Consider the following 87,059-nt stretch of genomic DNA (forward strand, 5'->3'; position numbering starts at 1 on the left):
CTGGCGTTGATTTTTGGCACGCTGTTGAGTTCTCAAGGAACGGACGCTTCCTTTGTACTCACCCTCTCGGGCTTTCCTCCGGGCGCTTCCCTTCGGTCTTTCGTGTTTCCAGCTTAGCAGATCCGTTTTCCGTTTCCGCCACCCGCTGGAGCGGGCTGCCGGTCCGTTCTTCGCTTTCGCGTTTCCCTTTCCGGCGGTTCCGACTCTATCAGATCCTTTCGGGCCTGATTCCCAGTCAGCGGGCTTGTCCTCCCGACCCGTTGGCCGTTCCGACGAGTGAGACTTTAGCGAATCCGTTGCCCCGACGCTAATCGGGCTGCGTTCATTCGAACGCGGATCCGTCATTTCGCAAAAGCGCACGAGAAAACAAAACGACGACGTGGGTACGGCGTCGCTCGCCTGGAGTGGTTCTTGCGGAATGGCTGTCCGGGGACCGACCGGGGTCGGCGCTCACGTCGGACAACTCGGAGAACACTACGGATCCAGCAAATCCATGTCAACCCGAGGCCGCCTGGGTAGCCTGGAGGCATGACAACGCGCGTGTGCAACCTTCAGTGGTGGGCCGCCTGACGGCGGCCGGCACACACGCATGCACTCAACGGCCGCCGCCTCGGCGGCCGTTCGCGTTTCTCCCTCCCGGTGGGGGTCGGCCGCAGGTGGTGGCGGCCTCCATCGAGGAAGAGAAGGGGAGAACGCGATGACGCGGATCTTCAGTGGGATCCAGCCGACGGGCCACCTGACGCTGGGCAACTACCTCGGCGCCGTGCGGCGGTGGGTCGAGGTGGATCAGCACCGGGCGGAGGCCCTGTTCAGCGTGGTGGACCTGCATGCGCTGACCGTCGAGCACGACCCGGGACGGGTGCGGCGGCTCAGTCGGCAGACGGCATCGCTCCTGCTGGCCGCCGGGCTCGATCCCCAGCGGTGCGTCCTCTTCGTACAGAGTCATGTGGACGAGCACGCTCGTCTGTCGTACCTGCTGGAGTGCACGGCTTCGGACGGCGAGCTGCGGCGCATGATCCAGTACAAGGAGAAGGGGGCCCTGGCGCGGGCGGCCGGGCAGAGCGTGCGGGTGTCGCTGCTGACGTACCCGGTGCTCATGGCGGCCGACATCCTCGCGTACGGGACCGACGAAGTGCCGGTGGGGGACGACCAGGCGCAGCATGTGGAGCTCACCAGGGATCTGGCCGTGCGCTTCAACCAGCGGTACGGGCACACGTTCACCGTGCCGAAGGCGGTCCTGCCCCAGGTCGCGGCGCGGGTGCGGGATCTGCAGGACCCGATGTCCAAGATGGGGAAGTCACGGGGGAACGCGGCCGGGACCGTCTATCTGCTCGACGAACCGGAGGCGGTGCGGCGGAAGGTCATGCGGGCCGTGACCGACGGCGGTCAGGACGTCGCATACGACCGGGACGCCAAGCCGGGACTGGCGAACCTGCTCGATGTGCTGGCGGCGTGCACCGGTGGGGACCCGGAGGCGCTGGCCGGTGCGTACACGTCGTACGGGGCGCTCAAGAAGGACACGGCCGAGGCGGTCGTGGAGATCCTGCGGCCGCTGCGGGAGCGGCACGCGGAGCTGGTGGCCGATCCCGGATACGTGGAGGGGGTCCTGCGGGAGGGGGCTGAGCGGGCCCGGGCGATCGCGAGGCCGGTGGTGGACCGGGCCTACCGGGCGATCGGGCTGCTGCCCGCCGGTTGACGGGGCCGCCCGGGCTTCGGCGGACTCAGCCGTTGCCGGAGGCGAGCTCGCGGCTGCGGTCGCGGGCCGCCTCCAGGGCCGCGATCAGGGCGGCGCGTACGCCGTGGTTCTCGAGCTCGCGGATGGCGCTGATCGTGGTGCCCGCGGGGGAGGTGACGGCCTCGCGGAGCTTGACCGGGTGCTCGCCGCTGTCGCGGAGCATCACGGCGGCGCCGATGGCGGCCTGGACGATGAGGTCGTGGGCCTGGGCGCGGGGCAGGCCCAGCAGGATGCCGGCGTCCGTCATGGCCTCGACCAGGTAGTAGAAGTACGCCGGGCCCGAGCCGGAGAGGGCGGTGGCGGCGTCCTGCTGGGTCTCGGGGACGCGGAGGGTCTTGCCGACGCCGCCGAAGATCTCCTCGGCGTGGACCAGGTGGTCCTGGGTGGCGTGGCTGCCGGCCGAGATCACGGACATGCCTTCGTCGACGAGGACGGGGGTGTTGGGCATGACGCGGACGACGGGGGTGTCGGCGGCGAGGCGTTCCTCGATGAAGGTGGTGGTGATGCCGGCGGCGGCGCTGATGACCAGGCGGTCGGGGGCGATGTGGGGGGCGAGCTCGTCGAGGAGCTTGCCCATGTCCTGGGGCTTGACGGCGAGGATGAGGGTGTCGGCGCGCTTGGCGGCGTCGGCGTTGCTGACCGGCTCGACTCCGTAGCGGGTGCGCAGCTCCTCGGCGCGTTCGGTGCGGCGGGCGGTGACGAGGAGGTGCTCGACCGGCCAGCCGGCGCGGATCATGCCACTGAGCAGGGCTTCACCGATCTTGCCGGTGCCGAGGACTGCGACTGTCTGGGTCATGGCTCTGTTCACCTCGCCGGGGAGTACGTGGGGCCATCCTCGCACCAGGAGCGGTGTGGCGGGTGGGGTGTCCGAGGAGCGGTACGGCGGTGGCGCCCGGGCCGGTCGGAACCGAATGATCGCGGTGGCGGTCCTACCGGGCGGCTGGTGGGCGGGAAGGAGGACGGTCGTGTCCGGAGACCTGTCGGGTGGCGTGCCGGAGGACGGCGAGCGGGGCGAACTGCGGTTCGTGCTGCGGGACCTGGGCCGTACGGGTGGTGAGGTGCGGCGGCCGCACGAGGTGCGGGCGAGACACCGGCGCGCGGTGGGGGCCGGGCTGGTCACGGTGGCGGTGCTGGGCGCGGCGGCGGTGGGCTCGCAGCCCGCGCCGCATTCCCCGCCGCCGCCTCCACCGACCCGTACGGCCACTCCTCATGCGCCTCCGGTGACGCCGCGGCCCCCGCACCCTGCTCCCCACCGGGCGCCGTCGCCGTCCGCTCCCTAAGCGGTGCGGCGGCGGAGGGTGGCGGCGCCGAGGGTGAGGACGAGGAGGGCGCAGGCGGCGACGACCAGCGCGTCGCGCACGAAGTCGGCGGTCATGTCGGTGTGGCGGAGGACCTGGGCCATGCCGTCGACGGCGTACGACATGGGGAGCAGGTTCGAGAGCGTCTCCAGGGCCGGCTGCATGCGGTCGCGGGGGGTGAACAGGCCGCAGAGCAGGAGCTGCGGGAAGATCACGGCCGGCATGAACTGGACGGCCTGGAATTCGGAGGCGGCGAACGCCGAGACGAACAGGCCGAGCGCGGTGCCCAGCAGGGCGTCGAGGAGGGCCACCAGGAGCAGGAGCCAGGGGGAGCCGATGACGTCGAGGCCGAGGAGCCAGAGCGCGAGGCCGGTGGCGAGGGCCGACTGGACGACGGCGAGCAGGCCGAAGGCGAGGGCGTAGCCGGCGATGAGGTCCGTCTTGCCGAGCGGCAGGGCGAGGAGGCGTTCCAGGGTGCCGGAGGTGCGTTCGCGCAGGGTGGCGATGGAGGTCACCAGGAACATCGTGATCAGCGGGAAGATGCCCAGCAGCGAGGCGCCGAGGGAGTCGAAGGTGCGGGGGCTGCCGTCGAAGACGTACCGGAGCAGGACGAGCATCACGCACGGGACGAGCAGCATCAGGGCGAGGGAGCGCGGGTCGTGGCGGAGCTGGCGCAGGACGCGGGCGGCGGTGGCGAGGGTGCGGGAGCCGTTCATCGCGGGGCCTTCCGGCGGGCGGTGGCCGCGTCGACGAGGCGGAGGAATGCCTCTTCGACGGTCGGGGTGTCGTGGCGGTGGCGCAGGGCGTCGGGGGTGTCGTCGGCCAGCAGTTCGCCGTCGCGCAGGAGGAGCAGGCGGTGGCAGCGTTCCGCCTCGTCCATGACGTGGGAGGAGACGAGGATCGTGGTGCCCCGCTCGGCGGCGATGCGGTGGAAGAGCCGCCACAGGTCGCGGCGGAGGACGGGGTCGAGGCCGACGGTCGGTTCGTCGAGGACGAGCAGGTCGGGGGTGCCGAGGAGGGCGACGGCGAGCGAGACGCGGCTGCGCTGGCCGCCGGAGAGCCGGCCGGCGAGGGCGTCGGCGTGTGCGGTGAGGTCCACGTCGGCGAGCGCGCGGGTGACGGAGGCGGCGCGGGTGTCGCGGTGGGTGCGGCCGGGCCGGAGGACGGCGGCGAAGTAGTCGAGGTTCTGGCGGACGGTGAGGTCGTCGTAGACGGAAGGGGCCTGGGTGACGTAGCCGACGCGGGCGCGCAGGGCGGGGTCGCCGGCGGGGCGGCCGAGGACGGTCAGCGTGCCGGTGACCTTGGCCTGGGTGCCGACGATGGCCCGCATGAGGGTGGACTTGCCGCACCCCGAGGGGCCGAGGAGGCCGGTGATCCGGCCGGGCGGCACGGCGAAGTCGAGGTCGCGGAGGACGGTGCGGGGGCCGCGTACGACGGTGAGGCCACGGGCTTGGAGGGCAGCACCGGAGTGGTTATTCACCATGTGATGAATAGTTGCGCGCGCGGGAGGGCGCGTCAAGGGCAGGCGGTGCTGTGCTACTTCCGCTTCCGCTTGCGGGCGGCCGGGTTGCCGGCGCGGGTGGCGCGGCGCTTCTCGTACTGGGCGCGGGCCGTCTCGTACTCCGCGCGCAGCAGCTTCTCGCCCGGCGCCTCGGTGAGGGAGCGGACGAAGTAGGCGAGGAGGGAGCCGATGAAGCCGATGGCCTTCAGGCTGCGGAGCGCGTCCTCCCGGGAAGGGTCGGCGGGGCGGCGCGTGAAGCCCTGCCACGTCCTGCTGAACGCGATGGCCGTGCAGACGGCGAACATGACGACGACCAGGGTGTTGACGAAGCCGCCGACGTCGGCGATGGCCAGGCCCTGGTAGGCGAAGCGGAGGACGAGGGCGCCCGCGACGGCGGCCGCGAGCGAGCCGGCGGCGACGCCGGCGCGCCGCAGCCCGTACCCGCCGTCGTGGTCGACCCAGGTGGTGCCGAAGAAACGGAGGGATTCGGGCCGCGGCCCGGCGATGGTGCCGGTACCGGTGCCGGTCGTCGTGTCCGCCGTCTTGTCCGTCTGGTCCGTCTTGTCCGTCTGGTCGTCGCTCACGAGCCCGATTATCGCCGGAGCGGCGTGGCGACGGGCGAGGCGGTCAGGAGCAGCGCGGTGCGACGTACCCGTCGGTGCCCGTCTTCACGTACGCGTCGGAGACGAACTCGCCGTCCGCGATGTTGTCCCAGAGGGCCGTGGTGCCGTACGGGCCGGTGATGCGCTCGCCGGGCTTCTGGCAGTAGACCGGGACCCGCACGTCGTACGGGAGGGTCCGGACGATGCGGTACTGGGTGCCCGGGCCGGACCGGACGTTGACCCGGTGGCCGGGCGCGACCGGGTAGCGGACGACGTCGGCGGCGGCGAACGCCGCGGTGTCCGCCTCCCCGGTGGCCGTGGCGGTCTCGGTGGTCGTGGTGGTGTCTTCCATGGGCTGTGGCCCTCCCCCGTCGTGGTGAGCCGGCGGTGCGCCGGGCTTCACTGTGTGCGACGCGCAGGCTAGCAAGCCCCACCGACATCGGACGCACCATCGACTAGGCTCCGAGCGTCGCACGCGCGGCCGAAAATCGACGGGGACCACGGGGGTGGGCGATGCCGCCGGTGCCGGGATACGCCGGTCAGTACCGCCTGGAGGCACGGCTCGGGGCGGGCGGGATGGGCGTCGTGCACCTCGCCCGGTCGGCTTCCGGACTGCGCCTCGCGGTGAAGGTGGTCCACGAGCAGTACGCCGCCGACCCGGAGTTCCGCGCCCGCTTCCGGCAGGAGGTGGCCGCCGCCCGTAGGGTGAGCGGGGCCTTCACGGCGCCGGTCGTGGACGCCGACCCGGACGCCGAGCGGCCGTGGATGGCCACCCTGTACGTGCCGGGTCCCACGCTCGCCGACCAGGTCAAGCGCAACGGGCCGCTGGCCCCCGCCGAGCTGCGCCGGCTGACCGCCGGTCTCGCGGAGGCGCTGCGCGACATCCACCGCGCCGGTGTCGTGCACCGCGACCTCAAGCCCGGCAACGTCCTGCTCACCGACACCGGCCCCCGCGTCATCGACTTCGGCATCTCGCGGCCCGTGGACAGTGACCTGCGCACGGAGACCGGCAAGCTGATCGGTTCGCCGCCGTACATGGCGCCCGAGCAGTTCCAGCGGCCCCGGGAGGTGGGCCCGGCGGCGGACGTGTTCGCCCTCGGCTCGGTCCTGGTGCACGCGGCGACCGGGCAGGGGCCGTTCGACGACGGCAGCCCGTACATCGTGGCGTACCAGGTGGTCCACGACGAGCCGGACCTGAGCGGGGTGCCCGCCGAGCTCGTGCCGCTCGTGGGCCGCTGCCTGGCCAAGGAGCCGACCGACCGCCCGACGCCGGACGAGATCATGGCGGAGCTGCGGCCGCCGTCGTACGAGGCGACCGCGTTCATACCGGCGCAGCGCCGCCGGGAGACGGCGTTCACGGAGCCGGTTGCAGCGGAGCCGGTTTCAGCGGAACCCGTTCCGGATGAACCTGTTCCAACCGCACCGGTGCGTCGCCGGCGCGCCCGGTGGCCCCTGGCCGCGGCCGCCCTCGTGGCGCTCGCCGCGGGCGGCGGCGGCACGGTGTGGGGCCTGAGCGGCGGTACGGGAGAGAGCCCGGCGCCGCGGACGGCCGGGGCCGCCGGGGCGGTGGCCTCCTTCTCGCCGTGGCGCACGCCGCTGGGCACGTCCGGTGGTGACGCGGCGCCCGTGTGCGCGTACGCGGACGGCGCCCTGTACTGCGCGGCGTCCGGCAGTGGCCTCGCCCGGCTCGACCCGCGCGACGGGCGGGTCGTCTGGTCGCGGAAGGCGGCGGCGGTGGACGGCGAGGCGTCGGAGCCCGTCGTGTCCGGGGGCCTGGTGCACACCGTCGCGGACGGCACCCTCCGTACGTACGCGGCCGACGACGGCACACCCGCCTGGAGCACCGGCCTCTCCGCGTACGGCGGCGGCGTCCACCACGCCGGGGACACCGTGCTGTTCACGGCGCCCTCGGGCAAGGTCACGGGCGTCGACGGGGCGACGGGGCGCAAGCGCTGGCAGCACGCGCTGCGCGGTCACGACCAGCCGCGCTTCGGCCCGTACAGCGCGGAGACGGGGCTGGTGTACGCCTTCGAGGTCGCGGGGTCGGGGGCGAGCACGCTCGTCAGCGCGGTACGGCCCGGGGACGGCGCCGTGGTGTGGCAGCGGCGGCTGGACGGGCACCTGACACCCGTGGGCACGACATCCGGCGGGGTACTGCACCTGACGTCGCGGGACCGCGACTCGCAGACGGACGCGCTGGTGCGGTACGAGCCGGAGGGGCGCGCCGTCCACCGCGTACCGCTGCCGTTCCCCATGGCGGAACCGCAGGTCGCGGTGGACGGGGACCGGGCGTACCTGCTGGCGCGCAACGGCACGCTCGTCGCCGTGGACATCCGCGCCCGCGAAGACCTGTGGCAGCTGGAGACGTCCACCGGCCGGGTGTCCCGGCCCGTGGTGGCCGCCGGCGGCGAGCGGCTGTACTTCACGGCGGCCGACGGCAGGCTGCTGGCCGTCGACACGGCGCGCGCGGCGGTGCTGGGCCAGACCGGGCCGAGGCTGCGCGGCGGGAGGCTCGGCTACGCCGCCTCCCTGCCCGCGCCGCTCGTCACCGCCGACGGTGGCGCGGTCGTGGCGACCGCGCCGGACGGGTCGGTCTTCGCCGTGGCGGCGAAGGACCCGACCCGCTGGTGAGGCTCGGCTCCGGTGATCAGCCGAGCTTGGTGACGTCGCGCACCGCGCCCTTGTCGGCGCTGGTCGCCATCGCGGCGTACGCGCGCAGGGCCGCCGAGACCTTGCGCTCGCGGTTCTTCGGCGCGTACACCCCGCCGAGCGCCTCGCGACGGGCGGCCAGCGTGGCGTCGTCGACGAGCAGCTCGATGCCGCGGTTCGGGATGTCGATGCGGATGCGGTCGCCGTCCTCGACGAGCGCGATCGTGCCGCCGCTCGCCGCCTCCGGCGAGGCGTGGCCGATCGACAGGCCGGACGTGCCGCCGGAGAAGCGGCCGTCGGTGACCAGGGCGCAGGTCTTGCCCAGGCCCCGGCCCTTGAGGAAGGACGTCGGGTAGAGCATCTCCTGCATGCCGGGGCCGCCCTTGGGGCCCTCGTAGCGGATGACGACGACGTCGCCTTCCTTGACCTGCTTGTTGAGGATCTTCTCGACGGCCTCCTCCTGCGACTCGCAGACGACGGCCGGACCCTCGAAGGTCCAGATCGACTCGTCGACGCCGGCGGTCTTCACGACGCACCCGTCCACGGCGAGGTTGCCCCGGAGGACGGCCAGACCGCCGTCCTTGGAGTACGCGTGCTCGGCGGAGCGGATGCAGCCCTCGGCGGCGTCCGTGTCGAGGGAGTCCCACCGCTCCGACTGCGAGAACGCCTCGGCGGACCGGCGGCAGCCGGGCGCGGCGTGCCACAGCTCGACGGCCTCGGGCGACGGGGAGCCGCCGCGCACGTCCCAGGTCTTGAGCCAGTCGGCGAGGGAGGGGCTGTGGACGGAGTGCACGTCCTCGTTGAGCAGCCCGGCGCGGTGCAGCTCGCCGAGGAGGGCGGGGATGCCGCCGGCGCGGTGCACGTCCTCCATGTAGTACGTGCGGTCCTTGCCGACGTTGGGCGCGACCTTGGCCAGGCACGGGACGCGGCGCGAGACGGCGTCCATCTCCTCCAGGCCGAAGGGGACGCCCGCCTCCTGGGCGGCGGCCAGCAGGTGCAGGATCGTGTTGGTGGAGCCGCCCATGGCGATGTCGAGGGCCATGGCGTTCTCGAACGCCGCCATGGTGGCGATGTTGCGCGGCAGGACCGACTCGTCGCCCTGGGCGTAGTACCGGTCGGTCAGCTCGACGACCGTGCGGGCGGCGTTCTCGTACAGGGCGCGGCGGGCCGTGTGGGTGGCCAGGGTGGAGCCGTTGCCGGGGAGGGAGAGGCCGATGGCCTCGGTCAGGCAGTTCATCGAGTTGGCGGTGAACATGCCGGAACAGGACCCGCAGGTCGGGCAGGCGTTCTCCTCGATGCGCAGGATGTCGGCATCGGAGATCTTGTCGTTGGCGGCGTCCGAGATGGCGTCGACCAGGTCGAGCGTGCGGACCGTGCCGTCGACCAGCGTGGCCTTGCCGGCCTCCATCGGGCCGCCGGAGACGAAGACGGTGGGGATGTTGAGGCGCAGGGCGGCCATCAGCATGCCCGGGGTGATCTTGTCGCAGTTGGAGATGCAGATCAGAGCGTCGGCGCAGTGCGCCTCGACCATGTACTCGACGCTGTCCGCGATCAGGTCGCGGGAGGGCAGCGAGTAGAGCATGCCGCCGTGGCCCATGGCGATGCCGTCGTCGACGGCGATCGTGTTGAACTCGCGCGCGATGCCGCCCGCCTGCGTGATCGCCTCGGAGACGATCCGGCCGACCGGCTGGAGGTGGGTGTGGCCGGGCACGAACTCCGTGAAGGAGTTGGCGACCGCGATGATCGGCTTCCGACCGATGTCCGCACCGGGTACACCGGAGGCGCGCATCAGGGCGCGGGCGCCCGCCATGTTGCGGCCGTGGGTGACGGTGCGGGACCTCAGCTCGGGCATCGTCGCTCGCTCCTTAACGAAGGGGACAAAGAGGTGTCTTCTTCGAGCGTACGCGGTGGCTCCAAGATCTGGACATGCCGTCCGGATAGTGGGACGGCCGGCTCACGCCTCGGTCAGGTACCGCTGGAGCGCGGGCGCCACCATGGCCACGATCTGCTCCGGGTCCGCCGAGGCCAGCGGTTCAACGCGGACGACGTACCGCAGGATCGCGATCCCGATCATGTGAGAGGCGGCGAGCTCGGCCCGGAACCTCGGGTCCGGTACGCGCAGCTCCCCGGCCACCCGCTCCAGGAGCCGCCGCAGGACGAAGCCGCGCAGCACGGTGGCGGCGGCCTCGTGCGTCAGCGCGGAGCGGAGGATCGCGAGCAGGGGCGCGCGGGTCGCGGGGTTCTCCCAGACGCCGAGGAAGGTGCGGGCGAGGCGTTCGCCGACGCCTTCGGGGCCCGCGCCGAGCACGGCCGGGACGACCAGCGCGGGCTCGAAGGACATCTCGATGGCGGCGGCGAAGACGTCGTCCTTCGTACCGAAGTAGTGGTGGACGAGGGCCGGGTCCACGCCCGCCGTCCTGGCGATGCCGCGTACCGACGTCTTGTCGTACCCGCGGGCGGCGAACTCGGCGCGCGCGGCTTCGAGGATGCGCTCGCGGGCGCCCGGTCCCTCGGCGGTGGCGTCCCGCGGGGGGCGCCCGCGCCGCCTGGGCCGCTCCGTCATGAGGTGCGCGCGGAGGAGGCCAGGTGGAGCCGGGTGAAGGCGAGGGCCTCCGCCAGGTCGGCCTCGCGTTCGGCGGCGGACATCGCGCGCCGCGTGTTGACCTCGATGACGACGTGGCCGTCGAAGCCGGACCGGGCCAGGTACTCCAGCAGCTCGGCGCACGGCTGTGTGCCGCGCCCCGGCACCAGGTGCTCGTCCTTCGCCGAGCCGCGCCCGTCGGCCAGGTGCACGTGCCCGAGGCGGTCGCCCATGCGGGCCACCATGTCCATTGCCTCCACGCGCGCGGTCGCGGTGTGCGAGAGGTCCACGGTGTAGTGGCGGTAGTCGTCCTTGGTGACGTCCCACTCGGGCGCGTACGCGAGCATCTCGCGGTCCCGGTAGCGCCACGGGTACATGTTCTCGACGGCGAAGCGCACGTCGGTCTCGTTCGCCATCCGCCAGATGCCGCTGACGAAGTCACGGGCGTACTGGCGCTGCCAGCGGAACGGCGGGTGGACGACGACGGTCGACGCGCCGAGCTTCTCGGCCGCCGCCTGGGCGCGCTGGAGCTTCACCCACGGATCGGTGGACCAGACCCGCTGGGTGATGAGCAGACACGGCGCGTGGACGGCGAGGATCGGCACCTGGTGGTAGTCCGAGAGCCGGCGCAGCGCCTCGATGTCCTGGCTGACCGGGTCGGTCCACACCATGATCTCGACGCCGTCGTACCCCAGGCGCGCGGCGACCTCGAAGGCCGTCGCCGTCGACTCGGGATACACCGAGGCCGTCGAGAGCGCGACCTTCGCCTCCGGGATGCGCACCACTGTCTCCGACGGATCTGCCACGAGTGACAGGGTACGGGGCGCGGATGGGGAGCGTCCGCAGAGTAGGGACGTCCGCCCGGAGGGCGGGCCCGGCCTGATCCGGAAGCCAGGCCCTAGGTGGGGAGATGGTCGAGGCGGCGCAGGATGACGCCTTCGCGCAGCGCCCACGGGCAGATCTCCAGCTCCTCGACGCCGAAGAGGTCCATCGCGCCCTCCGCGACCAGCGCCCCGGCCAGCAGCTGGCGGGCGCGGCCCTCGGACACGCCCGGCAGGGCGCAGCGCTGCACGGTGGTCATGGCGGCGAGCTTGGGGACCCACTCCTGGAGTGACGTACGACTCAGCACGCGCTGCGCGTACAGGCCCTCGCCGGAGCCGGGCGCGCCGGCGAGCCGGGCCAGCTGCTTGAACGTCTTCGACGTCGCCACGACGTGGTCCGGCGGACCGAAGCGGGCGATCTCGCCGACCGTGCGGCCTATCTCCGTGCGGACGTGGCGGCGCAGCGCCTTCACGTCGTCGGGGTCCGGCGGGTCGCCGGGCAGCCAGCCGGCGGTGAGCCGTCCGGCGCCCAACGGCAGGGAGACGGCCGCGTGGGGCTCCTCGTCCATGCCGTACGCGATCTCCAGCGAGCCGCCGCCGATGTCGAGCAGCAGCAGCTTCCCGGCGGACCAGCCGAACCAGCGGCGGGCGGCGAGGAAGGTGAGGCGGGCCTCCTCCTCGCCGGTCAGGACCGTCAGTTCGACGCCGGTCTCCTCGCGGACCCGCTTGAGGACCTCGTCGGCGTTGGACGCGTCGCGGATCGCGGAGGTGGCGAAGGGGAGGACGTCCTCGCAGCCCTTGTCCTCGGCGGTGTGCAGGGCGTCGGCGGTGATGGTGACCAGGCGCTGGATGCCTTGGGGGTCGATCGCGCCGTCGGCGTCGAGCAGTTCCGCGAGGCGCAGATCCGCCTTGTGCGAGTGGGCGGGAAGGGGGCGGGCGCCGGGGTGCGCGTCCATGACCAGCAGGTGCACCGTGTTCGAACCGACGTCGAGGACTCCGAGTCTCATGGAAGGAACGCTACTGCGCGCGGCGCATACGCTTGGTGTGTGCCAAAGACGAAGAAGGCGAAGAAGGCGAAGCCCGCTCCCCCCGTACCGGCCCTGCCGGTGGCCGGGGACGAGAAGGGGCTGGACTTTCCCCGCGCCTGGGTGGAGTTCCCGGACCCCGCCGACGACGAGCAGGTCTTCCGCTGCGACCTGACCTGGCTCACCTCGCGCTGGACCTGCATCTTCGGCAGCGGCTGCCAGGGCATCCAGACCGGGCGCGCGGACGACGGCTGCTGCACGCTGGGCGCGCACTTCTCGGACGAGGAGGACGAGCAGCGGGTGGCCGGCCATGTGGAACGTCTCACACCGGAGCTGTGGCAGTTCCACGACGTCGGTACGGAGTCGGGCTGGACGCAGCTCGACGAGGACGGCGAGCGGCAGACCCGCCGCTGGGAGGGCTCCTGCATCTTCCAGAACCGCCCCGGCTTCGCGGGCGGCGCGGGCTGCGCCCTGCACATCCTGGCGCTGCGGGAGGGGCGCGAGCCGCTGGAGACCAAGCCGGACGTCTGCTGGCAGCTGCCGGTCCGACGTACGTACGACTGGATCGACCGCCCCGACGACACGCGGGTCCTGCAGATCTCGATCGGCGAGTACGACCGCCGGGGCTGGGGCCCCGGGGGCCACGACCTGCACTGGTGGTGCACCTCGGCGACGTCGGCGCACGGGGCGGGCGAACCGGTGTACGTGACGTACCGGCCGGAGCTGACGGAGCTGATGGGCAAGGCGGCGTACGACGTGCTGGTGGAGCTCTGCGAGGCGCGGCTCTCCTCCCAGCTGCCGCTGGTGGCGCCGCACCCGGCGGATCCGCGGCCCTGATCCCCGGCGTTCCTCACGGTGGCGGCGCTTCCGTCGACGGGGGCTCCGACGGTGAGGCGGTGTCCGACGGGGCCGGGTCCGGCGGCCGGGAAGAGGGTGCGGACGGCGTCGGGCTCGGGTCCGGGGACGGCGGCGGGGTCGAGGCCGGCGGGGTGGACGGCGGCGCCGGCGTCGGGTCCTGAGCCGGCGGCCGGGGCGTGCCCTCGCCGTCGAGTTCGACGATCGCGCCCGCCGGGTCCACGCCCACCCGCGCGGTCCAAGGGCCGGACGGCTCGCGGGCGTGGTCGACGGAGACGTACACCGCGAGGGACTGGCCCGGCGAGAGCGTGCCGGTGGAGCGGCTCGCGTACAGCCAGGGCGCGTCCGTCCACAGCGACCAGGTGACCGGCTCGCCGCCGGACGCCGTGAGCGTGAGCATCGTCGTCTCGTCGCCGGCCGGCTGAGCGGTGACCGTGATGCGCCCGGGGGCCGGGCGGCCGGGTCTCGCGGGCGGGGCGGGCGTGCCCGTGCTGATCACCTCGACGGAGACCGCGCCGCGGCCGCCGGGCTCGCTGCGGGCGTTGCCCGCGTTCGCGTACCGGTCGTACCGGTTGTACCCGTCCTGCGACGGGTCGGGGGCGCCGTCGGCGGCGCCCGGCTCGTCGGCCTCCCTCGCGCTGATGGCCGTCCCGTCGCGCGGCTCGCCGGTCATCGGCGCGCCGCGGTACGCCGCCCACAGCGCCAGCACCGGCGCCGCGACCACCGTGGCGACCACGGTGGTCGTCACCGCGCGCGCCCGCATCCGGTCGCGCCGGGCGGCGTGGTCCTTCGGGTCGAGGGGGAAGCCGTCACGGCCGAACCGGGGCCCGGCCGCGCGCGCCCGCCGGACGTGCAGCATCGCCACGTACGCCGCCGCCCTCGGCGCCTCGACCAGCGGGAGCTTGGCGGGGGTGACGGACGCGCCGGGCCAGGGGCCGCCCGCCCCGGCGTGCTCGGCGGCGCGGCGGCAGCGCGGGCAGTCGTCGACGTGCCGGACGAGCTCCCGCCGCAGTGCCGCGGAGAGCAGCACCTGGTGGTCGCCGGTGAGCCGGGCGACGGCCGGACAGGAACCGGTCTCCACGACGGCGAGGGCCGCGCGGGTGCGCTCCACCTCGCACGCCGCCGCCGACAGCAGCTCGCGTGCCGCGAGCGGCTCCATGCCGAGTACCGCGGCCACCTCGCGGGCGCCGAGCTGGTGGCGGACCGCCAGCTCCAGGGCCTCGCGCTGCTGGGGCGTGGTGCCGGCCGCCTCGGGCCAGGCGAGCAGGGCCAGTTCGCGGCGGCGGTGCTCGGCGGTCTCGTCGGTGACCTGGGCCGGCGGCGCCTCCTCGGGGGCGGGGGCGTGGGCCGGGGCCGGGCGGCCGGTGTGCGCGCCCTGCCGGCGGCGCTTCTCGCGCTGCTCGCCGAGCTCGCGCAGGCAGGCCCAGCGGGCGAGCGCGTACAGCCACGCCTTGCGCTCGGTCTCGCCGGCGGGGCGCCGCCCGGAGTGCCGCTCGGCGATGGCGAGGACGTCGCCGAGCACCGCCGTGGCCACGTCGTGGTCGCACAGCACGGAGAGGCAGTACGTGAACAGCCCGTCCAGGTACGGCTCGTACCGCGCGGGCGGGCGCTGGGCGAGGGTCCGGCCGCCGGTCCGGCCCGAGGACCGGGCGCCGGCCCCGGCGGTGGTCCGCTCCTCGGCCCCGGCGTCCAGCGGCGCACCGCGCCGCGACCGGTGTGCGCCGGTGGTGTACGTGGGGGGCTCCAGCCTGCTGCTCATCACCCGGCGACCGTAGGCGGGCGGAGGCACACTCTTCGTACCGCTTCCGCTCTTTTAACCCTTACGGGTGAACGTATCCCTCAAAAGAGGACAGGGCGTTTTGCCCCCGCCACGTGACAAGCGGTATATGCCAGCGGCTCCGCGCGCCGCTGGAAGGCGGCGTTGTCAGTGGGGGCCGCTACGGTTTGCGCATGGCTGCCCGTACGAAATCCACCAAGGACAGGCCCTCCTACCGCTGCACCGAATGCGGCTGGACGACCGCCAAATGGCTCGGCCGCTGCCCCGAGTGCCAGGCCTGGGGGACGGTGGAGGAGTACGGCACGCCCGCGGTGCGCACGACCGCCGCCGGGCGGGTCTCCACCGCCGCGCTGCCCATCGGCCAGGTCGACGGACGGCAGGCCACCGCCCGCTCCACCGGCGTGGACGAGCTGGACCGCGTCCTGGGCGGCGGCCTGGTGCCGGGCGCCGTCGTGCTGCTCGCGGGCGAGCCCGGGGTCGGCAAGTCCACGCTCCTCCTCGACGTCGCGGCGAAGGCGGCGAGCGACGAGCACCGCACCCTGTACGTCACGGGCGAGGAGTCCGCGAGCCAGGTGCGGCTGCGCGCCGACCGGATCAACGCCCTCAACGACCACCTCTACCTCGCGGCCGAGACGGACCTCTCCGCCGTCCTCGGGCACCTGGACGCCGTCAAGCCGTCCCTCCTGGTCCTCGACTCCGTCCAGACGGTGGCCTCGCCGGAGATCGACGGCGCCCCGGGCGGCATGGCGCAGGTCCGCGAGGTCGCCGGCGCGCTGATCCGCGCCTCCAAGGAGCGCGGCATGTCCACGCTCCTCGTCGGCCACGTGACGAAGGACGGTGCCATCGCGGGGCCCCGGCTGCTCGAACACCTCGTGGACGTCGTCCTGCACTTCGAGGGCGACCGCCACGCCCGCCTGCGCCTGGTCCGCGGCGTCAAGAACCGGTACGGCGCGACGGACGAGGTCGGCTGCTTCGAGCTGCACGACGAGGGGATCATCGGCCTCGCCGACCCCTCCGGGCTGTTCCTGACCCGCCGCGCCGAGGCCGTGCCGGGCACATGCCTGACCGTCACCCTCGAAGGCCGCCGCCCCCTGGTCGCCGAGGTCCAGGCCCTCACCGTCGACTCGCAGATCCCCTCCCCCCGGCGCACCACCTCGGGCCTGGAGACCTCGCGGGTGTCGATGATGCTGGCGGTGCTGGAGCAGCGCGGGCGGATCAGCGCCCTCGGCAAGCGGGACATCTACAGCGCCACCGTGGGCGGGGTGAAGCTGTCCGAACCGGCCGCGGACCTCGCCATCGCGCTCGCGCTCGCCTCGGCCGCCAGCGACACCCCCCTGCCGAAGAACCTCGTGGCCATCGGGGAGGTGGGCCTCGCGGGCGAGGTCCGCCGCGTGACCGGCGTACAGCGCCGCCTGGCCGAGGCGCACCGGCTGGGCTTCACGCACGCGCTGGTGCCCGGTGACCCGGGCAAGGTCCCGCCGGGCATGAAGGTCACGGAGGTGGCCGACATGTCCGACGCCCTGCGGGTCCTCCCCCGCTCCCGCCGCCGGACCACCGCTCCCGCCGCCGAGGAGCCGACCTCGTAGCGCTGCGGGGACCGCCCGGGGACGGGGTCGCTAGACTTTGCCCTGGTCTCGCCCATCCGTACGAGCCGGAGGAGTGCAGTGGCAGCCAAGGACGGGGCAGCAGGTCCCGGAAAGTCCGGCGGAGGCTCCGGCAACGAAGCACTGATGCGCGCTTCCCTGAGCGCGGTCGCTCCCGGTACGTCCCTGCGGGACGGCCTGGAGCGCATCCTCCGCGGCAACACCGGTGGTCTGATCGTCCTCGGCATGGACAAGACCGTCGAGTCGATGTGCACGGGCGGGTTCGTGCTGGACGTGGAGTTCACCGCCACCCGCCTGCGCGAGCTGTGCAAGCTCGACGGCGCGCTGATCCTCGACAAGGACATCACCAAGATCCTGCGGGCCGGTGTCCAGCTGGTCCCGGACGCGTCGATCCCCACCGAGGAGACCGGCACCCGCCACCGCACGGCCGACCGGGTCAGCAAGCAGTGCGGCTTCCCCGTCATCTCCGTCTCGCAGTCGATGCGGCTGATCGCGCTGTACGTCGACGGTGAGCGCCGCGTCCTGGAGGAGTCGGCGGCGATCCTCTCGCGCGCCAACCAGGCCCTCGCGACCCTGGAGCGGTACAAGCTCCGCCTCGACGAGGTCGCCGGCACGCTCTCCGCGCTGGAGATCGAGGACCTGGTGACCGTCCGGGACGTCACGGCCGTCGCCCAGCGCCTGGAGATGGTCCGCCGGATCGCCACCGAGATCGCCGAGTACGTGGTGGAGCTCGGCACCGACGGCCGGCTGCTCGCCCTCCAGCTCGACGAGCTGATCGCGGGCGTCGAGCCCGAGCGCGAGCTCGTCGTCCGCGACTACGTACCGGAGCCCACGGCCAAGCGGTCGCGCACGGTCGCCGAGGCCCTCACCGAGCTGGACGCGCTCAGCCACGCGGAGCTGCTGGAGCTGCCGATCGTGGCCCGCGCCCTCGGGTACACCGGCTCGCCGGAGGCGCTGGACTCGGCGGTCTCCCCGCGCGGCTACCGGCTGCTGGCCAAGGTGCCGCGGCTGCCCGGCGCGATCATCGAGCGGCTCGTGGAGCACTTCGGCGGTCTGCAGAAGCTGCTCGCGGCGAGCGTCGACGACCTCCAGACCGTCGACGGCGTCGGCGAGGCGCGCGCCCGCAGCGTGCGCGAGGGACTGTCGCGGCTCGCCGAGTCGTCGATCCTCGAGCGGTACGTGTAGTCCGCGGCGGGCCTGGGGGCGGGCCTCCGCGGCGGCCCGGGGCGGGCCCGCCGCGTCGCCCCGGGGCGTCAGTCCTTGGCGAGGGTGAACGACGCCGGGAGCACCTTCGCGCCCGGCACCGCCGCCTCCACCAGGTAGGTCCCGGCTCCGGCGGCCCGCGCCCCGGACGGCGTCGCGCACTGCGGCGCGCTGCGCAGGCGGTCCCACTCGACGGTGTGCGTGACGCTGCCGCCCGCCGGGACGCGCAGCATCAGCGGTCCGGCGCCGCGCGGGCAGTCCTTCGAGGACCAGACGGTGTCGGCGTCGCTGTTCTTGATGGTCAGCACCGCCGTACGGGGCGCGAAGTCCGCCTTGCAGGTGGTGCCCGAGGTGTTGCGGACGACGAGCTCGAACCGCGGCTTCTCGCCGGGCTCGTACGACACCTTCGTGCTGCGCAGGGTCAACCGCAGGGCGCCGGGGGCGCAGTCGGGCAGCGGCGAGTCCGCCGGGACCTGGTTCGCGACGGAGCCGGCGGAGCCGGAACCGGCCGAGGAGCCCGTGCCGGCGGAGCCGCCGGAGCCCGCTCCGGCACTGGTGCCCGTACCGGCGGCGCCGCCTGACGCCGCGTCACCGTTCTTGCCGTCGTCACCGGCCCCCTGGGCCGTGCCGCCGCCGGAGTCCCCGGAGGCGCCGGACTCGTCGCGGCCGCCCGGCTGGTTGCTGATCGCCGGGCCCGGCTGGGAGGGGCCCGGGGTGATGGAGGGTGCGGGCGTGGCTCCGTTGGCGCTGTCGCCCCCGCCGTCCTTGCCGCCGCCGTCCCCACCCGAGGTGACGACCCATACGATCAGCAGCGCGAGCAGCGCGACCAGGCTCGCCGCGACTGCCCTCCGTCGCCAGTAGATGGAGGAGGGAAGCGGCCCGACCGGATTGCGCAGAGATCCCACGCGCAAACTGTACGAGAGATCGGCCGCCAACTCCCGTCCCACCCGCCGCTCATGCACCAAGTTTTGCTGATGATCACATTCCAGGGCCGGGGATGTGGACGGCGGCGCATGGGACCGTCCGGCAGCCAGGTACCGTCCGTACCCATGAGCCAGGACCTCTACCTCGACATCACCGACTTCGCACACACCACCCCCGGCTGGGTACACCTCATCGCCGAGCTGTGGACGGAGGCCGGACTGCTCCTCTTCGGCGTGCTGTTCATCGTCGGCTGGTGGCGGGCGCGGCCCGACGCCTCCCGGGCCATGGCGCTCGCGGTCCTCGCGCCGCTCGGCACGGCCTTCGGGTACGTCGTCAGCGAGCTGCTGAAGTCGGTCATCGACGAGGAGCGGCCGTGCCGCGCGGTCGCGGGCGCGGCCGCCTCGCTGGTGGAGTGCCCGGCGTACGGCGACTGGTCCTTCCCGAGCAACCACTCCGCCATCGCGGGCGCGGCGGCCCTCGCGCTCGCCCTCGCCTGGCGGGGGATCGCCTGGCTGACGGTGCCGATGGCGCTGCTCATGGCGTTCTCGCGGGTCTTCGTCGGCGTGCACTACCCGCACGACGTGGCCGCCGGGCTGGTCCTGGGCGCGCTCGTCGCCGTCGTCTTCGTCAAGCTGCTGACCCGCCCGACCGGCGCGCTGGTCGACACGATGCGTACGAGCCGGTCGGGCGCCGCGACCTGGCTGGCGGGGCGCGGTCCGGTGGTCCCCGCGGCCGCGACCGGACGGCATGTGGCGCAGCGGCGCCGGGAGCCGATGCACCGCCGCGGCTGAGGAACGTGCCAGGATCGGGGGTGCCATGACTGCGACCGAAAGCCTCTCCGCCGCCGCTTCCGCCCCCTCCTCCGTCCCTTCTTCCACCCCCTCCTCAGCCGACGCCGACGCGCACGCGCGGCTGCACACACCCGTCCTCGCCTGGTTCGAGCAGCACGCCCGCGACCTGCCCTGGCGCCGCCCCGAGGCGGGCGCCTGGGGCGTGATGGTCAGCGAGTTCATGCTCCAGCAGACCCCGGTCAGCCGGGTCCTCCCGGTGTACGAGCAGTGGCTGGCCCGCTGGCCGCGCCCCGCCGACCTGGCCGCCGAGGCCCCCGGCGAGGCCGTGCGCGCCTGGGGCCGCCTCGGCTACCCGCGCCGCGCCCTGCGGCTGCACGGCGCGGCCGTCGCCATAACGGAGCGGCACGGCGGCGACGTACCGCGCGACCACGCGCAGCTGCTGGCGCTGCCGGGCATCGGCGAGTACACGGCCGCGGCGGTGGCGTCGTTCGCGTACGGGCAGCGGCACGCCGTCCTGGACACCAACGTGCGCCGGGTGTTCGCCCGGTCCGTCACGGGCGTGCAGTACCCGCCGAACGCCACCACGGCCGCCGAGCGCAGGCTCGCCCGTGCGCTGCTGCCCGAGGACGAGACGACCGCGGCCCGCTGGGCGGCGGCGTCCATGGAGCTCGGCGCGCTGGTGTGCACCGCGAAGAACGAGGACTGCGCGCGCTGCCCGATCGCCGGGCACTGCGCCTGGCGGCTGGCGGGCAAGCCCGCGCACGACGGCCCGGCGCGGCGCGGCCAGACGTACGCGGGGACCGACCGCCAGGTGCGCGGCAAGCTCCTCGCCGTGCTGCGCGAGGCGGTGGCGCCGGTGGAGCAGGCCGCGCTGGACGCCGTGTGGGACGAGCCGGTGCAGCGGGCGAGGGCGCTGGACGGGCTGGTCGCGGACGGGCTGGTGGAGCCCCTCGCGGGCGGCCGCTACCGGCTCCCGGCCGGCCCGGCCGCTCCGGAGGCGCCGGGCGGTCCGGGCACTCCCGCCGGTCCGGGCGCTCCGGCCGGTCCCGGCACTCGCGGCGAGGGCCGAACATGATCACCTTCCCCTGATCCGGCGGTGTCACACCTCCGCTGTTACACAACCGATGGACAGCCGTGCGTCCGCCGATGGCTGCCTCGGACAACCCCGTGACAACAGCTCCGTAGCGTCTCCTGCCGTAAGACCACAGGGGTGCCCACGGGGGGTGCTCGTCACGGGGATGGAGGCGGTTCGGATGTCGCACGGCGAGGTGCTCGAATTCGAGGAGTACGTACGCACTCGGCAGGACGCGCTGCTGCGCAGCGCGCGCCGTCTCGTCCCGGACCCCGTCGACGCCCAGGACCTGCTGCAGACGGCGCTGGCCCGTACGTACGGCCGCTGGGACGGCATAGCGGACAAGGCCCTCGCCGACGCGTACCTGCGCCGCGTGATGATCAATACGCGGACCGAGTGGTGGCGCGCCCGCAAGCTGGAGGAGGTGCCCACCGAGCAGCTGCCCGACGCGTCCGTCGACGACGCCACCGAGCAGCACGCCGACCGGGCCCTGCTGATGGACGTGCTCAAGGTGCTGGCGCCCAAGCAGCGCAGCGTGGTCGTGCTGCGGCACTGGGAGCAGATGAGCACCGAGGAGACGGCCGCCGCGCTCGGCATGTCGACCGGTACGGTGAAGAGCACGCTCCACCGGGCGCTCGCCCGGCTCCGTCAGGAGCTGGAGAGCCGGGCCGTCGACACCGGCGCCCGCTCCCCGGAGCGTACGGAACGCGGTCACGAACGAGGGCGGGAACGGTGCGCGGCCTGAGAAACGACGTCGGCGGCACCGGCAGGATCCGGGCGGCGAGTACCACGGCGACGGCCGTGCTCGCCGCCTTCGGCCTGCTCACGGCCGGCTGCTCCACCGGCGGTACGGGCACGCGCGACGAGGGCGCGGCCCGGACCGACCAGACGACCCCGACGTCCGCGCCGACGGCGCCCGTCGGCTCCTCGCCCGTCAAGAAGGTCGACCCGGTCCGGCTGATCAAGGACGATCCCAAGGTCAGCGACCAGGTCAAGGACGAGCTGAAGCCGTGCACGGCCGACGCGTACCCGGTCGACACGTCGTACGGGAACCTCACCGGCAACGGCCGCCCGGACGTGGTGGTGAACGTGCTGACGTGCGGGGATGCCGTGGGGGTCGGGACGTACGTGTACCGCCTGGTGGACAACGCGTACGAGAATGTCTTCGCGGTGGAGGAACCGGCCGTGTACTCCACGATCGACCGGGGCGACCTCGTCCTCACCCGGCAGGTGTACGAGGAGGGCGACCCGGTCGCGTATCCGTCCGGCGAGGACGTGATCACGTACCGCTGGGTGGGCAACCGGTTCAGCGAGCACGACCGGGTGCACAACGACTACAGCAAGGCGATCGGCGACGGCGGCATCGACGGGCCCGCGCCGAGCCCGCCGCCCGAGAACTGAGACCCAGAACCGACCGAGGACCGAGAGAGCGCGGGATGGCGATGGCCGAGACCCATGTCCTGTTCGTCGAGGACGACGACGTCATCCGCGAGGCCACGCAGCTCGCCCTGGAGCGGGACGGCTTCGCGGTGACCGCCATGCCGGACGGACTGTCCGGGCTGGAGTCGTTCCGGGCCCGGCGGCCGGACATCGCGCTGCTCGACGTCATGCTGCCCGGCATGGACGGCGTCAGCCTCTGCCGGCGCATCCGGGACGAGTCGACGGTGCCGGTGATCATGCTGTCCGCCCGGGCCGACTCCATCGACGTGGTGCTGGGTCTGGAGGCCGGCGCCGACGACTACGTGACCAAGCCGTTCGACGGCGCCGTGCTCGTGGCCCGGATCCGCGCCGTGCTGCGGCGCTTCGGGCACGCCTCGGGCGGGGCGGGCGGCGCCGCCGCCGACGCCTCGCAGGGCGGCCCGGACCAGGGCGGCGTGCTCGTCTTCGGTGACATCGAGATCGACACCGAGGGCATGGAGGTGCGCCGGGCCGGCGCCCCGGTCGGGCTGACCCCGACGGAGATGCGGCTGCTCCTGGAGTTCTCGTCGGCGCCCGGCACGGTGCTGTCCCGCGACAAGCTGCTGGAGCGGGTGTGGGACTACGGGTGGGGCGGGGACACGCGCGTCGTCGACGTCCACGTCCAGCGGCTCCGTACGAAGATCGGCCAGGACCGGATCGAGACGGTCCGGGGCTTCGGCTACAAGCTCAAGGCATGAGCCGCCGTCGTTTCGCCGTGCGCACCGGTGTCCGCTGGAAGATCGCCATCGCCATCGCGGGGGTCGGCGCCCTGATCACGGCCGCGCTCAGCCTCGTGGTCCACAACGCCGCCCGCGTCTCCATGCTGGACAACGCGCGCGAGGTGCAGATGGAGCGGCTCGTCTTCGCGCAGCGGATGTACGAGTCGGCCAAGCCGAAGGGCGAGCCGAAGTTCGGCACGAAGGTCAACGACCCCGCGCTGCCGCCCGAGCTGGAGAAGCTGATGCGGCAGCGGCACCGCGGCACGTACGTGGAGGAGCGGCACTCCGGCGCCCCGGAGGTCTGGGCCGCCGTGCCGCTGGCCAACGGCGACGTGCTGTCGCTGCGCACGCAGTTCGCCGGGCGTTCCACGACGATCATGAAGGCGCTGGACCAGGCGCTGGTGGCCGGCTCGGTGTCGGTGGTCTTCGGCGGGTGCGCGCTCGGCGTGCTGATCGGCGGGCAGCTGTCACGGCGGCTGCGGAAGGCGGCCGCGGCGGCCGGGAAGGTCGCCCAGGGCAACACGGACGTACGGGTCCGGGACGCGATCGGCGGGCGCGTACGGGACGAGACGGACGAGCTGGCGCGTGCGGTGGACGCGCTGACCGACGCGCTGAACGACCGGATCGAGGCCGAGCGGCGCGTCACGGCGGACATCGCGCACGAGCTGCGTACGCCGGTGACCGGGCTGCTCACCGCCGCCGAGCTGCTGCCGCCCGGGCGGCCGAGTGAGCTCGTACGGGACCGGGCGCAGGCGATGCGCACGCTGGTCGAGGACGTGCTGGAGGTGGCCCGGCTCGACAGCGCCTCGGAGCGGGCCGAGCTCCAGGAGATCGCGCTCGGCGAGTTCGTCGAGCGGCGGGTGCGGGCGCTGGACCCGGAGGCCGAGATCCGCGTGGTGCACGAGTCGTGGGTGAACACCGACCCGCGGCGGCTGGAGCGCATCCTGGGCAACCTGCTGGCGAACGCCGCGAAGCACGGCAAGCCCCCGGTGGAGGTCACCGTCGAGGGCCGCGTGCTGCGGGTGCGCGACCACGGGCCGGGCTTCCCGGAGGCGCTGCTGCGCGAGGGGCCGAGCCGCTTCCGCACGGGCGCGAGCGACCGCGCGGGGCACGGCCACGGCCTGGGCCTGACCATCGCGGCGGGCCAGGCCCGCGTCCTGGGCGCCCGCCTCACCTTCCGCAACGCCTCCCCGTCGGGCGGGGCGATCGCGGTCCTGTGGCTTCCGGAGCACGCCCCGACGTCGACGGGCAGCTTCCCGGTCCTGCGGCCGTCGGCCGAGGACCGGTAGCCGGGGCGGGAGCCCGAGGACCGGTAGCCGGGGCGGGGGGCAGGGGTACGGGAACCCCGCCCCCGGCCCTCAGCTGCTGGAGGCCGCCAGCTTCGGCGGGACCTCCGTCTGCGGGGGCTCGGCCTGCGGGGGCTCCGGACGCTGCGGCCCGGCTCCCTTCAGCGGGACCTCCTTGACGAAGAACGCCGCCACGAAGCCGATCAGGGCGACCGCCGCGCCCAACAGGAAGGCCGTGTGCGTACCGGACGCCACCGCGAACTGGTACGCCTCGCGCACGTGCTCCGGGAGCCGCGCCAGGCTCGCCGCGTCGAGCTGGGCCGTCTGCGCGGTGGCCGCACCGCCGCCCTGCGCCGCCATCTCGTCCTGCACCCGGGCCGTGAACAGCGCGCCCATGATGGCCACGCCGAAGGACGAGCCGAGCGTACGGAAGAGCGTCGTCGTGGACGAGGCCACGCCCATGTCCTTCATCTCGACGCTGTTCTGCGCGACCAGCATGGTGATCTGCATCAGGAAGCCCATGCCCGCGCCGAGGACCGCCATGTACGCCCCGGAGGTGAAGCGGGAGGTGCCGGTGTCCATCTGCGCCATCAGGAAGAGGCCGAGGACCATCAGCCCGCCGCCCACGATGGGGAAGATCTTGTACTTGCCGCTGTTGGTGGTGACGCGCCCCGCGTACAGCGACACGATCATCATGGCGATCAGCATCGGCAGGAGCAGCAGCCCGGAGTTGGTGGCCGAGGCGCCCTGCACGGACTGCTGGAACAGCGGCAGGAAGAGCATGGCGCCGAACATCACGAAGCCGGTCAGGAAGCCGATCACCGACATGAGCGTGAAGTTGCGGCTGCGGAAGATGTGCAGCGGCACGACGGGCTCGGCGGCGCGGGTCTCGACGAAGAGGAACCCGGCGGTGGAGGCCACGCCGACGGCGCTCAGCGCCAGGATCGTGGCGGAGTCCCAGGCGTACTCCGTACCGCCCCAGGTGGTGACCAGGACGATCGCGGTGATGCCGATGGTCAGCAGCGCCGTGCCGAGGTAGTCGATGCGCGGCCGGCGGTCGCGCTCCCGCTTCGGCAGGTGCAGGACGGCGCTGACCATCGCGAGGGCGACCGCGCCGAGCGGCAGGTTGATGTAGAAGGACCAGCGCCAGCCCCAGTGGTCGGTGATGGTGCCGCCGACCAGCGGGCCGCCGATCATCGCGAGGGCCATGACGCCGGTCATCATGCCCTGGTACTTGCCGCGCTCACGCGGCGGGATCAGGTCGCCGATGATCGCCATGACGCCGACCATGAGACCGCCGGCGCCCAGGCCCTGGACGGCGCGGAAGCCGATGAGCTGGCCCATGTCCTGGGCCATGCCGCTGAGCGCCGAGCCGACCAGGAAGATCACGATCGCGGTGAGGAAGCTGCCCTTGCGGCCGTAGAGGTCGCCGAGCTTGCCCCAGATCGGGGTGGAGGCGGCGGTGGCGAGGGTGTAGGCGGTGACGACCCAGGAGAGGTGCGCCAGGCCGCCGAGCTCTCCGACGATGGTGGGCATCGCCGTTCCGATGATCATGTTGTCGAGCATCGCCAGCAGGATGGCGATCATCAGCGCGAGCAGCACCACGCGCACGCTGCGCGTGCGCGGCTCCCGGCGCGGTCGCCGTCGTATGTCGGTGTCTTTCATGCTCCCCGCGTCCTTCATGCTCCCCACTCCACTTACTTGCCGCCCGGCTAGTTCTAGACTGGTGACGGTAGACGCGGTACTAGCCGGGCGTCAAGTAAGTTTTTGAGAGGACCGAGCACCATGGCCAGAGGCAACACGCGCCAGCGGATTCAGGACGTGGCCCTCGGACTCTTCGCCGAGCAGGGCTACGAGAAGACCTCGCTGCGGGAGATCGCCGAGCGGCTCGGGGTCACCAAGGCGGCGCTGTACTACCACTTCAAGACCAAGGAAGACATCGTCATCAGCCTCTTCCAGGACCTGACGCGGCCGATCGACGACCTGATCGCCTGGGCCGAGGAGCAGCCCCGCACCCTGGAGACCAAGCAGGAGATCCTGCGCCGGTACCACGCGGCCCTGCTCGGCGCGGCCCCGCTCTTCCGCTTCATGCAGGAGAACCAGGCCACCGTGCGCGACCTGAGCATCGGGGAGACCTTCAAGGAGCGGATGCTCACCCTGTCCGGACTGGTGCAGGAGCCCGGCTTCGCCATGACCGACCGGGTGCGGTGCATCAGCGCACTGTTCACGATGCACGCCGGCGTCTTCTTCATGCAGCACGTCGAAGGCGACCCCGAGGAGAAGCGCGAAGCCATCCTCGAGGTCGCCGTCGATCTGCTGACCCAGGCCCATCAGGGCCGCTCGTAACGCGCGGGTCAGATGGTGACGCCCTCCGAGCGCAGGAACGACGCCGGGTTGATCGCGGAGCCGTAGTTCGGGGTCGTACGGATCTCGAAGTGCAGGTGCGGGCCGGAGGAGTTGCCGGTGTTGCCGGACTTGGCGATGAGCTGACCGGTCTTCACCTTCGCGCCCACGGAGACGTCGATCTTCGACAGGTGGGCGTACTGCGAGTACGTGCCGTTGGCGTGCTTGATCACGATGGCGTTGCCGTACGCGGGACCGTCGCCGCCGCCGTTCGGGCCGGCCTTCACGACGACACCGCTGTGGGTGGCCTTGACCGGGGTGCCGACCGGCACGGCGAAGTCCTGGCCGGAGTGCTTGTGGGACCACATGGCGCCGCCCTGGTTGAAGGAGGCGGTCAGCGTGTAACCGTTGACCGGCTTGACCCAGGAGGCCGTCTTCTTGGCGGCGGCCTTCTTCGTGGCGGCCGCCTTCTTCGCGACCTCGGCGACCTTCGCCGCCTGCGCGGCCTGCGCCGCCTTCTGCGCGGCCGCGGCCTGCTGGGCGGCCGCGGCCTGCTGGGCGACCTTCGACTGGGCTGCGGCCTGCGCGGCGACGGCGGCCGCGGTGTCGATGGCGGGGGCCGCCTGCGCCCCGGCCGCGAACGCAGCACCGGATCCGAACGCCAGCGACGCTCCCATGCCGACGGCGGCGAGGGCGACGGCGGCGTTACGGGTGGGGTGCTTGATGCGCTTCGACATACGGGGAAAGACCTCCGGACAAGAACGGACCCGACGCGAGCGGTGCGCCGGGCGGGTGCTCATCCTTGGTAACCCGGCCCCCCATCCCGCCTCAAACCACCCATCTACGACATGTCGTCGTAGCGGGGAGGGTGTGACGTGGACTCTTGACGGCGCGGCGAAAGACAGGGCGAGAGGCCAGAATGTCCTTGGAAAGCGAGATTTGTCCGGATAGGGGTGCCCTTGAGCTGGGGCTTTCCCGACGGCCTCGATGGCCGCACCCGCCCCCGACCCCGTACGGCCGCCGCCCGCCCGCCGAAGGGTGGCCGGGGAAAGGCCGCGGACCGCACTATTCCGCCTAGTACCACGCCCACCGCCTGTGCGGCTTGTCACGGGCGGCGGGTCGTACGCGTGTCCGTTTCGGGACCAAAGGCCCGGGGGTCCCGGGCGTCAACGCGGTGACGTGGCGGCCCCGGGCGTCCTTCCCAGCCCCACCCGGCTCCGCCATCCTCCTCTCCATGAGCAGACACGTGATGCGCGTGACCGCCCTCGCCCTCGGGCTCGCCGGACTCCTCGGGGGGAGCGCCCTTCCCGCCGGCGCGGGACCCTCCGACACCGGCCTCAAAGGGGCCATCGACACGATCCTCGCCGACCCCCGGCTGGACGGCGGCGCCGCGAGCGTCGTCGTCGCCGACGCCGGGACCGGGGAGACCCTCTACCAGCGCGACGGCGGCGACCGGCTGATGCCCGCCTCCAACACCAAGCTCGTCACCTCCGCCGCCGCCATGGAGCTCCTGGGGCCGGAGTACCGGCTCCGTACGGACGTACTGGCCACCGCCCGCCCCCGGAACGGCGTCCTCCACGGTGACCTGTACCTGCGCGGTACGGGCGACCCGACCACGCTCGCCAAGGACTACGACGCCCTCGCCGCCCGGGTCGCAGCATCCGGCGTCCGGTGGGTGGCCGGGCGGCTCGTCGCGGACGACACCCGCTTCGACGCCCACCGGCTGGGGCGCTCCTGGGCCGCCGACGACGAGTCGTCGTACTACTCCGCGCAGACCTCCGCCCTCACGGTCGCCCCGGACACCGACTACGACGCGGGCACGGTCGTCGTCGAGGCCGCCCCGGGCGGCGCGGCGGGCGCCAGGCCACGGGTGAGCGTGGCACCCCGCACCGACTACGTACGCGTCGACAACCGCGCCACCACCGTGGCCGCCGGCCGGCCCGACACCCTCGCCGTCGAGCGCGAGCACGGCACCAACACGATCGTCGTCAGCGGCGAGATCCCCCTGGGCGCGGCGGCCACCAAGGAGTGGATCACCGTCTGGGAGCCGACCGGCTACGCTGCCGCCGTCTTCGCCGACGCCCTCGCGGCCCACGGCGTACGCGTCGCGGGCGGCCGGCCGCGCCTGGGGGTGCCGACGCCCGACGGCGCCAGGGTCCTCGCCTCGCACACCTCCATGCCGCTCAAGGACCTCATGCGGCCCTTCATGAAGCTGTCCAACAACATGCACGCCGAGGCGCTCACGAAGACGATCGGGTACGAGACCTCGGGCCGCGGCTCGTGGAGCGCGGGCCTCACCGCCATCGGCGCGTACCTGAAGACGGAGGGCGTGGAGCCGGACCAGGTGCGGCAGGCCGACGGGTCCGGGCTGTCGCGGATGAACCTCTTCCCCGCCGCCCAGATCAGCCGGCTGCTCCTCGCCGTCCAGGACGCCCCCTGGTACGCCGACTGGTACGCGTCCCTGCCGGTCGCCTGCGCCCCGGACCGCGCCACGGGCGGCACCCTGCGCACCCGGATGTGCGGTACCCCGGCGGCGTTGAACACCCATGCCAAGACCGGCTCGCTGACCGGCGCCTCGGCGCTCTCCGGGTACGTGACCGATGCGGGCGGCCGGCGGTTGGTCTACGCGATCATCCTCAACAACTACCTGGCGCCGTCCGTGAAGGGCGTCGAGGACGCGATCGTGGTGACCCTGGCCCGCTCGGACACGGCCGCCGGGACGATCGTCACGGCGACGCCGGAGCGGCTGCGGACCGCCGAGGCGCCCGGCGACCTCGAATGCTCCTGGCGCAAGCCGCGGGTCTGCTGACCGGAAACGCCGAAGGGGCTGTCCCGTACGGGACAGCCCCTTCTTTCAGCTCTTACCGCTTACGCGTCCTTCGAGAGGTTCGGGCCGGTGCCGCCGGCCGCCTGCTCGATCGGGGGGACGTCGGGCAGCGCCGCCTTCTCCTCACCGCGGAAGGTGAACTTCTTCTCCTCACCCTCGCCCTCGGTGTCCACGACCACGATGTGACCGGGGCGCAGCTCGCCGAAGAGGATCTTCTCCGACAGGATGTCCTCGATCTCGCGCTGGATCGTCCGGCGCAGCGGCCGGGCGCCCAGGACCGGGTCGTAGCCCTTCTTCGCCAGCAGCTTCTTGGCGTCACCGCTGAGCTCGATGCCCATGTCGCGGTCCTTCAGACGCTCGTCCACCTTGGCGACCATCAGGTCGACGATCTGGATGATGTCTTCCTGGCTGAGCTGGTGGAAGACGACCGTGTCGTCGACACGGTTGAGGAACTCGGGCCGGAAGTGCTGCTTCAGCTCTTCGTTGACCTTCGCCTTCATCCGCTCGTAACCGGTCTTGACGTCACCCTGTGCGGCGAAGCCCAGGTTGAAGCCCTTCGAGATGTCCCGGGTCCCGAGGTTGGTCGTCATGATGATGACCGTGTTCTTGAAGTCCACGACCCGGCCCTGGGAGTCGGTCAGGCGACCGTCCTCCAGGATCTGGAGAAGGGAATTGAAGATATCGGGGTGGGCCTTCTCGACCTCGTCGAAGAGGACGACGGAGAACGGCTTGCGGCGCACCTTCTCGGTGAGCTGGCCGCCCTCTTCGTAACCCACGTATCCGGGCGGGGAACCGAAGAGGCGGGAAACCGTGTGCTTCTCGCTGAACTCCGACATGTCGAGGGAGATCATCGCGTCCTCGTCGCCGAAGAGGAATTCGGCGAGCGTCTTGGACAGCTCGGTCTTACCGACACCGGACGGGCCGGCGAAGATGAACGAGCCACCCGGGCGCTTCGGGTCCTTCAGGCCGGCGCGCGTACGGCGGATCGCCTGCGACAGGGCCTTGATGGCGTCCTTCTGCCCGATGACGCGCTTGTGGAGCTCGTCCTCCATGCGGAGCAGACGCGAGGACTCCTCCTCGGTCAGCTTGAAGACCGGGATGCCGGTGGCGGTCGCGAGGACCTCGGCGATGAGCTCGCCGTCGACCTCGGCGACGACATCCATGTCGCCGGCCTTCCACTCCTTCTCCCGCTTGGCCTTCGCCGCCAGCAGCTGCTTCTCCTTGTCGCGGAGAGAGGCCGCCTTCTCGAAGTCCTGGGAGTCGATCGCGGACTCCTTGTCCCGGCGGACGGCCGCGATCTTCTCGTCGAACTCGCGGAGGTCCGGCGGCGCGGTCATCCGGCGGATGCGCATCCGGGAGCCGGCCTCGTCGATCAGGTCGATCGCCTTGTCCGGCAGGAAGCGGTCCGAGATGTACCGGTCGGCCAGGGTGGCGGCCTGGACCAGCGCCTCGTCCGTGATGGAGACCCGGTGGTGGGCCTCGTACCGGTCGCGCAGGCCCTTGAGGATCTCGATGGTGTGCGGCAGCGACGGCTCCGCGACCTGGATGGGCTGGAAGCGGCGCTCCAGGGCCGCGTCCTTCTCCAGGTACTTGCGGTACTCGTCGAGCGTCGTGGCACCGATGGTCTGCAGCTCACCGCGGGCGAGCATCGGCTTCAGGATGGACGCCGCGTCGATCGCGCCCTCGGCGGCACCCGCACCCACCAGGGTGTGGAGCTCGTCGATGAACAGGATGATGTCGCCGCGGGTGCGGATCTCCTTGAGCACCTTCTTCAGGCGCTCCTCGAAGTCACCGCGGTAGCGGGAGCCGGCGACCAGCGCGCCCAGGTCCAGGGTGTAGAGGTGCTTGTCCTTGAGGGTCTCGGGCACCTCGCCCTTGACGATGGCCTGCGCCAGGCCCTCGACGACCGCCGTCTTGCCGACGCCGGGCTCGCCGATGAGGACCGGGTTGTTCTTGGTGCGGCGGGACAGCACCTGCATGACCCGCTCGATCTCCTTCTCGCGCCCGATGACCGGGTCGAGCTTGGACTCACGGGCGGCCTGGGTGAGGTTCCGGCCGAACTGGTCGAGGACCAGGGACGTGGAGGGGGTGCCCTCGGCAGGGCCACCGGCGGTGGCGGCTTCCTTGCCCTGGTAGCCGGAGAGCAGCTGGATGACCTGCTGCCGCACCCGGTTGAGATCGGCGCCCAGCTTCACGAGGACCTGGGCGGCGACGCCCTCGCCCTCGCGGATCAGGCCGAGCAGGATGTGCTCGGTGCCGATGTAGTTGTGGCCCAGCTGAAGGGCCTCGCGGAGCGACAGCTCCAGGACCTTCTTGGCACGGGGAGTGAAGGGGATGTGACCCGACGGGGCCTGCTGGCCCTGGCCGATGATCTCCTCCACCTGCTGGCGGACCGCCTCGAGCGAAATCCCGAGGCTCTCCAGGGCCTTAGCGGCGACACCCTCACCCTCGTGGATAAGGCCCAGGAGGATGTGCTCGGTGCCGATGTAGTTGTGGTTGAGCATCCGGGCTTCTTCCTGAGCCAGGACGACAACCCGCCGCGCGCGGTCGGTGAACCTCTCGAACATCGTTAATCGCTCCTCAGAGCGGTCAGGCAGTAGAGGGGTCGGTCCCCTCCCTGTCCTTCCGCAGCTTAGTCCCGCAAGCGGGGACCGCTCATTCCAACTGCCGACACCCGTCTGTGGCCTCCTGACCCGAACGCCGACAAATGCTCCAACCCGATGGTGCGAGACGATGTTCCCGCAGGCCAGGTACTTACCCTCACCGGCAGTACGCCGATGGCGAACGTGAGACGCCCGGACCGTGCGTGTCGCCCCTCCCCACTAGGAATGTCTTACCCGCAGCCACTGACACTCCATGCGGTGAACCCCGGTTCCCTCCGCTAAGGGCGAACACTCTTGCGCCCGCCCCCACGTCTGGGCGCCCCCCGGAACGACACGTTGCGTGATCGCTCTCCTACGGTGCGTAACCCGGGCGGGCGGCGGGGAGTTCCCCCGGTATGGCCTTCACCGTCCCCCTCCCACGCGTGCCGGCCGACGACGGAGACGGCCACGCGCGGTGGTACGCGCACGAGCTCGGCTGGGCCGCGGCCCGCGGCCCGGCGGGGGTGGAACTGCTGACGGGGCTCCGCTTCGACGTGCTGGAGCTGCCGGCCGCCGCGGGAGCCGCCGTGCTGCGGCGCCTGGGCGGGCACTGGCCGGTCGCCGTCGAAGGGCGCCGGATGCGCATGCTCGTCGCCGCGGGGAGCGCGGAGGAGCTGCCGGGGCTGCTCCAGTGGCTGGAGTGGGGCGGGATCGCCCTGGATCTGACGGTGCTCGGCGCCGGTGGCCGGATGCCCGCTCCCGTCCCCCCGGGGCTGCCCCCGGGACGGAGTGGCTCCGGCTCGCCCGGCGCCGCCGTGTGGCTGCGCCCTCCCCTGCCGGGGCGTGAAGTGGAGCCGACGCTTCCGGCGCTGCCCTCGCCCGGGGCGGGGCCGGTCGCCGGGACGGCTCCGGGGGACAGGGGGAACGCCCCCTGTCTCGTACGGCTCGTGGACTCGGCGGCGACGGCGTGCCACCGGGTCCGGCTGCTGGGTGCGGGCGACGGGGCCGCACTCAGTGGTTGGCGTCCTCGTACGCCTTCCTGATCTCGGCCGGGACGCGACCGCGGTCGTTCACGTTGTAACCGTTCTCCTTGGCCCACGCGCGGATCTTCGCGGTGTCGGGGCTGCCGCCGGCGGCGACGCGACCCTTGCCACGGCCGCCCGCGGCGCGGCCACCGGTGCGCCGGCCGCTCTTGGTGTACGGCTCGAGCAGGCTGCGGAGCTTGTCCGCGTTGGCGGTGGTGAGGTCGATCTCGTAGGTCTTGCCGTCCAGAGCGAACGTCACCGTCTCGTCCGCCTCGCCACCGTCGAGGTCGTCAACAAGAAGGACCTGAACCTTCTGTGCCACCGGATTTCCTTTCATCGAAAATGCAGTACGCGGAAAGGAAACCGCTTTTCCCTGGAAAACACAAACCCCCGGGAGAGGTTCGGAACCCGGGACAGGCGGGAAACATACGCGATTCGGACATAGGGATCGGTGAGGCTCATCCTCCGATCACAGGTGCAGAAGCATCCGGCTGTTGCCCAAGGTGTTCGGCTTCACTCGTTCGAGACCGAGGAACTCGGCGACGCCCTCGTCATAGGAACGCAGGAGCTCGGCGTAGACATCTCCGGCGACCGGCGTCTCACCGATCTCGACGAAGCCGTGCTTGGAGAAGAAGTCGACTTCGAAGGTCAGGCAGAAAACCCGGCGCACGCCGAGCCAGCGGGCCGTGTCCAGCAACTTCCCCAGCACTTGATGGCCGACACCCGCCCCCCGGAAGTGCGGGTCGACGGCGAGAGTACGCACTTCGGCGAGGTCTTCCCACATCACGTGGAGAGCACCGCAGCCGACGACCGTGCCGTCCTCGTCGCGTTCCGCCACCCAGAACTCCTGGATGTCCTCGTAAAGCGTCACCGTCGCTTTGTCGAGCAGGATGCCCTCGGTGACGTACGGATCGACGAGGCGTCGCAGGGCCGCCACATCGCTGGTCCTGGCCCGGCGTACGGTCACGGCTTTCGCGGCGGGATTGGGCGGCGGGGGCGGAAGGTCGGTGGAGGACATGAGGGGACGCTATCGCCCGGCGGCGTCCTCGCCGTCGGCACCCCGGCTCTCCCCGGTGTGCGCGGCGCCTTCCACTTCCGCCCGTTCCTGTTCGCCTTGCGGCGCTTCTTCGGCGGTCTCTTCCGGGATGTCGCGTTGCAGGATCCGGATGGCGTCATTCAGCGCCTCGCGCTGCTCCTGCGACATCATGCCGAAGAACGCCACGAGCGCCGCGGCGGGGTTGTCGCTCTTGGACCAGGCTTCGTTCATCAGTGCGGCCGAGTAGGCGGCGCGGGTGGAGACCGCGGTATATCGATAGGCGCGGCCGGAGACTTCCCTGCGCACCCAGCCCTTCTGATGGAGATTGTCCATTACGGTCATGACGGTGGTGTAGGCGATGGACCGTTCCTGCTGGAGATCCTCCAGGACTTCCCGGACGGTGACAGGCCGGTTCCATTGCCAGACGCGGGTCATGACGGCGTCTTCGAGCTCTCCCAATTGACGGGGCACGTCGCCACCATAGTGGGGGATGTCGGAATGACTGGCTATTGACGTATCAAAGGTAACAAAAAGGGCGTACGACGCGTAAGCGGTCGTACGCCCTTGGTTTCCGGCCCGAGGCCCGGGCCCGGCGGGTACGTGTCAGGCGGAGCCGTCCGCCTGGCGGGCGGCCTCGGCGCGGGCGAGGGCCGCGTCGACGGCCGCGTCCTCCTTGGCCTTGTTCTGGCCGCCCTGGCTCTTGACGATCACCACGATGAGGGCGATGAAGAAGGCGGCCATCACCACCGGGGGCAGGAGCGCGGATACGTAGTCCATGGCGTCCAGGGTAACTAGCTCGCCGCCCGCTTCTCGGGCGGGGGCGCCGCGGGTCGCCGGCGCGGCGGGAAGACCTCGGAGGGCTTGGGGACGGGCTTGGGCGCGGGGTCCGGGGCCGGCTTCGGGGAGGGCTGCTGCGCCGCGGCGGCGGCCCGGCCCCGGCCGCCGGGCAGCGCGAGCAGCCGGGTGCGCGGGGCCGGCGCGGTGCGCTGCCCGGCGAGGCGGGCGCGTACGGACTGCTCGGCCAGGCACCGGCAGCGCTCCAGCAGCGCGGCGGCCACGGCGCCGTGGCGCAGGCCGCGCAGCGCGGCGAGGTCCTCGGGCCCCGGCTCGTACCCGGCCGCCAGGGCGTCCTGGAGCAGCTCCAGGTATCCGGTCGCCGAGCCGGGGAGGGCATCGCGGTACCGCGCGAGGTCCGCGAGCAGGAAGGCGCGCAGCCGCCGGGCCTCGCGGACCGCCTCGTCGACCGAGCCGGCGAGGCGGTGGCAGTCCTGTACGTCCTCGTCGTCGAGCGGGGCGGGGTGAAGGGCATGGGCGAGGGCGCGTCGGAGCACACGCAGCTCGTCTGCGCCGAACGCCAGGCCGCCGCGGGATCCGTATGGCGTGGGCATGAGGTGACGATATGCGCAATTGGGACGAAAGTCGTTTAAGTCGATGGTCACGGCGTGCCCCTGCAGGCCCCCGTCCGCCTGCGGAGGGAGGCCTACATGCGGCGCGGGCTACATCCGCGAGACGTTGCGCTCGTACACCAGCCGCAGGCCGATCAGGGTCAGCCACGGCTCGTGCTCGTCGATGACCGTGGACTCGCCGAGGACCATCGGGGCCAGGCCGCCCGTGGCGATGACCGTGACATCGGCCGGGTCGCCGGAGGGGCCGACCAGTTCGCGCTTCATGCGCTGCACGACGCCGTCGACCTGGCCCGCGAAGCCGTACACGATGCCCGCCTGCATCGCCGCCACCGTGTTCTTGCCGATCACGCTGCGCGGGCGGGCCAGCTCGATCTTGCGGAGCTGGGCGCCGCTGACGCCGAGCGCCTCGACGGAGATCTCGATGCCGGGGGCGATCACACCGCCGACGTACTCGCCGCGCGCGCTGACCGCGTCGTACGTCGTCGCCGTGCCGAAGTCGACGACGATCGCCGGGCCGCCGTACAGCTCGACCGCCGCGACCGCGTTGATGATGCGGTCGGCGCCGACCTCCTTGGGGTTGTCCGTGAGGATCGGGACGCCCGTCTTGATGCCCGGCTCGACCAGCACCGCCGGCACGTCGCCGTAGTACCGGCGCGTCACCTCGCGCAGCTCGTGCAGGACGGACGGGACCGTCGAGCAGATCGCGATGCCCTCGATGCCGTCGCCGAGCTCGTCGCCGAGCAGCGGGTGCATGCCCATCAGGCCCTGCATGAGCACGGCCAGCTCGTCGGCGGTGCGGCGGGCGTCCGTGGAGATGCGCCAGTGCTCGACGATCTCCTCGCCGTCGAACAGGCCGAAGACGGTCTGGGTGTTGCCGACGTCGATCGTGAGCAGCATCAGCCCTGCTCCGCCTCTCGCAGGTCGAGGCCGATGTCGAGGATCGGGGAGGAGTGCGTGAGGGCCCCCACCGCGAGGTAGTCCACGCCGGTCGCGGCGTACGCGGCGGCGTTCTCCAGGGTGAGGCGGCCGGAGGACTCCAGGACCGCGCGGCCGCCGACGAGGGTGACGGCCTCCTCGGTCTCGGCCGGCGTGAAGTTGTCCAGCAGAATCAGGTCGGCGCCCGCCTCCAGGACCTCGCGGACCTGGTGGAGGGTGTCCACCTCGACCTCGATCGGCACGTCGGGGAACTGCTCGCGCACGGCCTTGAACGCCTCCGCGACGCCGCCGGCCGCGACGACGTGGTTGTCCTTGACGAGCGCGGCGTCGGACAGCGACATGCGGTGGTTGACGCCGCCGCCGCAGCGCACGGCGTACTTCTCCAGGGCGCGCAGCCCGGGCGTGGTCTTGCGGGTGTCGCGGACCTTCGCCTTGTGGCCCTCCAGGGCGTCCGCCCACGCGCGGGTGGCGGTGGCGATGCCGGAGAGACGGCACATGATGTTGAGCGCGGAGCGCTCGCCGGTGAGCAGATCGCGGGTGCGGGTGGTGACGGACAGCAGCTTCTGCCCGGCCTCCACGCGGTCGCCGTCCTCGACGTGCCGCTCGACCGCGAACTCCTGGGTGCAGACCACGGACATGATCGCCTCGGCGATGTGGATGCCCGCGACCACGCCCGCCTCGCGCGCGGTGAAGTCGGCGGTGGCGACCGCGTCCTCCGGGACCGTCGCGACGGTGGTGACGTCCACGCCGCCGTCCAGGTCCTCCTCGATCGCGCGGTAGGCGACGTCCTCGACGAGTACGGGGTCGAGGCCGGCGTTCACCAGCAGCGCGGCGAGCGCGGGGTCGAGGCCGCACTCGTACTCAGCCTCGTCGAAGGCGGCATCACCACAGCCGCAGCCGTCGCCGCAGCCACCGCCGGACGCGGCCGGCGCACCGATGTTGATCAGGGGGACGTCCACGGGCTGCGGGCGTTCTTCGGGCGTGCTCACGGTTACGGCTCCTGGGGGGCTTCGGCGACGGTCGGAGGGAAGTCTTGGGTGTCGGTGGGGCGGACGTCCAGGGTCCGGTCGGGACCGAGCCGTACGACGAGGTGGCGGCGGAACGCCGTGTCGTCGCGGTCCGGGTGGTCCTCGCGCCAGTGGCAGCCGCGGGTCTCCTCGCGGCGGCGGGCGGCCGCGACGAGCACGCGGGCGACACAGAGGAGATTCGTGGTCTCCCAGGACTCGACGCCGGGCTCGGCGGCCTTGCGGCCGCCGCTCACCGCCTCGCCGTGGATGGCGTCCAGCCGCTCGGCCGCCTCGGCGAGGCTCGCGGCGGAGCGCAGCACTCCGGCGCCCGCCGTCATGACGTGCTGGAGGGTGGCGCGGCAGGTGGGGTCGAGCAGCGGCAGCAGGGTGGGGGCGGGGTGCGGGGCCGGCGTGCGCGACCCGGTCCCGGCGTGCGCGGCGCGGTCCTTCGCGACGGCGTCGGCGATGCGCTCGGCGAAGACCAGGCCCTCCAGGAGGGAGTTCGACGCGAGGCGGTTGGCGCCGTGGACGCCGGTGCAGGCGACCTCACCGCACGCGTACAGGCCGGGCACGGTGGTGCGGCCGGACAGGTCGGTGCGGACGCCGCCGGAGGCGTAGTGCGCCGCCGGGGCGACCGGGATCGGCTCGGTGACCGGGTCGATGCCGTGGGAGCGGCAGGCGGCGAGGATCGTCGGGAACCGGGAGGCCCACATCTCGGCACCGAAGTGGCGGGCGTCGAGGTACATGTGGTGGGCGCCCTGCTCGCGCATGCGGCGCATGATGCCCTTGGCGACGATGTCGCGGGGGGCGAGCTCGGCCAGCTCGTGCTGCCCGACCATGAAGCGGACGCCGTCGGCGTCGACCAGGTACGCGCCCTCGCCGCGTACCGCCTCGGAGACGAGGGGCTGCTGGCCCTCCGCCTCGGGTCCGAGGAAGAGGACGGTGGGGTGGAACTGCACGAACTCCAGGTCGCTGACCTCCGCCCCGGCGCGGAGCGCGAGGGCGACACCGTCGCCGGTGGAGACGGCGGGGTTGGTGGTGGCGGAGAAGACCTGGCCCATGCCGCCGGTGGCGAGGACGACGGCCGGGGCGTGGACGGCGCCGACGCCGTCGTGCTGGCCCTCGCCCATGACGTGGAGCGTGACCCCGGCCGTACGGCCTTCGGCGTCGGTGAGGAGGTCCAGCACGAGCGCGTTCTCGACGGTGCGGACGGCGCGGTCGCGGACCGCGTCGACCAGGGCTCGGGAGATCTCGGCGCCCGTCGCGTCGCCGCCCGCGTGCGCGATGCGGCGGCGGTGGTGGCCGCCCTCGCGGGTGAGCTCGATGGTGCCGGCCTCGTCGGTGTCGAACCGCGCGCCGGTGGCGATCAGGCGGCGTACGGCGTCGGGGCCCTCGGTGACCAGGGCGCGGACGGCCTCCTCGTCGCACAGGCCCGCACCCGCGACGAGCGTGTCGTCGAGGTGCTGCTCCGGGGTGTCGCCCTCGCCGAGGGCCGCGGCGATGCCGCCCTGGGCCCAGCGGGTGGAGCCGGCGTCGAGGCGGGCCTTGGTGACGACGACCGTACGCAGGCCCGCGGCCGTGCAGCGCAGGGCGGCCGTCAGGCCCGCGACGCCGGAGCCGACCACGACGACGTCGGCGTCGATGGCCCAGCCGGGGGCGGGGGCCTGGAGGCGTATGCCGGTCATGCGGGGGCTCCGAAGGTGAGGGGAAGGTTGTCGATGAGCCGGGTCGTGCCGACCTTGGCGGCCACGGCCAGGATCGCCTCCCCGGTGTACTCGTCGGGGACGTCGGTGAAGTCGGCCGGGTCGACCAGGGCGAGGTAGTCGAGGACGAGGGGCGGGGTGCGCTTGGCCGCCTCGTCGAGTACCGCGCGGGCCGCCGCCCGAACCGCGTCCGCGCCGCCCGGACCCGCCGCCGCCAGCGCCGCCACCGCGTGGGCGTCGGCCGCCGCGCGTGACTCGCCCAGCTTGGACAGGGCCGCGGCGCGGCTCTCGGAGGCGGGCAGCGTCTCGGCGCGGGCGCGCAGCGCCACCTGGGCGGCGAGCCGGTCGCGGGCGGCGAAGAGCGCGGCGGAGAGCGCGAGGGCGGTGCGCCGCTCGGGGGGCGACAGGTAGCGGTTGCGGCTGGAGAGGGCCAGGCCGTCGGGCTCGCGGACGGTCTCCACGCCGACGATCTCCACCGGGAAGTTCAGGTCGCGGACCATGCGGCGGATCAGGGCGAGCTGCTGGGCGTCCTTCTGGCCGAAGAACGCCGCGTCGGGGCGGGTGAGGTGGAGGAGCTTGGCGACGACGGTGAGCATGCCGTCGAAGTGGCCGGGGCGGGAGGCGCCCTCCAGCCGCTCGCCCATGGGGCCCGCGGTGATCCGGATCTCGGGCCGCCCGTCGGGATACATCTCCTCGACGGAGGGGGCGAACACGGCGTCGGCGCCTGCCTGCTCGGCGGTCTTGAGGTCGGCGTCCAGGGTGCGGGGGTAGCGGTCGAGGTCCTCGCCCGCGCCGAACTGGAGCGGGTTCACGAAGACGGTGACCAGGACGTACCCCTGCTTGCCGACGTGCCTGCGGGCGGCGCGGACCAGGGTGGCGTGGCCCTCGTGGAGGGCGCCCATGGTCATGACGACGGCCGTACGGCCCCGGGGCGCGAAGTGGTCGAGGGCGTACCCCAGCTCGTCGCGGGTGGTGATCGGTTCGAAGTCCTGGCTCATCGGCCGCTGTCTCCTTCCGCGCCCTCGGCGCCTTCCTGGCCGGTGGGACCGTCCGCGGACCCGTCCGCGAGGACGTCCAGCAGGTCCTCGGCGAGCTCGGGCTTGAGCAGGCCGGCCGCGAGTGCCCGGTCCGCCGTCGTACGCGCCATGGCGAGGTAGCCCGCGACGGCGGCGGGCGCGTGCGCGCGCAGCTCGGAGATGTGGGCCGCGACCGTGCCGGCGTCGCCGCGCGCGACGGGGCCGGTCAGGGCGGCGTCCCCGGAGCGCAGGGCGTTGTCCAGGGCGGCGCCGAGGAGCGGGCCGAGCATCCGGTCGGGGGCGCCGACGCCCGCCTTGCGGAGCAGTTCCATGGACTGGGCCACCAGGGTGACGAGGTGGTTCGCGCCGAGGGCGAGGGCCGCGTGGTAGAGGGGGCGGGCGGCCTCGTCGATCCACTCGGGCTCGCCGCCCATCTCGATGACGAGCGCCTCGGCGGCGAGCCGCAGCTCCTCTGGGGCGGTGACGCCGAAGGAGCAGCCGGCCAGCCGCTGGACGTCGACGGCGGTGCCGGTGAAGGTCATGACGGGGTGCAGGGCGAGCGGCAGCGCTCCGGCCCGGCGGGCCGGGTCGAGCACGGCGGTGCCGTACCGCCCGGAGGTGTGCACCAGGAGCTGCCCGGGGCGTACGGCTCCGGTCTCGGCCAGCCCCTGCACCAGGCCGGGCAGGACGTCGTCGGGGACGGTCAGCAGCACCAGGTCGGCCCGCTCCAGGACCTGCGCGGGCGGCACGAGCGGCACGTCGGGCAGGAACTCGGCGGCGCGCCGCACGGACGCGTCGGAGACGCCCGAGACGGCCACCGGGCGGTGTCCGGCGAGCCGCAGGGCCGCGGCGAGGGCGGGGCCCACCCGGCCGGCGCCTACGACGCCGACGGTGAGCCGGGCGGGGCGGGGTTGCGAAGCGTTCACGCGGGCGACGGCCTTCCGTTCCAGTCCGCGGGGGGTACCGGACGATTTCTGGTCATGCTACGCCAGCGTTTCGTTCCGCTTGCCGACTGTCCACAGGGCGTGACCGGCGGTGTGATGATCGGACCATGAGCGATCAAGGTGACGAGAAGGCGCGGCGGACCGCCGCGTGGCGGGCGTCCGAGAAGGTCCTGTGGCGGTACGCCTCGGAGACGACGCTCGCGGAGCGGCTGAGCGCGCTCGCGCGGGACGCGGGCGGCGTCCACGACCTGTCCGAACCGGTCGACGTGTACGGCGACCGGGTCGTCGAGACCCTGGAGCGGCGAGTGGCGGCGCTGCTGGGGTTCCCGGCCGCGGCGTACTTCCCCACCGGGACCATGGCGCAGCAGGTGGCGCTGCGGTGCTGGGCGGCGCGCACCGGCAACCCGGTCGTCGCGCTCCACCCGCTGGCGCACCCCGAGGTGCACGAGCGCCGCGCCCTCACGGCGCTCACCGGGCTGCGGACCGTCCACCCGACGCGCGCGCCCCGGCTGCCCACCGCCGAGGAGGTCCGGGACCTCGACGAGCCCTTCGGCACGCTGATGCTGGAGCTGCCGCTGCGCGACGCCGGCTTCGTACTGCCGCACTGGGACGAGCTGGTGGCGGTGGTGGAGGCCGCGCGGGAGCGGGATGCGGTGGTGCACTTCGACGGCGCGCGGCTGTGGGAGTGCGCTCCCTGGTTCGGGCGGGAGCTCTCCGAGATAGCGGGACTCGCCGACAGCGTGTACGTCTCCTTCTACAAGTCGCTCGGCGGGCTGTCCGGCGCCGTCCTGGCCGGGCCCGAGCCGCTGGTGGAGGAGGCCCGGGCGTGGCGCCACCGGTACGGGGGCCAGCTGTTCCAGCAGTTCCCGGCGGCGCTGTCGGCGCTGCTGGGCCTGGAGCGGGAGCTGCCGCGGCTGCCGTCGTACGTGGCGCACGCGCGCGTGGTGGCGGAGGCGCTGCGGGAGGGCTTCGCGGGGGCGGCGCCGTGGTTCCGGGTGCACCCGGAGACCCCGCACACGCACCAGTTCCAGGTGTGGCTGCCGTACGAGCCGGAGGCCCTCACGGAGGCGGGCGTCCGCCAGGCCGAGGAGACGGGCGTCACCCTCTTCCGCGCCTGGGCGGACCCGGGCCCGGCCGGTCCGCCGGGCGTCGCGGTCACGGAGGTCATGGTCGCGGCACCGGGCCTGGAGTGGTCGCGCCAGGACGTGGTGGACGCGGCGCGGGACTTCATGGGGCGGGTGGCCGGCCAATAGTCCGGGCCGTCGTCCGGGCCGTCGTCCGGGCCGCACGCGACAGGTGCACCGGCACACCCCTGAGCACCTTGAGGAAGCGGCGGTGCTCGCGGGCCGCGCGCAGGGCGCGCCAGTCGTGCGCGCCCGGGAGCGGCGGGGGCGGGGTGCCGAGCTGGGCCGAGCGGTAGGTGTCCAGGAGGTGCTGGTGCAGGGCGTTCATGCGCTCCAGGGTCCGCACTCCGCCCCTCCGATGCGTATCGATTGACGAGGGGCGTCAACTGGCGCGTGGCGGGGCGCGGCAGCCCTCACCATGGGGGCGTGAGCGTGAGCATCGACATCACGGGCCTGCCGCCCGAGCGCATCGTCTTCGACATCTCGCCCCTCGCCGAGCTGGGCGTGGCGCTGCACGCCCTGGCCGAGCCGGGGCACCATCCCGGGCTGCACGGCTGGGCGACCGCCACCGCCGCCGCGCTCAAGCCGGACCTCGCCGACCGGCTGCACGAGGCGAACTTCCTGTGGACGACGACGTTCTCGGACGTCCACATGCCGTTCGCCGGAGTACGGGGCGGCGACGGCCGCACCGGCGCCACGCTGGCCGAGGAGCTCGACCTGCTCGACGCGCTGGACGAGGACCGCTTCCTGGCCGCCGCCCTGGAGTTCACCTGCTCCGCGCACTACGCGGCCGGGGGCCCCGTCCGCCGCGAACGCGCCCTCGAACTCGCCGCCAGCCGCGGCCCCCGGCAGCTGGAGTTCACCCGCCGCCTGCTCGCCGACCCCGCGGGCGTACGCGCCTGGCTGCGCCGCCTCTTCGAGGACTGCGACCAGGCCTTCTTCGCCGACACCTGGCGCCGCGTCCAGCCCGCCCTCGCCGCCGACGCCCGCCACAAGACCGAGCTGCTGCGCCGCAAGGGCCTGCCGGAGGTGCTGCGCGCCGTGTCGCCCGCCGTGAGCCTCGACGAGGGCGAGGGCGGGGGCGTGAACGGAGGCGGGGGCGCGGGCGTGCGGCGCATCGTGGTCGACAAGCTCACCGACGGCCGGACCACCGCCGCCGGCACCGGAGTCACCTTCGTGCCGTCCAGCTTCGGCTGGCCCCACCTGTGGGTGCTGCACGCCCCCGGCTGGCGCCCCGTCGTCCACTACCCCGTCGGCGCGCCGGAACTGGCCGGCCCCGCCTCCGTGGAGCTGCTCCACCTCCGCATGGAGGCGCTGGCCCACCCCATGCGCATGCGCATGTGCCGGGCGCTGGCCCGTGCCGCGTACACCAACAGCGAGCTGGCCGAGCTGTACGGCATCACCCCGCCGGAGGTCTCGCGCCACCTCGCCGTCCTGAAGAAGGCCCAGCTCGTCACCGTGCGCCGCCGCGGCCGGTACGTCCTGCACCAGCTGGACGTGGCCGCCGTCGCCCGCATCGGCAGTGACTTCCTGGAGACGGTGCTGCGCTGACGGGCGGGCGCGCGGGGCGGCGCTCAGCGGCCCCCGGCCCGTACCAGGCCCGTCTCGTACGCGAGGACCACCACCTGCACCCGGTCCCGCAGCCCGAGCTTGGTGAGGATGCGGCCGACATGCGTCTTGACGGTGGCCTCCGAGAGCACCAGCCGCCCCGCGATCTCACCGTTCGACAGACCCTGCGCGACGAGCATCATCACCTCGCGCTCCCGCTCGGTGAGCTTCTCCAGGGTCTTGTCGCGCGGGTCCTTGGCGGCGGAGGGCAGCATCGGGGAGAAACGGTCCAGCAGCCGCCGGGTCGTCGACGGCGCGACCACCGCGTCGCCGCTGTGCACCGCCCGGATGGCGCTGAGCAGCTCCCCGGGCGGCACGTCCTTGAGCATGAAGCCGCTGGCGCCCGCCTTCAGGCCGGAGAAGGCGTACTCGTCCAGGTCGAAGGTGGTCAGGATCAGCACGCGCGGCGCGCCCGGCTCGGCGCAGATGCGGCGCGTGGCCTCCACCCCGTCCAGGCGGGGCATCCGTACGTCCATGAGGACGACGTCCACGGCCGTGGACCGCAGGACGTCGATCGCCTCGGCCCCGTCGCCCGCCTCCGCGACGACCTCCATGTCCGGCTGGGCGGCCAGCACCATGCGGAAGCCGGTGCGCAGCAGCACCTGGTCGTCGACGAGCATCACGCGGATGGACATGCGATTCCTTAGGTCCGTACGGATTCAGTGGACTTCAGTGGGCTTCAGTGAGCTTCAGTGGGCGGGCTTGAGGGGGAGCAGGGCGCTGATCCGGAAGCCGCCGCCGGGCCGCGGCCCGGCGTCCAGCGTGCCGCCGACCATCCCGACGCGCTCGCGCATGCCGATCAGGCCGTGACCCCGGCCGTCGGCGCCGCCGTCCTCGTACAGCTCGTGCGACGCGCCCCGGCCGTCGTCCTCGACCAGCAGACCGAGTCCGTCGTCGAAGTAGACCAGCCGCACGCTCGCCCCGACGTCCGGGCCGCCGTGCTTGCGGGTGTTGGTGAGCGCCTCCTGGACGATGCGGTACGCGGTGAGCTCGACGCCGCTCGGCAGCGGGCGCGGGGTGCCCTCGATGCGGAAGTCGACGGCGAGGCCCGCGCTGCGGACCTGTTCCACCAGGTCCCCGATCTGCTGGACGTCGGGCTGCGGCACGTAGTCCTCGGAGTCCTGCGGCTCGCCGGTGCGCAGGATGCCGAGCAGCCGGCGCATCTCGGCGAGCGCCTGGCGGCCGGTGGTGGAGATGGTCTCCAGGGCCTGTTTGGCCAGGTCGGGCGAGGTGTCGAGGACGTACGCGGCGCCGTCCGCCTGGACGACCATGACGGAGACGTTGTGGGCGACGACGTCGTGCAGCTCGCGGGCGATCCGGGCGCGCTCGGCGGCGACGGCGACCTTGGCCTGGGCCTCGCGCTCCTTCTCCAGGCGGGTGGCGCGCTCCTCCAGCTGTGCGAAGTACGCGCGACGGGTGCGCATCGAGTCGCCGAGCACCCAGGCCAGCACGAAGGGCACGCTCAACACGACGGTGAAGAACACCTGCCCGGCGGTCGAGACGTTCTCGACGGGCCAGCGCAGCTGCGCCAGCGGGGCCGCGCTCACGCCGCCGACGAGCGCGAGGCGGGACGCCCACCGCGGGCCGTCGCTCTGCGCGGCCACGGTGTAGATGACGACGAGCATCGCGAAGTCGGCCGGGTTCGTCGCGATGTCGAGCACGAGCTGGGCCACGCCGATGCCGGCGACGAGCAGCAGCATCTTGTCGGGCCAGCGGCGGCGCAGCGCCACGGCGAGACAGAGCAGCAGGACGATCCCGGCGGCCACCAGGGCGGGCTTGGCGCCTACGGGGACCGTGGCCACCCACAGCATGGAGAACCCCAGGAGCATCACAGCCCAGAAGCCGTCGACGCCCGTCGGGTGTCTGCGGATGAAGTCGTAGAGGCGGTGCACGTCACCCAGCGTAGGGAAACGGAATAGGTGCAGGGGTCAACCGGAGGTCCCATCAATGGGAGGGGGCCCTACTCCGCAGGGTGGAGAGGGCAGGGTGGAGGGGGCGGGGCGGAGAGGCCGGAGGAGACTGGTGCCCGTGACGGATGAGACGGCTCGGACGAGTCAGGGGACCGGCCGGGGGCCGAGTCGGTGGACGGGCTGGCGGGCGGCCGCGGAACGCGCGCTGTACGGGCCCGACGGCTTCTACCTGCGCCCCGAGGGGCCCGCGGGGCACTTCCGTACGTCGGTGCACGCCTCACCGCTGTTCGCCGGGGCGGTCGCCCGGCTGCTGGCGCGTGTCGCGGAGGAGCTCGGCACGGACGAGGTCGCACTGGTGGACGTGGGGGCGGGGCGCGGCGAGCTGCTGACGGGGGCGCTGGCGGCGCTGCCGGCTGCGGCGGCGGACCTTCTCGTACGGGCGTACGCCGTCGAGCGCGCGGCCCGGCCGGAGGGACTGGACCCGCGCGTGGAGTGGGGGCCGGACCTGCCGTCCGGGGTACGCGGGCTGCTGTTCGCCAACGAGTGGCTCGACAACGTGCCGGTGGACGTCGCCGAAGTGGACGATGCGGGCACGCCCCGGTACGTGGAGGTGGCGCCGGACGGCACCGAGCGGCTGGGCCCGCCGGTCGTGGGGGCCGACGCGGAGTGGCTGGCCCGCTGGTGGCCGCTGCGGGAGCCGGGCGAGCGCGCCGAGATCGGCCGCCCGCGCGACGAGGCCTGGGCGCGCGCGGTGGGCTGCCTCGACGCCGGCCTGGCGGTGGCGGTCGACTACGCCCACGTGCGGGAGGCCCGGCCGCCCTTCGGCACGCTGACCGGCTTCCGCGCGGGCCGCGAGGTGGAGCCGGTGCCGGACGGCTCGTGCGACATCACGGCGCACGTGGCGCTGGACGCCTGCGCGGCGGCGTGCGGAGCGGGCCCGGTGGAGCTGGTCTCGCAGCGGGAGGCGCTGCGGCGGCTCGGTGTCGCCGGGGGCCGGCCCGCCCTCGACCTGGCGCGGAGCGACCCCGCCGGGTACGTACGCGCCCTCGCCGCCGCCGGGGAGGCCGCGGAGCTCACGGCGCGGGGCGGACTCGGGGACTTCACCTGGCTGCTCCAGCACGTGCCCGGGGAGGGATACTGTCCGGCATGACGGAGACCACGGTCGGCATCGGCGGTGCCGCGGAAAGCACCGACATGGTGCTGAACATCGGGCCCCAGCACCCCTCCACGCACGGCGTGCTGCGCCTGAAGCTCGTGCTGGACGGCGAGCTGATCCAGCATGCCGAGCCGGTCGTCGGCTATATGCACCGCGGCGCGGAGAAGCTCTTCGAGGCGCGTGACTACCGTCAGATCATCATGCTGGCCAACCGCCACGACTGGCTGTCGGCGTTCTCCAACGAGCTCGGTGTCGTCATGGCCGTCGAGCGGATGCTCGGCATGGAGGTCCCGGAGCGCGCCGTGTGGACGCGCACCCTGCTCGCGGAGCTGAACCGGGTGCTCAACCACCTGATGTTCCTCGGCTCGTACCCCCTCGAACTGGGCGGTATCACCCCGATCTTCCACGCCTTCCGCGAGCGCGAGGACCTCCAGCACGTGATGGAGGAGGTCTCCGGCGGCCGGATCCACTACATGTTCAACCGGGTGGGCGGCCTCAAGGAGGACCTGCCCGCCGGCTGGCTCGGCCGGGCCCGGCAGGCGGTGGCGGCGATCCGCTCCCGCATGGACGTGTACGACCGCCTCGTCCTCGGCAACGAGATCTTCCGCGGCCGCACCCGCGGCGTCGGCGTCATGGCGCCCGGGATCGTGCACGCGTACGGCGTCAGCGGCCCGCTGGCCCGCGCGTCCGGTGTCGACTTCGACCTGCGGCGCGACGAGCCGTACCTCGCGTACGGCGACCTCCAGGACACCCTGAAGGTCGTCACCCGCGAGGAGGGCGACTGCCTGGCCCGCTTCGAGTGCCTGCTGGAGCAGACGCACAACTCCCTGGACCTCGCCGACGCCTGCCTCGACCGGCTCGCGGAGCTGCCGCCGGGGCCGATCAACCAGCGGCTGCCGAAGGTCCTGAAGGCGCCGGAGGGCCACACGTACGCCTGGACCGAGAACCCTCTCGGGCTCAACGGCTACTACCTGGTGTCCAAGGGCGACAAGACGCCGTACCGGCTGAAGCTGCGCTCGGCGTCGTACAACAACATCCAGGCGCTGGTGGAGCTGCTGCCGGGCACGCTCGTCGCGGACATGGTGGCGATCCTGGGGTCGTTCTTCTTCGTCGTCGGCGACATCGACAAGTAGCCCGGCCGGGCGGCCCGGCGGTCGAGTGGCCGGGCAGTCGAGTCCGGGGCCGGACCGGCGGTCGAGTCCGGGGCCGGACCGGCGGTCAGGAGGCGGCGTCGCGCCGCAGCTCCACCACGTCGAGCTGCTCGGTCTCGTCGTGCGCCGTCAGGTCGATGACCTTGCCGACCGCGCGCTCCTCCCGCCGCCGTACGGCGAGGGCCTCCTCGCCGACGACGTCGGCCAGGTCCTCGTGCTGGACGGTCTCGATGGCCGCCGGGGCCTTCTTCCGCGTCTGGGTGCCGAAGAAGTCGAAGCCGCCCTGGAGGCGCGGCGCCGGACGCCACTGCGCCGCCTGCGGGGCGATCGCGGCGGTCGGCGGGACCGGGCGCATCGCGGACGCGGCACCGGGGCCCTCGGCCTCCGGGGCCGCGGCCTCGTGGGCGGTGGCCTGGTGGGCGTCGGCCGCGGTGGCCTCGTCGGCGGCGCCCTCGTCGACGGCGGGTGCCTCCGGGGACCGCCGCGCGGCGCGCCCGGCCTCCTGGACGGCGGCGTTCCGCGCGAGGTTCTCCAGGGCCCTGGCGGCCTGGAGGTACGCGGCCGGGGTCGGCGTCGAGGCCGCGGCGGGCAGCTCCCGGGCGGCTCGGGCGGCCGGCGCCGCGGCCTCCAGCGCGAGCTGCCGACGGCCCTCCAGCGCGCTGGCCCGCTCGGTCTCGGCGGTGGCGTACCGGCGCAGCAGCCCGGCGTGCTCGTTGCGCAGCCCCGCCAGCTCGACGCGCTTGGCCCGCAGCTTCGCCTCCAGCCGGACGCGCAGCTCGCGCGACTCCTCCAGGTCCGCCTCCAGCTCCGCGATCCGCTCCTCGGTGCGCCACTGATCGCCCGCGCGGGCCCGGGTCAGCTCGGCGACACGCCGGCCGGCCGCCCGGTCCCACCTGCGCATCAGAACGGCTCCGGTGACGGCCCCCACGGCGGCGGCGGCCGCCAGCAGCCGCAGGACCAGCGGATCCGCGAAGAGCCAGGCGCCTCCGGCACAGAGAACCGAAGCGCCGGCGACCGCCGACGGCGGCAGCAGCCGGTGCAGGGGTGGGGAATGGCGGTGGCGTCCACGTGGCATGGCCTGAAATTTACCGTGCGTAGACTCCGTTTGGGGGACAGGCCCGGCAATGTTTCGCCACCGGCCGGCCTTTCCGGTCGGCCTACTTCCCGATCAGCCCCTTCTCCTCCAGGTAAGCCCGGGCCGCGTCCACCGGCTTTGCCCGCTCGGCGTCCACCTTCCGGTTCAACTCCACGAGATCCTCGGTCGTCAACACCTTCGTGATCTTGTCGAGCGCGGCGGCTATCTCCGCCGAACCGGCGTCCTTCGCATTGACGACCGGCAGCACATTGTCGGCGTTCTGCAGCTTCTTGTCGTCTTCCAACAGCACCAGCCCGAACTGCTCCAGGGTGGCGTCCGTCGTGGTCGTCAGCACCAGTTGGTCGATGCCGTTCTTGACGGCCTGCTTGGCCTGCGTCGTACCGACGCCCTTGGGGTCGATGCCCGCCACGTCGATGCCGTACGTCTTCTTCAGGCCCGGCGCGCAGAACGGCCGGATCTCGCACTCGTCGCCCGCCGCGATCTTCACCTTCAGCTTCGAGGCACCGAGGTCGGAAAGGGTCTTGAGCTTGTTCTTCTCGGCGAATTCCCTGGACACGGCGAAGGCGTTCTGATCCACCGCCCCACCGACCGGGAGCACCTTCAGTCCGCGCGGAGAGGCGAGCTTCTCCAGCGCCGCGACGGTGGCGGTGACATCGCTGGAGGCGACCGGCTTCTCCTCCGACGCCTTCGGTCCGTTCACCTTCGCGTTGAGGAATTCCGCAAGCGTAGCCGCATATTCCGGTACGACGTCGATCTCGCCCTTCTCCAGGGCGGGTTCGTACAGTTCCCGGTTCTCCACGGTCCTGATGGAGGTGGTGTATCCGGCGTCCTTCAGCACCTGCGCGTACAGCTCCGCCAGCACGCTGGACTCGGTGAAGCCGGCCGAGCCGACGACCAGCGTGCCCTTGTCGCCGCCGCCGCGGGCCGAGGCGGCGTCCGCGCCGCCCTTCCGCTTCTCCAGGCTGTCGCCCCCGCACGCGGCGAGCCCCCCGGTCAGCGCCGCCACGGCCAGTACCGCACCCGCCAGGCGCGAGGTCCTACTCATCACGTTCTCCGTCCGGATAGGGATACGTCGCTCCGCCGCCCCGGGTCCAGGACCCGGCCGGCGAGCACCAGCAGGCCCTCGACCGCCAGGGCGAGCACCCCGACGATCAGCGCCCCCGCGACCACTTGCGCGGTGTCGTACGTGTTGAAACCCGCCGTGATGATCCGGCCGAGGCCGCCCTGGCCGGCCATCGCGGCGAGCGTCGCGGTGGCGATCACCTGGACCGTCGCCGACCGCAGACCGGTCATCACCATCGGGAAGGCGAGCGGCAGTTCCACCTTCCGGAAGAGCTGGCCCCCGGACATCCCCATGCCGCGCGCCGCCTCCACCACCGCCCGGTCGACCTCGCGCATCCCGAGGTACGCGTTGGTGAGCAGCGGCGGCACCGCGAAGAGCACCAGGGCGAGGATCACCGGCAGGTCGCCGTGGCGCCCCAGCGGAGTGAGCGTCAGCAGCACGAGCACCGCCAGCGTGGGCACCGCCCGCCCCACGTTGGAGAGGTTGACGGCGAGGGCCCCGCCCTTGCCGATGTGCCCGAGCCAGAGCGCCAGGGGCAGGGCGACGAGGCACGCGATCAGCAGGGACACCCCGCTGAAGTACAGGTGCTCGCCGAGCCGGTGCCACACCCCGCTCTCACCCTGCCAGTTGGCCCCGGTCGTCAGCCACGTCCAGGAGTCGGCCACCGCACCCACGCCTCAGCCCGCCTTTCCCGTACGCGTACGCGCCCAGGGGGTGAGCAGCCGCTGCGCGCCGAGCAGCAGCAGGTCCGCCACGACCGCCAGCAGCACGCACAGCACCGACGCCGTGAGCACCTGCGCCTTGAAGTAGCTCTTCAGCCCGCCCGTGATGAGCGTGCCGAGCCCGCCGTAGTCGACGAGGGCGCCGACCGTCGTCAGGGCGATGGTGGACACCGTCGCCATCCGTACGCCCGCCATCACGGCCGGGAGCGCCAGCGGCAGTTCGACCTCCCACAGCAGGCGCCCACGCCCGTACCCCATGCCGCGGGCCGCCTCGCGCGTCTCGTCGGGCACGGCCGCGAGCCCGGCCAGGATGTTGCGTACCAGGATCGTGAGCGAGTAGAGCACCAGGCCCGTCACCACGAGGGCTGCCGACAGCCCGAAGAGCGGCAGCAGCAGCGAGAACATCGCCAGCGACGGGATCGTGTAGAGCACGGTCGTCAGCCCGAGCACCGGTCCCGCCCACCGCGGCCGGGCGCGCACCAGCAGCGCCAGCGGGAACGCCACGGCCAACCCGATCAGCACCGACACGACGGTGATCCACACGTGCTGGACGGTCGCGTCGGTCAGCTCCTGGGCGCGGGAGCGGACGTACTCCGCGCAGATCCAGTCGTTGGCCGCCAAGCAGCTCGACGCCGCACTCACCCGCTCACCCCCGTTCGCCAGTTCGACCCGCCAACGACCCTAACCCCCGCCACCGACAATCACCCCGCACCGCCACACCACGGCACCATGGCCTTCACACCGCACCGGCCACAATGGGGGAACCATGATCCGATTCGAGCGTGTGACGAAGCGGTACCCCGACGGCACGACCGCCGTCGACGACCTGTCGTTCGAGGTGGCCGAGGGCGAACTGGTCACGCTCGTCGGCCCGTCCGGCTGCGGCAAGACCACCACGATGAAGATGGTCAACCGGCTCATCGAGCCGACCGGGGGCCGCATCCTCGTCGACGGCCAGGACATCTCCGCCGTCGACCCCGTCCGGCTGCGCCGCCGGATCGGCTACGTCATCCAGCAGGTGGGCCTCTTCCCGCACAAGACGGTGCTGGAGAACACCGCGACCGTGCCCCACCTCCTCGGCACCCGGCGCGACCGGGCCCGCGCCCGCGCCGCCGAACTGCTCGACCTCGTGGGGCTCGACCCGGCCACGTACGGCGACCGCTACCCCGACCAGCTCTCCGGCGGCCAGCGCCAGCGCGTCGGCGTGGCCCGCGCCCTGGCCGCCGACCCGCCGGTGCTGCTGATGGACGAGCCGTTCGGGGCGGTCGACCCGGTGGTGCGGGAGCGGCTGCAGAGCGAGTTCCTCAAGCTCCAGTCGCAGATGCGCAAGACGGTCCTGTTCGTCACGCACGACATCGAGGAGGCCGTCCGGCTCGGCGACCGCATCGCCGTCTACGGGCACGGCAGGATCGAGCAGCTGGACACCCCGGCCACCGTGCTCGGCGCCCCCGCCACGCCGTACGTCGCCGACTTCGTCGGCGCGGACCGGGGCCTCAAGCGGCTCTCCGTCACCCCGATCGAGCCGGGCGACCTCGAACAGCCGCCGGTGGTCCACCTGGACGACCCGCTCCCCCGCACGCTCGACTCCCGCTGGGCCGTCGTCCTGGACCACGAGGACAACCTGCACGGCTGGATCTCCGCCGACGTCGCCGCGCGCGGCAAGGGGTTGGTACGCGACCACGCGCGCCGCATGGAGGCGTGGCTGCCCGTCGGCGCCTCGCTCAAGCAGGCGTTCGCCACGATGCTCCAGCACGACGCGGGCTGGATCGCGGTCATCGACCGCGAGGAGCGGGGCCGCTTCCTCGGCGTGCTGACCCCGGCCCGGCTGCACGAGGCGCTGCGCCGCTCGACGGCCGCGGACGCGCGCGACGTCCCCCGTACGGACGTGGACGTGGAGACGGTCAGCTAGCGCTCAGCCGGCCGCTCAGCCACACCAGGGCGGGCGGGATCTCGCGGTTCCAGGTGGTGAAGTTGTGCCCGCCGCTGTCGAGGGTGATCGACGACACGCGTGCGGGCGCCTTCACCTTGGCGATGAACGCGCGCGTGCCCTTGAGGTTCCCCTCGCCCTGCTTCGACGTGGTCACCAGGAAGGACGAGCGCCCCTGCGGCAGGTGGTCCAGGCTCCACAGCAGGTCGGCGCGGTCGCGCAGCCGCCGGTCTCCCTTGAAGAGGTCGCCGGTCGTGACGTCCTCGGCGGCCTTGTAGTACGCGGAGAGGCCGGCCCCGGCCGCGTACCGCTCGGGGTGGTGCAGGGCGATCTTCAGGGCGCAGTAGCCGCCGGTCGAGTTGCCGATGAAGCCCCAGTTCCGCGGCTGCGTGCCCACGCGGTACGCGCCCGACACCGCCGTCGGGAGGTCCTCGGCGAAGAAGGTCTCGGTCTGCGGGCCGCCGGGGATGTCGACGCACTCGGTGTCCCGGGGCGGTGCCACGGTCGGCCGCAGCATCACCAGCACCATCGGCCGCATCTTCCCGCTCTTGACCTGCTCGTACGCCGTACGCGGGTACTTCAGGCCCTTGAGGAGGTTCTCGGCGGTGCCCGGGTAGCCGGTCAGGACGACCGCCGCGGGGAAGGTCCTGTCCGCGTACGCCGGCTGGAAGTACTCCGGCGGCAGGTACACGTACGCCGGGCTGGTGATCCCCGACTTCTCCCCGGCGACGAGGACCTTCTGGACCTGCCCTGCCGCCGCGGGGCGCCCGCCGCCCGGCACGCCTTCCGGCTTCAGCTCGGCGACCACCTTGACGGACTTGCCGGCCTTGCCGCCCGCCGAGTGGTCGACGACCACGCCCATCTGCTGCTCCTGGCCGAAGAGGTCGGCCCAGGACCCGTAGAAGAGGAAGTAGTTGTTGGCGGCCAGGCCGACCGACGCGAAGAGCGCCAGCTGGGTCGCGAGCAGCAGGCCGACCCTGCCGAGCACCGGGCGCAGGCCCCGGCGCGACAGCCGGGGCCACAGCCACACCGTGGCGGCGAACAGCCCCACGGCGACCACCGCGGCCAGCGCCAGAACCTTGTTGCTGGTCAGACCCATGAGTCGTTCTGGTCCTCTTCGTCGAGAATTTCCCGGAGATGAATGAACCCGCCTCCCCCGGCTGCCGTCCTAGAGAGCGCACGTCTCCGGCCGACCGATTCTGCGGCCGAAAGGAACACTGGAATCTCTCGCGGAGCTACGGGAAACGATGTCTGTCACGAAAGATGGGGATAAGTCGGGATCGGTTCCGAGCCGGGTGCGCCGTGTCCTGCGCGGACCACGCGCCGAGAAGGTTCCCTCCCTGGTGGGCACGGCCTGTACGGCCATCGGCCTGATCGACATCGCCGCCGGGGTCTTCCCCCGCTTCCGGGCCAGCCGCATGCACGCCATCGCCGAGGTGCTCCCCGGCACCCTGGGCCCGCTGTCGGCGGCGCTCTCCCTCAGCGCCGGTGTGCTGCTCCTGCTGCTCGCGCACGGCCTCAAGCGGCACAAGCGCCGCGCCTGGCGCGCCGCGGTGGTCCTGCTGCCGGTCGGCGCGGTGGCCCAGTTCGTCTACCGCCACTCCGTCATCGGCGGCCTGCTCTCGCTCGTCCTGCTGGCGCTGCTGCTGCGCCACCGCAGCGAGTTCGCGGCCCTGCCCGACCCGCGCAGCCGCTGGAAGGCGCTGGCCAACTTCGTCCTGATGGGCGCCGGTTCCATCGCGCTGGGCCTGGTCATCGTCAGCGCCCACCCCGGGAAGGTCGTCGGCAGCCCGAGTCTGAGCGACCGCCTGGAGCACGTCCTGTACGGCCTGCTCGGCGTGGAGGGCCCCGTCGGCTACCGCGGCGGCGTGGACTGGACGGTCGGCTACTCGCTCGGCGCGCTCGGCCTGCTCACCGCCATCACCACCATCTACCTGGCCTTCCGCCCCGAGCACCCGGTCGCCCGGCTCACCGAGGACGACGAGGCCCGGCTGCGCGCACTGCTGGAGCGGCACGGCGGGCGGGACTCGCTCGGCCACTTCGCGCTCCGCCGCGACAAGGGCGTCGTCTTCTCGCCCAGCGGCAAGGCGGCCGTCTGCTACCGGGTCGTCTCCGGCGTGATGCTCGCCAGCGGCGACCCGATCGGCGACGTCGAGGCCTGGCCCGGCGCCATCGAGCGGTTCATGGACGAGGCCAAGGCCCACTCCTGGACCCCGGCCGTGATGGGCTGCTCCGAGACGGGCGGCGAGGTCTGGACCCGCGAGACCGGCCTGGACGCGCTGGAGCTCGGGGACGAGGCGGTGGTGGACGTCGCGGATTTCTCCCTCACCGGGCGCGCCATGCGCAACGTGCGCCAGATGGTCAAGCGCATCGAGCGCAACGGCTACACGACCCGGGTCCGGCGCGCCCGTGACCTGACGGAAGGCGAGCTGGAGCACATACGGCACGCCGCGGCCGACTGGCGCGGCACCGACACCGAGCGCGGCTTCTCCATGGCCCTGGGCCGGATCGGCGACCCGGCGGACGGCGAGGCGGTGATCGCCACCGCCCACAAGGACGACGACGACTCGGCCGGCTCCCCGTACGGCGACCTGAAGGCGATCATCCACTTCGTGCCGTGGGGCACGGACGGCATGTCGCTGGAGCTGATGCGCCGCGACCGGTCCGCCGACCCCGGCATGAACGAGCTGCTGATCGTCGCCGCCCTCCAGGCCGCGCCCACGCTGGGCGTCAAGCGGGTCTCGCTGAACTTCGCCATGTTCCGCTCCGCCCTCGCGCGCGGCGAGAAGCTCGGCGCCGGCCCGGTGCTGCGGGTGTGGCGGGGGCTGCTGGTGTTCCTCTCCCGCTGGTTCCAGATCGAGTCGCTGTACAAGTTCAACGCGAAGTTCCGGCCCCGCTGGGAGCCCCGCTTCGTGGTGTACCGCAACACGCGCGACCTGCCGCGCATCGGTTTCGCCGCGATGCAGGCCGAGGGCTTCGTGAACCTCGCCCTCCCCCGGCCCTTCCGCCGCCGCACCGCCGCCGCCGCGCCCCGCCCCTGCGCGCACCTGCCCCGCCCCGGCGCGGAACACGAGGTCCGCGCCGCCTGAGCCGCAGCGGGCCCGGCCTGATCGACAAGACACCCCCTAGGCTGGACGCATGAGTACGTTGCGCGCGCGTGGCACGGCCCGGGGCCTGCCGGAGTGGGACCGCTGTGCGGTCATGGGGGTCGTCAATGTGACGCCCGACTCCTTCTCCGACGGCGGCCGCTGGTTCGACACCACGGCCGCCATCAAGCACGGCCTGGAGCTGGTCGCCCAGGGCGCCGACCTGGTGGACGTGGGGGGTGAGTCCACGCGCCCCGGCGCCACGCGCGTCGACGAGGACGAGGAGCTGCGGCGGGTCGTCCCCGTCGTACGCGGCCTGGCGGCCGAGGGGGTGACGGTCTCCGTCGACACCATGCGCGCCTCCGTGGCACGCCGGGCGGTCGAGGCGGGCGCCGTCCTGGTCAACGACGTCAGCGGCGGCCTCGCCGACCCCGAGATGGTGCCGTCCGTGGCCGCCGCCGAGGTGGCGTTCGTCGTCATGCACTGGCGCGGCTTCAGCGACACCATGAACAGCCTCGCCGTCTACGACGACGTGGTCGCCGAGGTCCTCGCCGAGCTCCGCGCGCGCCTGGAGGCGGTCGTCGAGGCCGGTATCGCACCGGAGCGGATCATCGTCGACCCGGGCCTGGGCTTCGCCAAGCAGGCGCCGCACGACCTCGCCCTCGTCGCCCACCTGGCCGACCTGCGCACCCTGGGCCGCCCGCTGCTGGTGGCCGCCTCGCGCAAACGGTTCCTCGGCCACATCCTGGCCGCCGAGGGCGCGCCGCCGCCCCCGGCGCGCGAGCGGGACGCGGCCACCGCCGCCGTCTCGGCCATCGCCGCGCACGAGGGCGCCTGGGCGGTACGCGTCCACGACGTACGGGCGACCGCGGACGCGGTGCGGGTCGCCCGCGCCGTCGAGGGAGCCCTGTGAGCGACGCGCGCACCAACGACACGGAAGCGGTCGAACTGGCCAACACCGCCTTCTACGAGGCGATGGAGCGCGGCGACTTCGAGACCATCTCCGACCTGTGGCTCGACGAGGCGTACGGCGGGATCTCCTGCGTGCACCCGGGCTGGCCGGTCCTTTCCGGCCGCGGCGAGGTGCTCCGCTCGTACGCGCTGATCATGGCGAACACCGAGTACATCCAGTTCTTCCTGACCGATGTGAAGGTGTCCGTGGCCGGCGAGACGGCCCTGGTGACCTGCACCGAGAACATCCTCAGCGGCGGCCCCGCCGAGGACGGCGCCGAGCTGGGTCCGCTCGTCGGCCAGCTGGTCGTCGCGACGAACGTCTTCCGCCGCACCCCCGACGGGTGGCGGATCTGGGCGCACCACGGTTCGCCCGTTCTGGCCGAATCCGGCGACGAGGACGACGACGAGAACGGCTCCTGAGTGGGTAGGCGGGCACAAGCGAGGCCCGTGGGCGGGCGCTGTCGGTGGTCGCAGGTAGATTCGAGTGGTGGCAACGCGCGTCGACCGCACCCGGCCGTGTGCCCGCCCGACCAACGACAGCAGGAGTGATTCGCGTGGATCGTGTCGCGCTGCGCGGCCTCAAGGCCCGTGGGCACCATGGCGTCTTCCCCCGGGAGCGCGAGGAGGGCCAGACCTTCATCGTCGACCTGGTGCTGGGCCTCGACACCCGCCCCGCGGCGGCCGACGACGACCTGGCGAAGACCGTGCACTACGGCATCGTGGCGGAGGAGGTCGTGGACGTCGTGCAGGGGGAGCCGGTGGACCTGATCGAGACCCTCGCCGAGCGCATCGCCCAGCAGTGCCTGAAGCACGGCGGGGTCCAGGAGGTCGAGGTGACCGTGCACAAGCCGGACGCCCCGATCACCGTCCCGTTCGACGACGTCACCATCACCATCACACGGAGGCGCGCATGAAGAGCACGCAGAGCGACCCGACGGTACAGCCGGTGCCCGCCTCCGTGGTGGAGCAGGTCGACGCCGCGGACATCACGCTCTCCAACCCCAAGCGGGCCGTGATCGCCCTCGGCTCCAACCTCGGCAACCGCCTGGAGACCCTGCAGGGCGCCATCGACGCTCTGGAGGACACACCGGGCGTCCGGGTCAAGGCGGTCTCGCCCGTGTACGAGACGGAGCCGTGGGGCGTCGACCCCGGCTCCCAGCCGTCGTACTTCAACGCGGTCGTCATGCTGAAGACCACGCTGCCCCCGGCGTCCCTGCTGGAGCGGGCGCACGCCGTGGAGGAGGCCTTCCACCGGGTCCGCGAGGAGCGCTGGGGCGCCCGGACCCTCGACGTCGACATCGTGGCGTACGCGGACGTCGTCTCCGACGACCCGGTCCTGACCCTGCCGCACCCCCGCGCCCACGAGCGCGCCTTCGTGCTGGCTCCGTGGCACGACGTCGACCCGGAGGCCCAGCTGCCCGGCGCCGGCGCGGTCGCCGACCTGCTGACGGCCGTCGGCAGGGAGGGCGTCCTCGCCCGGGCGGACCTGGAACTGCGGCTGCCGGAGTAGTCGTTGATCAGGACGCAGACCGTACGGCGCCGACCACGGCCACCACGTAAGGACACCCGGTGAAGCAACTGCGGCTCAAGGTACTGGCCGGACTCTTCGCCGTCGCCGGCATCCTCTCCTGGGGCGGCGCCCGGCTGTGGGAGTCGTTCGGCACCCTGCCGAGCGTCCCGCTCGCCGCGCCGATCGTCCTCGCCGCGATCGCCGTCGTCCTGCTGGCGACGGCCCTCTCGCTCCGCTCCCGCCTGCGCGCCCAGCGCGAGCGCCGGCCGGGGGCGAAGGGCGTCGAGCCGCTGATGGCGGCCCGCGCGGTGGTGTTCGGCCAGGCCAGTGCCCTGGTCACCGCCCTGGTCAGCGGCATGTACGGCGGGGCGGGCGTCTTCCTGCTCGGCTCCCTCGACGTCCCGGCCCGCCGCGACCAGGCGATCTACGCCGGCTTCTCGGTGGCGGCGGGTATCGCGGTGATCGCGGCGGCGATGTTCCTGGAGCGGGTGTGCAGGCTGCCGGAGGACGACGACGAGGTCCCGTCCCCGGGCTGAGCCACCCGGCCGCCGGGGTGCCGCGCTACAGCAGCGTGCCGCCCGCGACCTCCGTCTCGGCGAGGATCCCCGACAGCCGGTCCAGCACGTCGGAGGGGAGCTCGACGCGCGCCGCGGCGAGGTTCTCCTCGATGTGGGCGGGAGTGCGGCTGCCCGGGATCGGCACCACGTGCCGGTCCTGGGCCAGCAGCCAGGCCAGGGCCAGCTGCGCCGGGGTGAGGTCCAGCTCGGCGGCGATGCCCCGGACGGGCGCGAAGCGGTCGTTGTTGGCCTGGTGGTTCGCGGCGCTGAAGCGCGGCATCTGCTGCCGGAAGTCGCCTTCCTTCACCTCGCCGACCGTGCCGGTGAGGAACCCCGCGCCGAGCGGGGACCAGGCCACCAGGCCCACGCCGAGCTCGTGGGCGGCGGCGAGCAGCTCGGGGTCGACCGGGCGCCACATGGACCACTCGGTCTGGACGGCGGCCACCGGGTGTACGGCGTGCGCGGCGCGCAGCTGCTCGGCGGTGACGTTCGACAGGCCGAGGTGGCGGACCAGCCCCGCCTGGATCAGGTCCGCGACCGCGCCGACGGTGTCCTCCAGCGGCACCTGCGGGTCGGGGAAGTGCGGGTAGTAGAGGTCGATCCGGTCGGTGCCGAGCTCCCGCAGGCTCGCCTCGGCGTAGCCCCGTACGTGCTTGGGGTCGGCGTTGACGGCCAGCTCACCGAAGGCGAAGCCGACCGGGAAGGTGTGCGGCTCGACGCCCTCGGGCAGCCGGAAGCCGAACTTGGTGGCGAGGGCGACCTCGTCGCGCCGCCGGCGCAGCGCCTTGCCTATGAGCCGCTCGTTGTGGCCGTCGGCGCCGTACCCGTCGGAGGTGTCGATGAGCGTGGCGCCCGCGTCGACGGCGGCGAGCAGCGCCCGCTCACCACGCTCGTCGTCGATCTCGCCGTACACACCCGGGGACAGCACCATCGCGCCGAAGCCGAGGGCGGACACCTCCAGCCCGCCGAGCGAGCGCGTGGGCAACGGCGTCGACTGCTCGTTCGTGATCGTCATGCGGAGAGTCTTCACGGCACGACGGACCGCGTCCACCATCTGTCCGGCATGAAAGATGGCTGAAAACAAGGGAGTTGACCACCCCGGCGACTAACCCGGTGACCCCTCCGACGTCTACTCAGGCGCCTACTCCGGTGCCTAGTCCGCCATGATGAGGCTCATCGCCTCCGCGCGCGTCGCCACATCACGCAGCTGGCCGCGCACCGCCGAGGTGATCGTCTTCGCGCCGGGCTTGCGGATGCCGCGCATCGACATGCACATGTGCTCGCACTCGATGACGACGATGACGCCCCGGGGCTCCAGGATCTTCATCAGCGAGTCGGCGATCTGCGTGGTGAGGCGCTCCTGCACCTGCGGCCGGCGGGCGTAGACGTCCACGAGCCGGGCCAGCTTGGACAGGCCCGTTATCTTGCCGCTGGCGGACGGGATGTACCCGACGTGGGCGACGCCCCGGAAGGGCACCAGGTGGTGCTCGCAGCAGGACGTGACCTCGATGTCCTTCACCAGGATCATCTCGTCGTGACCGAGGTCGAAGGTGGTCGTCAGGACGTCCTCGGGCTCCTGCCACAGCCCCGCGAATATCTCCTTGTACGCGCGTGCCACCCGGGCGGGGGTCTCCCGCAGGCCTTCGCGGTCCGGGTCCTCGCCGACCGCGATGAGGAGTTCGCGTACGGCGTTCTCGGCGCGCTTCTCGTCGAACACGCCGATCGTGCCCTCGCCGTCCAGAGTCACCGGGTCGGTCATGTGTGCCTCGTTCCGTATTGCCTGAGTACGCGCGTATGTGAAAAGCCGCGCCCCCACAGGCTAGAACCTGGGGGGCGCGGCTTTCATTCCGGGGCTTCCGGGCGCTTCCCGGCCGTACCGGGGCTTACGCCTCGGGGCGGTCCTCCGTGACCGGCTCCGCCGCCGGGGCGGTGGTGGTGTCGGAAGGGCCGGAGCCGTTCGTCCCGGCCGTACCCGCCGCACCGTTGGTCAGCGCCAGCTCCTTCGGCGACAGCACCGGCGGCCGCGTCGACGGCGTACGCCGCGAGGAGCCGGTCCACGCCGGGCGGGCCGGGCGCTTGACGATCGGGGCGAAGATCTCGGCGATCTCCTCCTTGCCGAGCGTCTCCTTCTCCAGCAGCCGCAGGACGAGGTTGTCGAGGACGTCACGGTTCTCGACGAGGATCTCCCACGCCTCGTTGTGCGCGGTCTCGATGAGCTTCTTGACCTCTTCGTCGACGAGCGCGGCGACCTCTTCCGAGTAGTCGCGCTGGTGCGCCATCTCGCGGCCCAGGAAGGGCTCGCTGTTGTCGCCGCCGAACTTGATCGCGCCGAGCCGCTCGGTCATGCCGTACTGCGTGACCATGGCCCGCGCGGTCGCGGTCGCCTTCTCGATGTCGTTGGCCGCGCCCGTGGTCGGGTCGTGGAAGACCAGCTCCTCGGCCGCACGCCCGCCCAGCATGTAGGCCAGCTGGTCGAGCATCTCGTTGCGCGTGGTGGAGTACTTGTCCTCGTCCGGCAGGACCATGGTGTAGCCCAGGGCCCGGCCACGGGACAGGATGGTGATCTTGTGGACCGGGTCGGAGTTCGGACAGGCCGCCGCGACCAGGGCGTGACCGCCCTCGTGGTACGCGGTGATCTTCTTCTCCTTGTCCGACATGATCCGGGTCCGCTTCTGCGGGCCCGCGACCACCCGGTCGATCGCCTCGTCCAGCATGTGGTTGTCGATCAGCTTCTTGTCCGAGCGTGCGGTCAGCAGCGCCGCCTCGTTCAGGACGTTGGACAGATCGGCACCGGTGAAGCCGGGCGTACGACGGGCCACGGCGGCCAGATCGACGTCCGGGGCGACCGGCTTGCCCTTCTGGTGGACCTTGAGGATCTCCAGGCGGCCCTGCATGTCCGGGCGGTCGACGGCGATCTGCCGGTCGAAGCGGCCCGGGCGCAGCAGCGCCGGGTCGAGGATGTCCGGCCGGTTGGTGGCGGCGATCAGGATGACGCCGCCCTTCACGTCGAAGCCGTCCATCTCGACGAGCAGCTGGTTGAGGGTCTGCTCGCGCTCGTCGTGACCGCCGCCGAGGCCCGCGCCGCGGTGCCGGCCGACGGCGTCGATCTCGTCGACGAAGACGATCGCCGGGGCGTTCGCCTTGGCCTGCTCGAAGAGGTCGCGCACACGCGAGGCACCGACACCGACGAACATCTCGACGAAGTCGGAACCGGAGATCGAGTAGAACGGCACGCCGGCCTCGCCCGCGACGGCGCGCGCGAGGAGCGTCTTGCCCGTACCGGGCGGGCCGTACAGCAGCACACCCTTGGGGATCTTGGCGCCGACGGCCTGGAACTTCGCCGGCTCCTGGAGGAACTCCTTGATCTCCTGGAGCTCCTCGACGGCCTCGTCGGACCCCGCCACGTCGGCGAAGGTCGTCTTCGGGGTGTCCTTGGTGATCAGCTTGGCCTTGGACTTCCCGAAGTTCATGACCCGGGAGCCGCCGCCCTGCATCTGATTCATCAGGAACAGGAAGACCACGACGATCAGCACGAAGGGCAGCAGCGAGAGCAGCACCGAGACGAACGGCGACTGCTTCGACGGCGAGACCGTGTAGCTCTTCTCGATCTCACCCGCCGCGAACTTCTTCTGCAGCGTGGCGGCCAGGTCGGAGCCCTGCGTGCCGATGTAGCTCGCCTGGACCTTGTCGGAATTGTCGACCTTGAAGCCGTCCTTCAGGTCGATCTTGATCATCTGCTCGTCGCCGGTGGTGAGCTTGGCCTGCTCGACCTGGTTCTTGTCGATGGCCTGGACGACCTTGCCGGTGTCCACCGTCTTGTAGCCGCCCGACGAGCCGACGACCTGCATCAACACGACCACGGCGAGGACGGCCAGCACGATCCACATGACCGGCCCACGGAAGTATCGCTTCACGTCCATCCATACGGAGCGATGACGCCCCGTCCCTCCTGCCCGTAGGTAAATGCTGCTATGAGAAAAGACTGTTCTTCGGACGGTACCCCAGCATTGTCACCCGCGACCGCCTTCCCATGCTCCAACGGCGGGAAGGAGGCCGGGGTTCCCGTACGGCGCCGGGACCTCACGCACTAGCCGCCGTAGACGTGCGGCGCCAGCGTCCCGACGAAGGGGAGGTTGCGGTACTTCTCCGCGTAATCCAGGCCGTATCCGACGACGAACTCGTTGGGAATGTCGAATCCGATCCACTTCACGTCGATCGCGACCTTCGCCGCCTCGGGCTTGCGCAGCAGGGTGCAGACCTCCAGGGAGGCCGGCTCGCGCGAGCCGAGGTTGGACAGCAGCCACGACAGGGTCAGGCCGGAGTCGATGATGTCCTCGACGATCAGGACGTGCTTGCCCTTGATGTCGGTGTCCAGGTCCTTGAGGATCCGGACCACGCCGGAGGACTGGGTGCCCGCCCCGTACGAGGAGACGGCCATCCAGTCCATCGTGACGGGGGTGGACAGCGCGCGCGCCAGGTCCGCCATCACCATCACGGCGCCCTTGAGGACGCCGACGATGAGCAGGTCCTTGCCCGCGTACTCAGCGTCGATCTTCGCGGCCAGCTCGGCCAGCTTCGCGTCGATCTCTTCCTTGGTGATGAGCACCGACTGGAGGTCGGCGCCCATGTCTTTCTCGTTCACCCGGGTCACTTTCGTTGCAGCCTGCGTCAGCCTTGCCGAATGACCAGTCTGCCACCCTGCCGGCGTGCCTCGACGCGGCCGGGCAGATTGATGGCCCCCTGACCGCGCCAGCTGGTGATCAGCCGGTCGAGTTCCTCGATGTGGCGGGCGAAGAGGGAGCCCGCCGGGGCGCCCTCGGCGATGGCGGCGCGGCGCAGTACGCGGCGGCGGACGGCGGCAGGCAGCGCGTACAGCCGGGCGCAGACCAGCTGGCCGGTCTCGTCCCGTACGGACGCCTCGACGTCGGCGGCCCAGGTGTCGAGCGCGTCGGCGTCGTCCCGGCAGAGCTGGGCCGTACGGGCGAGGGCCTCGACGACGCCCTTGCCGAGCGACTTCTCCAGGGCGGGCAGCCCCTCGTGGCGCAGCCGCGACCGGGTGTAGGCCGGGTCGGCGTTCATGGGGTCGTCCCAGACGGGCAGCGACTGCACCATGCAGGCCTTGCGGGCCGTCTGGCGGTCGAGCTGGAGGAAGGGGCGGCGGTAGCGGCCCTCGGCGCCCGAGACGGCGGCCATCCCGGACAGCGAACGGATGCCGGAACCGCGGGCGAGGCCGAGCAGCACCGTCTCGGCCTGGTCGTCGCGGGTGTGCCCGAGCAGCACGGCGGCGGCGCCCAGCCGCTCGGCGGCCTCGTCCAGCGCGGCGTACCGGGCGTCGCGGGCCGCGGCCTCGGGGCCGCCGTCGCGGCCGACGGTGACGGTGACGGCCTCGACCGGTTCCAGTCCCATGGCGGTGAGGCGGGCGGCGACCTCGGCGGCGCGCAGGCCGGAACCGTCCTGGAGGCCGTGGTCGACGGTGATGCCACCGGCACGGACGGGCAGCTTGCGGGCCTCGAAGGCGAGGGCGGAGGCGAGCGCCATGGAGTCGGCGCCGCCGGAGCAGGCGACCAGCACGAGCGGCGTCGGCGGCTCGACGCGGGGAGCGCCCTGGGGTGCGCTCGGTGCGGTCGGCGCGCCCGATGCGGTCGTGCTGAGCTCGGGGGCGGTGTGCTGCGCGGTGTGCTCGGTGAGAACGTCGTGGAGAACGCGGCGGACCGCCAGGCGTATCGCCGCGACCGCAGGATGGGGACCCATGTCCGGTGCCCTTCGTGTGAAGTTTGGGGGGTGCCTCGGTCGGAGTCTTAACGGTCGGACCGGAGGGTTCGGTCACTCACGGTGCATCGATCGTGACAGAACCCGGCCGATACCCGAGCATCGCACGCCTACCCACCGCCCACGGTCCCTCGGATGGGTGATTGGAGGGGCGTCCTTCTGCCGTCGGCCGGATCGGACTCGTCACTCTCCTTTACGGTGCTCCCTCTGCTCGCCGCCGTTAACGGTGCACCCGCGCGACCCAGTCCGCCGGTGAGGCGATCTCCGCCTTGGTGGGGAGGGTGTTCGGGGAGGTCCACACCCGGTTGAAGCCGTCCATGCCGACCTCGCCCACCACCGCCCGGACGAACTTCTCGCCGTCGCGGTACTGGCGCAGCTTGGCGTCCAGGCCGAGCAGTTTGCGCAGGGCCAGGTCGAGGCGGGACGCGCCGCGCGCCCGGCGCTGCTGGAACTTCTCGCGGATCTCGGCCACCGACGGCACGACCTGCGGCCCGACGCCGTCCATCACGTAGTCCGCGTGCCCTTCGAGGAGCGACATGACGGCCGTCAGCCGGCCCAGGATCTCGCGCTGCTCGGGCGTCTGGACGAGCTCGACCAGGGAGCGGCCCTCGTCCTCCTCGCCCTCGGGGCGGGCCCCCACGAGCGTCTGGGCGGCCTCGCGCAGCCGCTCCAGCACGGTGGCCGGATCGACGTCGGTGGCGTTCAGGAATGACTGGATCTCGCCCTGCAGATGGTCGCGCAGCCACGGCACGCCGGTGAACTGCGTGCGGTGGGTCTCCTCGTGCAGGCACACCCAGAGCCGGAAGTCGTGCGGGTCCACGTCCAGCTCGCGCTCGACGTGGACGATGTTCGGCGCGACGAGCAGCAGCCGCCCGCCGCCGTTCCGCCCCGCGGGCAGCTCGCGCGTGGCCGGGGCGAAGGTCTCGTACTGGCCGAGGACCCGGGAGGCCAGGAACGACAGCAGCATGCCGAGCTCGACGCCGGTCACCTTGCCGCTCACCGCGCCCAGCACGGCCCCGCCCGGGGAGGAGGAGCGGCGCTCGCTCATCTTGTCCAGCAGGGGTTTGAGCAGCTCGCGGAAGCCCGCGACGTTCGCCCTGATCCAGCCGGGCCGGTCGACGACCAGGATCGGGGTGTCCTCCGGCAGGTGGCCCTCGGGGATCATCCGGGTGTACGCCCGGACGTGCTCCTCCGACGCCTTCGCGTGGCGCCGCAGCTCGGCGACGACCGCCCGCGCCTCCTCGCGGCTCACCTCGGGCCCCGGGCGTACCAGCCGGGTCGCGGTCGCCACCGCGAGGTTCCAGTCGACCATCTCCGCACCACCGATGCTCGTCATGCGTCAACCGTACGTGCTCGGCCGCGTGGAGGGTGAGGGATGGGACGGCACCCTTCCCGGCCGCTCGCCGGACCCGTCAGCGGGTCAGCGCGGCGGCGAGGCGGTCCAGGGCGGGCTGGGCGGCGTGCGCGGACGGGGTCTCGCCGGCGAGAAACGCGAAGGCGAGGAGTCGTCCGTTCGCGGTCACCACCGTCCCGGCGAGGGAGTTCACGCCGGTGAGGGTGCCGGTCTTGGCGCGGATCAGCCCGGCGCCCGGGGAGCCGTCGGCGTAACGGTCCTTCAGGGTGCCGCTGAAGCCGCCGACCGGGAGGCCCGTGAGGACGGGGCGCAGCTCGGGGCGGGCGGGGTCGGCGGCGCGGGAGAGGAGGGCGGTCAGGAGCGCGGCGGAGACCTTGTCGCGCCGGTCGAGGCCGCTGCCGTCGGTGAACCGCGCGCCCGCGAGCGGGACGCCGAGCTTGTCGAGCCGCTCGCGGACGGCGCGGCCGGCACCGTCGAAGCTGGCGGGCTTTCCGGTGGCGAGGGCGGTGTGGCGGGCGAGGGCCTCGGCGAGGTCGTTGTCGCTGTGGGTCAGGGTGTGCTCGACCAGCGCGGCGAGCGGCCGGGAGTAGGTCTTCGCGACCGGGGTGGCCTTCTTGGGCGCCTTGGCGCGGGCGGGTGCCCCCTCACCGGCGACGTCCAGGTCGGCGAGGAGCCCGGCGAAGGCGCGGGCGGTGTCCCCCGCCGGGTCGGCGGAGCGGGGCGCGGGGCCGGTGGCGGCGGCGCCCTCGGCCCGGCCCTCGTCGGTCATCAGGGGCGTCACCGCGGCGATGTTGTCGTTGACGCCGATGGGGTGGCGCTCCGGGCCGGAGTAGAGGGAGGTGTCGTAGGTGAGCCGGACGGTGGTGATGCCGCGGTCGCGCAGGGCGCGGGCGGTGTCCCGCGCGAGGGCGCCGAGCCGGCCCTCGTCGAGCGTCGGGTCGCCGCCGCCGACCAGGGTGACGGTGCGGAAGTCCGCGGAGGCCACGACCGTGGTGGGGATGCGGTGGTCCGGGCCGAGGGCGGAGAGCGCGGCGGCCGCGGTGGCGATCTTCACGGTGGAGGCGGGCGTCATCGGGGCCACGGCCCCGTTCCCGTACAGCTGCTCCCCCGTGGCGACGTCCACGACCGCCGCCGTACGCAGCGGGCCCAGGTCCGGGGAGGCGAGCAGCGGCTCCAGGGCGGCCGCGAGCGCGGTGCGCGCGGCGGCGGGCGGCAGGGCGGCGCCCTTGTCGCGCGCGGCCGGGACCGCGAGGGCGGTGAGGACGCCGGGGGCGCTCGGGGCGGGCGCGGGGGCCTCGGGCCGGGCGGCGCGGTCCGGGCGGCCGGGGCGGGCGGCCGGGCCTCCGGGGGCGGCCGCACCGTGATCTGCGCCACCCGCGCGGGCCCCGGCGGCGGCGCGGGCGCGCTCCGCCGTACGCTGACCCGAGTCCCAGGGACCGGCGAGGCCCGCCGCGCCGGCCGAGAGGACCAGGCCGAGCAGGGCCGAGCCGGCGGCGAGCTGCAAGACCTTCGGCTCCGGCACGGCCGACCAGCCCCTTTCGCAAGCACTCAGTAGCGTGAGGGACACTTAATCACTGAGCTGTGCCGTGAGCACGGCACCCCCGCTTTGTGTTGATCTTGGAGGAGCCACCCGTGGAGTTCGACGTCACCATCGAGATCCCGAAGGGGTCGCGGAACAAGTACGAGGTGGACCACGAGACCGGTCGTATCCGACTGGACCGCCACCTCTTCACGTCGACCGTCTACCCGGCCGACTACGGCTTCGTCGAGGGCACCCTCGGCGAGGACGGCGACCCGCTGGACGCGCTGGTCATCCTGGACGAGCCGACCTTTCCGGGTGTCCTGGTCAAGTGCCGCGCCATCGGCATGTTCCGCATGACGGACGAGGCGGGCGGCGACGACAAGCTGCTGTGCGTGCCGGCCTCCGACCCGCGCATGGAGCACCTGCGGGACATCCACCACGTGTCCGAGTTCGACCGCCTGGAGATCCAGCACTTCTTCGAGGTCTACAAGGACCTGGAGCCCGGCAAGTCGGTCGAGGGCGCCAACTGGGTCGGCCGCGCCGAGGCCGAGGCCGAGATCGAGGCCTCGATCAAGCGCCTGGAGGCGCAGGGCGGCGCTCACTGAGCCCCGTACCGCACTCGGTACGCGCGCGGGCGGTGCACCTTCACGGGTGCGCCGCCCGTCGTGCGTTCGCGCCCTTGCTCATGCGCATACTGGGCAGACGGGTCGGATGGGAGTGAGGGACAGGGCTGTGGCGGCGGAGGAAGCGGGTGTTCCGGAGGACCGGAAGCCTCAGTCGGACGAGGCGCGCAGCGCCTTCACTCCGCCACCGGGGGTGGAGCAGCCCGTCGTGCCCGAGGAGGACCAGCCGACCTCGGAGTTCGCCGTTCCGCAGGGCCTGGCTCCGGAGACGCCGGCGGAGCCGGAGGGCTCCGCGTTCGCCCCGCCCTCCACGTACGGGGCGAAGCACTCGCCGCCCGCGTTCACCCCCGCACACGGCTTCCCGGAGGTGAAGCTGGCGCGGGACGCGCCCTGGCAGGACCGGATGCGCACCATGCTGCGGATGCCGGTGAGCGAGCGGCCGGTGCCGGAGACGGCGCAGCGGCACGAAGAGGTCCGCCCGGCGGTACCGCGCGTGCTCGACCTGACGCTGCGCATCGGCGAGCTGCTGCTCGCGGGCGGCGAGGGCGCGGAGGACGTCGAGGCGGCGATGTTCGCGATCGGCCGGGCGTACGGGCTCGACCGCTGCGAGCCGACCGTGACCTTCACGCTGCTGACGATCACGTACCAGCCCTCGCTGGTGGACGACCCGGTGACGGCGAACCGGACCGTACGGCGGCGCGGCACCGACTACACGCGGCTGGCGGCGGTGTACGCGCTCGTCGCCGACATCAACGCCGAGGACTACGACGTCACGCTGGAGGAGGCCTACCGGCGCCTCGCGGAGATCCGGCGCAACCGGCACCCGTATCCGGGGTGGGTCCTGACGCTGGCGGCGGGGCTGCTGGCCGGGGCGGCGTCGATGCTGCTCGGCGGTGACATGGCCGTCTTCGCGGTGGCGGCGGCGGGCGCGATGCTCGGCGACCGGCTGGCGTGGCTGTGCGCGGGGCGCGGGCTGCCGGAGTTCTACCAGTTCGCGGTGGCGGCGGTGCCGCCGGCGGCGCTGGGTGTGGTCGTGAGCCTGCTGCACGCGGGGCTCCAGCCGAACGCCGTGATCACCGGTGGGCTGTTCGCGCTGATCCCGGGGCGGGCGCTGGTGGCGGCCGTCCAGGACGGCCTGACCGGCTTCTACATCACCGCCTCGGCGCGGCTGCTGGAGGTGGCGTACTTCTTCGTCGCCATCGTGGTGGGCGTGCTGACCGTGCTCTACGTGGGCGTGCAGTTCTTCCAGGCGAAGCTGAACCCCGAGGGGGCGCTCCAGGCGGTGGAGCGGCCGTGGATGCAGATCCTGGCGGCGGTGCTGCTGTCGGTGACCTTCGCGGTGCTGCTGCAGCAGGATCGTTCCACCGTGCTCTTCGTGGCGCTCAACGGCGGTGTCGCGTGGGTGGTGTACGCGTCGATCGCGGTGACCGCGGACGGGCCGACGGTCCTCGCGACAGCGGTCGCGGCGGGGCTGGTGGGCCTCTTCGGGCAGCTGTTCGCGCGGTACGAGCACACCTCGTCGATGCCGTACGTGACGGCCGCGATCGGGCCGCTGCTGCCGGGCTCCGCGACGTACCTGGGGGTGCTCAACATCGCGCAGAACAACCTGGACGCCGGCTTCGCGTCGCTGGCGCGGGCGGCGGCGCTGGCCCTGGCGATCGCGATCGGGGTGAACCTCGGGGGCGAGATGGCGCGCATGTTCATCCGCGCGCCGGGGTCGGCGGCGGCCCGGCGCGCGGCGAAGCGGACGCGCGGCTTCTGATCCCGGATCCCCCTCGGGGGCCTCAGGCCGCGCGTGGCTTCTGGAAGCCCGGGCTCCCCTGGGGCATCACGCCGGTGCGGCGCAGGAAGGCGTACCCGACGCCGAGGCCGATGGCGACCGGCCATTCGATGACGTCCGCCACGCCGAGGACGCCGAGGCCCACGTAGACCGGCAGGCCCCGCTTGGCGGGGAGGACCTGGCGGGCGACCGCCACCGGGAGCATGGCCGCGTTGGCGGCGCCGCTCGCGACGCGGTCGAAGGACGGCAACGACGGCACGGTGAAGCTGATCGTGCGCCCGCCGCCACCGCCGCCGCCGGACGAGGACCGCGCGGGCGTCTCGGGCTTCGTCTCGGGCGCCTCGAAGGCCGTCTGCCGCTCCTTGGGGGGTTCCGCGGCCACCTTCTTGGCGCGTGCGGTCGAGCGTGACTTCGCCGTGGACGACTTCGCCGTACCGGTGGCTTTCGTCGTACCGGCGGCCTTCGTCGTACGCGACTTCGCGGTACCCGACTTCGCCGTACCGGCGGACTTCGTCGAGGAGGAGCGCTTACGAGGCGTTGAAGATGTGGCCACAGGTCTCACATCCGCACTTCTGGTATGGGCAGTTTGTCTATATTTAGGGTAGCCATTCCGGGACGGTTGAATCGGAATGACGGACGGACCGAACGGACCGGAGGCACTGCCCATGTCACCGTTGCCCAGCCCGCACCTGTGGTCACCCGGTCTGCTCGCGCCGGTGGCGTCGGGTGTGACGTACGGAGTCGCCGCCGGGGTCCGCGGTGCCGCCGATGTCGCCGGCCGGCTGATCGGCCTGCCGCAGCGCGACGTGTGGTGGCGGCCCGGACGCTGCTACATCGAGGTCCACGGGGTGCACGGCGTCGGCGGCGAGCGGGTCGCCGCCCGGGTGGAGCGGGCCCTGGAGGGCCACCCCGGGGTGCTGTGGGCGCGGGTGAACGCCCCCTCCGAGCGCGTGGTCGTGGCCGTCTCCGCGCCGCCGCCCGCCGAGCGGGAGCTGGTCGCGCTGGTCAAGCAGGCGGAGGGCGACACGCACCCGGAGGAGTTCGACGAGTGGTGCCCCGAACCGCACCACCCCAGCGAGGGCCCCCGGACCCGCCAGTCGGTGCCCGCCCTGGCGGCGGACACCGTGGGCCTCGGCATCGCCGCCGTACGGCAGCTCACGCCCTGGATCCGGCTGCCGCCCGAAGTGGCGGCCGTCTTCGGCGCCCTCCAGCACCACCCGAAGCTGCGCCACCTGGTCGCCGACCTCAGCAGTCCCGAACAGGCCGAGTCCGTCCTGCCCGTGGTGAGCGCCCTCGCGCAGGGTGTCGCCACCCGGGGCGGCGGCCTCGCCCTGGACGTCTTCGAGCGGGTTGCCCAGTGGCGGGAGGCCACCGCGGAGCGCAAGGCGTGGGCCGACGCCGAACCGGACCTGGTCCGGGGCCCGGAGGACGCGCAGGCGGATCCGCTCGTCGTGGACCGCGCCGGTCCGACGCCCAAGGACTCGGTCGACCGGTACGCCGAGCGGGCCATGATCGCCGGGCTGGCGGCCGGAGCGCTCACGGTGCCGTTCGCCGGGCTGCGCCGGGGGCTGGCCGTCGCGCTCTCCGCCGTGCCGAAGGCGCCGGAGGCCGGGCGCGAGGGCTTCGCGACCAGCCTGGGCCGGGCCCTGGCGATGCGGGGCGTGGTCACCATGGACCGCAGCGCCCTGCGGCGGCTCGGCCAGGTGGACACCGTCGTCCTGGAGGAGGACGCCCTGCGCAGCGAACAGTACGAGCCGGTCGACCTGGAGCTGCTCAGCGGCGCGGACCCGGAGGCGACGGCCGGGCGGCTGTTCGCGCTCTTCGACGCGGACGCGCCGCTCAAGGCCGTACGCGACGACGACGGCTGGGTGCTGGGGCCGCTGGACGAACTCGACCTCACCGGCCGTACCGGCAGGCAGGCCGACGCCCGGCTGCGCCGCCGGGGCGCCGAGCGCACGCTGGGCCTGGCCAGGGGCCGCCGCCTCCAGGCGGTCGCCGGGCTCGGTACGCAGACGGCGCCCGGCGCCGAGGCGGTCGCGGCGGCGGCCCGCCGGGCGGGCGCCCGGGTGGTGCTGGCCACCGACCGCGAGGCACCGGCGTTCACCTTCGCCGACGCCGTGGTCCCGGCGGGCAAGCGCCTGGTGGCGTCCGTACGCGGCCTCCAGGCCGACGGCGCGGTCGTGCTGCTGGTCTCCGGCAACCGGCGCGCGCTCGGGGCGGCCGACTGCGGCGTCGGCGTGCACCGGGACGGCGAGCCGCCCGCCTGGGGCGCGCACCTGATCGTCGGCTCCGACCTCGAATCGGCCGGGATCATCGTGGACGCCGTCGGCATGGCCGCGCGGGTGGACCGCGACAGCGCCGTGCTCGCCGCCGGCGGCAGCGGCGTCGGCGCGGTCGCCGCGCTGCAGGGGCCGCCCGCGCAGGCCACCGCCCGGGGCATGACGGCCGGCACCACGGCCGCGAGCGTGGCGTTCTGCCTCGGAAGCTGGCGCGCCCACCAGCTGCTCTCCCGGCCCCTCGCGCCCCCCGTGACCACCGTGCCGTGGCACCTGATGCCCACCGAGCGGGTCCTGGAGCGGCTGAACACCACCACCGAGGGACTTGAGCCCGACGAGGCGGCCGACCGCAGCGGGGGTCCGCGCGGCGGCAACGAGCCCGCGCGCCTGACCCTCCCGTCGGCGTTCATCGAGGAGCTGTCCAACCCGCTGACGCCCGTCCTCGCCGGTGGCGCCGCGCTCGCCACCGCCGTCGGCTCGCGCACCGACGCCATGCTGGTGGCCGCCATCACCGGCACCTCCGCCCTGATCGGCGGCTTCCAGCGGGTGCGGACCGAGCGCGCCCTCGCCGAGCTGTTCCGCCGCTCCGCGATCGGCGCGCGCGTACGCCGCGGCGGCAAGGAGCGGCTGGTGACCGCCGGTGACCTGGTGGAGGGCGACGTCATCCTGCTGCGGCCCGAGGACGTCGTACCGGCGGACTGCCGGCTGCTGGAGGCCGAGGGGCTGGAGGTCGACGAGTCGTCGCTGACCGGTGAGTCGCTCGCGGTCCACAAGGACCCGGCGCCGGTGGTCGCCACGGACCTCACCGGCCGCCGCTCCATGGTGTACGAGGGGACGACGATCTCCTCCGGGCGGGGCGTGGCGGTCGTGGTCGCGACCGGTTCCAGCACCGAGGTGGGGCGCAGCCTCGCCACCGCGCGGCAGGCCGCCCCCGAGACCGGCGTGGAGGCGCGGCTCGCCTCCCTCACCCGTACGAGCCTGCCCATCGCGCTCGGGTCGGCGACCGCGGTCGCGGCGGCGGGCCTGGTGCACGGGCGGCCGCTCGCGGACAACCTCGCCTCCGCCGTGAACCTCGCCGTCGCCTCCGTGCCGGAGGGGCTGCCCTTCCTGGTGAACGCCGCCCAGCTGGCCGCGGCGCGGCGGCTCGCGGACGTCGGGGCGCTGGTGCGCAACCCGCGCACCATCGAGGCGCTCGGCCGCGCCGACGTGCTGTGCTTCGACAAGACCGGCACGCTCACGGAGGGCAAGCTCCAGCTGGCGGGCGTCAGCGACGGCGAGAGCACCCTGGCGCCGGACCGGCTGGACGCCCGGCGCAAGGCCGTCCTCGCCGCCGCGCTGCGGGCCACCCCGCCCGCCCGGCAGTCCGAGCCGATGGCCCACCAGACCGACCGCGCCGTGACGGCCGGCGCGCGCACCGGGAAGGTGACCGTACGGCACGGGGCCGCGCGCTGGCGGCGGCAGGACACGCTGCCGTTCGAGCCGTCGCGGGCGTACCACGCGACCACGGGCCAGACGACGCACGGCCTGCTGCTCAGCGTGAAGGGCGCGCCCGAGAACGTCCTGGAGCGGTGCGACCGCCGCCGCGGCCCGGACGGCGAGAGCCCGCTCGACGAGGCGGGGCACGCGGCGCTGACCGCCGAGGCGGAGCAGCTGGCGGGCGCCGGGCGGCGGGTGCTGGCCGTGGCGGAGCGGCGGATGGGCGAGGGCGAGGACCTCACCGACGACAGCGTGCGGGAGCTGGTGTTCCTGGGGTTCCTCACGCTGGCGGACCCGGTACGGGCCGGGGCGGCGCCCGCGACGGCGCGGCTGCGGGAGGCGGGCGTGCACACGGTGATGCTCACCGGCGACCACCCGGCCACCGCCGACGCCATCGCCTCCACGATCAGCGACGTCACCGACCCGAAGGTCTGCACCGGCGCCGAGCTGGACGAGCTCGACGACGACGCGCTCGACGAGCTGCTGCCGACGGTGGACGTCATCGCGCGGTGCAGCCCGCACCACAAGGTGCGGATCGTCCAGGCGTACCAGCGGGTCGGGCGGGTCGTCGCGATGACCGGCGACGGCGCGAACGACGCGCCCGCCATCCGGCTCGCCGACATCGGCATCGCGCTGGGGCGGCGCGGCACGCCCGCCGCGACCGCCGCCGCGGACCTGGTGGTGGGCGACGACCGGCTGGAGACGATCGTCGAGGCGCTGATGGAGGGCCGCGCCATGTGGGCGTCGGTCCGGGCCGCGCTCGGCATCCTCATCGGCGGCAACCTCGGCGAGGTCACCTTCAGCGTGCTGATCTCCACGCTGACCGGCTCCACGCCGCTGAACGCCCGCCAGATCATGCTGGTCAACCTGCTGACCGACCTGGCGCCCTCGCTGGCCATCGCGGTGCGCGAACCCGCCGGCCAGAACGCCGAGCGCCTGATGTCGGAGGGCCCGAGCCGCTCGCTCGGCAGCGCCCTGACCAACGAGATGCTGCTGCGCGGGGCCATCACCGCGACCGGCGCGGGGCTGGCGTGGACCGGGGCCCGCCTCACCGGGCGCGGGAAGCGGGCCAGTACGGTCGCGCTGGCCGCGGTCGTCGGTACGCAGCTGGCGCAGACGCTCGCGACGGGCGGGCTCGACCGGAACGTGCTGGCGGCGAGCCTGGGGTCGGCGGCGGTGCTGGCCGCCGTCATCCAGACGCCGGGCGTGAGCCAGTTCTTCGGCTGTACGCCGCTGGGGCCGGTCGCCTGGGGCATCGCGCTGAGCGCGATCGCCACGGCGACGGCGCTGGGGATGGTGCTGTCCCCGCTCGTACGGGAGCGGTGAGGCCCCGGCGCCGCCCCGGCGGGGTCAGCGCTTGGCGTGGCGGCCGCGCGGGGCCGGGGGCAGGGCGCCCTCCTGCCCGTCGGCGACGGCCTGCGCGTTCCGGGCCTTCTTGCCCTGTGAGCGGGCCCGCAGGTACTCGATGACGATCGGGATCACGGAGAGCAGCACGATCAGCACGAGGATCTTCTCGATGTGCTGGTGCACGAAGTCGATCTTGCCGAGGGAGGCGCCGAGGAGCGTGACACCGGCGCCCCACAGGACGCCGCCGATGATGTTGAACGTGATGAATGAGCGGTAGTTCATCCGGCTCACACCGGCGATGATCGGCGTGAACGTCCGCACGATCGGGACGAAGCGGGCCAGGATCAGCGACTTGGGGCCGTGCTTCTCGAAGAACTCGTGCGCCTTCTCGACGTTCTCCTGCTTGAAGAGCCGGGAGTCCGGGCGCTTGAAGAGCGCCGGGCCGACCTTGCGGCCGAAGAGGTATCCGACCTGGTCGCCGATGACGGCGGCGAACACGATGAGGCTGCACACCAGCCACAGCGGGGTGTCGAGCTTGCCGGTGGTCACCAGCAGGCCGGTGGTGAACAGCAGGGAGTCACCCGGCAGGAAGAAGCCGATGAGAAGTCCGGACTCGGCGAAGACGATGACCAGGACGCCGATCAGACCGAAGGTCTGGATCAAATAGTCCGGGTCCAGCCAGCTCGGTCCGAGCGCAAGCGTATTCACGGTTCCGGGGCTCCTGGGTCGGTGGGCGGGACGGCTGCCCAAAGCTATCAACGCTTCCGGCCCCGTCCCGGTTCCACCGCCCCCCCAGGGTCGCTCCCGCGCCTACACGGACTGCTCGCGGTACTCCCGGGTGTCGACGATCAGCGTGCCGTCGTGCTGCTCGTAGTGGGAGAGGGCGAGGCCGAGGCCGAAGAAGGTGGGTGCCCATTCACCGACGAATATGCCCCACCGGTCGGCGCGGGCGAGCCCCGTCCCGGGCTCCATGTTGAGGGACGCGGCCCAGCTGGCGACGGAGAGGCCGATGGAGGCGAAGGCGGCCAGGTAGGCGTGTTCGCTGCGTACACCCATCTCGTGCAGCTTCCTGATGACCATGGTGACTCCTTTCCGGCGGTACCGAGGGTGGTACCGATGGCCGTAGCCGACGAGGTGCCCAAAACGGACGAAGCCATTCCGGATGTCACCCGGCCTCTCGCCGGTGGATCGTCACGCGCGCCCGCGACGGCCGGCCGCGGGCGCGCGTGACGGGTCAGCCCTGCCGGGCGGCGTTCGCCACGATGGCGTCGCGGAGGTGGGCCGCGAAGCCCGGCGTCATGGCGTCGAAGTAGGCCGTGAACCGCTCGTCCGTGACGTACATCTCCGCCAGGCACTGGTGCATCTCGTGCGAGCACGCGTAGTGCCACCGCTCGATCTGCCGCCGGTGCTCCTCCGCCAGGTCCATCGCGCGCTCACCCGTCGGCGGCTCGCCCTCCGCCATCAGGGCCTGGTAGCGGGCGCCCCAGTCGGCGTTCTCGTCCTGCATGCGCTGCCAGTCCGCCTTGGTGTAGCGGGCGGCGCGGCGCTGCGACTCGCGGTACGCGTCCGTGTCGCCCCAGCGCTGCTCGACCTCCTCGGCGTACTGCTCCGGATCGTGGTCCCCGAAGACCTCGAACTTCTCCTCGGGCGTGAGGTTGATGCCCATCTTCCTCGCCTCCATGGCGTGCTCGACGGCCTCGGCCATCCTCGTCAGCTCGGCGATCCGCGCGGTCAGCAGTTCGTGCTGGCGCCGCAGGTGCTCCCGCGGGTCCGCGTCGGGGTCGTCGAGGAGGGCCGCGACCTCGTCGAGCGGGAAGCCCAGCTCCCGGTAGAACATGATCTGCTGCAGCCGGTCGAGGTCGGCGTCGTCGTAACGCCGGTGCCCCGCGTGGCTGCGGCCGCTCGGGGAGAGCAGCCCGATCTCGTCGTAGTGGTGCAGCGTGCGCACCGTCACCCCGGCGAAACCGGCGACCTGTCCCACGGAGTAGCTCATCGCTTCCCGCTCCCTCGCTGAATCGGTACGTCCCTCAGCCTCGGGGCTCACGCGACGTGAGGTGCAAGTCCTGATTCCGGAGGACGCCGATGAAGGGCGGTCCCTCGCCCGCGAAGGTGTACGCGCCGTGCTCGATCCGCTCGATCAGGCCGCGGGTCCACGCGGCCCCCGCGACCGCCGAGTGCACCCACAGGTTCATGATCTCGCCGATGTGGCCCAGCGCCTCGGGCCCCTTCTCCGGGGTGTAGCGCTCCAGGACGTCGGCCTTCCAGCGCTCGATGGCGGCCAGCCGCTGCCGCAGCAGCGCGACCGCCTCCTCGCGCGGCAGGTCGACGATGAAGCCGACCGCCGCGGAGAGGACGTCCGTCTTCTGGTCGTACGAGGTCAGCGACGCGCGCAGCAGCGCGAAGAACTCCTCGGTGCCCTTCTCGGTGATCTCGTACTCGGTGCGCGGCGGGCCGCCGGCCGTGCTGGGCGCCGTCTCGTACGCGCGCAGCATCCCCTGCTTCGCCAGCTGCTTGAGCGCGTGGTAGATCGAGCCGGGCTTGGCGTGGGACCACTCGTGGGCGCCCCAGTACTCCAGGTCGTTGCGTACCTGGTAGCCATGCGCCCGCCCGTGCTGGCGCACGGCCCCGAGGACGAGCAGCCGGATCGGTGACATCGCGTACACCTCCTAGTCGACCTCGACCAGGCTACGCAGCCGGACACCCCCCTACGCGTCGCGCTCCATGTCCACCAGCTCGAACGCCGTCTTCCCGTCCAGCGACTCCCGGATGATGTCGGCGTGACCGGCGTGCCGGGCGATCTCCTCCACCAGGTGCAGCGCCATCCAGCGCATCGACACCCGCCCGTCCTTCGGGAACCAGGGCGCCTCCGGCAGCGGGAAGGTGTCGTCCAGGCTCGGCACCGTCCGCAGGAACTCCTCGGTCTCCTTCGCCACCCGGTCCCAGAAGGCCAGCACGTCCTCGACGGATTCGTCCTCGACCAGCCGGAAGCTGTCGGCGAAGGTCTCCGGGGAGGGGTTGAGCTCGTTCGGCGCCTGCTGGGCCATCCGCAGCCAGGTCAGCTCCGCCTGGGCGGTGTGCTTGAGCAGCCCCGACAGCGACAGCTCACTGGCGCTGGGCCGGGACGCCGCCTGCTCCTCGGTCAGCCCGAGCACCGCGCGCCGGACCCCGCCGCGCTGCGCCTCGATGAAGGCGAGCAGTGCGCCGCGCTCGTCGCCGTGAGCCTCCGCGGGAACGTGAGTGACCATGATCCGTCCGCCTTCCGGCCAGGGGGAGGGGCGCCGACTGCGCCCCTCCAACACCCGCCACACTACGGCCGGTTGAGGACAGTTCGTGTCCTCTACTCAGAACGGGAACCGGCTGCGGCCGTACTGGATCGAGATCCACTTGTACGTGGTGAACGCGTCCACCGTCGCCTCGCCGTTCAGCCGCCCGACACCCGAGTGCTTCTCGCCGCCGAACGGCACGATCGGCTCGTCGTGCACGGTGCCGTCGTTGATGTGGATCATGCCGGTGTGGACGCGCTGCGCGAGCCGCACCCCGCGCTCCACATCGCCCGTGTGGACGGCGCCGCTCAGGCCGTACGGGGTGTCGTTGGCGATCCGTACGGCCTCCTCCTCTCCGTCGAAGGGGATGAGGATCGCCACCGGGCCGAAGATCTCCTGGCTCAGGACCGGGGAGTCGGCCGGCAGGCCGGTCAGGACGGTCGGCGCCACGACGTTCCCCTCGACGGTGCCGCGCACCAGCGCGGTCGCACCCGCCTCGACGGTCTGGTCGACGAGCGAGGAGACGGCCTCCGCCTGCGTGGAGTTGATGAGCGGCCCCAGGTGGGTGGCCGGGTCCGCCGGGTCGCCGGCCCTGAGGGTGCGCACCTTGGCGACGAACTTCTCGGTGAACTCCCGCTCCACCGACCGGTCCACCAGAATCCGGTTCGCGGCCATGCAGACCTGCCCCTGGTGCACGAAGCGGCTGAAGACCGCCGCGTCCACGGCGTAGTCGACGTCCGCGTCGTCCAGGACGATGAGGGCGCTGTTGCCGCCGAGCTCCAGGACGGACCGCTTGAAGTTCGCGGCGCAGACGGTGGCGACGTGGCGGCCGACCCGGTCGGAGCCGGTGAAGGAGATGACCTTGGGCACCGGGTGCTCGATGAGCGCGTCGCCGATCTCGGCGATGTCGGTGATCACGACGTTGAGCAGGCCGGGCGGCAGGCCCGCGTCCTCGAAGACCTTCGCGACCAGGGTGCCGCCGAGGATCGGGGTGTTCTGGTGCGGCTTGAGGACGACCGCGTTGCCGAGCGCGAGGGCCGGGGCGACGGACTTGATCGACAGCAGGAAGGGGAAGTTGAAGGGGCTGATGACGCCCACGACCCCGACCGGGACGCGGTAGAGACGGTTCTCCTTGCCGTCGACCGGCGACGGCACGATGCGGCCCTCGGGGGCGAGCGCCAGGTGGATCGCCTCGCGCAGGAACTCCTTGGCGAGGTGGAGCTCGAAGGCCGCCTTGGTGCGGGTGCCGCCGAGCTCGGCGATGATCGCCTCGGTGATCTCGGCCTCGCGCTCCTCGATGATCCGCAGCGCCCGCTCCAAGACACCGCGGCGCGTATACGGATTGGTGTCGGCCCACGCGCGCTGGGCCCGCTCGGCCGCGCGGTAGGCCTGGTCTATCTCGTCGACGGTGGCGACGGTGATGGAGGCGAGCTTCTCCTCGTTGTACGGGTTGAAGTCGATGATGTCCCACGAGCCGCCGCCGGCCCGCCACTCACCGTCTATGTACTGCAGGGCCAGGTCTGTGAAGTACGACATGCCATTCCTTCCGGCAGGCAGGCAGGCGCGTAGGCGTGCGGGCGTGCAGGCTCAGGGGGTGGTCAGTTCCGCTGCATTGACGCGTCGTCATCGTACTGATGAGTCAGGTGAGTTGGAGGAGACCCCTGAGAAGATCCCGGCTCTCCTCCGGCCCCGGGCTGTCCTGATGCAGCCGCCCCATGACCCGCTCGTACTGGGCGACCTCCTCGCGCTTGTCGAGGTACAGCGCGCTCGTCAGCTGCTCCAGATAGACGATGTCGGAGAGGTCGGACTCGGGGAAGCGCAGCAGGGTGAAGGCACCGCTCTCGCCCGCGTGGCCGCCGAAGCTGAACGGCATGACCTGGAGGGTGACGTTGGGCCGCTCCGAGATCTCGATCAGGTGCTTGAGCTGGTCGCGCATCACGGCACGGTCGCCGTACGGGCGGCGCAGGGCGGCCTCGTCGAGAACGGCGTGAAAGTGCGGTGCCCGCTCGGAGACGAGGATCTTCTGCCGCTCCAGACGCAGCGCGACCCGGCGGTCGATCTCGGCGCGCGGGGCGTCGGGCATGCCGCGCGTGACGACGGCGTGCGCGTACTCCTCGGTCTGCAGCAGGCCGTGCACGAACTGCACTTCGTAGATCCTGATGAGCGAGGCGGCGCTCTCCAGTCCGATGTACGTCTGGAACCAGCCCGGCAGCACGTCGCCGTAACTGTGCCACCAGCCGGCCATGTTGGCCTCGCGGGCGAGCCCGAGGAGCGACTCTCGCTCGGTCTCGTCGGTGACCCCGTAGAGGGTGAGCAGGTCCTCGACATCCCTCGCCTTGAAGCTCACCCGTCCCAACTCCATGCGGCTGATCTTTGATTCGGACGCCCGGATCGAGTAGCCGGCGGCCTCACGGGTGATGCCGCGCGACTCGCGCAGCCGTCGCAGCTGCGAGCCCAGCAGGATGCGCCGCACCACGGAACCGCTCGATTCACTTGCGGTCACGTCTCCAACCCTCCCCATCGCTGATGTGTACGACGGAGCACCCCCGAGCCCCGAGATGCCGGATTCTGCCACCAAACGCTTCAGCGTGTACTCATTCGATTACTGATAGGCGAAGCCCTGACCGTGCAGAGCGCCGGTGACGAGCGCCGAAGTGAAATCCGTCGCCGGAAGATATGGCCAGTAACCGTCACGGGGGTGGACAGGTCGGGCGCGTGCACGTGCATCTGCCCTTGCATCAGGTGGTCGCATTCGGAACCATGGTCCCCGCGCACCTGCGTACTCGTTCGTGTTGTCGCACCACAGCCGCGAATCCCGGGAGTGCCTCGCATGGGGACGAATGGATCGACCATGCTCGAGCCGTTAAGGCAGGGGCTTCCTCCGATCGATGCCGCTTCCGTCTCCACGTCCGCCTCCTGCGCACTGCCGGCCCGCTACGAAGCGGTGCGCGGCGCACGCCAGTTCACCCGGGCGACGCTCGACCAGTGGCACCTGGGCGACCGCTTCGACGACGTCTCGCTCGTCGTCTCGGAACTCGTCACCAACGCGCTGCGGCACGCGCTGCCCGCGGACGCGTCCGGCCTGGACACCGTCTCCCCCGGCGAGTCGCCCTCGGTGCGGCTGCACCTGATGCGCTGGGCGAGCCGGCTGGTGTGCGCGGTCCGCGACCCGAGCCCGGACAGCCCGGCCGCGCGCGAGTCCGCCGAGGACTTCTCGGCCGAGTCGGGCCGGGGCCTGCTCCTGGTCGAGTCCTTCAGCGACAGCTGGGGCTGGCACCCGCTGGCCGGGACGCTGCGCGGGAAGGTGGTCTGGGCGCTGTTCCGGCTCCCGGACACGCCGGCGGGCGGGGCGGGCGCCGCGGGCGCGACCCCGGCGCCGTAACGAGGGCGGCACCGTAACGAGGGCGGCGGCTCGGCCGCCGCGCCTCAGCCGCCGACCAGGTGGTCGAACTCCCCGTCCTTCACACCCAGCAACAGCGCCTCTATCTCCGCCGGCGTGTAGACCAGCGCGGGCCCGTCCGGGTGCCGTGAATTGCGTACGGCGACGTCGCCGCCCGGCAGCTTGGCGAACTCCACGCAGGAGCCCTGCGAGTTGCTGTGCCTGCTCTTCTGCCAGACGACCCCGTGAAGCTCTGTGGCCGCCATGCCGTTGTACACGTGGTGCACAGGACGCTCCCCCGAGATACATGGTGCAGGTGTCAACTATGCGCGATCATAGCTTTCTTTCCTGTGCAACTGCATGAGCAGATGCACGTGCACGCCGGGTGGCCCTTCCGTTACAGCCCCCGTCCAGGAGTAAAGACGCGCGAAAGGCCTTTCCGGCTCCCGCACCTGCCCCGGTACGCACACGAAGGCCCCCCGCCGAGTGGGCGGGGGGCCTGTTGCGCGGGCGGTGGGACGTCAGCGCGAGGACGACGAGTACGGCAGCAGCGCCATCTCGCGGGCGTTCTTGACGGCCCGCGCCAGCATCCGCTGCTGCTGGGCCGAGACGCGCGTCACACGCCTGCTGCGGATCTTGCCGCGGTCCGAGATGAACTTCCGCAGCAGATCGGTGTCCTTGTAGTCGATGTACGTGATGCCGTCGCGGTCCAGCGGGTTCGGCCGGTTCTTCGCGGGCTTGCGGTCGGCGGCCGAGCGGCGGGGGGACATGGGGTCAGACCTCCAGGAGGGAGTCGAAGGCGGACGGCAGCCGCTGCCAGGCCTCGCGGCCCGCGGCGTACTCCGCGTCGGTGAGCAGGCAGGAGTCGAGGAGCTCGGCGAGCCCCTCGCGGTCCAGGCCCGGCGAGGTGAAGACGAGGTGCTGGCAGCGGTCCCCGTGCTCGGGGTCCCAGTCCAGCGCTGCCGCCGCCCGGCGCACCGGCGGGACCATCTCCCAGGCGGCGTCGGGCAGCGAGGCGAGCCACGGCCCGGCGGGCTCGACGCACAGCGCGCCGCCCGCCGCGTCCCAGGCCAGCAGCGTGTCGGGCCGGTCGGCCAGCCAGAACCGCCCCCGGCTGCGGGCGGCCGCGCAGCACAGGTCCTCCAGCGCCGCGTACAAGCGCCCCGGGTGGAACGGCCGGCGCCGCCGCCACACGTACGTACCGACGCCGTGCGCGTCCGCGTCCTGCGGCAGCAGCGCGCACGCCGGGTGCTGCGCGGCCGCGGCGGCCTCCACGTCGAAGCCGCCCAGCGCGGCCGCCGCCAGGTCGCCCTCCACCGGAACCCGGCGGGCGGTCGGGTGCAGCTGGGCGAGGAGCGCGCGGTCCTCGTCGTCGGCCTCCGGGCTGTCGAGGACGGCGAGCACGGGCGCGTACTCCAGCTGGCGCGCCCAGGTGTCGGCGACGGTGCGCTGGTCGGTGGCGGCCGCGGCGAGGCCCGCGTCCATCAGGTCGTCGCCGTTGCCGAGGTACGGCAGGAGGAGCGCCGGGTCCACGGCGGTGATGACGGAGGTGACGCGCAGTCCGGCCGCCGCGACCACCTCGGCCATCGCCTTGGGTTCGACCGAGTCCCACAGCTCGACGACGGCGAGCCGGGTGAGCCCGGCGTCCGCGAGCCGCTCCAGCTCGGGCACCAGGTCCTCGCGGAGCGCACAGCAGGCGCAGTCGTTGACCAGCGGCGTCTCGCCGGTCGACAGCACGCCGGTGGCGTCCCGGACCGTGCGCGTCACCGTACCCTCGGGCGCCGTCGACAGGTCGTGGTGGAGCGCCACGCTGCCGGGGACGGTGGCGAGCAGCCGCTCCACGGCGGCGGCGCGGGCGTCCGCGTGCAGCCCGCCGACGATCGCGACGGACAGCATCAGCGCGCCCCGCGGCGGCCGTCGGCCCCGTAGCGCTTCTGGAACTTCTCCACGCGCCCGGCCGTGTCCAGCACGCGCGCCTGGCCCGTGTAGAAGGGGTGGCTCGCGGAGGAGATCTCGACGTCGATGACGGGGTAGGTGTTGCCGTCCTCCCACTCGACCGTCTTGTCGCTGGTGGCGGTCGACCGGGTCAGGAAGGCGAAGCCGCCGGCCTTGTCACGGAAGACGACGGGCTCGTACGAGGGGTGGATTCCGGGCTTCATCGCTGGGCTCAGCGCTCCTCTCGGAAGTCGACGTGCCGCCCGACGACCGGGTCGTACTTGCGCAGCGTCATGCGGTCGGGGTCGTTACGGCGGTTCTTGCGGGTCACGTAGGTGTAGCCGGTGCCGGCGGTGGACCGGAGCTTGATGACCGGTCGGAGTTCGTTGCGGGCCATGCGGCGAGAGTATGTGAAAATGGTTTCCATTACCAAGCCACAGTCTTGGAAGGCTCACGAGAGGTAGGTCACCTTGTCCGCCCACTGCCAGCTGACCGGCGCCCAGCCGGGCTTCGGCAACCGCATCTCGCACTCGCACCGGCGTACGTCACGCCGCTTCGACCCCAACATCCAGCGCAAGCGCTACTGGCTGCCGAGCGAGGGCCGGTACGTCCGGCTGACCCTGTCCACCAAGGGCATCAAGACCGTCGACGCCATCGGCATCGAGGCGGCGGTGGCCCGCATCCGCGCCCGCGGGGTGAAGGTCTGATGGCGAAGAAGAGCAAGATCGCGCGCAACGAGCAGCGCAAGACGGTCGTCGAGCGGTACGCGGCCCGGCGCGCCGAGCTGAAGGCGCTCATCCGCCGCCCCTCGACGCCGGAGGCCGATCGCCTCGCCGCCCAGGCGGAGCTGCGCCGCCAGCCGCGCGACGCCAGCGCCACGCGCGTACGCAACCGGGACAGCGTGGACGGGCGGCCGCGCGGTCACCTGCGGAAGTTCGGCATGTCGCGGGTGAACGTGCGGCAGCAGGCGCACGCCGGGTTCCTGCCGGGGGTGCGCAAGTCCTCCTGGTAGCACGCCAACGGCGCGTACCGGCTGGTAGCTTGACGGCGTGAACGTACAGAGGCTCGTACGGAACACGGCCGTCACGGCGGCCGGCTGCGCGGCCGCGCTCGCCCTGACCGGCTGCGGCGGCGGCGCGGACACGGACGACGGGCGGGGCAAGACCGACGGCCGCGCCGCCACCGTGCCCCCCTCCCCCGCCGCGTCTCCGGCCACGCCCCCACCCGCCCCGGCTCTCGAAGGCGCGTGGCTCGGCGTCACCGACGGCAAGGCCGTGAACCTCACCGTCAAGAAGGGTCACGTCGTCGTCCTCGCGGAGTCCCGGCTCTGCCAGGGCTCCGCGAGGGACGCGGGACCGGGCGCGGTGTCCCTGACGGTGAAGTGCCGGGACGGCGACACCGGCCGGGCGCGCGGCACCGCGCGGGAGGCCGGGGGCGGGAAGCTCGTCGTGACGTGGGAGAGCGGCACGACGGACACCCTCACCAAGGCGCCGACCGGGGAGAACGTCCCGACGTCACTGCCGTCCCTGCCGCCACAGCCCTAGGCCGGGTCCGCTTCCCGCAGGGCGTCGGAGAGCGACTCCAGCGCCTCGCGCAGCAGGCGCACCCCCTCGCGTACGACCGGCTCGGGGACCTCGTCGTCCCCGGCCCGGACCTCGTCCCAGCGCGGCACGCGGCCCTCGCGGATGTCCTTGGCGCCGCGTTCGGTCGCGCGGCGCAGCGCGTCCGCGAGGGCGGCGGCCGCGGAGAGCGGAGCCGCGTCGCGGTCCGGGAGGTGGGCCTCCATCAGCATCGTGGCCCGGCCCAGTTGCGCGAGGGCCTGCTCCGCGCCGTCGGCGGCGGTGTGGGTCAGGCCCCGGTGCCTGACCGGTTCGTGGGTGGCGCGCGCATGGGCCTCCTGCCAGGCGACCCGGGCGGTACGGGTGGCGAGCACGGCCTCGCGTACGTCGGCGGCGTCGCGTCCGGCGGCCGGATGCGCGTAGTGGGCGAGCACGCAGGCGGCGTACCGCCCGTCCGCCGCCAGCCAGTCGGCGAGCCGGGCGCGCAGCCGGGGCGTCTCCCACGCCGGGTACACGGCGTACGCCACCATCGCCAGCACCCCGCCGAGCAGCGTCAGCAACACCCGCTCCGGGACGGTCTGGTCCCAGCTCTCGCCGCCCATGCCGAGCAGGAAGACGACGTACGCCGAGACGCAGACCTGCGCGGCGGCGTAGCCCGTGCGCATCAGCAGGAACATCCCGAAGGCGCACGCCACGGCGAGCGCGGCGGAGGTGTACGTGCCCGGGGTCGCGGTCCGCACGACGGCGGTGGCCAGCGCCACGCCGAGCAGGGTGCCGCAGAAGCGGGCCACCGCGCGGGCGTAGGTCTGCGTGAAGTCGGGGCGCATGGCCATGACGGCGGCCATCGGCGCCCAGTACCCGTGCCCGAGGGGCAGCGCCGTACCGAGGAGGTACCCGAGCCCGGCGACGGCCGAGACCCGCACGGCGTGCCGGAAGACGGGCGAGCCGCCGCGCAGTTCGCCCCGGAGGTCGCGTGCGACGCCGGGCAGGAGGCTCAGGAGCGAGGGGCGCGAGCGGGCCTCGCCCGGTTCGGCCCGCCCGCTGGGCGTCGCCGTCTCGACGACGTCCTCCAGGAGAGCGGCGAGGCGGACGGCCGCGCGGCGGGCCGGGCCGGTGAGGATCGCCCCGGTGTCGGGGGTGCGGAGCGCGGCGAGGGCGGCGGGCGGGATGGCGGCCGGCCGGCCGTGGCGGATCGCGCCGGCGGCGGTGTCGAGCACGGCCCCGGCGGCGTCGAGGAGTTCGCGCACCCGCGCGCGCTGCGGTCCCTCGCGCGGGACGCCGATCGCCGGGTCGGCGAGCAAGGCGAGCACCGGCCGGATGCGCTCGGCGAGCCCGCGCGCCCCGTGCAGCTCGGCCGGCCGGCGGCGGGCCTGGCGGCGGGTGACGGCGGCGGCGCTGCGGGCCGTCATGAGCGGCACCGGGTCGAAGGGCGCCAGCGGATCGTGCCGCAGCCGCCGCGCGTAGTCGGCTTCGGCGGCCAGCGCGTCGGCGAGCGCGTCGCGGTGCGGGCCCCAGCGGCGGAGGGGCACGAGCACGATGAGCGCGGCCTGGACGAGCCCGCCGGCGGCGATGACGAGCGCGTGGCCGGCCGCGGCGGCGACGGAGGTGGGGAGGGTGACGGTGACCAGCATGATGGCGACGTTCGACGACGCGATGACCCCGGCCGTGGGCCCGGCGACCCACGCGAGACCGGCGAGGAACGTCCACGCCACCAGCAGGCAGAGGAACAGCACCGGGTGAGCACCCGTCAGGTAGCCCACGAAGGTCGACACGGCGAGGCTCACCCCGGACGCGAGCGCCAGCGTCGGCCGCGGCCGCCAGCTGCGCTGGAACGTGGCGACCGCGGCCTGGAACGCCCCGAACGCCGAACTCACCGCCACGGTGGTCCCGAACGCCGCGAGGCTCACCCCAACGACCAGCGCCAGCCCGGCGGCTCCCCGCAGCGCGATCAGCGGCTCCAGCCTGCGCCGCTCCACCGTGAGCCCCGCACGGGCGGTCGCCTTGAGCGCGCGGAGCCAGGTCATGGGGACGAGGGTAACGGCATACCACCACATACCGGACACACGCACCGGCGGCGGAAACGACCACCCGCGTGAGGGGGTCGGGGGTGGAGCGTGGGGGGTGGTCGGACGTCAAACGACTGAACTCGCGCGAAGCGCGGTGAACGAGAGTCCGACCACCCCCCA

85 protein-coding genes are annotated in these 87,059 nt (G+C 72.9%); 33 read left to right on the plus strand and 52 right to left on the minus strand.

The annotated features are described in order from the left end of the window. Positions 1-697 precede the first annotated feature (697 nt). Positions 698-1,696 carry a tryptophan--tRNA ligase gene (gene trpS, locus AB0A69_RS29815; RefSeq protein ID WP_361428484.1) on the plus strand — a complete coding sequence of 333 codons (999 nt, stop codon included), beginning with the start codon at positions 698-700 and terminating at the stop codon, positions 1,694-1,696. A 25-nt stretch (positions 1,697-1,721) separates the two neighbouring features. Here the strand turns inward: trpS and proC are convergent, their stop codons facing one another. After that, positions 1,722-2,531, minus strand: a complete 810-nt coding sequence (gene proC / locus AB0A69_RS29820) for a pyrroline-5-carboxylate reductase (protein ID WP_361428486.1) — start codon at positions 2,529-2,531, stop codon at positions 1,722-1,724. Between the two features lie 169 nt (positions 2,532-2,700). Here proC and AB0A69_RS29825 point away from each other — a divergent pair, with 169 nt between their 5' ends. Then, positions 2,701-3,015, plus strand: a complete 315-nt coding sequence (locus tag AB0A69_RS29825) for a hypothetical protein (protein WP_361428488.1) — start codon at positions 2,701-2,703, stop codon at positions 3,013-3,015. Here AB0A69_RS29825 and AB0A69_RS29830 read toward each other — a convergent pair. The 4 genes from AB0A69_RS29830 to AB0A69_RS29845 all read right to left on the minus strand — a co-directional run bounded on the left by AB0A69_RS29830 (position 3,012) and on the right by AB0A69_RS29845 (position 5,488). Continuing rightward, positions 3,012-3,749 carry an ABC transporter permease gene (locus AB0A69_RS29830; protein WP_361428490.1) on the minus strand — a complete coding sequence of 246 codons (738 nt, stop codon included), beginning with the start codon at positions 3,747-3,749 and terminating at the stop codon, positions 3,012-3,014. The genes AB0A69_RS29825 and AB0A69_RS29830 overlap by 4 nt on opposite strands. After that, positions 3,746-4,516 (minus strand): ABC transporter ATP-binding protein, encoded by a 771-nt coding sequence (locus AB0A69_RS29835; RefSeq protein WP_361428492.1) that lies wholly within the window; start codon positions 4,514-4,516, stop codon positions 3,746-3,748. Before AB0A69_RS29835 ends, AB0A69_RS29830 begins: the two co-directional genes overlap by 4 nt. A 53-nt stretch (positions 4,517-4,569) precedes the next feature. Continuing rightward, on the minus strand, positions 4,570-5,040 hold the full coding sequence (locus AB0A69_RS29840) for a hypothetical protein (RefSeq protein WP_361428631.1): 471 nt from the start codon (positions 5,038-5,040) through the stop codon (positions 4,570-4,572). Positions 5,041-5,161: 121 nt separating this feature from the next. Beyond that, positions 5,162-5,488, minus strand: coding sequence for an SH3 domain-containing protein (locus tag AB0A69_RS29845; RefSeq protein ID WP_361428494.1), 327 nt, complete (start codon positions 5,486-5,488; stop codon positions 5,162-5,164). A gap of 161 nt (positions 5,489-5,649) precedes the next feature. Here AB0A69_RS29845 and AB0A69_RS29850 point away from each other — a divergent pair, with 161 nt between their 5' ends. Further along, complete coding sequence (locus tag AB0A69_RS29850) at positions 5,650-7,767, plus strand: serine/threonine-protein kinase (protein WP_361428496.1); 2,118 nt, start codon at positions 5,650-5,652, stop codon at positions 7,765-7,767. A gap of 16 nt (positions 7,768-7,783) precedes the next feature. Here the strand turns inward: AB0A69_RS29850 and ilvD are convergent, their stop codons facing one another. The 4 genes from ilvD to AB0A69_RS29870 all read right to left on the minus strand — a co-directional run bounded on the left by ilvD (position 7,784) and on the right by AB0A69_RS29870 (position 12,194). Beyond that, positions 7,784-9,637 (minus strand): dihydroxy-acid dehydratase, encoded by a 1,854-nt coding sequence (gene ilvD, locus AB0A69_RS29855; RefSeq protein ID WP_361428498.1) that lies wholly within the window; start codon positions 9,635-9,637, stop codon positions 7,784-7,786. Positions 9,638-9,739: 102 nt separating this feature from the next. Continuing rightward, positions 9,740-10,348, minus strand: coding sequence for a TetR family transcriptional regulator (locus AB0A69_RS29860; protein ID WP_361428500.1), 609 nt, complete (start codon positions 10,346-10,348; stop codon positions 9,740-9,742). After that, positions 10,345-11,172 (minus strand): sugar phosphate isomerase/epimerase, encoded by an 828-nt coding sequence (locus tag AB0A69_RS29865; RefSeq protein ID WP_361428502.1) that lies wholly within the window; start codon positions 11,170-11,172, stop codon positions 10,345-10,347. Before AB0A69_RS29865 ends, AB0A69_RS29860 begins: the two co-directional genes overlap by 4 nt. A gap of 92 nt (positions 11,173-11,264) precedes the next feature. Next, positions 11,265-12,194: a Ppx/GppA phosphatase family protein gene (locus AB0A69_RS29870; RefSeq protein WP_361428504.1), complete on the minus strand. Its 930-nt coding sequence runs from the start codon at positions 12,192-12,194 to the stop codon at positions 11,265-11,267. Positions 12,195-12,293: 99 nt separating this feature from the next. Here AB0A69_RS29870 and AB0A69_RS29875 point away from each other — a divergent pair, with 99 nt between their 5' ends. After that, entirely contained in the window at positions 12,294-13,049 is a 756-nt protein-coding gene (locus tag AB0A69_RS29875; RefSeq protein WP_361428633.1) for a hypothetical protein, read from the plus strand. A 13-nt stretch (positions 13,050-13,062) separates the two neighbouring features. Here AB0A69_RS29875 and AB0A69_RS29880 read toward each other — a convergent pair whose 3' ends face one another. After that, complete coding sequence (locus AB0A69_RS29880; protein ID WP_361428506.1) at positions 13,063-14,826, minus strand: hypothetical protein; 1,764 nt, start codon at positions 14,824-14,826, stop codon at positions 13,063-13,065. 191 nt (positions 14,827-15,017) lie between these two features. Between AB0A69_RS29880 and radA the strand changes: the two genes are divergently transcribed. Then, positions 15,018-16,430 (plus strand): DNA repair protein RadA, encoded by a 1,413-nt coding sequence (gene radA, locus AB0A69_RS29885; protein WP_361428508.1) that lies wholly within the window; start codon positions 15,018-15,020, stop codon positions 16,428-16,430. Positions 16,431-16,508: 78 nt separating this feature from the next. Then, positions 16,509-17,633 carry a DNA integrity scanning diadenylate cyclase DisA gene (gene disA, locus AB0A69_RS29890; protein WP_361428510.1) on the plus strand — a complete coding sequence of 375 codons (1,125 nt, stop codon included), beginning with the start codon at positions 16,509-16,511 and terminating at the stop codon, positions 17,631-17,633. A gap of 68 nt (positions 17,634-17,701) precedes the next feature. On the opposite strand, the gene AB0A69_RS29895 is transcribed toward disA, so the two are convergent. Next, a complete protein-coding gene (locus AB0A69_RS29895) occupies positions 17,702-18,556 on the minus strand; it encodes a hypothetical protein (protein WP_361428512.1) in 855 nt (284 codons plus the stop codon). A gap of 144 nt (positions 18,557-18,700) precedes the next feature. Between AB0A69_RS29895 and AB0A69_RS29900 the strand changes: the two genes are divergently transcribed. The 6 genes from AB0A69_RS29900 (at position 18,701) to cseC (ending at position 23,904) form a co-directional block, all read left to right on the plus strand. Next, entirely contained in the window at positions 18,701-19,366 is a 666-nt protein-coding gene (locus AB0A69_RS29900) for a phosphatase PAP2 family protein (protein WP_361428514.1), read from the plus strand. A 25-nt stretch (positions 19,367-19,391) separates the two neighbouring features. Then, positions 19,392-20,441, plus strand: a complete 1,050-nt coding sequence (locus AB0A69_RS29905) for an A/G-specific adenine glycosylase (RefSeq protein WP_361428516.1) — start codon at positions 19,392-19,394, stop codon at positions 20,439-20,441. 178 nt (positions 20,442-20,619) lie between these two features. Continuing rightward, on the plus strand, positions 20,620-21,183 hold the full coding sequence (locus tag AB0A69_RS29910; RefSeq protein WP_361428518.1) for a SigE family RNA polymerase sigma factor: 564 nt from the start codon (positions 20,620-20,622) through the stop codon (positions 21,181-21,183). Then, the gene (locus AB0A69_RS29915) at positions 21,180-21,839 is read left to right on the plus strand and encodes a hypothetical protein (protein ID WP_361428635.1); all 660 of its coding nucleotides are present in this window, start codon (positions 21,180-21,182) and stop codon (positions 21,837-21,839) included. Before AB0A69_RS29910 ends, AB0A69_RS29915 begins: the two co-directional genes overlap by 4 nt. Positions 21,840-21,880: 41 nt before the next feature. Next, positions 21,881-22,594: a two-component system response regulator CseB gene (gene cseB / locus AB0A69_RS29920; RefSeq protein WP_361428520.1), complete on the plus strand. Its 714-nt coding sequence runs from the start codon at positions 21,881-21,883 to the stop codon at positions 22,592-22,594. Continuing rightward, positions 22,591-23,904: a two-component system sensor histidine kinase CseC gene (gene cseC, locus AB0A69_RS29925; RefSeq protein ID WP_361428522.1), complete on the plus strand. Its 1,314-nt coding sequence runs from the start codon at positions 22,591-22,593 to the stop codon at positions 23,902-23,904. Before cseB ends, cseC begins: the two co-directional genes overlap by 4 nt. Before the next feature lie 69 nt (positions 23,905-23,973). Here cseC and AB0A69_RS29930 read toward each other — a convergent pair whose 3' ends face one another. Then, entirely contained in the window at positions 23,974-25,566 is a 1,593-nt protein-coding gene (locus tag AB0A69_RS29930) for an MDR family MFS transporter (protein WP_361428524.1), read from the minus strand. A gap of 120 nt (positions 25,567-25,686) precedes the next feature. Here AB0A69_RS29930 and AB0A69_RS29935 point away from each other — a divergent pair, with 120 nt between their 5' ends. Then, positions 25,687-26,247, plus strand: a complete 561-nt coding sequence (locus AB0A69_RS29935; protein ID WP_361428526.1) for a helix-turn-helix domain-containing protein — start codon at positions 25,687-25,689, stop codon at positions 26,245-26,247. Positions 26,248-26,255: 8 nt separating this feature from the next. Here AB0A69_RS29935 and AB0A69_RS29940 read toward each other — a convergent pair whose 3' ends face one another. Then, positions 26,256-26,981, minus strand: a complete 726-nt coding sequence (locus tag AB0A69_RS29940; protein WP_361428528.1) for a M23 family metallopeptidase — start codon at positions 26,979-26,981, stop codon at positions 26,256-26,258. 512 nt (positions 26,982-27,493) lie between these two features. Between AB0A69_RS29940 and dacB (AB0A69_RS29945) the strand changes: the two genes are divergently transcribed. Beyond that, positions 27,494-29,053 carry a D-alanyl-D-alanine carboxypeptidase/D-alanyl-D-alanine-endopeptidase gene (dacB, locus tag AB0A69_RS29945; protein ID WP_361428637.1) on the plus strand — a complete coding sequence of 520 codons (1,560 nt, stop codon included), beginning with the start codon at positions 27,494-27,496 and terminating at the stop codon, positions 29,051-29,053. 59 nt (positions 29,054-29,112) lie between these two features. On the opposite strand, the gene AB0A69_RS29950 is transcribed toward dacB (AB0A69_RS29945), so the two are convergent. Beyond that, the gene (locus AB0A69_RS29950) at positions 29,113-31,638 is read right to left on the minus strand and encodes an ATP-dependent Clp protease ATP-binding subunit (RefSeq protein WP_361428530.1); all 2,526 of its coding nucleotides are present in this window, start codon (positions 31,636-31,638) and stop codon (positions 29,113-29,115) included. A 431-nt stretch (positions 31,639-32,069) separates the two neighbouring features. On the opposite strand from AB0A69_RS29950, the gene AB0A69_RS29955 reads away from it, so the two are divergent. Beyond that, the gene (locus AB0A69_RS29955) at positions 32,070-32,696 is read left to right on the plus strand and encodes an SCO3374 family protein (protein WP_361428532.1); all 627 of its coding nucleotides are present in this window, start codon (positions 32,070-32,072) and stop codon (positions 32,694-32,696) included. Here the strand turns inward: AB0A69_RS29955 and AB0A69_RS29960 are convergent. The 10 genes from AB0A69_RS29960 to AB0A69_RS30005 all read right to left on the minus strand — a co-directional run bounded on the left by AB0A69_RS29960 (position 32,665) and on the right by AB0A69_RS30005 (position 40,708). After that, positions 32,665-33,000, minus strand: coding sequence for an Lsr2 family protein (locus AB0A69_RS29960; RefSeq protein WP_361428534.1), 336 nt, complete (start codon positions 32,998-33,000; stop codon positions 32,665-32,667). The genes AB0A69_RS29955 and AB0A69_RS29960 overlap by 32 nt on opposite strands. Before the next feature lie 147 nt (positions 33,001-33,147). Further along, positions 33,148-33,696 (minus strand): amino-acid N-acetyltransferase, encoded by a 549-nt coding sequence (locus AB0A69_RS29965; protein WP_361428536.1) that lies wholly within the window; start codon positions 33,694-33,696, stop codon positions 33,148-33,150. Between the two features lie 9 nt (positions 33,697-33,705). Then, positions 33,706-34,185 carry a BlaI/MecI/CopY family transcriptional regulator gene (locus tag AB0A69_RS29970; RefSeq protein ID WP_361428538.1) on the minus strand — a complete coding sequence of 160 codons (480 nt, stop codon included), beginning with the start codon at positions 34,183-34,185 and terminating at the stop codon, positions 33,706-33,708. A gap of 132 nt (positions 34,186-34,317) precedes the next feature. Next, positions 34,318-34,491, minus strand: a complete 174-nt coding sequence (locus AB0A69_RS29975; protein ID WP_361428540.1) for a hypothetical protein — start codon at positions 34,489-34,491, stop codon at positions 34,318-34,320. A gap of 14 nt (positions 34,492-34,505) precedes the next feature. Further along, positions 34,506-35,072 carry a hypothetical protein gene (locus tag AB0A69_RS29980; RefSeq protein WP_361428639.1) on the minus strand — a complete coding sequence of 189 codons (567 nt, stop codon included), beginning with the start codon at positions 35,070-35,072 and terminating at the stop codon, positions 34,506-34,508. A 138-nt stretch (positions 35,073-35,210) separates the two neighbouring features. Then, the gene (locus AB0A69_RS29985) at positions 35,211-36,017 is read right to left on the minus strand and encodes a type III pantothenate kinase (protein WP_361428542.1); all 807 of its coding nucleotides are present in this window, start codon (positions 36,015-36,017) and stop codon (positions 35,211-35,213) included. After that, positions 36,017-37,045, minus strand: a complete 1,029-nt coding sequence (gene nadC, locus AB0A69_RS29990; protein ID WP_361428544.1) for a carboxylating nicotinate-nucleotide diphosphorylase — start codon at positions 37,043-37,045, stop codon at positions 36,017-36,019. The genes AB0A69_RS29985 and nadC overlap by 1 nt, the downstream gene beginning before the upstream one ends. Before the next feature lie 2 nt (positions 37,046-37,047). After that, positions 37,048-38,748, minus strand: a complete 1,701-nt coding sequence (locus AB0A69_RS29995) for an L-aspartate oxidase (RefSeq protein WP_361428546.1) — start codon at positions 38,746-38,748, stop codon at positions 37,048-37,050. Further along, on the minus strand, positions 38,745-39,764 hold the full coding sequence (gene panC / locus AB0A69_RS30000; RefSeq protein WP_361428548.1) for a pantoate--beta-alanine ligase: 1,020 nt from the start codon (positions 39,762-39,764) through the stop codon (positions 38,745-38,747). The genes AB0A69_RS29995 and panC overlap by 4 nt, the downstream gene beginning before the upstream one ends. Next, positions 39,761-40,708 carry a DUF2520 domain-containing protein gene (locus AB0A69_RS30005; protein WP_361428550.1) on the minus strand — a complete coding sequence of 316 codons (948 nt, stop codon included), beginning with the start codon at positions 40,706-40,708 and terminating at the stop codon, positions 39,761-39,763. Before AB0A69_RS30005 ends, panC begins: the two co-directional genes overlap by 4 nt. Before the next feature lie 125 nt (positions 40,709-40,833). Here AB0A69_RS30005 and AB0A69_RS30010 point away from each other — a divergent pair, with 125 nt between their 5' ends. Both AB0A69_RS30010 and AB0A69_RS30015 read left to right on the plus strand, forming a co-directional pair. Beyond that, positions 40,834-41,979 (plus strand): beta-eliminating lyase-related protein, encoded by a 1,146-nt coding sequence (locus AB0A69_RS30010; RefSeq protein WP_361428552.1) that lies wholly within the window; start codon positions 40,834-40,836, stop codon positions 41,977-41,979. Positions 41,980-42,282: 303 nt separating this feature from the next. Beyond that, on the plus strand, positions 42,283-43,401 hold the full coding sequence (locus AB0A69_RS30015; protein ID WP_361428641.1) for a DUF5937 family protein: 1,119 nt from the start codon (positions 42,283-42,285) through the stop codon (positions 43,399-43,401). Positions 43,402-43,424: 23 nt separating this feature from the next. Here the strand turns inward: AB0A69_RS30015 and AB0A69_RS30020 are convergent, their stop codons facing one another. Both AB0A69_RS30020 and AB0A69_RS30025 read right to left on the minus strand, forming a co-directional pair. Continuing rightward, positions 43,425-44,093 carry a response regulator transcription factor gene (locus AB0A69_RS30020; RefSeq protein WP_361428554.1) on the minus strand — a complete coding sequence of 223 codons (669 nt, stop codon included), beginning with the start codon at positions 44,091-44,093 and terminating at the stop codon, positions 43,425-43,427. Positions 44,094-44,147: 54 nt separating this feature from the next. Then, positions 44,148-45,350, minus strand: a complete 1,203-nt coding sequence (locus AB0A69_RS30025) for a sensor histidine kinase (RefSeq protein WP_361428556.1) — start codon at positions 45,348-45,350, stop codon at positions 44,148-44,150. 223 nt (positions 45,351-45,573) lie between these two features. Here AB0A69_RS30025 and AB0A69_RS30030 point away from each other — a divergent pair, with 223 nt between their 5' ends. Together AB0A69_RS30030 and AB0A69_RS30035 are read left to right on the plus strand one after the other, a co-directional pair. Continuing rightward, a complete protein-coding gene (locus AB0A69_RS30030) occupies positions 45,574-46,518 on the plus strand; it encodes an SAM-dependent methyltransferase (RefSeq protein WP_361428643.1) in 945 nt (314 codons plus the stop codon). After that, the gene (locus AB0A69_RS30035) at positions 46,515-47,657 is read left to right on the plus strand and encodes an NADH-quinone oxidoreductase subunit D (RefSeq protein WP_361428558.1); all 1,143 of its coding nucleotides are present in this window, start codon (positions 46,515-46,517) and stop codon (positions 47,655-47,657) included. Before AB0A69_RS30030 ends, AB0A69_RS30035 begins: the two co-directional genes overlap by 4 nt. A gap of 85 nt (positions 47,658-47,742) precedes the next feature. Here AB0A69_RS30035 and AB0A69_RS30040 read toward each other — a convergent pair whose 3' ends face one another. The 4 genes from AB0A69_RS30040 to AB0A69_RS30055 form a co-directional block, all read right to left on the minus strand. Further along, positions 47,743-48,750, minus strand: coding sequence for a hypothetical protein (locus AB0A69_RS30040; RefSeq protein ID WP_361428560.1), 1,008 nt, complete (start codon positions 48,748-48,750; stop codon positions 47,743-47,745). A gap of 82 nt (positions 48,751-48,832) precedes the next feature. Further along, entirely contained in the window at positions 48,833-49,816 is a 984-nt protein-coding gene (locus AB0A69_RS30045; RefSeq protein WP_361428562.1) for an ABC transporter substrate-binding protein, read from the minus strand. Beyond that, on the minus strand, positions 49,816-50,508 hold the full coding sequence (locus AB0A69_RS30050) for an ABC transporter permease (RefSeq protein ID WP_361428564.1): 693 nt from the start codon (positions 50,506-50,508) through the stop codon (positions 49,816-49,818). Before AB0A69_RS30050 ends, AB0A69_RS30045 begins: the two co-directional genes overlap by 1 nt. Positions 50,509-50,511: 3 nt before the next feature. Further along, a complete protein-coding gene (locus tag AB0A69_RS30055; protein ID WP_361428566.1) occupies positions 50,512-51,198 on the minus strand; it encodes an ABC transporter permease in 687 nt (228 codons plus the stop codon). Between the two features lie 124 nt (positions 51,199-51,322). Between AB0A69_RS30055 and AB0A69_RS30060 the strand changes: the two genes are divergently transcribed. Continuing rightward, complete coding sequence (locus AB0A69_RS30060; protein ID WP_361428568.1) at positions 51,323-52,465, plus strand: betaine/proline/choline family ABC transporter ATP-binding protein; 1,143 nt, start codon at positions 51,323-51,325, stop codon at positions 52,463-52,465. Here the strand turns inward: AB0A69_RS30060 and AB0A69_RS30065 are convergent. Then, positions 52,458-53,582 (minus strand): alpha/beta hydrolase-fold protein, encoded by a 1,125-nt coding sequence (locus AB0A69_RS30065; protein ID WP_361428570.1) that lies wholly within the window; start codon positions 53,580-53,582, stop codon positions 52,458-52,460. The genes AB0A69_RS30060 and AB0A69_RS30065 overlap by 8 nt on opposite strands. Positions 53,583-53,730: 148 nt before the next feature. Between AB0A69_RS30065 and AB0A69_RS30070 the strand changes: the two genes are divergently transcribed. From AB0A69_RS30070 to AB0A69_RS30095, 6 genes are all read left to right on the plus strand, one after another. Then, positions 53,731-55,572 (plus strand): phosphatidylglycerol lysyltransferase domain-containing protein, encoded by a 1,842-nt coding sequence (locus tag AB0A69_RS30070; protein ID WP_361428572.1) that lies wholly within the window; start codon positions 53,731-53,733, stop codon positions 55,570-55,572. A 49-nt stretch (positions 55,573-55,621) separates the two neighbouring features. Next, positions 55,622-56,482 carry a dihydropteroate synthase gene (folP, locus tag AB0A69_RS30075; protein WP_361428574.1) on the plus strand — a complete coding sequence of 287 codons (861 nt, stop codon included), beginning with the start codon at positions 55,622-55,624 and terminating at the stop codon, positions 56,480-56,482. Further along, positions 56,479-56,943, plus strand: coding sequence for a nuclear transport factor 2 family protein (locus AB0A69_RS30080; protein WP_361428576.1), 465 nt, complete (start codon positions 56,479-56,481; stop codon positions 56,941-56,943). The genes folP and AB0A69_RS30080 overlap by 4 nt, the downstream gene beginning before the upstream one ends. Positions 56,944-57,077: 134 nt before the next feature. Beyond that, positions 57,078-57,437 (plus strand): dihydroneopterin aldolase, encoded by a 360-nt coding sequence (folB, locus tag AB0A69_RS30085; protein WP_355363069.1) that lies wholly within the window; start codon positions 57,078-57,080, stop codon positions 57,435-57,437. Continuing rightward, positions 57,434-58,033, plus strand: coding sequence for a 2-amino-4-hydroxy-6-hydroxymethyldihydropteridine diphosphokinase (folK, locus tag AB0A69_RS30090; protein ID WP_361428579.1), 600 nt, complete (start codon positions 57,434-57,436; stop codon positions 58,031-58,033). The genes folB and folK overlap by 4 nt, the downstream gene beginning before the upstream one ends. A 59-nt stretch (positions 58,034-58,092) precedes the next feature. Then, complete coding sequence (locus AB0A69_RS30095; protein ID WP_361428581.1) at positions 58,093-58,569, plus strand: DUF3180 domain-containing protein; 477 nt, start codon at positions 58,093-58,095, stop codon at positions 58,567-58,569. 25 nt (positions 58,570-58,594) lie between these two features. On the opposite strand, the gene AB0A69_RS30100 is transcribed toward AB0A69_RS30095, so the two are convergent. The 7 genes from AB0A69_RS30100 to dacB (AB0A69_RS30130) form a co-directional block, all read right to left on the minus strand. Then, on the minus strand, positions 58,595-59,605 hold the full coding sequence (locus AB0A69_RS30100) for an aldo/keto reductase (RefSeq protein WP_361428583.1): 1,011 nt from the start codon (positions 59,603-59,605) through the stop codon (positions 58,595-58,597). Positions 59,606-59,743: 138 nt separating this feature from the next. Further along, positions 59,744-60,349: a GTP cyclohydrolase I FolE gene (gene folE, locus AB0A69_RS30105; protein WP_361428585.1), complete on the minus strand. Its 606-nt coding sequence runs from the start codon at positions 60,347-60,349 to the stop codon at positions 59,744-59,746. Between the two features lie 124 nt (positions 60,350-60,473). Next, a complete protein-coding gene (gene ftsH, locus AB0A69_RS30110) occupies positions 60,474-62,510 on the minus strand; it encodes an ATP-dependent zinc metalloprotease FtsH (RefSeq protein ID WP_361428587.1) in 2,037 nt (678 codons plus the stop codon). Positions 62,511-62,677: 167 nt separating this feature from the next. Further along, a complete protein-coding gene (hpt, locus tag AB0A69_RS30115; RefSeq protein WP_031077393.1) occupies positions 62,678-63,217 on the minus strand; it encodes a hypoxanthine phosphoribosyltransferase in 540 nt (179 codons plus the stop codon). 41 nt (positions 63,218-63,258) lie between these two features. After that, a complete protein-coding gene (gene tilS / locus AB0A69_RS30120) occupies positions 63,259-64,341 on the minus strand; it encodes a tRNA lysidine(34) synthetase TilS (RefSeq protein ID WP_361428588.1) in 1,083 nt (360 codons plus the stop codon). Between the two features lie 238 nt (positions 64,342-64,579). Further along, positions 64,580-65,695, minus strand: a complete 1,116-nt coding sequence (locus AB0A69_RS30125; RefSeq protein ID WP_361428590.1) for a zinc-dependent metalloprotease — start codon at positions 65,693-65,695, stop codon at positions 64,580-64,582. Between the two features lie 76 nt (positions 65,696-65,771). Continuing rightward, positions 65,772-67,235, minus strand: coding sequence for a D-alanyl-D-alanine carboxypeptidase/D-alanyl-D-alanine-endopeptidase (gene dacB, locus AB0A69_RS30130; RefSeq protein ID WP_361428592.1), 1,464 nt, complete (start codon positions 67,233-67,235; stop codon positions 65,772-65,774). 110 nt (positions 67,236-67,345) lie between these two features. Here dacB (AB0A69_RS30130) and AB0A69_RS30135 point away from each other — a divergent pair, with 110 nt between their 5' ends. Both AB0A69_RS30135 and AB0A69_RS30140 read left to right on the plus strand, forming a co-directional pair. Beyond that, complete coding sequence (locus AB0A69_RS30135) at positions 67,346-67,840, plus strand: inorganic diphosphatase (protein ID WP_031077398.1); 495 nt, start codon at positions 67,346-67,348, stop codon at positions 67,838-67,840. A gap of 106 nt (positions 67,841-67,946) precedes the next feature. Next, positions 67,947-69,620 carry a threonine/serine exporter family protein gene (locus tag AB0A69_RS30140; protein ID WP_361428595.1) on the plus strand — a complete coding sequence of 558 codons (1,674 nt, stop codon included), beginning with the start codon at positions 67,947-67,949 and terminating at the stop codon, positions 69,618-69,620. A 22-nt stretch (positions 69,621-69,642) separates the two neighbouring features. On the opposite strand, the gene AB0A69_RS30145 is transcribed toward AB0A69_RS30140, so the two are convergent. After that, on the minus strand, positions 69,643-70,191 hold the full coding sequence (locus AB0A69_RS30145) for a hypothetical protein (RefSeq protein ID WP_361428597.1): 549 nt from the start codon (positions 70,189-70,191) through the stop codon (positions 69,643-69,645). A gap of 112 nt (positions 70,192-70,303) precedes the next feature. Between AB0A69_RS30145 and AB0A69_RS30150 the strand changes: the two genes are divergently transcribed. Next, on the plus strand, positions 70,304-74,716 hold the full coding sequence (locus AB0A69_RS30150) for an HAD-IC family P-type ATPase (RefSeq protein WP_361428599.1): 4,413 nt from the start codon (positions 70,304-70,306) through the stop codon (positions 74,714-74,716). A gap of 24 nt (positions 74,717-74,740) precedes the next feature. Here AB0A69_RS30150 and AB0A69_RS30155 read toward each other — a convergent pair whose 3' ends face one another. The 7 genes from AB0A69_RS30155 to AB0A69_RS30185 all read right to left on the minus strand — a co-directional run bounded on the left by AB0A69_RS30155 (position 74,741) and on the right by AB0A69_RS30185 (position 80,521). Continuing rightward, on the minus strand, positions 74,741-75,445 hold the full coding sequence (locus tag AB0A69_RS30155) for a VTT domain-containing protein (protein WP_361428601.1): 705 nt from the start codon (positions 75,443-75,445) through the stop codon (positions 74,741-74,743). A 102-nt stretch (positions 75,446-75,547) separates the two neighbouring features. After that, entirely contained in the window at positions 75,548-75,817 is a 270-nt protein-coding gene (locus tag AB0A69_RS30160; RefSeq protein ID WP_361428603.1) for a hypothetical protein, read from the minus strand. Between the two features lie 154 nt (positions 75,818-75,971). Beyond that, the gene (locus AB0A69_RS30165; RefSeq protein WP_361428605.1) at positions 75,972-76,730 is read right to left on the minus strand and encodes a MerR family transcriptional regulator; all 759 of its coding nucleotides are present in this window, start codon (positions 76,728-76,730) and stop codon (positions 75,972-75,974) included. A 34-nt stretch (positions 76,731-76,764) separates the two neighbouring features. Further along, a complete protein-coding gene (locus AB0A69_RS30170) occupies positions 76,765-77,391 on the minus strand; it encodes a PadR family transcriptional regulator (RefSeq protein ID WP_361428607.1) in 627 nt (208 codons plus the stop codon). 51 nt (positions 77,392-77,442) lie between these two features. Further along, positions 77,443-77,982, minus strand: coding sequence for a DinB family protein (locus tag AB0A69_RS30175; protein ID WP_361428609.1), 540 nt, complete (start codon positions 77,980-77,982; stop codon positions 77,443-77,445). A 96-nt stretch (positions 77,983-78,078) separates the two neighbouring features. Continuing rightward, a complete protein-coding gene (locus AB0A69_RS30180; RefSeq protein WP_361428611.1) occupies positions 78,079-79,536 on the minus strand; it encodes an aldehyde dehydrogenase family protein in 1,458 nt (485 codons plus the stop codon). 103 nt (positions 79,537-79,639) lie between these two features. Continuing rightward, complete coding sequence (locus AB0A69_RS30185) at positions 79,640-80,521, minus strand: helix-turn-helix transcriptional regulator (protein ID WP_361428613.1); 882 nt, start codon at positions 80,519-80,521, stop codon at positions 79,640-79,642. 309 nt (positions 80,522-80,830) lie between these two features. On the opposite strand from AB0A69_RS30185, the gene AB0A69_RS30190 reads away from it, so the two are divergent. Beyond that, positions 80,831-81,382: an ATP-binding protein gene (locus AB0A69_RS30190; RefSeq protein WP_361428615.1), complete on the plus strand. Its 552-nt coding sequence runs from the start codon at positions 80,831-80,833 to the stop codon at positions 81,380-81,382. A 44-nt stretch (positions 81,383-81,426) separates the two neighbouring features. On the opposite strand, the gene AB0A69_RS30195 is transcribed toward AB0A69_RS30190, so the two are convergent. The 5 genes from AB0A69_RS30195 to rpmG form a co-directional block, all read right to left on the minus strand. Next, entirely contained in the window at positions 81,427-81,666 is a 240-nt protein-coding gene (locus AB0A69_RS30195; protein WP_355363110.1) for a DUF397 domain-containing protein, read from the minus strand. 234 nt (positions 81,667-81,900) lie between these two features. Next, on the minus strand, positions 81,901-82,149 hold the full coding sequence (gene rpsR, locus AB0A69_RS30200) for a 30S ribosomal protein S18 (protein WP_361428617.1): 249 nt from the start codon (positions 82,147-82,149) through the stop codon (positions 81,901-81,903). A 4-nt stretch (positions 82,150-82,153) separates the two neighbouring features. After that, positions 82,154-83,275: a GTP-binding protein gene (locus tag AB0A69_RS30205; protein WP_361428619.1), complete on the minus strand. Its 1,122-nt coding sequence runs from the start codon at positions 83,273-83,275 to the stop codon at positions 82,154-82,156. Beyond that, positions 83,275-83,538 carry a type B 50S ribosomal protein L31 gene (locus tag AB0A69_RS30210; protein ID WP_361428621.1) on the minus strand — a complete coding sequence of 88 codons (264 nt, stop codon included), beginning with the start codon at positions 83,536-83,538 and terminating at the stop codon, positions 83,275-83,277. Before AB0A69_RS30210 ends, AB0A69_RS30205 begins: the two co-directional genes overlap by 1 nt. Before the next feature lie 8 nt (positions 83,539-83,546). After that, positions 83,547-83,711, minus strand: a complete 165-nt coding sequence (rpmG, locus tag AB0A69_RS30215) for a 50S ribosomal protein L33 (protein WP_003999141.1) — start codon at positions 83,709-83,711, stop codon at positions 83,547-83,549. Positions 83,712-83,784: 73 nt separating this feature from the next. Between rpmG and rpmB the strand changes: the two genes are divergently transcribed. From rpmB to AB0A69_RS30230, 3 genes are read left to right on the plus strand one after another with little or no spacing between them, the layout of a single operon-like run. After that, positions 83,785-84,021, plus strand: coding sequence for a 50S ribosomal protein L28 (gene rpmB, locus AB0A69_RS30220; RefSeq protein ID WP_361428623.1), 237 nt, complete (start codon positions 83,785-83,787; stop codon positions 84,019-84,021). Next, positions 84,021-84,326 (plus strand): 30S ribosomal protein S14, encoded by a 306-nt coding sequence (gene rpsN, locus AB0A69_RS30225; protein ID WP_361428625.1) that lies wholly within the window; start codon positions 84,021-84,023, stop codon positions 84,324-84,326. Before rpmB ends, rpsN begins: the two co-directional genes overlap by 1 nt. 37 nt (positions 84,327-84,363) lie before the next feature. Beyond that, complete coding sequence (locus AB0A69_RS30230; protein WP_361428627.1) at positions 84,364-84,858, plus strand: hypothetical protein; 495 nt, start codon at positions 84,364-84,366, stop codon at positions 84,856-84,858. Here the strand turns inward: AB0A69_RS30230 and AB0A69_RS30235 are convergent. Next, on the minus strand, positions 84,855-86,897 hold the full coding sequence (locus AB0A69_RS30235; protein WP_361428629.1) for an FUSC family protein: 2,043 nt from the start codon (positions 86,895-86,897) through the stop codon (positions 84,855-84,857). The two genes, AB0A69_RS30230 and AB0A69_RS30235, sit on opposite strands and share 4 nt — an antisense overlap. Positions 86,898-87,059 lie beyond the last annotated feature (162 nt).

The sequence above is a fragment of the Streptomyces sp. NPDC045431 genome (genome assembly GCF_040646655.1).
Classification (GTDB): domain Bacteria; phylum Actinomycetota; class Actinomycetes; order Streptomycetales; family Streptomycetaceae; genus Streptomyces.

Excerpts from the sequence above, each read along its gene's own strand:
- trpS (WP_361428484.1), top strand. The coding sequence starts at position 698 with ATGACGCGGATCTTCAGTGGGATCCAGCCGACGGGCCACCTGACGCTG.
- proC (WP_361428486.1), bottom strand. The coding sequence starts at position 2,531 with ATGACCCAGACAGTCGCAGTCCTCGGCACCGGCAAGATCGGTGAAGCC.
- AB0A69_RS29830 (WP_361428490.1), bottom strand. The coding sequence starts at position 3,749 with ATGAACGGCTCCCGCACCCTCGCCACCGCCGCCCGCGTCCTGCGCCAG.
- AB0A69_RS29835 (WP_361428492.1), bottom strand. The coding sequence starts at position 4,516 with ATGGTGAATAACCACTCCGGTGCTGCCCTCCAAGCCCGTGGCCTCACC.
- AB0A69_RS29845 (WP_361428494.1), bottom strand. The coding sequence starts at position 5,488 with ATGGAAGACACCACCACGACCACCGAGACCGCCACGGCCACCGGGGAG.
- AB0A69_RS29850 (WP_361428496.1), top strand. The coding sequence starts at position 5,650 with ATGCCGCCGGTGCCGGGATACGCCGGTCAGTACCGCCTGGAGGCACGG.
- ilvD (WP_361428498.1), bottom strand. The coding sequence starts at position 9,637 with ATGCCCGAGCTGAGGTCCCGCACCGTCACCCACGGCCGCAACATGGCG.
- AB0A69_RS29860 (WP_361428500.1), bottom strand. The coding sequence starts at position 10,348 with ATGACGGAGCGGCCCAGGCGGCGCGGGCGCCCCCCGCGGGACGCCACC.
- AB0A69_RS29870 (WP_361428504.1), bottom strand. The coding sequence starts at position 12,194 with ATGAGACTCGGAGTCCTCGACGTCGGTTCGAACACGGTGCACCTGCTG.
- AB0A69_RS29880 (WP_361428506.1), bottom strand. The coding sequence starts at position 14,826 with ATGAGCAGCAGGCTGGAGCCCCCCACGTACACCACCGGCGCACACCGG.
- radA (WP_361428508.1), top strand. The coding sequence starts at position 15,018 with ATGGCTGCCCGTACGAAATCCACCAAGGACAGGCCCTCCTACCGCTGC.
- AB0A69_RS29900 (WP_361428514.1), top strand. The coding sequence starts at position 18,701 with ATGAGCCAGGACCTCTACCTCGACATCACCGACTTCGCACACACCACC.
- AB0A69_RS29905 (WP_361428516.1), top strand. The coding sequence starts at position 19,392 with ATGACTGCGACCGAAAGCCTCTCCGCCGCCGCTTCCGCCCCCTCCTCC.
- AB0A69_RS29910 (WP_361428518.1), top strand. The coding sequence starts at position 20,620 with ATGTCGCACGGCGAGGTGCTCGAATTCGAGGAGTACGTACGCACTCGG.
- cseB (WP_361428520.1), top strand. The coding sequence starts at position 21,881 with ATGGCCGAGACCCATGTCCTGTTCGTCGAGGACGACGACGTCATCCGC.
- cseC (WP_361428522.1), top strand. The coding sequence starts at position 22,591 with ATGAGCCGCCGTCGTTTCGCCGTGCGCACCGGTGTCCGCTGGAAGATC.
- AB0A69_RS29930 (WP_361428524.1), bottom strand. The coding sequence starts at position 25,566 with ATGAAAGACACCGACATACGACGGCGACCGCGCCGGGAGCCGCGCACG.
- AB0A69_RS29935 (WP_361428526.1), top strand. The coding sequence starts at position 25,687 with ATGGCCAGAGGCAACACGCGCCAGCGGATTCAGGACGTGGCCCTCGGA.
- AB0A69_RS29940 (WP_361428528.1), bottom strand. The coding sequence starts at position 26,981 with ATGTCGAAGCGCATCAAGCACCCCACCCGTAACGCCGCCGTCGCCCTC.
- dacB (WP_361428637.1), top strand. The coding sequence starts at position 27,494 with ATGCGCGTGACCGCCCTCGCCCTCGGGCTCGCCGGACTCCTCGGGGGG.
- AB0A69_RS29950 (WP_361428530.1), bottom strand. The coding sequence starts at position 31,638 with ATGTTCGAGAGGTTCACCGACCGCGCGCGGCGGGTTGTCGTCCTGGCT.
- AB0A69_RS29955 (WP_361428532.1), top strand. The coding sequence starts at position 32,070 with ATGGCCTTCACCGTCCCCCTCCCACGCGTGCCGGCCGACGACGGAGAC.
- AB0A69_RS29965 (WP_361428536.1), bottom strand. The coding sequence starts at position 33,696 with ATGTCCTCCACCGACCTTCCGCCCCCGCCGCCCAATCCCGCCGCGAAA.
- AB0A69_RS29975 (WP_361428540.1), bottom strand. The coding sequence starts at position 34,491 with ATGGACTACGTATCCGCGCTCCTGCCCCCGGTGGTGATGGCCGCCTTC.
- AB0A69_RS29985 (WP_361428542.1), bottom strand. The coding sequence starts at position 36,017 with ATGCTGCTCACGATCGACGTCGGCAACACCCAGACCGTCTTCGGCCTG.
- AB0A69_RS29995 (WP_361428546.1), bottom strand. The coding sequence starts at position 38,748 with ATGACCGGCATACGCCTCCAGGCCCCCGCCCCCGGCTGGGCCATCGAC.
- panC (WP_361428548.1), bottom strand. The coding sequence starts at position 39,764 with ATGAGCCAGGACTTCGAACCGATCACCACCCGCGACGAGCTGGGGTAC.
- AB0A69_RS30010 (WP_361428552.1), top strand. The coding sequence starts at position 40,834 with ATGAGCGATCAAGGTGACGAGAAGGCGCGGCGGACCGCCGCGTGGCGG.
- AB0A69_RS30020 (WP_361428554.1), bottom strand. The coding sequence starts at position 44,093 with ATGTCCATCCGCGTGATGCTCGTCGACGACCAGGTGCTGCTGCGCACC.
- AB0A69_RS30035 (WP_361428558.1), top strand. The coding sequence starts at position 46,515 with ATGACGGAGACCACGGTCGGCATCGGCGGTGCCGCGGAAAGCACCGAC.
- AB0A69_RS30040 (WP_361428560.1), bottom strand. The coding sequence starts at position 48,750 with ATGCCACGTGGACGCCACCGCCATTCCCCACCCCTGCACCGGCTGCTG.
- AB0A69_RS30045 (WP_361428562.1), bottom strand. The coding sequence starts at position 49,816 with ATGAGTAGGACCTCGCGCCTGGCGGGTGCGGTACTGGCCGTGGCGGCG.
- AB0A69_RS30060 (WP_361428568.1), top strand. The coding sequence starts at position 51,323 with ATGATCCGATTCGAGCGTGTGACGAAGCGGTACCCCGACGGCACGACC.
- AB0A69_RS30065 (WP_361428570.1), bottom strand. The coding sequence starts at position 53,582 with ATGGGTCTGACCAGCAACAAGGTTCTGGCGCTGGCCGCGGTGGTCGCC.
- AB0A69_RS30070 (WP_361428572.1), top strand. The coding sequence starts at position 53,731 with ATGTCTGTCACGAAAGATGGGGATAAGTCGGGATCGGTTCCGAGCCGG.
- folP (WP_361428574.1), top strand. The coding sequence starts at position 55,622 with ATGAGTACGTTGCGCGCGCGTGGCACGGCCCGGGGCCTGCCGGAGTGG.
- folK (WP_361428579.1), top strand. The coding sequence starts at position 57,434 with ATGAAGAGCACGCAGAGCGACCCGACGGTACAGCCGGTGCCCGCCTCC.
- AB0A69_RS30100 (WP_361428583.1), bottom strand. The coding sequence starts at position 59,605 with ATGACGATCACGAACGAGCAGTCGACGCCGTTGCCCACGCGCTCGCTC.
- folE (WP_361428585.1), bottom strand. The coding sequence starts at position 60,349 with ATGACCGACCCGGTGACTCTGGACGGCGAGGGCACGATCGGCGTGTTC.
- ftsH (WP_361428587.1), bottom strand. The coding sequence starts at position 62,510 with ATGGACGTGAAGCGATACTTCCGTGGGCCGGTCATGTGGATCGTGCTG.
- hpt (WP_031077393.1), bottom strand. The coding sequence starts at position 63,217 with ATGGGCGCCGACCTCCAGTCGGTGCTCATCACCAAGGAAGAGATCGAC.
- tilS (WP_361428588.1), bottom strand. The coding sequence starts at position 64,341 with ATGGGTCCCCATCCTGCGGTCGCGGCGATACGCCTGGCGGTCCGCCGC.
- AB0A69_RS30125 (WP_361428590.1), bottom strand. The coding sequence starts at position 65,695 with ATGACGAGCATCGGTGGTGCGGAGATGGTCGACTGGAACCTCGCGGTG.
- AB0A69_RS30140 (WP_361428595.1), top strand. The coding sequence starts at position 67,947 with ATGGGAGTGAGGGACAGGGCTGTGGCGGCGGAGGAAGCGGGTGTTCCG.
- AB0A69_RS30150 (WP_361428599.1), top strand. The coding sequence starts at position 70,304 with ATGTCACCGTTGCCCAGCCCGCACCTGTGGTCACCCGGTCTGCTCGCG.
- AB0A69_RS30160 (WP_361428603.1), bottom strand. The coding sequence starts at position 75,817 with ATGGTCATCAGGAAGCTGCACGAGATGGGTGTACGCAGCGAACACGCC.
- AB0A69_RS30165 (WP_361428605.1), bottom strand. The coding sequence starts at position 76,730 with ATGAGCTACTCCGTGGGACAGGTCGCCGGTTTCGCCGGGGTGACGGTG.
- AB0A69_RS30170 (WP_361428607.1), bottom strand. The coding sequence starts at position 77,391 with ATGTCACCGATCCGGCTGCTCGTCCTCGGGGCCGTGCGCCAGCACGGG.
- AB0A69_RS30175 (WP_361428609.1), bottom strand. The coding sequence starts at position 77,982 with ATGGTCACTCACGTTCCCGCGGAGGCTCACGGCGACGAGCGCGGCGCA.
- AB0A69_RS30180 (WP_361428611.1), bottom strand. The coding sequence starts at position 79,536 with ATGTCGTACTTCACAGACCTGGCCCTGCAGTACATAGACGGTGAGTGG.
- AB0A69_RS30185 (WP_361428613.1), bottom strand. The coding sequence starts at position 80,521 with ATGGGGAGGGTTGGAGACGTGACCGCAAGTGAATCGAGCGGTTCCGTG.
- AB0A69_RS30190 (WP_361428615.1), top strand. The coding sequence starts at position 80,831 with ATGGGGACGAATGGATCGACCATGCTCGAGCCGTTAAGGCAGGGGCTT.
- rpsR (WP_361428617.1), bottom strand. The coding sequence starts at position 82,149 with ATGTCCCCCCGCCGCTCGGCCGCCGACCGCAAGCCCGCGAAGAACCGG.
- AB0A69_RS30205 (WP_361428619.1), bottom strand. The coding sequence starts at position 83,275 with ATGCTGTCCGTCGCGATCGTCGGCGGGCTGCACGCGGACGCCCGCGCC.
- AB0A69_RS30210 (WP_361428621.1), bottom strand. The coding sequence starts at position 83,538 with ATGAAGCCCGGAATCCACCCCTCGTACGAGCCCGTCGTCTTCCGTGAC.
- rpmG (WP_003999141.1), bottom strand. The coding sequence starts at position 83,711 with ATGGCCCGCAACGAACTCCGACCGGTCATCAAGCTCCGGTCCACCGCC.
- rpsN (WP_361428625.1), top strand. The coding sequence starts at position 84,021 with ATGGCGAAGAAGAGCAAGATCGCGCGCAACGAGCAGCGCAAGACGGTC.
- AB0A69_RS30235 (WP_361428629.1), bottom strand. The coding sequence starts at position 86,897 with ATGACCTGGCTCCGCGCGCTCAAGGCGACCGCCCGTGCGGGGCTCACG.